Annotated in this window: 84 protein-coding genes; 35 read left to right on the top strand and 49 right to left on the bottom strand. The window is 53.3% G+C overall.

The window, feature by feature from the left end; all coding sequences use genetic code 11:
* Positions 1-62: 62 nt before the first annotated feature.
* Genes kdpA through V7Z75_RS10645 form a run of 6 tightly spaced genes read left to right on the top strand, consistent with a single transcriptional unit; the run spans position 63 to position 8507 of the window.
* Positions 63-1883: a potassium-transporting ATPase subunit KdpA gene (gene kdpA / locus V7Z75_RS10620; RefSeq protein ID WP_334108622.1), complete on the top strand. Its 1821-nt coding sequence runs from the start codon at positions 63-65 to the stop codon at positions 1881-1883.
* 25 nt (positions 1884-1908) lie between these two features.
* Positions 1909-3978, top strand: coding sequence for a potassium-transporting ATPase subunit KdpB (kdpB, locus tag V7Z75_RS10625; protein WP_334108623.1), 2070 nt, complete (start codon positions 1909-1911; stop codon positions 3976-3978).
* Between the two features lie 19 nt (positions 3979-3997).
* A complete protein-coding gene (kdpC, locus tag V7Z75_RS10630; protein WP_334108625.1) occupies positions 3998-4576 on the top strand; it encodes a potassium-transporting ATPase subunit KdpC in 579 nt (192 codons plus the stop codon).
* A 15-nt stretch (positions 4577-4591) separates the two neighbouring features.
* Complete coding sequence (locus V7Z75_RS10635; protein WP_334108626.1) at positions 4592-5062, top strand: hypothetical protein; 471 nt, start codon at positions 4592-4594, stop codon at positions 5060-5062.
* Positions 5063-5079: 17 nt separating this feature from the next.
* Positions 5080-7794 carry a sensor histidine kinase KdpD gene (locus V7Z75_RS10640; RefSeq protein ID WP_334108628.1) on the top strand — a complete coding sequence of 905 codons (2715 nt, stop codon included), beginning with the start codon at positions 5080-5082 and terminating at the stop codon, positions 7792-7794.
* Complete coding sequence (locus tag V7Z75_RS10645; RefSeq protein ID WP_334108629.1) at positions 7791-8507, top strand: response regulator; 717 nt, start codon at positions 7791-7793, stop codon at positions 8505-8507. The genes V7Z75_RS10640 and V7Z75_RS10645 overlap by 4 nt, the downstream gene beginning before the upstream one ends.
* 60 nt (positions 8508-8567) lie before the next feature.
* Here the strand turns inward: V7Z75_RS10645 and V7Z75_RS10650 are convergent, their stop codons facing one another.
* From V7Z75_RS10650 to V7Z75_RS10685, 8 genes are all read right to left on the bottom strand, one after another.
* Positions 8568-9659, bottom strand: coding sequence for a porin (locus V7Z75_RS10650; protein WP_334108631.1), 1092 nt, complete (start codon positions 9657-9659; stop codon positions 8568-8570).
* 593 nt (positions 9660-10252) lie between these two features.
* Positions 10253-11083 (bottom strand): hypothetical protein, encoded by an 831-nt coding sequence (locus V7Z75_RS10655; protein WP_334108633.1) that lies wholly within the window; start codon positions 11081-11083, stop codon positions 10253-10255.
* Positions 11064-12095, bottom strand: a complete 1032-nt coding sequence (locus V7Z75_RS10660) for a TniQ family protein (RefSeq protein ID WP_334108634.1) — start codon at positions 12093-12095, stop codon at positions 11064-11066. Before V7Z75_RS10660 ends, V7Z75_RS10655 begins: the two co-directional genes overlap by 20 nt.
* 2 nt (positions 12096-12097) lie before the next feature.
* Positions 12098-13111, bottom strand: coding sequence for a TniQ family protein (locus V7Z75_RS10665; protein WP_334108636.1), 1014 nt, complete (start codon positions 13109-13111; stop codon positions 12098-12100).
* Entirely contained in the window at positions 13108-14058 is a 951-nt protein-coding gene (locus V7Z75_RS10670) for a TniB family NTP-binding protein (RefSeq protein WP_334108638.1), read from the bottom strand. The genes V7Z75_RS10665 and V7Z75_RS10670 overlap by 4 nt, the downstream gene beginning before the upstream one ends.
* Positions 14058-16037, bottom strand: a complete 1980-nt coding sequence (locus tag V7Z75_RS10675; RefSeq protein WP_334108639.1) for a hypothetical protein — start codon at positions 16035-16037, stop codon at positions 14058-14060. Before V7Z75_RS10675 ends, V7Z75_RS10670 begins: the two co-directional genes overlap by 1 nt.
* The gene (locus V7Z75_RS10680) at positions 16037-16990 is read right to left on the bottom strand and encodes a TnsA endonuclease N-terminal domain-containing protein (protein WP_334108641.1); all 954 of its coding nucleotides are present in this window, start codon (positions 16988-16990) and stop codon (positions 16037-16039) included. The genes V7Z75_RS10675 and V7Z75_RS10680 overlap by 1 nt, the downstream gene beginning before the upstream one ends.
* Before the next feature lie 240 nt (positions 16991-17230).
* A complete protein-coding gene (locus tag V7Z75_RS10685; protein ID WP_334108643.1) occupies positions 17231-17656 on the bottom strand; it encodes a helix-turn-helix domain-containing protein in 426 nt (141 codons plus the stop codon).
* 388 nt (positions 17657-18044) lie between these two features.
* Between V7Z75_RS10685 and groES the strand changes: the two genes are divergently transcribed.
* The 3 genes from groES to uvrD all read left to right on the top strand — a co-directional run bounded on the left by groES (position 18045) and on the right by uvrD (position 22619).
* Positions 18045-18335 carry a co-chaperone GroES gene (groES, locus tag V7Z75_RS10690; protein ID WP_334108644.1) on the top strand — a complete coding sequence of 97 codons (291 nt, stop codon included), beginning with the start codon at positions 18045-18047 and terminating at the stop codon, positions 18333-18335.
* 47 nt (positions 18336-18382) lie between these two features.
* Positions 18383-20014, top strand: a complete 1632-nt coding sequence (gene groL / locus V7Z75_RS10695; protein ID WP_334108646.1) for a chaperonin GroEL — start codon at positions 18383-18385, stop codon at positions 20012-20014.
* Positions 20015-20429: 415 nt separating this feature from the next.
* The gene (uvrD, locus tag V7Z75_RS10700; RefSeq protein WP_334108648.1) at positions 20430-22619 is read left to right on the top strand and encodes a DNA helicase II; all 2190 of its coding nucleotides are present in this window, start codon (positions 20430-20432) and stop codon (positions 22617-22619) included.
* Here the strand turns inward: uvrD and V7Z75_RS10705 are convergent.
* The 4 genes from V7Z75_RS10705 to V7Z75_RS10720 form a co-directional block, all read right to left on the bottom strand.
* Positions 22614-23399, bottom strand: coding sequence for a BPSS1780 family membrane protein (locus V7Z75_RS10705; protein ID WP_334108649.1), 786 nt, complete (start codon positions 23397-23399; stop codon positions 22614-22616). The two genes, uvrD and V7Z75_RS10705, sit on opposite strands and share 6 nt — an antisense overlap.
* A gap of 82 nt (positions 23400-23481) precedes the next feature.
* Positions 23482-24435, bottom strand: a complete 954-nt coding sequence (gene thrB / locus V7Z75_RS10710) for a homoserine kinase (RefSeq protein WP_334108651.1) — start codon at positions 24433-24435, stop codon at positions 23482-23484.
* A gap of 74 nt (positions 24436-24509) precedes the next feature.
* Complete coding sequence (locus V7Z75_RS10715; RefSeq protein ID WP_334108653.1) at positions 24510-24848, bottom strand: DUF2782 domain-containing protein; 339 nt, start codon at positions 24846-24848, stop codon at positions 24510-24512.
* 119 nt (positions 24849-24967) lie between these two features.
* Positions 24968-25699 carry a TIGR00730 family Rossman fold protein gene (locus V7Z75_RS10720; RefSeq protein WP_334108655.1) on the bottom strand — a complete coding sequence of 244 codons (732 nt, stop codon included), beginning with the start codon at positions 25697-25699 and terminating at the stop codon, positions 24968-24970.
* A gap of 21 nt (positions 25700-25720) precedes the next feature.
* Here V7Z75_RS10720 and polA point away from each other — a divergent pair, with 21 nt between their 5' ends.
* Positions 25721-28441: a DNA polymerase I gene (polA, locus tag V7Z75_RS10725; protein ID WP_334108656.1), complete on the top strand. Its 2721-nt coding sequence runs from the start codon at positions 25721-25723 to the stop codon at positions 28439-28441.
* Between the two features lie 17 nt (positions 28442-28458).
* On the opposite strand, the gene V7Z75_RS10730 is transcribed toward polA, so the two are convergent.
* Positions 28459-28659: a (2Fe-2S)-binding protein gene (locus V7Z75_RS10730; protein ID WP_334108658.1), complete on the bottom strand. Its 201-nt coding sequence runs from the start codon at positions 28657-28659 to the stop codon at positions 28459-28461.
* 115 nt (positions 28660-28774) lie between these two features.
* Between V7Z75_RS10730 and V7Z75_RS10735 the strand changes: the two genes are divergently transcribed.
* From V7Z75_RS10735 to V7Z75_RS10780, 10 genes are all read left to right on the top strand, one after another.
* Positions 28775-29533, top strand: a complete 759-nt coding sequence (locus tag V7Z75_RS10735; protein WP_334108659.1) for a competence/damage-inducible protein A — start codon at positions 28775-28777, stop codon at positions 29531-29533.
* 2 nt (positions 29534-29535) lie between these two features.
* Entirely contained in the window at positions 29536-29790 is a 255-nt protein-coding gene (locus V7Z75_RS10740; RefSeq protein ID WP_334108741.1) for a YkgJ family cysteine cluster protein, read from the top strand.
* Between the two features lie 148 nt (positions 29791-29938).
* Positions 29939-31885 carry a methyl-accepting chemotaxis protein gene (locus V7Z75_RS10745; RefSeq protein WP_334108661.1) on the top strand — a complete coding sequence of 649 codons (1947 nt, stop codon included), beginning with the start codon at positions 29939-29941 and terminating at the stop codon, positions 31883-31885.
* 192 nt (positions 31886-32077) lie between these two features.
* Positions 32078-33109, top strand: coding sequence for a tRNA dihydrouridine synthase DusB (dusB, locus tag V7Z75_RS10750; protein WP_334108662.1), 1032 nt, complete (start codon positions 32078-32080; stop codon positions 33107-33109).
* The gene (locus V7Z75_RS10755; RefSeq protein ID WP_334108664.1) at positions 33109-33345 is read left to right on the top strand and encodes a Fis family transcriptional regulator; all 237 of its coding nucleotides are present in this window, start codon (positions 33109-33111) and stop codon (positions 33343-33345) included. The genes dusB and V7Z75_RS10755 overlap by 1 nt, the downstream gene beginning before the upstream one ends.
* A gap of 24 nt (positions 33346-33369) precedes the next feature.
* Positions 33370-34956 carry a bifunctional phosphoribosylaminoimidazolecarboxamide formyltransferase/IMP cyclohydrolase gene (gene purH / locus V7Z75_RS10760; RefSeq protein ID WP_334108666.1) on the top strand — a complete coding sequence of 529 codons (1587 nt, stop codon included), beginning with the start codon at positions 33370-33372 and terminating at the stop codon, positions 34954-34956.
* Between the two features lie 180 nt (positions 34957-35136).
* A complete protein-coding gene (purD, locus tag V7Z75_RS10765; RefSeq protein WP_334108668.1) occupies positions 35137-36405 on the top strand; it encodes a phosphoribosylamine--glycine ligase in 1269 nt (422 codons plus the stop codon).
* 21 nt (positions 36406-36426) lie between these two features.
* Positions 36427-36969 carry an L-threonylcarbamoyladenylate synthase gene (locus V7Z75_RS10770; protein ID WP_334108669.1) on the top strand — a complete coding sequence of 181 codons (543 nt, stop codon included), beginning with the start codon at positions 36427-36429 and terminating at the stop codon, positions 36967-36969.
* 63 nt (positions 36970-37032) lie between these two features.
* Complete coding sequence (hemF, locus tag V7Z75_RS10775; protein WP_334108671.1) at positions 37033-37935, top strand: oxygen-dependent coproporphyrinogen oxidase; 903 nt, start codon at positions 37033-37035, stop codon at positions 37933-37935.
* A 423-nt stretch (positions 37936-38358) separates the two neighbouring features.
* The gene (locus tag V7Z75_RS10780; RefSeq protein WP_334108673.1) at positions 38359-39759 is read left to right on the top strand and encodes an APC family permease; all 1401 of its coding nucleotides are present in this window, start codon (positions 38359-38361) and stop codon (positions 39757-39759) included.
* Positions 39760-39843: 84 nt separating this feature from the next.
* On the opposite strand, the gene V7Z75_RS10785 is transcribed toward V7Z75_RS10780, so the two are convergent.
* The 3 genes from V7Z75_RS10785 to ilvD all read right to left on the bottom strand — a co-directional run bounded on the left by V7Z75_RS10785 (position 39844) and on the right by ilvD (position 43083).
* On the bottom strand, positions 39844-40170 hold the full coding sequence (locus tag V7Z75_RS10785; protein WP_334108674.1) for a c-type cytochrome: 327 nt from the start codon (positions 40168-40170) through the stop codon (positions 39844-39846).
* A gap of 92 nt (positions 40171-40262) precedes the next feature.
* The gene (locus tag V7Z75_RS10790) at positions 40263-41174 is read right to left on the bottom strand and encodes a D-hexose-6-phosphate mutarotase (protein ID WP_334108676.1); all 912 of its coding nucleotides are present in this window, start codon (positions 41172-41174) and stop codon (positions 40263-40265) included.
* Positions 41175-41232: 58 nt separating this feature from the next.
* Entirely contained in the window at positions 41233-43083 is a 1851-nt protein-coding gene (gene ilvD / locus V7Z75_RS10795) for a dihydroxy-acid dehydratase (protein ID WP_334108677.1), read from the bottom strand.
* A 62-nt stretch (positions 43084-43145) separates the two neighbouring features.
* Between ilvD and lgt the strand changes: the two genes are divergently transcribed.
* From lgt to V7Z75_RS10815, 4 genes are all read left to right on the top strand, one after another.
* Complete coding sequence (lgt, locus tag V7Z75_RS10800) at positions 43146-43940, top strand: prolipoprotein diacylglyceryl transferase (protein ID WP_334108679.1); 795 nt, start codon at positions 43146-43148, stop codon at positions 43938-43940.
* Positions 43941-44187: 247 nt separating this feature from the next.
* Complete coding sequence (locus tag V7Z75_RS10805) at positions 44188-46512, top strand: FdhF/YdeP family oxidoreductase (RefSeq protein WP_334108681.1); 2325 nt, start codon at positions 44188-44190, stop codon at positions 46510-46512.
* Positions 46502-46813 (top strand): helix-turn-helix domain-containing protein, encoded by a 312-nt coding sequence (locus V7Z75_RS10810; protein ID WP_334108682.1) that lies wholly within the window; start codon positions 46502-46504, stop codon positions 46811-46813. Before V7Z75_RS10805 ends, V7Z75_RS10810 begins: the two co-directional genes overlap by 11 nt.
* 174 nt (positions 46814-46987) lie before the next feature.
* A complete protein-coding gene (locus tag V7Z75_RS10815) occupies positions 46988-48421 on the top strand; it encodes an aminotransferase-like domain-containing protein (protein ID WP_442919911.1) in 1434 nt (477 codons plus the stop codon).
* 9 nt (positions 48422-48430) lie between these two features.
* On the opposite strand, the gene V7Z75_RS10820 is transcribed toward V7Z75_RS10815, so the two are convergent.
* Positions 48431-48652 carry a YbdD/YjiX family protein gene (locus tag V7Z75_RS10820; RefSeq protein ID WP_334108685.1) on the bottom strand — a complete coding sequence of 74 codons (222 nt, stop codon included), beginning with the start codon at positions 48650-48652 and terminating at the stop codon, positions 48431-48433.
* Positions 48649-50718, bottom strand: coding sequence for a carbon starvation CstA family protein (locus tag V7Z75_RS10825; protein WP_334108687.1), 2070 nt, complete (start codon positions 50716-50718; stop codon positions 48649-48651). Before V7Z75_RS10825 ends, V7Z75_RS10820 begins: the two co-directional genes overlap by 4 nt.
* Positions 50719-51036: 318 nt before the next feature.
* Between V7Z75_RS10825 and V7Z75_RS10830 the strand changes: the two genes are divergently transcribed.
* The 7 genes from V7Z75_RS10830 to V7Z75_RS10860 all read left to right on the top strand — a co-directional run bounded on the left by V7Z75_RS10830 (position 51037) and on the right by V7Z75_RS10860 (position 63527).
* Positions 51037-51612 carry an ANTAR domain-containing response regulator gene (locus tag V7Z75_RS10830; RefSeq protein WP_334108689.1) on the top strand — a complete coding sequence of 192 codons (576 nt, stop codon included), beginning with the start codon at positions 51037-51039 and terminating at the stop codon, positions 51610-51612.
* A gap of 130 nt (positions 51613-51742) precedes the next feature.
* A complete protein-coding gene (locus tag V7Z75_RS10835) occupies positions 51743-53113 on the top strand; it encodes an alginate export family protein (RefSeq protein ID WP_334108690.1) in 1371 nt (456 codons plus the stop codon).
* A gap of 18 nt (positions 53114-53131) precedes the next feature.
* On the top strand, positions 53132-54343 hold the full coding sequence (locus V7Z75_RS10840; protein WP_334108692.1) for a nitrate/nitrite transporter: 1212 nt from the start codon (positions 53132-53134) through the stop codon (positions 54341-54343).
* Positions 54344-54354: 11 nt separating this feature from the next.
* Complete coding sequence (locus V7Z75_RS10845) at positions 54355-56052, top strand: bifunctional protein-serine/threonine kinase/phosphatase (protein ID WP_334108694.1); 1698 nt, start codon at positions 54355-54357, stop codon at positions 56050-56052.
* A gap of 317 nt (positions 56053-56369) precedes the next feature.
* Positions 56370-58934: a nitrite reductase large subunit NirB gene (nirB, locus tag V7Z75_RS10850; protein ID WP_334108695.1), complete on the top strand. Its 2565-nt coding sequence runs from the start codon at positions 56370-56372 to the stop codon at positions 58932-58934.
* Between the two features lie 17 nt (positions 58935-58951).
* Positions 58952-59341, top strand: coding sequence for a nitrite reductase small subunit NirD (nirD, locus tag V7Z75_RS10855; protein WP_334108697.1), 390 nt, complete (start codon positions 58952-58954; stop codon positions 59339-59341).
* Positions 59342-59360: 19 nt separating this feature from the next.
* Positions 59361-63527: a sulfite reductase subunit alpha gene (locus V7Z75_RS10860; RefSeq protein WP_334108698.1), complete on the top strand. Its 4167-nt coding sequence runs from the start codon at positions 59361-59363 to the stop codon at positions 63525-63527.
* 53 nt (positions 63528-63580) lie between these two features.
* Here V7Z75_RS10860 and radC read toward each other — a convergent pair whose 3' ends face one another.
* On the bottom strand, positions 63581-64255 hold the full coding sequence (gene radC, locus V7Z75_RS10865) for a RadC family protein (RefSeq protein ID WP_334108700.1): 675 nt from the start codon (positions 64253-64255) through the stop codon (positions 63581-63583).
* Positions 64256-64323: 68 nt separating this feature from the next.
* Here radC and coaBC point away from each other — a divergent pair, with 68 nt between their 5' ends.
* The 4 genes from coaBC to rpmG all read left to right on the top strand — a co-directional run bounded on the left by coaBC (position 64324) and on the right by rpmG (position 66501).
* On the top strand, positions 64324-65550 hold the full coding sequence (gene coaBC, locus V7Z75_RS10870; RefSeq protein ID WP_334108702.1) for a bifunctional phosphopantothenoylcysteine decarboxylase/phosphopantothenate--cysteine ligase CoaBC: 1227 nt from the start codon (positions 64324-64326) through the stop codon (positions 65548-65550).
* A gap of 10 nt (positions 65551-65560) precedes the next feature.
* A complete protein-coding gene (gene dut / locus V7Z75_RS10875; RefSeq protein ID WP_334108703.1) occupies positions 65561-66013 on the top strand; it encodes a dUTP diphosphatase in 453 nt (150 codons plus the stop codon).
* An 85-nt stretch (positions 66014-66098) separates the two neighbouring features.
* Positions 66099-66335 (top strand): 50S ribosomal protein L28, encoded by a 237-nt coding sequence (gene rpmB, locus V7Z75_RS10880; RefSeq protein WP_011478680.1) that lies wholly within the window; start codon positions 66099-66101, stop codon positions 66333-66335.
* A 10-nt stretch (positions 66336-66345) separates the two neighbouring features.
* Positions 66346-66501: a 50S ribosomal protein L33 gene (gene rpmG / locus V7Z75_RS10885; RefSeq protein ID WP_067267382.1), complete on the top strand. Its 156-nt coding sequence runs from the start codon at positions 66346-66348 to the stop codon at positions 66499-66501.
* A gap of 109 nt (positions 66502-66610) precedes the next feature.
* Here the strand turns inward: rpmG and V7Z75_RS10890 are convergent, their stop codons facing one another.
* From V7Z75_RS10890 to rpsJ, 30 genes are all read right to left on the bottom strand, one after another.
* Positions 66611-67921: a mechanosensitive ion channel family protein gene (locus V7Z75_RS10890; protein ID WP_334108711.1), complete on the bottom strand. Its 1311-nt coding sequence runs from the start codon at positions 67919-67921 to the stop codon at positions 66611-66613.
* Positions 67918-69357 carry a magnesium transporter gene (gene mgtE, locus V7Z75_RS10895; protein WP_334108742.1) on the bottom strand — a complete coding sequence of 480 codons (1440 nt, stop codon included), beginning with the start codon at positions 69355-69357 and terminating at the stop codon, positions 67918-67920. The genes V7Z75_RS10890 and mgtE overlap by 4 nt, the downstream gene beginning before the upstream one ends.
* 319 nt (positions 69358-69676) lie before the next feature.
* Positions 69677-70072, bottom strand: a complete 396-nt coding sequence (gene rplQ / locus V7Z75_RS10900) for a 50S ribosomal protein L17 (RefSeq protein WP_334108713.1) — start codon at positions 70070-70072, stop codon at positions 69677-69679.
* A 10-nt stretch (positions 70073-70082) separates the two neighbouring features.
* On the bottom strand, positions 70083-71069 hold the full coding sequence (locus tag V7Z75_RS10905; RefSeq protein WP_334108714.1) for a DNA-directed RNA polymerase subunit alpha: 987 nt from the start codon (positions 71067-71069) through the stop codon (positions 70083-70085).
* An 80-nt stretch (positions 71070-71149) separates the two neighbouring features.
* On the bottom strand, positions 71150-71539 hold the full coding sequence (gene rpsK, locus V7Z75_RS10910) for a 30S ribosomal protein S11 (RefSeq protein ID WP_230346590.1): 390 nt from the start codon (positions 71537-71539) through the stop codon (positions 71150-71152).
* A gap of 13 nt (positions 71540-71552) precedes the next feature.
* A complete protein-coding gene (gene rpsM / locus V7Z75_RS10915; protein WP_334108717.1) occupies positions 71553-71915 on the bottom strand; it encodes a 30S ribosomal protein S13 in 363 nt (120 codons plus the stop codon).
* A gap of 123 nt (positions 71916-72038) precedes the next feature.
* Positions 72039-72152, bottom strand: coding sequence for a 50S ribosomal protein L36 (gene rpmJ / locus V7Z75_RS10920; RefSeq protein ID WP_013147060.1), 114 nt, complete (start codon positions 72150-72152; stop codon positions 72039-72041).
* 22 nt (positions 72153-72174) lie between these two features.
* Entirely contained in the window at positions 72175-72393 is a 219-nt protein-coding gene (gene infA, locus V7Z75_RS10925) for a translation initiation factor IF-1 (RefSeq protein ID WP_334108718.1), read from the bottom strand.
* 14 nt (positions 72394-72407) lie between these two features.
* Complete coding sequence (gene secY / locus V7Z75_RS10930; protein WP_442919912.1) at positions 72408-73694, bottom strand: preprotein translocase subunit SecY; 1287 nt, start codon at positions 73692-73694, stop codon at positions 72408-72410.
* Between the two features lie 43 nt (positions 73695-73737).
* On the bottom strand, positions 73738-74172 hold the full coding sequence (gene rplO, locus V7Z75_RS10935) for a 50S ribosomal protein L15 (protein ID WP_334108720.1): 435 nt from the start codon (positions 74170-74172) through the stop codon (positions 73738-73740).
* Positions 74172-74369 (bottom strand): 50S ribosomal protein L30, encoded by a 198-nt coding sequence (gene rpmD / locus V7Z75_RS10940; protein ID WP_334108721.1) that lies wholly within the window; start codon positions 74367-74369, stop codon positions 74172-74174. The genes rplO and rpmD overlap by 1 nt, the downstream gene beginning before the upstream one ends.
* A gap of 2 nt (positions 74370-74371) precedes the next feature.
* A complete protein-coding gene (gene rpsE, locus V7Z75_RS10945; RefSeq protein ID WP_334108743.1) occupies positions 74372-74881 on the bottom strand; it encodes a 30S ribosomal protein S5 in 510 nt (169 codons plus the stop codon).
* A gap of 15 nt (positions 74882-74896) precedes the next feature.
* The gene (gene rplR / locus V7Z75_RS10950) at positions 74897-75250 is read right to left on the bottom strand and encodes a 50S ribosomal protein L18 (protein ID WP_334108722.1); all 354 of its coding nucleotides are present in this window, start codon (positions 75248-75250) and stop codon (positions 74897-74899) included.
* 9 nt (positions 75251-75259) lie between these two features.
* Positions 75260-75793, bottom strand: coding sequence for a 50S ribosomal protein L6 (gene rplF, locus V7Z75_RS10955; RefSeq protein ID WP_334108723.1), 534 nt, complete (start codon positions 75791-75793; stop codon positions 75260-75262).
* Positions 75794-75803: 10 nt separating this feature from the next.
* Positions 75804-76199 carry a 30S ribosomal protein S8 gene (rpsH, locus tag V7Z75_RS10960; RefSeq protein ID WP_309564201.1) on the bottom strand — a complete coding sequence of 132 codons (396 nt, stop codon included), beginning with the start codon at positions 76197-76199 and terminating at the stop codon, positions 75804-75806.
* 14 nt (positions 76200-76213) lie between these two features.
* Positions 76214-76519, bottom strand: a complete 306-nt coding sequence (rpsN, locus tag V7Z75_RS10965) for a 30S ribosomal protein S14 (protein ID WP_334108724.1) — start codon at positions 76517-76519, stop codon at positions 76214-76216.
* A gap of 2 nt (positions 76520-76521) precedes the next feature.
* Positions 76522-77061 (bottom strand): 50S ribosomal protein L5, encoded by a 540-nt coding sequence (rplE, locus tag V7Z75_RS10970; RefSeq protein WP_334108725.1) that lies wholly within the window; start codon positions 77059-77061, stop codon positions 76522-76524.
* A 9-nt stretch (positions 77062-77070) separates the two neighbouring features.
* The gene (gene rplX, locus V7Z75_RS10975; RefSeq protein ID WP_334108726.1) at positions 77071-77388 is read right to left on the bottom strand and encodes a 50S ribosomal protein L24; all 318 of its coding nucleotides are present in this window, start codon (positions 77386-77388) and stop codon (positions 77071-77073) included.
* A gap of 11 nt (positions 77389-77399) precedes the next feature.
* Entirely contained in the window at positions 77400-77768 is a 369-nt protein-coding gene (gene rplN, locus V7Z75_RS10980; protein ID WP_011478657.1) for a 50S ribosomal protein L14, read from the bottom strand.
* A 166-nt stretch (positions 77769-77934) separates the two neighbouring features.
* Positions 77935-78207 (bottom strand): 30S ribosomal protein S17, encoded by a 273-nt coding sequence (rpsQ, locus tag V7Z75_RS10985; RefSeq protein ID WP_334108727.1) that lies wholly within the window; start codon positions 78205-78207, stop codon positions 77935-77937.
* Between the two features lie 11 nt (positions 78208-78218).
* Positions 78219-78428 (bottom strand): 50S ribosomal protein L29, encoded by a 210-nt coding sequence (gene rpmC / locus V7Z75_RS10990; RefSeq protein ID WP_334108728.1) that lies wholly within the window; start codon positions 78426-78428, stop codon positions 78219-78221.
* Between the two features lie 2 nt (positions 78429-78430).
* Positions 78431-78847, bottom strand: a complete 417-nt coding sequence (gene rplP, locus V7Z75_RS10995) for a 50S ribosomal protein L16 (RefSeq protein WP_334108729.1) — start codon at positions 78845-78847, stop codon at positions 78431-78433.
* Complete coding sequence (gene rpsC, locus V7Z75_RS11000; RefSeq protein ID WP_334108730.1) at positions 78831-79541, bottom strand: 30S ribosomal protein S3; 711 nt, start codon at positions 79539-79541, stop codon at positions 78831-78833. The genes rplP and rpsC overlap by 17 nt, the downstream gene beginning before the upstream one ends.
* A 10-nt stretch (positions 79542-79551) precedes the next feature.
* Positions 79552-79881, bottom strand: a complete 330-nt coding sequence (gene rplV, locus V7Z75_RS11005; protein ID WP_334108731.1) for a 50S ribosomal protein L22 — start codon at positions 79879-79881, stop codon at positions 79552-79554.
* Between the two features lie 10 nt (positions 79882-79891).
* Entirely contained in the window at positions 79892-80167 is a 276-nt protein-coding gene (gene rpsS, locus V7Z75_RS11010; RefSeq protein WP_334108732.1) for a 30S ribosomal protein S19, read from the bottom strand.
* A gap of 5 nt (positions 80168-80172) precedes the next feature.
* Complete coding sequence (gene rplB / locus V7Z75_RS11015; protein WP_334108733.1) at positions 80173-81006, bottom strand: 50S ribosomal protein L2; 834 nt, start codon at positions 81004-81006, stop codon at positions 80173-80175.
* Between the two features lie 8 nt (positions 81007-81014).
* Complete coding sequence (rplW, locus tag V7Z75_RS11020) at positions 81015-81323, bottom strand: 50S ribosomal protein L23 (protein WP_334108734.1); 309 nt, start codon at positions 81321-81323, stop codon at positions 81015-81017.
* Complete coding sequence (gene rplD, locus V7Z75_RS11025; protein ID WP_334108735.1) at positions 81320-81946, bottom strand: 50S ribosomal protein L4; 627 nt, start codon at positions 81944-81946, stop codon at positions 81320-81322. The genes rplW and rplD overlap by 4 nt, the downstream gene beginning before the upstream one ends.
* Positions 81946-82590: a 50S ribosomal protein L3 gene (gene rplC, locus V7Z75_RS11030; RefSeq protein ID WP_334108736.1), complete on the bottom strand. Its 645-nt coding sequence runs from the start codon at positions 82588-82590 to the stop codon at positions 81946-81948. The genes rplD and rplC overlap by 1 nt, the downstream gene beginning before the upstream one ends.
* Before the next feature lie 98 nt (positions 82591-82688).
* Positions 82689-82997, bottom strand: a complete 309-nt coding sequence (rpsJ, locus tag V7Z75_RS11035; RefSeq protein ID WP_011478646.1) for a 30S ribosomal protein S10 — start codon at positions 82995-82997, stop codon at positions 82689-82691.
* Positions 82998-83130: the final 133 nt, after the last annotated feature.

Raw genomic sequence — 83130 nt, forward strand, 5'->3', positions numbered from 1 at the left:
GTTGTCGTGCTTGGATTGTTTGCATATCTGGCATATGTGTTGTGCAAACCGGAGAGCTTCTGATGACTGCCAATGCCATTTTCCAGTTCGGACTTTTTAGCTTGGTTTTGCTTCTGCTGACCAAGCCTATTGGTATCCACATTCACAAGTCCATGACAGGCGAAGTTCCCTTACTGGGCAAAATTCTTGGTCCTATCGAAAAGCTCATCTACAAGCTTTCTGGCATTAACCCTCAAGAAGAGTCAGGGTGGAAAGCTTATGCGCTAGGCTTGCTGGCGTTCAATCTGCTCGGCGTACTGGTGGTGTTCTTTATCCAACAGTGGCAATTCCTGTTGCCTTTTAATCCACAGCAGTTCGCTGGCATCTCGATAGACTCATCCTTCAATACGGCCGTGAGCTTTGTAACCAATACCAATTGGCAAGGGTATGGTGGCGAGTCGACCATGAGTTATTTCACACAAATGCTCGCACTCACGGTACAGAACTTCCTGTCTGCCGCTACCGGGATTGCGGTGGTGATTGCGTTGATACGAGGTTTTGTCCGCCACTCAGCCCAGACCATAGGTAACTTCTGGGTGGATGTCACCCGTATCACGCTGTATATATTGCTGCCTTTGTCATTGATACTCGCCAGTTTGTTGATGAGCCAGGGGGTAATCCAGAATTTCAGTGCCTATCCATCGGCACAGACCTTGGAAACTACCACTTATCAACAGCCATTGCTTGATGATGAAGGCACACAGATCACGGATGACAGTGAGGATATTATGACCAATCCTGCTACGACCAACACCCAGCAAATCGCAATGGGCCCGGTCGCCTCGCAGGAAGCCATCAAGTTATTGGGTACCAACGGAGGGGGATTCTTCAATACCAACTCCTCACACCCGTTTGAGAACCCTACGCCATTCAGCAACTTCCTGGAAATGCTGGCGATTTTTCTGATCCCGGCGGCTCTGTGTTACACCTTCGGCATCATGGTGCGGGATAGAAGGCAAGGATGGACAATCTTTGCTGCCATGGGCGTTCTGTTCGTTGTGATGGCGAGCATCGCCATCGTTTCAGAGCAAGCCGGTACGGTTGCATTGGCAAATGCAGGAGTGGATCAATCCTATTCTGCTATCCAGCCTGGCGGCAACATGGAGGGCAAGGAGACACGCTTTGGCATCGTCAATTCAGCCCTGTTCGCTACGATTACTACGGCAGCCTCTTGTGGTGCGGTGAATGCCATGCATGACTCCCTGACGCCGATTGGCGGTTTGGTGCCCATGTGGTTAATGCAACTGGGTGAGGTGGTGTTCGGTGGCGTGGGTTCCGGACTTTACGGCATGTTGATCTACGCGATCATCGCGGTATTTGTCGCCGGTTTGATGATAGGTCGCACGCCTGAATACCTGGGCAAGAAAATCGAGATATTCGAAATGAAGATGTCGGCACTGATCATTCTGGTCACGCCTATCTTGGTGTTGCTCGGCACAGCCATAGCCGTATTGGTCAGTGTCGGCATAGCCGGTATCGCCAACCCAGGCGCCCATGGCTTCAGCGAAATCCTTTACGCCTTCTCCTCGGCCGCAAACAACAACGGCAGCGCTTTTGCCGGCTTGTCTGCCAATACACCCTTCTACAACATCATGCTGGCCATCGCCATGTGGTTTGGCCGCTTTGCCATCATTGTGCCGGTATTGGCGATTGCAGGCTCACTTGCTGCCAAGAAGCGTATTGAATCCCATGCTGGCACCTTGCCTACCTATGGCCCGCTATTTGTCATTTTATTGATCGGCGCAGTGATGCTTGTGGGTGCGCTCACCTTTGTTCCGGCATTGGCCTTGGGGCCGGTAGTCGAGCAGGTCACAGCCCTTCAATCAGTCAACCCTGGCCTCTGAGTCCCAACATTTCAGGAATACCGTCATGCAGAACCAACCAGCATCATCTTCCCTGGATACGCGGTTTATCTTGCGTGCCATCGTGGAATCCGTTTTAAAACTCTCTCCCAGAGTGCAATTACGTAACCCTGTGATGTTCGTAGTGTACATCGGCAGTATCTTGACTACCTTGCTGCTGCTGTTGCCGCATCAAGAGCTCCAAGTCTTGCCAGTAGGGTTTGGCATCGCAATTACATTGTGGCTATGGTTCACGCTGTTGTTTGCCAATTTTTCCGAGGCGTTGGCAGAGGGCAGGAGCAAAGCCCAGGCAGCCAGTCTGAGAAGCTCTAGAAAGAATGTAGCCGCCAAGAAGCTTGCATCCGCATCACGCAGCTCAGCATTGACCTTAGTTGATAGCCTCAGCCTCAAGAAAGGCGATATCGTTCTTGTAGAGGCCGGGGATACCATTCCATCCGATGGCGAGGTCATAGAAGGGATTGCCTCGGTGAATGAAGCCGCCATCACAGGCGAATCTGCTCCTGTTATCCGCGAGTCCGGGGGTGACTTCAGTGCTGTCACTGGCGGTACTCAAGTGTTATCAGACTGGATAGTGGTACGCGTCACTGCCAACTCGGGAGAAACCTTTCTTGATCGCATGATCTTGATGGTGGAAGGCGCCAAGCGCCAGAAAACCCCTAATGAAATCGCGTTGACCATACTTCTGGTCGCATTGACCCTGATCTTCCTGCTAGTAACCGCTACCTTGCTGCCTTTTTCCATCTTTAGTGTGGAGGCTGCTGGCACAGGCACGCCGGTGAGCATACTGGTATTGGTCGCTCTGCTGGTATGTCTCATCCCTACCACGATTGCTGGCTTGCTCTCAGCCATTGGCGTTGCGGGTATGAACCGCATGATGAAAGCCAATGTGGTTGCCACCTCGGGCCGTGCTGTCGAAGCGGCTGGTGACGTCGATGTGCTGTTGTTGGACAAAACCGGCACGATCACATTGGGTAATCGCCAGGCCTCTGCCTTTTTCGCTGCTGCCGGTGTCGATCAGGCTGTGTTAGCCGATGTAGCCCAACTCTCCTCATTGGCAGATGATACGCCCGAAGGACGTAGCATTGTCGTCTACGCCAAGAACGAATACGGCTTGCGCGAGCGCAGCATGAAGAAACTGGGTGCGGTATTTGTTCCGTTTACAGCCCAGACGCGCATGAGCGGAGTGGATATCGGCGAACGCAAGGTGCGCAAAGGCGCCGCTTCCGCGATCAAGCAGTGGGTAGAGTCTTTAGGGGGCACTTTTGCTGAAGACGTCACGGCCAAGATCGATGATATATCGAGGCGCGGCAGCACACCCCTGGTGGTAGCCGACAATGCCAAGGTCATGGGGGTCATCGAGCTTAAGGACATTGTGAAAGGAGGCATTAAGGAACGCTTTGCCTCGCTTCGAGAGATGGGCATCAAGACCATCATGATTACTGGCGACAACCGATTAACCGCAGCAGCGATTGCGGCAGAGGCCGGAGTGGATGACTATCTGGCTGAAGCCACTCCCGAAGCCAAGCTGGCCCTGATACGCGAGTACCAAGGACAAGGCAAGCTGGTCGCCATGACTGGCGATGGCACCAATGACGCTCCGGCGCTAGCGCAAGCCGATGTAGCCGTTGCCATGAACACCGGCACCCAGGCAGCCAAGGAAGCCAGCAATATGGTGGATCTGGACTCCAACCCGACCAAGCTCATCGAGATTGTTGAGATTGGCAAGCAGATGCTGATGACACGGGGATCATTGACTACCTTCAGTATCGCCAATGACATTGCCAAGTTTTTTGCCATCATTCCTGCAGCTTTCGTCACCACCTACCCGCAGTTGTCCGTGCTCAATATTATGCAGCTTGCCAGCCCTAACTCGGCGATCCTGTCTGCAGTGATATTTAACGCCCTGGTGATCGTGTTTCTGATTCCCTTGGCACTGGATGGCGTGACCTATAGACCGATGGGCGCGGCATCGTTGTTGCGCCGCAATCTCATGGTGTACGGGCTTGGCGGCATCGTCGCACCTTTTATCGGCATTAAGTTGATTGACATGTTCCTTGAGTTTACTGGCTTGGTTTAATGAATTACGGAGAGTGGAAATGAAAGCAATCGTTCGTCCAGCATTAGTGGTATTCGCGTTATTAACCTTGATCACGGGCACTGTTTACCCGGCAATCGTGTATGGCATAGGCAAGGCATTTTTCTCTGGCAAAGCGGAGGGATCTTTGATCGAATCCAACGATAAGATCGTGGGCTCCCGCTTGATCGGGCAAAATTTCACTAGCCCTGGCTACTTCTGGGGCAGGCCTTCTGCCACATCTCCTTATCCCTACAATGCGGCCGCATCTTCGGGCTCCAATCAGGGGCCGCTCAATCCAGACCTTGCCGAAGCGGTAGCCAACCGCAAGGCCGCATTGTTGGAGTTTGATCCGAATAATACGTTGCCTATCCCCGTAGACCTGGTGACGGCTTCCGGCAGCGGCCTGGATCCTGACATCAGCCCAGCCGCAGCCTATTATCAGGCTGCACGGGTTGCGCAAGCGAGGGGGCTGAAGGAGACCCAGATACTGGCACTGATCAAGGATCACACCCAGGCGCGTCAATTCGGCGTACTGGGAGAGCCGCGGGTCAATGTGCTTGAGATCAACATGGCCCTGGACCGGTTATCTGTGAAGTAAAGCTGGAGACAAGCAATGAACGCCCCTTTGTTGTGTCCGCGCGCCATGATGCAAAGCACTCCGGTATTGATGCAGATGGTCATCGGCCAGGAACATGTCAACCTGCTACGAAAGGTGATTGAGGAAATATCTAGATACCATTTTGATTTCCTGCGCATGGAGTCTTGCCAAGCAACCAATATGAAGGTGTGCTTTCTGGTCAGCAAACATCTGGTCGCCCCTTTGATGAGCAGCATTATGCAGAATCTGCCATCAGCACAATTTGGGCGATACCATGAGGTTCCTGAGCATTGGCCTCATGACAGGGATTTCCCAGCAAAAGATGCACAAATACAGCTTTACGAGCACACTTGCCCCATATGCCACCGGCAACATACAGTGAATGCCGCCATGCAATCAGTAGCCTATGGTCGTCAATATACATGCAGTCTGGCTTGTGAATTGAAGCGCAGAGAGCATTGGTGGCACTTCAAACCTCAAAAATAATCGCCCATAGGTGCTAAATGAATAGCCATCGTCCAGATCCTGATAAGTTGCTGGAGCAAATCCAAAGAGAGGAAAGTCACGGGAAGCTAAAATTATTTTTTGGCGCCTGTGCGGGTGTAGGCAAAACGTTTGCCATGCTCAGTGCGGCCCAGGCCCAGCAAAAGCAAGGGCGGCATGTTCTTATTGGTGTAGTGGAAACTCATGGCCGGGCTGAAACTTTGGCCCAGCTTGGCGATTTGCCTCAGCTCCCGCTCAAGGAAATCGAGTACAGAAATCGTAAAATACGTGAGTTTGATCTAGACGCTGCGCTTGCATTAAAGCCTGACCTTATTCTCATCGATGAGTTAGCACACTCCAATGTAGAAGGAGCCAGGCACCGAAAAAGATGGCAGGATGTACAAGAGTTGCTGCAGGCCGGCATTGATGTTTATTCGACAGTCAATGTCCAACACTTGGAAAGCCTCAATGATGTAGTAGGACAAATTACTGGCATCAGGGTGTCGGAAATGGTGCCGGACAAATTATTCGATGAAGCCGATGAAGTCATTCTGGTCGACTTGCCCCCTGAGGATTTGCTGCAGCGAATGAAAGAAGGCAAGGTCTACTTGGCGCCGCAGGCTGAAAAAGCAAAAGCAAACTTCTTTCGTAAGGGCAACCTGATTGCATTGCGAGAGCTTGCTTTACGGAGAACCGCCGATCGCGTCGATGAGCAAATGCGAGCCTATCGTTCCGGCAATGCCATACAGCAGATATGGCAAGCCAACGAAAGGATTTTGGTTGGCATCAATGCCCATGAGCGGAGTTCAACCCTCATTCATGCCGCTGCACGGTTTGCCAATGCCGTAAAAGCAGAATGGACAGCTGTATACGTTGAAACACCACGGCTGCAGAAGTTGGCAGCTGAGGAACGTGAAGTCATCACGCAGCAGTTCAATCTCGTGCAGTCGTTGGGTGGTAGCACTGTGACCCTGCATGGCCATGATGTCGGCGAAGTGCTGTTGGAATATGCGCAAAGCCGCAATATTTCACGTATTGTCGTAGGAAAACCCTCCCAATCCAGAATCATTCGTTTCTTCTGGCCCAGCGTATCTGAGCGACTGATTCAGAATGATGTCAATATTGATATTCATGTCATCCCCAGAGTTGCAAGCCCCAGCCCACGCCGACAGAAGGCATCCATTCGCATTGCCGGCGAACAACATTTTTCCAAGCTGAAACGCAAAGGCTACCTATGGGCGATTGTAGTTAGCGGCATCACTTCGCTGGCGGCAAGCGTAGTATTCAATTACTTCGAGCTTTCCAACATCATCATGCTGTACCTGTTAGGCGTCATGTTGATCGCCAACAAGTATGGACGAGGCCCTGGCATCGCGGCTTCCTTGCTCAGTGTGGTGTCCTTTGACTTTTTCTTCATCCAGCCCGAATGGTCATTCTCGGTTTCGGATACGCAATTCCTCTTCACCTTCGTCATCATGCTCTCCGTTGCGTTGGTAATCAGCAACCTGACCGCCAACCTCAAGCGCCAGGCAATCATTGCCAATCTTCGTGAAAGACGTAGCCAAGCCTTATATGAGATGGGCAAGGAACTGGCCTCGGCGATGACCATCACCCATATTGCCGAGGTCAGCATCCATCATTTGTCCGGGTTGTTTGGCGCCAAGATCGCCATCCTGGTAGCGGATTTGGATGACAAGTTGCATGGATCGGATGCCATAGAGTACCAAGTGCAAGGCAGGCAAATGGATGGGCAGCTCAAGCATGTGGATGTTGCCATTGCCCAATGGACTTATGACCATCAGGAGCAGGCAGGCTTAGGCACCCAGACTTTGCCTTCCAGCAAGGTGCTTTATGTACCACTCAAGGCACCGATGCGAACCCGCGGCGTCCTTGCGATTGCACCTACAACTCCTGAAGCCATGTTCGATACCGAGCAAAGACAGCTACTGGATACCTTTGCGGCACAGATTGGTTTGGCCCTGGAGCGCAAGCACTATGTGGAAGTAGCTAGGGATGCATTGATATCCATGGAATCTGAACGGCTACGCAATTCGCTATTGAGCGCAATCTCTCATGATCTGCGCACTCCTATCTCTGTACAGATCAGCATCATCGAGCGCCTGAAACAACAGGTTTTGGCCCCTGAGGCACATGTTCTGATTGACGATCTCTCCAGCCAGACTTTCCATATGAACCAATTAGTCATCAACCTGCTGGATATGGCCAGACTGCAGGCCGGTAATGTCACGTTAAACCGCCAATGGCAATTGCTGGAAGAAGTAGTGGGAAGTGCCTTGCGTGCGATGAAACCTGCTACCCAGAACCATCGTATTGTGACCCACATCCCGCATGAGCTACCCTTGATCCGCTATGATGCAGTATTGCTGGAGCGCGTGATTTGCAACTTGATCGACAATGCTATCAAGTACTCCCCCAAGGACACCATCATTGATATTTCTGCCGTCTTGCATGGCGAAGAAATCCAGGTATCGATTATCGATCAAGGCAAAGGGATACCTCAGGAGAAGCAGCATAGCCTGTTTGAAAAGTTCAACCGTGGAGATAAGGAGTCGGACAAGCCTGGAGTCGGCTTAGGGCTGTCCATCTGCAAAACGATTATCCAAGCACACCATGGCAAAATCTGGATAGCTCAACCTGAATCAGGTGCAGGTACCGTGGTCACATTTTCATTGCCCTTAGAAGTGCCGCCCTCCTTAAGAGAGATTGAAGCATGAGTAAACTGGAACCCGGCATCAACATCCTCGTGGTCGAGGATGAACCCCAAATCAGGAAATTCCTGCTCATGGCGATTCAAGCAGAACAATTTAACGCCTTTCCCGCAGAAACCGGTGAGCGTGGCTTGATTGAAGTGGGTACGAGAAAACCCGATATCGTCATCATGGATTTAGGCTTGCCAGACATGGACGGCGTCGAGGTCATTCGACAAATCCGCACTTGGAGCAATGTTCCCATCATTGTGCTTTCCGCACGTACACAGGAACACGAAAAAATAGAAGCGCTCGATGCCGGAGCCGATGACTTCCTGACCAAGCCCTTTGGTGCAGGCGAACTGCTTGCGCGTATCCGCGCCCAGTTGCGGCGTAGGGCGGTGAGTCCCGATAGCGTCAATAGTGTCGTCAGATTTGGCAACATCAAGATAGATCTTGCCAAACGGCAGATATACCGTGATGGCATTCAGGTACAGCTTACTCCTACAGAATATCGCTTATTGACTGTCCTGGTCAGGGAGGCCAACCGGGTGGTCTCCCAACGTCAGCTACTGAAAGAGGTATGGGGACCAAACGCGGTAGAAAGCAGTCATTACCTCAGAATCTACATGGGACATCTTCGCAATAAACTAGAGGATAACCCCACCCAGCCCCAGTACTTCATCACTGAATTGGGTGTGGGCTATCGCCTGCTGATTAACCCTGATGAGGTTCATTGAAATGCTGCTGATTATCCCAGGGCAGGATTGTTCAGCATCCCTTGAGGTTTAGTTCTCATCTTAGAAAGATAATGAAACAGAGGTAATTGCCATCAGATTGTTATCTGATACGCCATCCCGGTCTTTCTCGAATATCCTGTCCCGACTGTCCAGCTTCTTGAGCTCTGCCCGCCAGAGGATATTGGGGCTAAATCTATAGTCCAGATTTACCGAATAACCGCTTGTCCTGAACCCATGTGGAGTGTCTGTGCTGATGATTACTCCATCCTTGTCTTGATAATATTCCATTCGCGCAGCCAAGCTCAAGTGATCATTCCATCGATAGCGCACAATGAAATTAGGAGAAAACCATACGCTATATTGATCACTGCCTCTGAACTTCTGTTCGGCGCCTATATCTAGTGCCGCGATCAGACCCCAATGATCATCCAAAAGGAATTGCCCGTAAAGATTGTGAAAATAACGCATCTGCCTGTCTTGGTCAGATTTATCATTACCGATGAAGGAGCTGCTGTTAATAGTCACTCTCTCATTAGGTTTGTAAGTCAGCTGATGTCCGAAGGCAGGTGTGGTATTCCCCTCCGGCCGTTGTATGCGTTGCCAGCCATTAAGCAGTAAACCGCTCACCATCCACTTACCATCAGGTGTCGTATATGAAAGCTTTACGCCCGTCTCAAAATACGGAGAGTTATCAGCCATCATGCTGCGCGTTAACGTCCAGTTGTCTGCACCAATGGCACTTTCATGCCCGATGTGCGAGGGCATGACACCTGCGTCCAGCCAGACATCATGCTCGTCCGAGAGCCTGATACCCAGATTCGCCTCATAGAGATGCTGCAATGCGTTTGGCTCGGCCGCATAATTCGCTCTCATGTACGTACCTGAGGCCAGGGCCAGGTTAGCCCGAACTCTGTCATTCTTGAAACTAGCTTTAACCAAGGCCAGATTGATTTTTGGTTCTCCTGTCCGGTTGTGGCTGTATACAAAGCCCGGTCGCTTGTCGCTGCCTGGATTATTGAAGTCATGAGTATAGTAACTCTCTAGATAGCCATTGATGGCAAAGCTAGAGTAAGACTTGTCATCCGATCCATCAGCCAATGAAATTAAAGGGGTAGCAGCGAGGGTAAAAGTTAATAAGTATGAAATTTTCATGATATTCGCAATTTAGGTTGAAATTGAACTCCTGTTAAGCAAGATAGTGCTTTTAAACAGCAGAAAGCCTTATAGGAGTTGAGTTTCGATGATTGCTTAGTTCATATAAATTGGGTGTTTAAACACTTATAGAAGGTATAAAAATTTTGAAAAAAACTACTTACTGAGACTCATCAACATCATTAGGTCATCAAATGCAAACCCATCTGGTTTGATCAGATCACTGAATCGCCCCCACTTTCCTAGACGGCTCAAGAGCCTCAAACTATGGAGTTGAGGAGACATCATGAGCAAGCAACAACGTTACACCGAAGAATTCAAACAGGCAGAGGTCGCTGAGCGGTTGGGCATTTCAAGCCATAGCATTTATGCTTGAATCGGGGGAAAGGGAGACTTTTGACCTTTTACATCGGCCCACATATAGCAACTACCTCTCCCAGCGTTAGCTTGTACCAAAGCGTGTGGGGGCAATTAATACTCTTATACTGCCACTCTTAAGTTAACTAGAAAAGTGGAGGTAGTTTTAACTCATGGGCTATTTACTGACGAACTATAAAATGCTCAGAAATGTGTTTATGCTTTAGTTTCCAAAATTAACCTGTACATTGGAATGGCTTAGGTACTAGCTCACTAGAAGCTTGCATTTCAGCAACCACATCTTCTACGAGTTGGTGAATTCCGCATAGAGCAGATTTATGTGTTTTCGCCAGGAAACTCAGCGATGGAAACTCTGCACATAATCCAACATACTCTTTATCATCATCAAACCAGATTGCACTATAGGAATATCTTGATCGTATATCACCATCCTCGCTAATCCACTGCCTTCTGTCATAAACATACCGAGGAAACTCAGTATCCAATGTGATTTCCCGTTTGAGGAGGCGCCTGACTAGTTCAACTAGCTTTTTCAGGTCGGCGACATTCCTTACTTCTATGGGTGCCACAATGTCGACCATACGGCACCAGTTATATATACTCACTCGAAGAGAAGGATATATCGTAAAGTCCGCTTCTTGCCTTAGGCGTTCTTCTTCTTTGTCGAATGCTGCAGCCCATTGGGCATTTCCGCTCTCACCCGTCACGTACCATAAAACTTTTTTCCGACTTTTCCCTACTTTCTTATATTGCTTCTCGCTCTGCGTATTCAATGAACTGTGCTTTTCGGAGTATAAGTGCTCAACAGTAGCGTAGACAGCATCGTCTATTTTGTCGCGATACACTTGCCGAGGGTGTCTCCAGGTGACTGATATACGCCGACCTCCCAAGATAAACTCAACATCTGCCGAGCGAGTAAGAGCATCTGGCGCAATGTGATCGTATTGCTGGAAAAACAAGATACCATCACGAAACCGGCATCCTCGCTGATGCCTGTGATGCTGTTGTGCCTGGTAGAGCATGCGCTCAATCTGACGATTTTTCATTATCATGTTCCCGATTGGCATTTGATTTTCTTTGCTTGTGAAGCCACTTTTGGGCGTTTTTCAGCGCCTTGAAATCGTACGCGTTGTAAACCACACTTTCTGTAAACCAAAAGGTGTTCCTGAATAGCCTGTGCTTGGCAAAGAAGCTGCATATGCGCTCAGTATCCTGGGCAAATAGCTTGGGGCCGCAGATTCCTGCATAAACGGATTGCATATCCATTCCATTGTAGCTCCGGAAAATCATCAATATTCTGGAAAGCTCGGTGAGATTCTTTTCCCCTCCGTTTCCTTGCAGGCTTAGTGGTAGTTGCTCACATAAATTTAGTGCTTGGTTCTGCGTGAGATATTGACCAAGCATGTTCTGCACATTGAGCAATGGTTCGAGTAACTTTGCAACATCCTCCCGGATCGGGCAACGGCTTAAATCATGCCCACATGCCTGGCAGTTGCTGATAGACGCATTTGCTTTTACGATCGCTTGGTCTAGATCCATGTAGGTGTGGCAATGCGGGCACTTTTCCTCCATCAGGCGTTGATGCTTGGAACAAACATAGGTCCATGCCAGACGCCAGGTTTTGCGGATATGGGGTATTTCGTCTTCACGCAAGCAATCCGGGCAATAGCGATAGATAGGGCGTTGTCCAATGATGTCCGTGCTCAAGCAGAGGGCTTCTTCGTAAGCAAGATTCTTACTTTGGCTCCAAACACTAGCTTGCAAAACCTCGATGGAGACATCGTTAAGGGTATTTGCTATTTTCTGGAAATTCACCAGGCTGGGATCAATATCAACCCAACTAGCTGATTGTTTCAGCTTCCAGGTTTTGCGAAGCTGTTCTTTGGACAAGCGACCTGATGCGATACATCGCCATACCCAGGAGCTGAAGATTTCACCAGGAATGAGGTCAGGTAACCCAAGCAGTTTGTGTTGATCAATCTGCCACGCTTCTCCACGCTGGTTGAGTTCGGATTTCACTTGTTGTGATAAGGCAGTTACCTGCGCGCGGCTCACCATGATCAGAACTCCAATACCAGTTGCTGGCCAAGAGATGCGCAATGATGTGGTTTACCGGAGAAAAGCCATAGCTGCTGTACGTATTGCTCATAAGTATGTGATAGAAAGCTCAGCTCGGGCTGCATCATGCTGGAGCGGAAGTAGTGATCCAGTGGGGCAAATAGCTGGTGACACTCAATCGCGGTAAACCGGGATCCGAACTTGTAGTTCAGATGCTGTTGCAAGGTCTGGCCAAAGGCTTGAGGCCAGTCATGCAATATAGCGAAGGTTTTTTCCACCATGGTCTCAAGCACGACAGAATCGGGTTTCTTTCTGCCATGCCCAACACCATAGAGCCCGATGTTTTTCAGACAATGGCCAAGAAACCAGACTGTTTTGCATAGGCCATCCACACTCAAGCTTGCCAGCCTCTCCACAACGTGTCGGGATGCCAGCGCATTTACCAAATAGTGTGATTGCCCCTCGAGGCGATAGGCAATCAAGCTAGCTAATGATGAGGTATGGGAAACCTCTAAAGGAGCTTCAATATTTGCAAGGCTTTGCTTGCAACCGCAGTAGTCGGGGCGACGGCGATTCCATTTCAAGCGCTTCTGGCAGTTAGGGCATGTCTCAATGAGTCTGATCTGATGTTTGGCACAGACAGCGTAAAAGCTTAGGCTCCATGTACCGCGTAGGTAAGGTTGCTCAGCCAAACAGGCAGGACAGATTTTGGAGCGACGTGAAGTAACGAACATGGATTTGCTGATCCACTCTGAGCCGATCCACCACCGTGGCTCACCCTGCTGCCATTGCTCGATACCAGACAGCTTGCTCACCGCTTCTACTTCATTGAGGGTCATGTTGGCCAGCTTAGGAATATGAGCCATGAGCATATTGCGAGTGCCTCCAAGTAACTTGTACATAAGCTCATCTGGCCCCATTAAACGGTTCTTAAGGGACACACGCATAATGAAACCAATCAGCAACTCATCGTGATAGGGCGTCACCCGGTGTAGCAGTCTGTAGGTGGAGTTCATAAGAATGGATTCTCCACAGCGCAGAACCGGTTAAAAAATGCATTTGCAAGATGTCTGGTTGATATGGATAGGCTATTTGAATTGGCCGCCAGGAAGACCGCTTCAGCTAATAGATCCTTGAGTAACCGGAAATTACCCTTTGATGCTTGGTAGAGCTTGAATGCCGTGTTTTCGTCGGTAAGTTGGGATTGCCCTTCTAAAGGAATTGCCTCTTCAAGCGCCTTCAGCAACCCAATGAATCTGTTATCAAACACAAATTCTTGCAATTGCAGCAACCCGCTCCAGCGCGTTTTTGCCTGCGCATCGTCCTCGTACACTTTGATTAGGCCTGGAGTGCCGGTAAAAATGAAAGCTACCTGCAGATCGTCGTACAACCTTTTAATGGCATCCCCTAATGCACCCCCCATTCGATCCTGAACGCGCTTGGCTTTGGTGTTGAGCCAGAGGTGCTGTGCCTCGTCGAACATGATGGCCACTGTTCCGCATTCGGGTAAGGCATCTACCAAGTAGTCTCGCAGGTCATCGTTTTTGCGGTAGTGCAGAAGATCAGGATCCTGACCTAATTGCAAAATCAAGCTGAGCAATATGGTGGACCAGACAGGAGTACCCTCAAAGCTGAGGCTCAACACCGGGGTATGTCTGGTAGATTGCGTTTCCTTTGGTGGATATCGATGATAAATATCATCCAAAATAAAGCTCTTGCCAACACCGCCACTGCCCAATATCCAGAGACCGCCTGGTTTACGTGTATGTTTTGCACGGGCAAGCAGAGCATCTATGAATTTGCGAGCTTGATTGAACCCCTCCACATTGACCTTCACCTGACGAACAAAATCTGCCTTTTGAGCTGGCGTCCCATCCAATGCCTGAAGCCTGCTTAAAGACGCGGGAATAACTTGAACGGATGGCCGCAACTCTACGGCATCGAATAGGGTGGCATTTTGCATTAATCACCCCAGGTATAGCTTGGAACGCCAGTGAATGGACTTTCGTCAGATGTGGTAATAACAGTCTGAGCATTATGCGTATTCAAAAATGGTGTTTTTGCAGACCGTTTCTCACCCTCCAACACTGAGTTGGAGTTGATACCTGCTATGCGCGCGAATTGCTTTTTTGTAGAATTCTCTTTGGTAGCAATATCTTCTTGGATGCGCGCCTCAATCACTCTCCGTGCGGAAAATAACTGATCAATAGAATGTTGGCTTTTAGAATATTCACTGGCTTCGTGCCTGATATAGTTATGCTGGAATAATGTCAGCCCATGTGCATAGTCAGGACGTGTTACGTTGATCCGTATATATTCATGCGTCCCTGGATCCTTGACATGAATATGACCAAGATTATCTGGTGAAATAACAAAATCTACCTTGATCCCTTTACCAAAACGATTAGCCATTTCCTGTAACGTATCATCAGAGTAATGTAGCCCTAGGAATTGAATGCCTTCATTCCTGATCATCCCTTGTCGTCTATCACCAAGAATGATGTTCAATTTATCAACTGATGTCGGCATGGGTGGAGGAGCTATTCCAATGCCCTCGTGCCAAAGCTCCAGAGGTGTTGCCATTTTGCGAGAGTGCGTAGTGACATTGTGATAATCTACTGCCCATTTATGGATCAAGTAAATTAGTGTTGAGAATCTAATCACCGCATGCTTGGCTGGGTCATAGTCTTTGCGCTGAGCTAATGAACTAAATGTTTTCCCCGGCATGGTTTCAAAAAAGTTTTGTTCAAGGGTAAGGAAGAACCGTTCAATCGACCCTTTCAGCCAAGGTGTGCGTACTTCGCAGTATTCATAATTTGCCCCAAGATCGAAAATCATCGCGCGATAGCGCGGTGAAAAATAGTCCGCACCTCGATCAGAGCTATAGATTGACCCCAAACCATACGCAGGCCATTGATGCTCAAGATCGCCCCATAGATCAAAAGCAAGCCTATGTGCGGTCAATGAATGTTTAATAGCCCCTGAGATACTCGCCAATCCTCCCCCATGAAACGACATATACATGCCCAGCAGCACACCAGAGTAGCGATCTTTGATTGCTGTCATCGTCGGTCGTCCCAGGGGTAAAAATGACAGATCATCAATCACGAAGAGATTCATAGGCGTATGGTCAATCTCTACTACATCCAAGGGGTATTCCGATGGCAGTGGGCCTTTACTGATTTTTAATTGCCTCCTTGCATACTCACGCCCGTATCTTTCAACTAATACTTCATACCGAGGTAACGCCCTGATGCGGTTATGAAAGGTTTTGGCGGAAACAGACTGAAGCGGTGATTGACCATTGCTTATACGGAGAAGATTGGTTTCTAGAAAATCATGCCGGTATGCCTGATATGCAGTGTTAATGCTAGGTCGAGTATTCTTGAGATAGTGCAACCTCATCTGGTCTTGCAGAAAATACTCACTCTCGGTATCAAAGGATTTTCTGCGTCGCTTATACGCATTCTTGCTAATCAGTGATTCATTTCCGTTTAAGCTATTCTCATACAGACGCCACCAATGTTGCACTGTTGGTGCCTTCGGAAAAGAGTTATCTTTCAACTCCTTGGCAATGTCAGGCAAAGCGCTTGAAATCTTATCTCTTTGACCCCTTGTAATTCCCAACCTTTGCAAACTATGTATATAGCTGACTCTACGATCTAACTCTTCCATATATTTCACGTTAAGGTCTGCGATGAAGGGTGGCACTGATACATTCTCTTCGGGCTCGAGCAACAACATTTGTGGGGTGGAAATGGATGGCACTATCTCAATGATTCCCAGATTCAGATCAGTCCAGAAATCAATTTCTAATAAAATGAGTCTTTTACCCGTTTCTGGTTGCTGAAAATATAATTCTTCAATGCTCCGATCCGTAAACTCGAAGAGCTGCCCCGAATACTTGATGGTTAAGCCTTTGGCTATTTGGAATCGCTTCATTACGCCCCCTCTGACTTAGCATTAAGCGAAACTGCTCTACCCGGTGCGTAATTTCTTCGAAAGTGAGATCCTCGAAGAAAGCCGATTTTCTGGATATCACATAAAGGTTGCCCCGTAACACAGCCTCCGACCACTCCCCAAATCCCAGGCACATTGTCAATTTGTCGCCAAGTCTTTGCAGTTGCCACGACTGATTGATCTGTCGGCTCACGACCCATAGCCAGCTTTTCCAAAAGATCACAAAACCGGGTCGAATGCAGGATGTCATCAAGGCATAACCCTCTAAATGGTTGATTAGGGAGGCTGACAATGGTGTTTTGATTAAGGGGCTGAGCCCAGTCGAAACAAATGTGTCGTCTAGCAATCAAGGTATATATTTCCTGCAAACCTAGGTCGAGGCGACGCAGTAACTTATAAATATGGAGTGGTGCATCAATTAACTCCTGCTGCACCCTATTTATTGTGGCGTTATCAGGCTGGGAAGTAAGGTAGCGTTGCAACAATCCCACCGATTGGAATCGGGGTTTAACTTCCAACTGCACATTGGTGAGAAAACGAAAAGCTATGTGCTCGCGTTTGTAATGCAAGCCTAATTGACGGTACTTAGCACTATTGGCAGGCTCTAGTAGATTCTCGACAGCTTTTACTTCTATCAACAATCGTCCAGAGCCAGTCAGAACCTCAAAGTCTGGGATATGGTAACCAAACTTTCCTGACTCTTTTATATATGAGACTTTACAAGGCTGGCTTTTAATCTCCATGACGTCATGACACAACGCGAGCGTAATAAGAGTATGTTTTTCATTCTGAGACTCGTACTCAGCTGGGTAAGGGGTAATGCTAGGAAAAAACATTCCCCCGACCGTCCGGTGGGGTGTTGTATTTGTTAAACGCCGCACAGGCCCCATCTCAGCCTGCTGTTTACAACCCAAACTCTCGTGCAGTGATCTCATTTTCCCTCTCATTCGACTTGATCCCAGGCAATAGCAAGTCTGCCTTGACCAGAAATCAAGTTGAGTTATCCAGATTTTGGGCGTAACAAATACCACTAAGGGTTGTTAAACCCATAAATTTCTGGAGTAGTCTTGTTGGAGTAGCTTGACGCGAGTGCGCAGAATGAAGATACTGAGTTTTCGAGACGTGAGTATCTTCAATTACTCACTTGCGGGGCAAGCTGAAAGGTTTGTCCCGTTTTACATTGTGGCCTCCGTTTTTGAACGTCGTTTGATTTTTCTTGGTATTTCCTCTACCAGAGCTTCTGGCAGCTCTTCGGTAATCCTGGCTACATCCCGAATGATCCGCAGCTGATCGGGACGCATTCTTTCTAGATATTTTTTTAGCTCACTGAGGGTCTTATATACATCCTGATGTGCATCATGGCTGATAACAAGCTTCCGTTCAGAAGATGACACAGCCAAATACAGTTCTTCCTGCTCTTTGGCCGACAGTGCAAACACCCTAATAAGCTTCCCCACAAACTCAGAAGTGGGAGGCCCTTTCCTTCCTATCTCCAAAGCCGAGACATACGCTTGCTCATAACCAAGCATTTCCGCCAACTCTCCTTGGCGAACACCTCGATCCAGTCTTAGATTATATAAATAGTGTGCAAAAGGGCTCATGCTGCAAATAAATCATTTTGATTAAATTTTATTCTACATACTACTAAACAATTTTCAACATAAATATACACGTAACCATTTGATTTATATCAATTTGAAAGCATTTTGAAAGCAAAAAAAGTACTTATACTATTGATTATTAATTAATCAATAGCGTTTAGCGTGACAGCAAATTAAACAAATCTGGAGCTAAGTTGCCAAACTCTGGACTTAACTTGCAAAAATCTGGAGTTGAGTTACAAACGACAAAAAATTTTAAACCTCTCCCCTTGAAAAACGATCAAGCCGTCCCTATTATTAGCACTCGATAGGGTTGAGTGCTAAATCACCCTAGCAACAGAACTTGTTTCAAATCAATGTTCATTTTGAGATTTTAGGAGAGAAACTCATGGCAATCCGCCCATTGCAAGACCGCGTTATCGTGAAACGCCTGGAAGAAGAGCGCAAGACCGCATCCGGCATCGTGATCCCTGATTCTGCTGCTGAAAAGCCAGACCAGGGTGAAGTGATTGCTGTCGGCCCAGGCAAGAGGGATGACAACGGCAAGGCAATCGCCCTGGACGTCAAGGTTGGCGACCGCGTGCTGTTCGGCAAGTATGCAGGCCAAGCCGTCAAGGTAGACGGCGACGAAGTGCTGGTGCTGCGCGAAGACGACATCCTGGGCGTGGTAGAAGCCTAAGCGGCAACCCCTCGCGTCCAAACTAAGTTTCAATTAGGAGATATACAATGGCTGCAAAACAAGTGATTTTCGGCGATGAGGCACGTGCCAAGATCGTCAACGGCGTTAACGTGCTGGCTAACGCTGTCAAGGTAACCCTGGGCCCCAAGGGCCGCAACGTGGTGCTGGAGCGTTCCTTCGGCTCCCCGACCGTGACCAAGGACGGCGTTTCCGTTGCCAAGGAAATCGAGCTGAGCGACAAGCTGGAAAACATGGGCGCTCAACTGGTGAAGGAAGTCGCTTCCAAGACCAATGACAACGCCGGCGACGGCACCACCACCGCTACCGTGCTGGCACAAGCCATCGTGCGCGAAGGCTTCAAGTACGTAGCTGCCGGCTTCAACCCGACCGACCTCAAGCGCGGTATCGACAAGGCTGTTGCCGAGATCGTCAACGAGATCAAGGCAATCTCCAAGCCTACAACCACCAGCAAGGAAATCGCTCAGGTAGGTTCCATTTCCGCCAACTCCGACGCCGACATCGGCCAGATCATTGCTGACGCGATGGACAAGGTTGGCAAGGAAGGCGTAATCACCGTTGAAGACGGTTCCGGCCTGGAAAACGAGCTGGACGTGGTTGAAGGCATGCAATTCGACCGCGGCTACCTGTCCCCATATTTCATCAACAATCCAGAGCGCCAAATTGCCCTGCTGGAAAACCCATTCGTGCTGCTCTACGACAAGAAGATCAGCAACATCCGCGACCTGCTGCCAACCCTGGAGCAAGTGGCCAAGGCTGGCCGCCCTCTGCTGATCATTGCAGAAGATGTTGAAGGCGAAGCACTGGCAACCCTGGTAGTGAACAACATCCGCGGCATCCTGAAGACCGTGGCTGTGAAGGCCCCTGGCTTCGGCGACCGCCGCAAGGCCATGCTGGAAGATATCGCCATCCTGACCGGCGGCACCGTGATTGCCGAAGAAGTTGGCCTGAACCTGGAAAAGGTAACCCTGGAAAGCCTGGGCCAAGCCAAGCGCATCGAAGTAGGCAAGGAAAACACCACCATCATCGACGGCGCTGGTTCCGAGAACAACATCAAGGTACGTATCGACCAGATCAAGAAGCAAGTCGAGGAAGCCTCCAGCGACTACGACCGTGAAAAGCTGCAAGAGCGCGTGGCCAAGCTGGCTGGCGGCGTTGCCGTGATCAAGGTCGGTGCTGCGACCGAAACCGAAATGAAGGAAAAGAAGGCTCGCGTTGAAGATGCATTGCACGCTACCCGCGCCGCTGTTGAAGAAGGCATCGTGGCTGGCGGCGGTGTTGCATTGCTGCGCGCCCGCGCTTCCATCAAGGAACTGAAGGGCGACAACGCCGATCAGGACGCTGGTATCAAGATCGTGCTGCGCGCGATCGAAGAGCCTCTGCGCCAGATCGTGGCCAACGCTGGCGACGAGCCATCCGTTGTGGTTGCCAAGGTGCTGGAAGGCCAAGGCAACTTCGGTTACAACGCTGCCAACGGCACTTACGGCGACCTGGTGGAACTGGGTGTTCTGGATCCTGCCAAGGTGACCCGTTCCGCACTGCAAAACGCAGCTTCCGTGGCTTCCCTGATCCTGACTACCGATGCACTGGTAGCAGAACTGCCGAAGGAAGAAGCTGCTCCTGCAATGCCTGACGGCGGTATGGGCGGCATGGGCTTCTAAGCCAACGCTGCATCATCTGCTCCTCAGCCTAGCTGGGGCAGGTATCGCAAGAAACCCCTGCATTTGCAAAAATGCGGGGGTTTTGTTTTGCAGACTGCATGGATTTCTCACCAATTCGTTACTATGGCTTATGTGGCTATGCAACAGAAAAAAACAGGCTTACAAAAGCGACAGGCAAAAAAAACCCCGATTAAAGGGGAGTAAAATCGGGGCAAGCATTTAAGCCTCATTGGGATAAGGCTCCCCGCTCAGGGAGGAAAGCGGGAGACGAGTGCGTCGTCTGCAAAATATGACTAGGCGCGCCCCGGATAGTTCATCCCAAATATCTTTTTTACATCTGTTTACAATTTATCTATTAGTCATACATTGATTTGTCTCATCCCGGCGGTTCTCTTAGTCCTATGCACCTGCGATAATGCAGCTTATGATGAATTCCACCCCCACCTCGCTGCTTGACGGCCTCAACGACAAGCAGCTCGAAGCCGTTACCCTGCCCCATCAATCCGCACTGATCCTGGCTGGCGCAGGCAGCGGCAAAACCCGCGTCTTGACAACACGCATCGCCTGGTTGATCCAAACCCAGCAAGCGTCGCCGCACGGCATTCTTTCCGTCACCTTCACCAATAAGGCGGCCAAGGAAATGCTGACCCGGCTCAGTGCCATGTTGCCGATCAACGTCCGGGGCATGTGGGCGGGCACCTTCCACGGACTATGCAACCGCCTGCTGCGCGCCCACCATCGCGAAGTTGATCTGCCTGCCACGTTCCAGATCCTCGATACCGCGGACCAGTTGTCCGCGATCAAGCGCGTCATGAAAGTGATGAACGTGGACGACGAGAAATTCCCTCCGAAGCAGGTGATGGGTTACATCAACAGCTGCAAGGAGGAAGGGCTGCGCGCCTATGCGGTGGAAGCCTACGACAGCCACGCGCAGCGCATGCGCGAGATTTTTGAGGAATACGACAAGCAATGCCAGCGCGAGGGTGTGGTCGATTTTGCCGAACTGCTGCTGCGCTGTTATGAGTTGCTGAGCCACAATGCCAACATCCGTGAGCATTACCAGCACCGCTTCAAGTACATCCTGGTAGATGAGTTCCAGGATACCAACCGCCTGCAATATTTGTGGCTGAAACTACTAGCCGGGTCGGACAACTGCATCTTCGCCGTGGGCGATGACGACCAGTCCATCTATGCGTTCCGCGGCGCGCGCGTGGGAAATATGCGCGACTTCGAGCATGATTTCAATGTCGAGAACATCGTCAAGCTGGAGCAGAACTACCGCTCGCACAGCAACATCCTTGATGCCGCCAACGCCATCATCACGCACAACCGCAACCGTCTGGGCAAGAACCTCTGGACCTCTGCAGGCAAGGGCGAGCCCATCCGCGTGTATGAAGGCTACAACGACAAGGACGAGGCGGCTTTCATCGTCGATGAAATCAAGGCCTTGCACAAGGAAGGCACCGAGCTCAGCAACATCGCCCTGCTCTACCGCTCCAACGCCCAGTCGCGCATTCTGGAGCACGAGCTGTTCTCCGCCGGACTGCCTTACCGCGTCTACGGCGGCTTGCGCTTCTTCGAGCGAGCCGAGGTCAAACATGCGCTGGCCTACTTACGCCTGATCGCCAGCGGCGACGACGATACCGCCTTGCTACGCGTCATCAACTTTCCCACGCGCGGCATAGGCGCGCGCAGCCTGGAGCAGTTGCAGGAGCTGGCGCGGCAGCAGGATTGCAGCCTGTGGCAGGCCGCCTGCAACAAGGTGGGCGCAGGCAAGCCGGGACGCGGCCTGGATGGTTTTGTCGCGCTGATCAAGCAGATGCAGGAAGAATCCATCGGCCTGACCCTGCCGGAGCAGGTCGAGCTGGCCACCCGCCTTTCCGGTTTGCGCGACCACTATGTCATGGACAAGGAGGGCGAGGACCGCATCGCCAACCTGGATGAGCTGGTCAACGCAGCAATCGCCTTCAATAATCAGGAAATCGGCATGCAGGTCGATGAGAATGGCGAAGTCGCCATGTCGATACTGGCACAGTTCCTCGCGCATGCTAGCCTGGAGTCCGGCGAGCATCAGGCCGATGCAGGGCGCGAGGCCTTGCAGCTCATGACCGTGCATGCCTCCAAGGGGCTGGAATTCAATACCGTCTTCATCAGCGGATTAGAGGAAGGCTTGTTCCCGCATGACCAGAGCAGCTTCGAGGCCAACGGGCTGGAAGAAGAGCGCCGCTTGATGTATGTCGCCGTGACGCGCGCCCGGCAGCGGCTCTATCTCAGCTTCGCGCAGAGCCGCATGCTGCACGGCCAGCTGCGCTACGGCATTCCGTCGCGCTTTCTCGATGAAATTCCGGAAGAGCTCATCAAGCGCCTCAACAGCGTTTCCAACAAGCCGCAAAGCTACCAGCAACCCGCCGCAGCACCTGCCGTGCCCAAACCGCAGGCCAACCTGCCCTGGAAAATCGGCCAGGCAGTGGCCCACAGCAAGTTCGGCCAGGGCGTGGTGGTAAATTATGAAGGCAATGCCAACGACCTGCGGGTGCAGGTCAATTTCGGCAAGGAAGGCTTGAAGTGGCTGGCGCTGGAATACGCCAAGCTGGAGACCTTATAGCAGCTCGACCTTGTCCGGTCGCGGCATCTTGAAGATATCGCGGTTGCTGACATACTGGAATGCCAGCATGAGCGCGCTGGCGAACAGCATGCAGGCGAACACCAGCACCAGGGTGATCAACCCGCCTGCCGCTTTCGATGCCGCCGAAAGCACGCCCACCAGCACGCCTGCCAATACCATGCTCAGCATGATGAGCATGGTCACGGCAAACCAGGTTAGCAGCAATGGCAGTAGATATTGGATGAAGGCCGCCAGACTGGACTTGATGGCATGCACGACAGTGTAGTGCTGGAACGCCACTAACGCAGGCGCGAACCAGATCACCAGCACCAACGGCGTCAGCAATACCATAAGCTTGGCCAGGATGGGCATGGATTGCTCCAATACCTGCTCCGGGTTCTGTTCATTGCCGCGGGCCAGTTGATCCAGCTTCATGACATCGTCCGCCGTCAGCAGATTGATCAACAGCACATACACGATGCACACAGCCCCGAGCGCCAGCAACTTTCTGAAACTGGGCTTGATTTCATTGAGCAGGTCGCCCAGGTCGCTATCGCGGCCAATATCCGCATCGCGGTAAAAACCAACCGCCAATGCCAGAAAAGCAGGCAGCAGGAGAAAAGAGAAAAACTGCACACCAAGCAGCCCCGGCAGCATGGCGAAGAAAAAGACATGCGCCAGGCCCAGCAGCATCCACTTGCCAGGTTTTTGGCGGAACAGGGCGAGTATGTCGCGCACCCAGGCATTTACCTGTCCGAAAATAGTTGGTTTGGCTTGCATGTTATTCCTTAGCATCGCTGGCTATTATCCTTACCAGCACCTTGATATTTGATTTGGTGATCGTACCGTATACCGTACCGGCTTAATTGACCCAGTTCGCCAGTATTTGCTCGCGCGCTGCAATCCCTTGGCGCAGGATGCGCTCGAAATAGACAGGATCCTTGGCATGGGTCAGCTCCCCTTCCTGCGGAAAATGCAGGTCGTTGAGGCGCGACAGCCAGAAGCGCATGGCGGCGACGCGCAGCATGCCTAGCCAGGCATGCTGCTCTTCCTCTGTCAACGGGCGCACTGCATGGTAAGCATTGAGCAGGGACTGCACACGCTCAGCATCGAGGCTGCCATCCGCATTGACGCACCAGTCGTTGACCGTAATGGCGATGTCATACAGCAACACATCATGACAGGCATAGTAGAAATCGATCAGACCGCCCACCTTGTCGCCGTCCATGAGCACATTGTCGCGGAACAGGTCGGCGTGGATGATGCCTTGCGGCAATGCGCTGGTATCGAATGTCCGCTCGAACGCCAGTTGCGCATCCAGCATCTGGCGGTTTTCATCATCCAGCAAGGGCGATACTTTGGCAGCCGTGGCAATGCGCCAATTCCGGCAGCGCAAATTGCTCATCCTGCCCTGAAACGATGCACCAGCCACATGCATGCGTGCCAGCACATTGCCGATCTCGGCGCAATGCTGCGGCAAAGGATGCTCCAGCGATTTTCCCGCCAGGCAGCTCACCAGCGCCGCCGGCTTGCCATTGAGCTCGCCCAGCGAATGACCGTTATTGTTCCTGACCGGATGCGGGCAAGGAATGCCCCGCTCGGCCAGATGCGTCATGAGATCGAGAAAGTTCGGTAGCTCTTCGGCGCTATGCTCTTCAAACAGGGTCAGCACATAACGGCCAGTGGTGGTGGTGACAAAATAATTGGTATTGGTAATGCCTGACGCAATCCCCTGCAAGTCCAGTAGCTCACCAAGAGGATAGCTCTTGAGCCATTGCTGCATCTGCTCTGTGGAAACGGTGGTGAATACGGACATAAGAGAACTTTTGGAAAGGCAGAATGGGAAATGGGGAGAATGCAGGCATCTCCCCAAGTATCAAAATCAGAAAACTAGAAGCGGAACAACACCCACTTTGGAATGCTGATCGGCTGGGCAACCCCGTCGTTACGCGACCATCCGGCATTCTCATCATCCTTGACCAGGTAATAAGGCACGCCCGTCTTTGGGGTGACCTTCATCATGTAAAGCTCGCCATTGATACGGTATTCCTCCACCGTTTCCTCGCCTTTCTTGACGATAGTCACCTCAGGCTCCAACTCATCCCCTTCCATACCCGCAGGCGGCGGAGGCGGCTCGGGCAGCGGTTCCAGGTTTTCGGGAATTTCCGCAGCAGAGGCCATCAGCGGTAGCAACAGCGCCAATACCAGCAACATTCTTTCAATACGCATGACAACCCCAGTCCAGATGAATTGCTTGATTCTACCAAATCGCCTGATTGCCCAAAAGAGCACTGTTGTTTATTCACAACAGGTCAGCGCCTGAAAAACAGCGCTCTTCGGCAACCGTTTTACAGATAGAACTGCATGATCTGCTGTTCTGCGGCAGATGGCTCGAAACCACGGGTTTCATAATGACGGAAAATGGCTTCAACAATCTCGTGCGGCCTATCGATCACCTGCAGCAAATCCATATCCTCCGGCGAGATCATGCCCTCGCCCACCAAGGTCTCTCGTATCCAGCTCAGCATGCCACGCCAGAAAGGCTCGTGCACCAATATAATGGGAATCCGGCGCGTCTTGGCGGTCTGGATGAGCGTAAGCGCTTCCATCAGCTCATCCAGCGTTCCGAAACCACCCGGCATGACCACATAGGCCGAAGCGTATTTGACGAACATCACCTTGCGCATGAAGAAATGCTGGAAGTTCTGGCTGATGTCCTGGTAGGGATTGCCTTTCTGCTCATGCGGTAATTCGATATTGAGGCCGATACTGGGCGATTTTCCCTTATATGCGCCTTTATTCGCCGCTTCCATGATACCGGGGCCGCCACCGGAAATGACACTGAAGCCAGCGTCGGACAATAACCGCGCAATTTCTTCCGTCAGTTTGTAATAGTGATGGTCGGGCGGAGTGCGCGCACTGCCGAAGATGGATACCGCGGGCGTGATTTCCTTCATGCGCTCGGTCGCTTCGACGAATTCTGCCATAATCTCGAAAGCACGCCACGATTCACGCGCCGAGTACTTCTTGTTGGGGAGTTCTGGGTCCAGTATCTTGGGAAGTTTTTTCGCAGCTGACATAAAGTTCACACTCAATTCAAGATGAAAACATTGTTATTAGTAGACGGCTCGTCCTACCTCTATCGCGCCTTTCATGCCCTGCCCGACCTGCGCAACAAGGCGAGCGAGCCCACGGGCGCGATGTATGGCGTGCTGAATATGCTGCGCCGCCTGCATAAGGATTACCCGGCTGATTATAGCGCTTGCATCTTCGATGCAAAGGGGAAAACCTTCCGCGACGATATTTATCCCGAATACAAAGCCAACCGCCCATCCATGCCGGATGACCTTTCCCGGCAAATTGAGCCCCTGCATGAGGCAATCAAGGCCATGGGCTGGCCCCTGCTGATGGTGGATGGCGTAGAAGCCGATGATGTGATCGGCTGCCTGGCAAGACAAGCTGAATCCGAAGGGATGCAGGTCGTGATCTCGACTGGCGACAAGGACATGGCCCAGCTCGTCACGCCGCATATCAAGCTGGTCAACACCATGACCAACGAAGTGCTGGATGAAGCAGGCGTGGAAGCCAAGTTCGGCATTCCGCCCAACCGGATCATCGACTACCTCACCCTGATCGGCGACAGTGTGGACAATGTACCGGGCGTGGAGAAGGTCGGGCCGAAAACTGCCGTGAAATGGCTGACTCAGCATGGCTCGCTGGATAATATCATCCACCATGCCGACCAGATCACCGGCGTGGTCGGCGACAACCTGCGCAAGGCGCTGGACTGGCTGCCCAGGGCACGCGAACTGATCACCATCCGCTGCAATCTCGATTTGCCCCAGGCCGTGACCGAGCTGGTCAGCCAACCTGCCGACAATGCCAAACTGGCCGAACTTTATGAGCGCTTCGAATTCAAGACCTGGCGACGCGAACTGGATGCCGGCGGAACCCCCCCCACCAGACCTGCCTCGCCGCCTGCAACGGCTGACATGTTCGGCGTTGCCCAGAACGCTGGCCGCAATTACGAGACTATCCTCGATCAGGCCAGCCTGGACAAATGGCTGCTGCTGCTCAAGTCAGCGCCTTTAATCACTTTCGACACCGAAACCACCAGCCTGGATGCCATGCAAGCCAAACTGGTCGGCATGTCGTTCTCTATTACGCCGGGCAAGGCGGCCTACATTCCGCTGGCACATAATTACGCCGGCGCTCCCCAACAACTGGATTTTGCAAACGTCCTGCAGCAGATCAAGCCTATCCTGGAAGACGCTTCCACCTCCAAACTAGGCCAGAACCTCAAGTATGACAAACATGTGCTCGCCAACCACAGCATCGTGCTGAACGGCATCGCTCACGATACGCTGCTGCAGTCCTATGTGCTGGAAAGCCACCGCACACATGGCATGGACGACCTCGCCATGCGTCATCTCGGCATCAAGACCGTGACCTATGAGGAAATCGCCGGCAAAGGCGCCAAGCAGGTGCCGTTCAGCCAGGTCAATATCGAAACTGCGTCTGATTATGCCGCCGAGGACGCGGACATCACCCTGCAACTGCACCAGGCGCTTTATCCACAAATCGAAGCAGACGACAAGCTGGAGTTTATTTATCGCAATATTGAAATGCCCTTGCTCGACATCCTCTACACCATAGAACGCAATGGCGTGCTGATCGACCAGACCATGTTGCAGGCACAAAGCAATGAGCTGGGACAAAAGCTGCTGGGACTGGAACAACAGGCTTACGACATCGCAGGCCAGCCTTTCAACCTCGGCTCGCCCAAACAATTGCAGGAAATCCTATTCGGCAAACTCGGTATCAAGCCATTGAAGAAAACCCCGAGCGGCGCGCCTTCCACCGATGAAGACGTGCTGCAGGAGCTGGCGCTGGATTACCCGCTGCCAAAAGTACTGCTGGAATACCGCGGCCTCGCCAAGCTGAAATCCACCTACACCGACAAGCTGCCGCGCATGATCAACCCAATCACAGGCCGCGTGCACACCAGCTACAGCCAGGCCGTGGCGATCACAGGGCGCCTGGCCAGCTCCGACCCCAATTTGCAGAACATCCCTGTGCGCACCGCGGAAGGCCGCCGCATCCGCGAAGCATTTATCGCGCCGAAAGGGTCGCAGATCATTTCCGCCGATTACTCGCAGATCGAACTGCGCATTATGGCGCATCTGTCACAGGATGAAGGCTTGCTTTCCGCATTCGCCCGCGGAGAGGACATCCACCGCGCCACCGCTGCCGAGATTTTTGGCGTGCAACGCGACGAAGTCAGCAGCGAACAGCGCCGCTACGCCAAGGTAATCAACTTCGGCCTGATCTACGGCATGAGCGCCTTCGGCCTCGCGCAGAATCTGAATATCGAGCGCAGCGCGGCGCAGAACTATATAGACCGCTATTTCACACGCTATCCCGGCGTGCGCGAATATATGCAGAACACGCGCATGGTGGCAAAAGAGCAAGGCTACGTCGAAACCTTCTTTGGCCGCAGGTTGTGGGTACCAGAGATCAACAGCCCCAACGGCATGCGCCGCGCGGGCGCGGAGCGCGCGGCTATCAATGCTCCCATGCAGGGCACGGCTGCCGACCTGATCAAGCTCGCCATGATTGCCGTAGATCGTTGGTTAAACGAACAGCAGCTCCACAGCAAGATCATCATGCAAGTGCATGATGAACTGGTACTGGAGGTACCGGATATGGAACTGGAAATGGTCAAGCAAACCCTGCCACAGCTCATGCAAGGGGTTACCAAACTGGATGTGCCATTACTGGCAGAGGTAGGTGTGGGCGCGAACTGGGAAGCGGCTCACTAAATTATGATGAAAGCAAGCTACTTTCCTTGCTGTTCCAGCTCTTTGAGAAAATACTCAATTTCCCACTCGCAGCCGCCGCAGCCAGTCATTGCTCCAGTCATATCGGCAATGCCCTGAAGGTCGAAACCCTGCCGGTACAGTTCGCGAATCTTGCCGCGCTTGACGCCGCTGCAAAAGCATAGGATTTCGTCATCCGGGTTGTTTTTGGAGTTGCTCATGGTGAAGGTCTATTGATAATACTCAGGGCTATTTTAGCCTTTTCATCGACACTACCCTGCAAAACATGAGTTATTTGCTGCAAAATACCTGCCAGCCTCTATCACCATACCACCCATGACCAACAATACACTGCCACGTTTCGGCGCCATCATCATTGGCGATGAGATTCTCTCCGGCAAGCGCCAGGACGCGCATCTAAACAAAATCATCTCTCTACTGACCACACGTGGCCTGAGTCTGTCATGGGCGGAATACCTCGGTGACGACCGTACCCAGATTGCCGCCACCCTACGCCGCACCATGACCAGCCAGGATATCGTCTTCAGCTTCGGCGGTATCGGTGCCACGCCAGACGACCAGACACGACAGGCTGCCGCGGAAGCGGCTGGCTTGCCCATCGCCCGCCATGCAGGCGCAGTGACGGAAATTGAAGAACGTTTCGGCGAGGCCGCTTATCCCAAGCGCGTCCTCATGGCCGATTTCCCCCAGGGAGCCGCACTGATTCCCAACCCGGTGAACCGCGTGCCAGGATTTTCGCTCGGTCATCATTACTTCATGCCCGGTTTCCCGGAAATGTCCTGGCCAATGACGGAATGGATACTGGATACCCATTACTCCCACCTGTTCCACCAGCACACCACTTCTGAGTCATCCATCCTGGTATTCGATACTGGGGAAAGCCAGTTGCTGGACTTGATGGAGGAAATCACGCGGCAATTCCCCACTCTCAAGCTGTTCAGCCTGCCGCGTCTGGATACCCGCCGTACCATAGAGCTCGGTGTCAAAGGCCAGGCTATGGATGTGCAGGCGGCCATGCAGCATATCTGTTCTGCACTGGACAGAGCAGGCCATCCATGGCAAGCACTCGCATAATCATGGAATGCCGCCCAGGTTGTGGCGCATGCTGTATCGCGCCTTCCATCTCCACCGCCATTCCCGGCATGCCCAATGGCAAAAAAGCAGGCGAGCGCTGCGTTCAGCTTGATCAACAAAACCGCTGCATGATCTTCGGCCATCCGGCACGGCCCGCCGTCTGCGCCTCGCTGCAACCCAATATTGAAATGTGCGGCGCCAGCGATGCGCATGCCTTTGCCTGGTTAACCCGGCTGGAAGCCGAAACCGCCCCTTGATACGCCAGGCCCAGCGCGAGGATTTCAAGTATTGCCAGTTATTGCTATTCAGCAAGCAAATTATTGCCGTTCTCTTGCATAGCCATCCCTGGCATACTGCCTCGGAAGTTTTTCTCTTCAACAATAACTATTAGCCGAACTGGATACCATGACCGCGTTTCATTCCCTCAAGTTAAGAACCCAGGTACTCCTGGTCGTCACAGCAATGATTGTTGGCGGCTTCGGCCTTACCATTTCCATCCTCTCCTACAAGGCCGCCAGCCTGCAAAAAGAATCCGCGCTGCAATACTCCGACACACTCTCCATGCAATACGCCGGGGCAGTCAAGGCAGAGTTTGAAGTCGCTTTCGACACTGCGCGCACGCTGGCGCACTCTCTGGAGGGCTTGCACAATGCAGGGCTTGCCAACCGCAAGCTGGGCGACAGCATGTTGAAACGGGTGCTGGAAGGCAATCCGTCGTTCATCGCGGTATGGACCATCTGGGAACCCAACGCCTTCGATGGTCGCGACAATGTATTCGTGAACCAGCCCGGTACCGATGCGACCGGGCGCTATGTGCCCTATTGGCACCGCAGCAGCGGGACAGCCGAGGTTACGGCACTAACCGACTACGACAAGCCGGGCGCGGGCGACTACTACCAGTTGGCGCATAAAAGCGGCCAAGAAACCTTACTCGAACCTTATCCCTATGATGTCGGCAACCGGCAAGAACTGATCACCAGCATGGTGGTGCCCGTCTTTCACCAAGGCAAGGTCGTGGGCGCCGTCGGCATCGACATATTGCTGTCGGAATTCCAGCAGAAAGTCAGCCAGATCAAGCCTTATGGCAACGGATTCGCCAGCCTACTCTCCAACCAGGCCACTTACGTGGGCGACCGTGATGCGGCCAATATTGGAAAACCAGTTCCCAAGGATACCGTATGGAATAACATCAGGAAATCCATCACTGACGGACAAAGCCTGAACGATACGGTATACGACCACGCGCTGGATACCGTCCTTATGCGCATATTCCAGCCTATTCATATCGCCTATAGCAAGACGCCCTGGTCCTTTGCGATTTCCGTGCCTGAAAGCGAGGTATTGAAAGGAGTGCGCAGCCTGCGCAACACTGCCATTGTCATCGGCCTGGTGAGTGTACTCATCGTCTCCCTGGCCTTGGCCTATCTGCTGGATCGCCTGGTCATCCGTCCCATCGGCGGTGAACCAGCAGCCGCCTCAGACCTGGCCCGCCAAATTGCGGACGGCAACCTGAATACTACCGTCCAGCTTTCGCCGGGCGACAATTTCAGCATGCTTCATGCCATGAAAACCATGCAGGAAAAATTACGCAACCTTGTCGGCGACATTCGCACCGGCAGCGAGAATGTCTCCAGCGCAGCTTCCGAGATTGCTCTCGGCAACAGCGATTTGTCCAGCCGGACGGAAAACCAGGCGGCCTCGCTGGAAGAAACCGCTGCCAGCGTGGAAGAACTTACCTCCACTGTGGGCCAAAACACGGACAACGTCCGTTCGGCCAACCAGCTTGCCATTTCAGCCTCCAGCACCGCAGGGCGCGCAAGCGGCAAGGTGAGTGATGCTGTAGGCACCATGCAGCAGATCAGCGAGGAATCCCGCAAGATGTCGGAGATTACCACTGTGATCGAAGGTATTGCCTTCCAGACCAACATCCTGGCCCTGAATGCCGCAGTGGAGGCCGCGCGCGCTGGCGAACAAGGCCGTGGTTTTGCCGTCGTTGCCCAGGAAGTCCGCACTCTGGCGCAACGCAGCGCCAATGCCGCCAAGGAAATCAAGCAATTGATCGACGGCTCAGTGAGCATGATCGGTAAGGGCTCCACTCAAGTCACCGACGCAGGAAAGGCCATGCAGGAAGTGGTCGACACTGTGCAACAGGTTTCCGACATCATGACAGAGATTGCCCATGCTTCCGAGGAACAGAGCAGCGGCATCCAACAGATCAATCTGGCCATCACCTCCATGGATGAAACCACCCAGCAAAATGCCGCGCTGGTGGAAGAAGCCATGGCGGCGGCACATGCACTGGAAGAACAGGCGCAAAGATTGCTCAAGACGGTATCTGTTTTCAAGTTGTAAACCTCTCTCGTAACATCGTCATCCCTAAGCCATGCTACCCAGCCCAAAGGCCGGGTAGCCAAGGCAAAATCAAGCTATCTGCCGCCCCTCCCAGTCCCTGTCCGGCACGGGCCATCAATATCTACTTTGTTCTCTCTCCATTTGCATATAAAATAGGCAGCTTTCCCATGTCATTGATACGGTTATAGTCAGGTGCAGATCGGTCCTTACAAGCTGAAGAACAATCTGGTAGTCGCCCCGATGGCGGGCGTAACCGACCGTCCTTTCCGTGTACTGTGCAAGCGTATGGGCGCGGGCCTTGCAGTGAGCGAAATGGTGACGTCCAACTCCCTGCTCTATGGCAGCGCCAAGACCTTGCGCCGCGCCAACCATGAAGGCGAGGTCGACCCGATCTCGGTACAGATCGCAGGCGCCGACCCCAAGATGATGGCGGAAGCCGCCAAGCACAACGTAGACAATGGCGCCCAGATCATCGATATCAACATGGGGTGCCCCGCGAAGAAAATCTGCAATGTCATGGCTGGTTCCGCGCTACTCAAGGACGAACCTCTGGTATCGCAAATCCTCAAGGCCGTGGTCAATGCCGTGGATGTGCCGGTCACCCTGAAAATCCGCACCGGATGGGACAAGAACAACCGCAATGCTGTCGCTGTCGCCAGAATGGCGGAAGATATTGGCGTGCAGGCGTTGGCCATGCATGGCCGCACCCGGGCCTGCCTGTATATGGGCGATGCAGAATATGACACGATTGCCGCTGTCAAACAGGCGATCAACATTCCATTAATTGCCAATGGCGACATTACCACGCCGGAAAAAGCCAGGTTCGTGCTTGATTACACCAAGGCCGATGCCGTGATGATCGGCCGCGCCGCCCAAGGCCGCCCTTGGATATTCCGTGAGACCGAGCATTTCCTGCAAACTGGCGAGCACCTGCCTGCGCCTGCCGTGGAGGAAATTCACCAGGTCATGCTGGAGCATATCCACGACCTATACAATTTCTACGGCGAACTCACCGGCATGCGCGTCGCGCGCAAACACATTTCCTGGTACACCAAGGGGCTGGTTGGTTCCGCCAACTTCCGCCACCACATGAACCAGCTGCAGACCGTGGAAGAGCAACTGCAATCCATCAACGATTTCTTCGGCGAGCTCAAGCAGCGTAACGAACGCCTGCAATACGAACCAGACACCGCCGAAAGTAACAACGAGGTCCTGGCTGCATAATGAGTAGCCAACAGGATCTCACCAGCTGCGTGCGCGCGGCCTTGGACGAATATTTCAAGGATCTCGACGGACAGCCACCCCATGCCGTGTACGACATGGTGCTGCAATGTGTGGAAAAACCCTTGCTTGAATATGTACTGAACCGTGCTGGCGGCAACCAGAGCAAAGCTGCTGAAATTCTCGGTCTCAACCGCAACACCCTGCGCAAGAAACTGCAGCAGCACAACCTCCAATAACCCCTTCTCTTCAGAGTTTTCATTATGGCTGTGATCAAACGAGCGCTTATCAGTGTTTCCGATAAAACCGGTATTCTTGAATTTGCCCAGGCACTGGCTGGTTTCGGTGTAGAAATTCTTTCCACCGGCGGCACGGCCAAGCTGTTCCGCGACAACGGCATTGCCGTGATTGAAGTCAGCGACTACACCGGATTCCCGGAAATGCTGGATGGCCGGGTCAAGACCCTGCATCCCAAGGTGCATGGTGGTCTGCTGGGCCGTCGCGACCTGTCCGAGCATGTGGCTGCGATGCAAACTGCGGGCATTCCGAATATCGACATGATCGTAGTCAATCTCTATCCCTTCGAGGCGACTGTGGCACGTCCTGACGCCACGCTGGAAGACGCCATTGAGAACATCGACATCGGCGGCCCGGCCATGGTGCGCTCCGCCGCCAAGAACTGGCAGGACGTCGCTGTGCTCACCGATGCTTCGCAATATGAAGAAGTCCTGGCCGAAATGCGCAGCACCAACGGCGCCACCAGCAGAGCGACTCGTTTCGCCCTGTCCGTGGCAGCATTCAATCGCGTCAGCAACTATGACGGCGCAATCAGCGATTACCTGTCTTCCTTCAATGCCGATGGCACCCGCAACGAATTTCCAGGTCAGCTCAATGGTCGCCTGGTCAAGGTGCAAGATCTGCGCTATGGCGAAAACCCGCACCAGACCGCTGCATTCTACCGTGACCTCTATCCTGCGCCAGGCTCGCTGGTAACTGCCCAACAATTACAAGGCAAGGAGCTGTCGTACAACAACATCGCCGATGCCGACGCAGCATGGGAATGTGTCAAGAGTTTTGACGGCACTGCCTGCGTTATCGTCAAGCATGCCAATCCTTGCGGCGTGGCCACAGGAGAAAACCCGCTGGAAGCCTACCAAAAAGCCTTTCAGACTGACCCAACCTCTGCATTCGGCGGCATTATCGCTTTCAATCAAACCCTGGATGGCACCGCTGCCGAAGCCGTTTCCAAACAGTTTGTCGAAGTCCTGATTGCCCCTGGCTACACCGACGAAGCCCTGGAAATTTTCAAGGCCAAGACCAATGTGCGCATGCTCAAGATCGCCCTGCCTGCTGGTGGCGACAGCGCCTGGAGCCATGGTCGCAACTCGCACGACACCAAACGGGTAAGTTCCGGCGTGCTGATCCAGACCGCGGATAACCATGAAATCAATGTTGCCGACATCAAGGTCGTCACCAAGAAGCAGCCAACGCCCGAACAACTGGAAGACCTGTTGTTCGCTTGGCGCGTGGCCAAATACGTCAAATCCAATGCCATCGTCTTCTGCGGCAACGGCATGACCCTGGGCGTGGGCGCAGGCCAAATGAGTCGAGTGGACAGCACCAAAATTGCTGCAATCAAGGCACAGAGTGCCGGGTTGCCCCTGCAAGGCTCTGCCGTCGCCTCCGATGCTTTCTTCCCGTTCCGCGATGGCGTGGATGTGCTGGCAGCAGCTGGCGCCAGCTGCGTGATCCAGCCGGGTGGCAGTATTCGCGATGATGAGGTGATTGCGGCGGCGGATGAGCACGGATTAGTGATGGTATTCACCAACATCCGCCACTTCCGCCATTGAAAAATAGAACAGCCCCTTGCTAGCGGCGTTGCGGCTCCTTGCCGTACGCATATGTACTGTCTGCGTCGCCGCGTCTTGCTATCAAGGACCTGTTCTATTTTTAACCCGCAGCGTGAATAAAAAATTTACCTCCGGTATAAAATACGGGCTTCTCTGCCCAGTTGTATTTAAAGGATAACGATGAAAATTTTGGTAATCGGCGGCGGCGGACGTGAGCACGCACTGGCATGGAAGCTTGCGCAGAGCGAGCGGATCAGCCGCGTATTTGTGGCGCCAGGCAATGCAGGCACCGCGCTTGACCCCGATATGGTCAACGTGCCCATCACCAAGGTCTCCGAACTGGTCGAGTTTGCGCAGCAAGAGCAGATCGGCCTCACCGTCGTCGGTCCCGAAGCGCCACTGTCGCAAGGCGTGGTCGATGCGTTCCGCGCCGCGGGCCTGAAGATTTTCGGCCCTACCCAGGCTGCCGCGCAACTGGAAAGCTCCAAGGACTTCGCCAAAGCGTTCATGATACGCCACAATATCCCGACCGCAGCTTACGCCACCTTCACCGACGCCGATGCCGCGCATGACTATATAAAGCAGCAAGGTGCGCCCATTGTAATCAAGGCCGATGGCCTGGCTGCTGGCAAGGGCGTTGTTGTCGCCATGAACGAAGACGAAGCGCATGCGGCGATTGACGCCATGCTTGCCGACAACAAACTGGGTGCTGCTGGCGCGCGCGTGGTGATCGAGGAATTCCTCACCGGCGAGGAAGCCAGCTTCATTGTCATGGTCGATGGCAAGCATGTCCTGCCGCTTGCCACCAGCCAGGACCACAAGCGTCTGCTGGATGGAGACCAAGGCCCGAACACCGGCGGCATGGGCGCATACTCCCCCGCTCCCGTCGTCACGCCGGACATCCACGCCAAGGTCATGCGCGAAATTATCGACCCTACCGTGGCAGGCATGGCAAAAGACGGTATCCCCTATACCGGCTTTCTCTATGCTGGCCTTATGATCGGCGAGGATGGCAGCGTCAAGACGCTGGAATTCAATTGCCGCATGGGCGACCCGGAAACACAGCCCATCATGCTGCGCCTCAAGAGCGACCTGGTTGGTCTGGTAGAGCATGCTATCAACGGCTCACTGAATGAAGCCCAGGCTGACTGGGACCGCCGTAGCGCGCTGGGCGTGGTGCTGGCATCCGCCAACTACCCCGACACTCCACGTCTCGGCGATGAAATCACCGGCCTGCCCAAGGAACTGGAAGATGCGCATGTATTCCATGCCGGCACCACCATGAAAGATGGCAAGGTCGTCACCAGTGGCGGCCGCGTATTATGTGTGGCGGCGCTGGGCGAAACGGTCAAGTATGCACAGTCGCAAGCATACCGGATCGCCGAAGGTATCCATTTCGACGGTATGCAGTTCCGTACCGACATCGGCTACCGCGCCGTCAAATCCTGACAAGAAACATTTACGATTACTATGCAAGACCGCGCACTACAGGCTTTTTTGCGTAGCGGCGGTGTCATTGCCTATCCAACCGAGTCCTGCTTCGGGCTCGGTTGCGACCCGACCAATCCCCATGCATTGAAACGATTATTGCGTATCAAAGGCCGCCCGCAGCGCAAAGGGCTGATCGTGATCGCCCATCGTTTTGCGCAATTAACAAAACTCATCGCACCGGTCACGCCAGAGCAGAAACAACGCATGTTCACCCGCTGGCCCGGCCCCCATACTTGGCTGGTGCCTGCCTCGACACGCGCTCCTGCCTTGCTCAGAGGTAAGCATACCTCGCTGGCTGTCCGGGTGACAGCCAATCCATTTGCATCCAGGCTATGCCGCAATGCGGGCATGGCGCTGGTTTCCACCAGCGCCAACCACAATGGACGGGTACCCGCTAAAACCACGCGCGAATGCTATCGCCTGTTCGGCTCTCGTGTCCGGGTGCTACCCGGTAGAACCGGCGGCGCGAGCAAACCTTCTACCATACAGGATTTGCGTACCGGTAAAATCCTGCGCCCTTAACCCAGACCATCCATTTTAAGATCATCTGTTCATCATATATTTGTCTTACTCCTGGAGAGCTTCATGAACCCAAATGCAATCTTCGATTATCTTCAAGGCCTGCAAACCCGCATTGTGGAAGCCGTTGAGCTGGTAGATGGCAAGCGTTTCCTGCACGATAGCTGGCAGCGAGCGGAAGGCGGCGGCGGTACTTCCTGCATGCTGGAGGAAGGGAATGTATTTGAACGCGCAGGGATAGGCTTCTCACACGTCAAAGGCACCAAGCTGCCGCCCTCTGCCAGCGTCGCCCACCCGGAAGCCGCAGGCCGCAGTTGGCAGGCCATGGGCGTCTCGCTGGTATTCCACCCGCGCAATCCCTATGTCCCCACTGTGCATATGAACGTGCGCTTCTTTGTCGCGGAAAAAAGCGGCGAGGAGCCAATCTGGTGGTTTGGCGGCGGCATGGACCTCACGCCTTATTATGGCTTCGAGGATGATGCCATACATTTTCATCGCACCTGCCGCGAGGCTGTGCAACCATTTGGCGAGCAGTATTACCCGCAGTTCAAAAAAGAGTGCGACGAATATTTCTATCTCAAGCACCGTCAGGAAGCACGCGGCGTCGGTGGCATTTTCTTTGACGACTTCAGCGAGCTGGGTTTCGAGCAAAGCTTTGCCTTCCAGCGCAGCGTGGGGGATGCCTTCATCAACGCCTACCTGCCGATCGTGCAGCGGCGCAAGGATACGCCATACGGCGAACGCGAGCGTGATTTCCAGGCCTACCGCCGCGGACGCTATGTCGAGTTCAACCTGATCTACGACCGCGGCACCATTTTTGGGCTGCAATCCAACGGACGTACCGAATCCATCCTGTTGTCCATGCCGCCCATCGTCAAATGGCGCTACGACTGGAAGCCAGAAACAGGTTCGCCGGAAGCCAGGCTATACAGCGACTTCATTACCGGGCGTGATTGGCTAGGAAAATAACCACAAGATCAAGAACAAGTGCAGTGATACCAAGTATGGGTTTGACGCTGGTTTCCCCGCCTAGCTGCGCCGGTAGCGCAAATCTGGCTGGATTAAGCGCTTGCGTTTGTTTGAGCGCAGCGAGTTCAGCAAGCGCCCAGACAGATTGAGCAACGCAGGGTACCGGGAGCTCAGCTCCCGGCGTAGACTCCGGGGTTGCCTTTGCTTTGGTTACTTTTATTTGGCGAAGCAAATGAAAGTGACTCGCTGGCAAGCGAAAAGCACTCTCCCTCCAGCGTCAACAAGAATGATTTACCCCAATCACCTCCATACGCTGGTTTTTAATCTCCCCTACTATTGCAATAAAACTGAAACCTGCTAAAACCTCCTTCTTTCATGCATACTGGCAAACCAACAAGAGAAAACTAAACACAAGGGAATCCCATGCTTGCCCAGCTCTTCCGCACCAAGCCCATTGAGAAACACGGACAGTGTGGCCTGAAGAAGTGCTTATCTGCTTTTGATCTCGCTCTGCTTGGCATAGGCTGCGCCATCGGCACGGGAATTTTCGTGCTCACGGGCATTGCCGCTGCAGTATATTCGGGTCCAGCCGTGGTGATTTCCTTCATCATCGCCGGTCTGGCTGCTGCATTCGCCGGCTTTGCCTATGCCGAACTGGCTTCCTCCATTGGCGGCTCCGGCAGCGCCTATGGCTATAGTTACGTTGCATTCGGTGAATTCATTGCCTGGGTGATCGCATGGATATTGCTGCTGGAATATGGCGTGGGCGCCGCAGCAGTCGCCAACGGCTGGTCGGGTTATTTCATCAATACCCTGGCCAATTTTGGCATCACCATCCCCGATATCTGGACCAAGGCGCCCAGCCAGGGTGGCCTCATCAACCTGCCTGCCTTCGGCATTATCTGGCTACTGGTTTTTGTGCTGATCAGCGGCGTCAAGCAAAGCTCTACCGTCAACAACATTATCGTGGCGATCAAGCTCAGTACCATCGTTATTTTCCTTGCCATCGCTATCGGCCACATCAACACCAATAACTGGCACCCCTTCATACCGTTCGGCTGGTTCTCAAGCCAAGCGGACGGCAACAATATCGGCATACTGGCTGGCGCTTCCCTGGTATTTTTTGCCTATTTCGGTTTTGATGCTGTCTCCACTGCTGCCGATGAAGCACGCAATCCCCAGCGCGACCTGCCGATCGGCCTGATTGCTTCCGTCACCTTCTGCACTATTATCTACATCCTGGTTTCCGGCGTGCTGACCGGTGTGTTGCACTATAGTGATCTCAATGTCTCTTCCCCGGTCGCCTATGCCTTGAGCCAACTGGGTTATGCATGGTCATCCACATTGGTGGCGACTGGCGTATTGGCAGGGTTGATTACAGTATTGCTGGTATTGCTCTACGGCCTCACCCGCATCCTCTATGCCATGAGCCGTGATGGCCTCATCCCCGTGGCATTCTCCAAGGTCAATCCTGAACGGCAATCGCCTACCACAGTCATCCTGTTCTGCGGCAGCATCATTTCCATCGTCGCAGGCTTCTTTCCGCTCGGCACCTTGGCAGAAACCGTCAATATCGGCACCCTCGCCAGTTTCGTCATGGTCTGCGTCGGCGTCATCGTCCTGCGCGTGCGGCAACCTGACCTGCCGCGCCCGTTCAAAAATCCAGGCGGCCCGGTGATCCCGTTGCTGGGCATTGTGTCATGCAGCGCGCTGATGGCCTTCCTGCCTGCAGAAACCTGGCACCGCTTCCTGGTCTGGGTCAGTATCGGCATTGCGGTATATTTCGTGTATTCCATGCATCACAGCAAACTCAAACACCCATAACACCAATACATTCCAGAAAAGAAAAAACCAGCCGGATTGCGGCTGGTTTTCCAAAATACGCCGGATGGCAATTTCAAATATGCTTTACAGCGTCAATATCCACTGCACAATCACCTTGATATCTTCATCCTTGACCTGAGGACTGTTCGGCCCCATGGGTACCGGCCCCCAAACGCCGCTGGTACCATTCTTTACCCGGCCTACCAGCTTGGCTTCAGCACCTGCCTCACCACGGTATTTGGCGGCAATATCACGCAACGCCGGGCCAATCACTTTCTCCTTGATGGTATGACATGCCAGGCAACCGTTCTTCTGCGCCAGCGATTCTGCTGCCTTGGCATCCACCGCAGCCGCCTGCCCAGCCATCAGCAGGCAACCGACTGCTGCCAATGTGCTTATGATTGTTTTCATTTCCCCTCCTTGGGAGCTTTGCTACTCCCCCAATAAGTGCCACTACAATCTTGCTTCATGCCGGCCTGTCCATCAGGCCGTCCTGAGATACGCTATAAACCTTCCGTGCTGTATTGCACATGCAAAGTATGCGAAGTACCAGGTGCGACTGTTACCACATTTTCCCTGACATTCGAGCTTTCGACACAGACCATGTGCCGCCAGCCGTAATGACTGCCCAGATCGCCGATTTCAGCAGCCTTGCGTTCCCAAGGGTTCCATATCACGGTGGAATGGCTACCGGATTTCTCGATCACAATCCGACGGCGCAGGCCCGGATCTTCCAGCACACAGGTCGCCGTCGTGTTGAGATAAACACGGTCCACCTCGTCATTGAACGTGACTTCACCGGATTGCCGCTTGAGCGCATAATCCTCGACCTTGTCTTCATATTCCGTCTGATCCAGACCCAGAATCTTGACCACTTCGATATCGCTGACATTGAAGTAGGTATGCAAGGCTTCGCCGATGGTAAAGGGCTTGTCGCCATGATTGGCAGTAGTAAGCGACATTTTGAGCACAGGCCCGATATTGACCGTCAACGTCAGGTCGCACTCATAAGGCCACTGGCTTTTTACCTGGCTGTTGCCTACCAGCCTCAGGACAAGGCTGGTCGTATTGTCCGGCTCGGGCTTGGCATCCACAATCTCCCACTGCACCACGCGCGCAAAACCGTGCGGACACAAGGTTTCATCCGTGGGGTGAGGGCCAAACCACGGCCAGCAGACAGGCACGCCACCGCGAATGGAACGGCCTGCAACGAAACGCGCCTGGTCGGAGAGCCACAACACGGGGGCCTCCGCATGGCGAGGCTGCCATTGCATGACATGCCCGCCCTGCAAAGCCACCTTGGCAGTGGCATGGGGATTTTCCACCTCCAGTGTCACTAGGCCATTCAGGTCTGCGGAAAAATGGATTTTATGCCCTACCCCGTATTGGGCATTCAACTCATGTAATGATTGCATACGCTTTATTCAATCTAACTTATCGATTCTTTTTATAGTGTGTGATTGCGCAGCCAGTTTATTTCTCAATCTGGCTCACATCGCGCACTGCCCCTCTGGCAGCAGAGGTACTCATGGCAGCATACGCTCGTAATGCAACGGATACATGACGCTCACGGTTGACCGGCTTCCACGCATCTTTGCCACGTGCTTCCATGGCAGCACGGCGATGGGCCAGCACTTCATCCTTGACCGCCAGGTGGATGGTGCGGTTGGGGATGTCGATCTCGATAGTGTCATTTTCTTCAACCAGGCCGATGGCACCGCCTTCGGCAGCTTCTGGAGAAGCATGGCCGATGCTCAAGCCGGACGTGCCTCCGGAGAAACGGCCATCAGTCAGCAGCGCACAATCCTTGCCCAAGCCTTTGGATTTCAGATAACTGGTCGGATAGAGCATTTCCTGCATGCCAGGGCCGCCGCGCGGACCTTCATAGCGGATGATGACGATATCACCTGCCTCGATCTTGTCGGCCAGAATGCCGGCTACTGCATCGTCCTGACTTTCAAAGATACGCGCGCGGCCTGTGAATTTGAGAATGCTGTCGTCCACACCAGCCGTCTTCACGATGCAGCCGTCCAGCGCGATATTGCCGTACAGCACGGCCAAGCCGCCATCCTGCGAATAGGCATGTTCCTTGTCGCGGATGCAGCCTTCCTTGCGGTCGGTATCCAGCTCCGGCCAGAGCATGGACTGGCTGAACGCGATAGTGGTCGGGATGCCGCCAGGCGCGGCGCGATAGAATTTCTTCACGTCCTCGTCGGTGGTAGTCATGATGTCCCACTTGTCCAGCGCATCCCCCAAGGTGGGACTATGTACCGTGGGCGTATTACGGTGGATCAGTCCGGCGCGGCTCAGTTCGGCGAGAATGCCCATCACGCCGCCTGCGCGGTGCACATCTTCCATGTGATATTTGGCCGTGGCAGGCGCGACCTTGCTCACGCAAGGCACGCCGCGCGAGATGCGGTCGATGTCCGCCATGGTGAAATCCACCTTGGCTTCATGCGCCGCTGCCAAGAGGTGCAGCACGGTGTTGGTCGAACCGCCCATCGCTACATCCAGGCTCATGGCGTTCTCGAAGGCATGCAGGTTGGCGATGCTGCGCGGCAGCACGCTTTCGTCATCCTGCTCGTAATAGCGCTTGGTGATTTCCACGATCAGGCGGCCCGCCTTGAGGAACAGCTCCTTGCGTGCCGCATGGGTGGCCAAGGTGGATCCATTGCCAGGCAGGCTCAAGCCCAACGCCTCGGTCAGGCAGTTCATGGAGTTGGCTGTAAACATGCCGGAACAGGAGCCGCAGGTCGGGCAGGCGGAACGCTCGATCGCATCGGACTCTTCATCGGAGACATTGCTGTCCGCCGCGGCCACCATCGCATCGACGAGGTCCAGCTTGTGCATATGCCCTTGCCAGTTGACCTTGCCGGCTTCCATTGGTCCACCTGAAACGAACACCACCGGAATATTCAGGCGCAAGGCCGCCATCAGCATGCCAGGAGTGATCTTGTCGCAATTGGAAATGCACACCAGCGCATCCGCGCAGTGAGCATTCACCATATACTCCACGGCATCTGCAATCAGGTCACGACTGGGCAGGCTGTACAGCATGCCGCTGTGGCCCATAGCGATGCCATCGTCCACGGCAATCGTATTGAATTCCTTGGCTACACCGCCTGCACGCTCAATCTCACGCGCGACAAGCTGCCCCATATCCTTCAGATGCACGTGTCCCGGCACAAATTGAGTAAAAGAGTTGGCAACAGCGATAATTGGCTTCTGAAAATCTTCCTCCTTCATCCCGGTGGCACGCCAGAGCGCACGCGCGCCTGCCATATTGCGGCCATGGGTGGAGGTCTTGGAGCGATATTGCGGCATAATATCCCTAAACTAAACGTATATAATTGACCGATTTTACTCCAATCCCAGGTGCAATCCCAATGCTTGTTCACCCACAATTCGATCCTGTCGCCATCCACCTCGGCTCATTTGGCATTCACTGGTACGGCCTGATGTACCTGATCGGATTCATGGCATTCCTGCTGCTGGGCCGCTGGCGCATTGCCAACCAGCCCTGGCAAGGCTGGTCGCCAAAAATGCTGGACGACGCCCTGTTCTATGGCGCGCTCGGTGTCATCCTCGGCGGCAGATTGGGTTATGCATTGTTCTACCAGCATGAGTATTACCTGGCCCATCCCCACGAAATACTCTATCTCTGGCAAGGCGGCATGTCCTTCCATGGCGGTTTCATCGGCGTCATGGTCGCCATGTGGCTATTCGCTCGCAGTCGCGGTCTCACCTTCCTCGGCATCATGGATTTCGTTGCCCCATTGGTGCCTATTGGCCTCGGTGCCGGACGCATGGGCAACTTCATCAATGGCGAGCTCTGGGGCCGCGCCAGCGATATGCCATGGGCCATGGTGTTCCCGCAGGTGGACGACATTGCGCGCCATCCTTCGCAGCTTTACGAATTCCTGCTCGAAGGCGTTGTCCTCTTCATTCTATTGTGGTGGTACTCCAGCAAACCACGCGCAAGGGGCACGGTGTCAGCCCTGTTCCTGATCGGCTACGGCAGTTTCCGCTTCCTGGTGGAATTCACGCGAGAGCCGGACAGCTTCCTTGGCCTACTATCGCTGGGATTAAGCATGGGGCAATGGCTGAGCTTGCCTATGGTGATTGCGGGAGTGTGGCTGATGGTGACAAGCCTGCGCCGCACAGCACACTCCAGTCATTAAAAGCGATCAACACAGATTACCGGAGTTAAAAGCTCCGGAATACTGACAATCTGCTATTGATAATTTCAACTCAATCACCATATTTCCTACAGCAAGCCCCATACAACTGTACCCCAAAAATTTCCCCGGTTCTGTATCTGGTTTCCTTCTGTTCGTTTCCTTACGATTGCTGTAATCGTCATTGTGTATTCACAGCGCTGGTTTGCCTTCGCGGCAACCAGCCTGTTTTTGAACAATCAAGGAATATATGTCGCAACCCAAAGCCGCTATCAAGCCTTACCACCACCCTGCCGCTGGCTGGGGTGCATTGAAGCAAGTTGCCGCGCAGCTCGCGCTGCAGAAGATCCCCGTGAAGGGCGTCATGACCTTGCTTTCGCAGAACCAGCCTGACGGCTTCGACTGCCCGGGTTGTGCCTGGCCGGACAAGGAGCACACTTCCACCTTCGAATTCTGCGAGAACGGCGTCAAGGCCGTGGCGGCTGAAGCAACCGCCAAGCGGGTGCCGCCGGAGTTCTTCGCCAAGCACACAGTTACCGAGCTGATGGAGTGGAGCGATTTCGACTTGGAAAACGAGGGCCGCCTCACCCACCCGATGCGCTACAACCCCACGACTGACAAGTACGAGGAAATTTCCTGGGACGGCGCTTTCGAGCTGATGGCCCAGCACCTGAATGCGCTGGACGACCCCAATGAGGCGATTTTCTATACTTCCGGCCGTGCCAGCAACGAGGCTGCATTCCTCTATCAGTTATTCGTGCGCGAATTCGGCACCAACAACTTCCCTGACTGCTCCAACCTGTGCCACGAATCCACCAGCATGGCGCTGCCGCCTACCGTGGGTATCGGCAAGGGCTCAGTGACATTGCATGATTTCGAGCATGCCGATACCTTCCTGATTTTCGGCCAGAACCCTGCCACCAACCACCCGCGCATGCTGGGCGAGTTGCGCGAAGCGGCTAAGCGCGGCGCACGCATCGTGGCGATCAACCCTTTGAAGGAACGCGGCCTGGAGCGCTTTGCCGACCCACAAAGCCCGTTCGACATGCTGTCGTTCAAAGGCAGCAAGATCAGCGACCTGTTCATCCAGCCCAAGCTAGGGGGCGACCTGGCGTTGCTCAAAGGCATGATCAAGTTCGTCATCCAGTGGGACGACGAGGCGATCAAAAATGGCAGCGAGCGTGTGGTGGATGTGGAATTCATTGAGCAGCACACCAACGGCTTCGAGAAAATTGCCGATGATGCGCGGCGTGAAAGCTGGGACGTGATCCTGGAAGAATCCGGCGTACCATTGGAGCAGATCGAGGAAATCGCCCGCATCTACGCCACTGGCGACCGCGTGATCTCCACCTGGGGCATGGGCCTCACCCAGCACAAGCATTCCGTGCAAACCATCCAGATGCTGGTCAACCTGATGCTGTTGCGCGGCAATATCGGCAAGGAAGGCGCAGGCCTCTGTCCCGTGCGCGGCCACAGCAACGTGCAGGGTAACCGCACGGTGGGCATCTACGAAAAAATGCCGGTGGAGTTCCTTGAAAGCCTGGAAAGGGTCTTTGACATCAAAGTGCCAAGGGAAGAGGGTTATGATGCCGTCGCCGCGATTCAGGCGATGATAGACGGCAAGGCCAAGTTCTTCTTTGCGCTTGGGGGAAACTTCTCCATCGCCACTCCCGATACCGACCGTACCTGGGAAGGTTTGCGCAATTGCGACCTGACCGCCCACGTCACCACCAAGCTCAACCGCAGCCACCTGGTTCACGGCAAGGAAGCCTTGATATTGCCATGCCTGGGCCGCACCGAGATCGACACCCAGGAAACCGGCCCCCAAGGCGTGACGGTGGAAGATTCCATGAGCATGGTGCACATCTCCTACGGCATGAACAAACCAGCCTCGCCGCACCTGTTGTCCGAGCCCGCCATTGTGGCGCGCATGGCGCATGCAGCGCTCAAGGGCAGCAAGACACCATGGCTGGAATACATCAAGGATTACAGCAAGATCCGCGATGTCATCGAGCAGACCATGCCGCACCTGTTCGAGAACTACAACGAACGCATCAAGCATCCAGGCGGCTTCCGCCTGCCGGTACCCTCCACTGACCGTGTCTGGAAGACCGCTTCCGGCAAGGCGGAATTCAGCCTGCTGGCAATCCCGCGCAACTCGCCTATCCATCAGGCACGCGAACAATATGGCGATCAGTTGTTTGTATTGATGACCACCCGTTCGCACGACCAATACAACACCACCATCTACGGCATGGATGACCGTTACCGCGGCGTGTTCGGCCAGCGCCGCGTGGTGTTCATGAACCCGGCAGATATATCCCGCATGGGACTCAAGGCCGGAGATTGGGTCAATCTGGTCAGCGTCTGGCAGGATGGCATCACCCGTCGCGCCGACAATTTCCTGGTCGTGTCCTATGACATCCCGGCAGGTTGCCTTGGTGGCTATTACCCGGAAACCAATAATCTGGTACCGCTGGAAAGTGTTGCCGACATGTCTCACACACCGACCTCCAAATCCATCCCGGTATTGATCGAGAAAGTCAGCGCCGCTAAGGTATCCCATGCTGCATGAACATGAAATGCCTGAGCAGGCAACCAGCGACTTTGCCTCTGATCATGCTCAGCTTGATCAGAGTGCTGTTTTGATGATGGGCATCCTGGAGTTGCTGCACGCCGAACAGGAGGCAGGCCGCGCGCGCATGCCGCTGGCAGCTATCTGCAAACGGCTGGGAATACGCATGAGCACGTTGCAACGTCTCATGACAGCCTTGAGCGAGCAGGAACTGGTTGAGGTTTCCACTGAAAAGGAACGCTTGCTCGCCGCCTTGACCCCAAATGGCGAGGAAATCTCCCGGGCATTGCAGGCCGCCTAGCACGCATCAGCCAGATTTTTAGAACTCACTACAAAATGCCGGATGTAATCTGGCATTTTTTTACCTTTACTCTTGTAAATGCTGGCGCGACTATCGTTATATTCAGTCTCAGCCCCAGCTGCCGACTGGTGGAGTACAATGGCAGGCCATCAAGAACTCACTTCCTGCTTGCCCATGAAGCTTTATGTCTCGTTTGCTGCGCGCATTCGCGCGATGATTGATGAAGGCGTATTGCGACCCGGTGACAAAATCTTTTCAGTACGGCAAGCCAGCCAGAAATACAGTCTCAGCATCAGCACCGTGTTGCGTGCCTACTTACTATTAGAGCAGGAAGGCATCATCAGCAGCCATCCCCAATCTGGATACTATGTCACGCAGCGCAAGCGCCTGAAACAACGTGGCTCGCCACTAGCAAAAGACATCAACCTTGCCGAGGTAGATGCCAGTAAGTTGGTGCTCACAACGCTGAAATCCATTCGTGAATTCGGCACCGTGCCGCTAGGTTCGCCGTTTCCCGACCCACAGCTCTTCCCGCTCAAGAAAATCCACCAGTATGAAAAAGCCCTGACTGATGACGAGGGAGAATGGGGCATCCTCAGCGATCTGCCACCCGGCAACGAAATGCTGCGCCAGCAGATTGCGCGTCGCTATCTCTTTCATGGCATGGATATTTCACCCGACGATATCGTCATTACCCACGGCGCCACGGAAGCCATTACGCTCTGCCTGCAGGCCGTCGCCAAACCCGGCGCTACCATTGTGCTGGAATCACCCGGCTACTATGCTCTGGCCCATACGGTGGAGCGACTGGGCATGCAGGTACTGGAACTGCACACCGACCCCGAATCCGGCTTGGATCTGGATGCGTTGCGCGCCACCATCAGCGCCATCAATATAGCCGCCGTGGTACTAACCGCCAACTTCCAGAACCCGTTGGGCTTCGTCATGCCAGACACAAAAAAGCAGGCGTTGGTAGCATTGTTGGCGGAACAGCAGATTCCACTGATCGAAGATGACGTCTACAGCGAACTGTATTTCAGCGACGAGCCGCCCAAACCTACCAAGGCGTTCGACCACGAAGGACTGGTGCTGCACTGCTCATCTTTCTCGAAATGCCTGACGCCAGGCTATCGCGTAGGCTGGACCGTAGCCGGACGTTATCGGCAGGAAGTAGAAAGACTAATGTTCCTCAGCAGCCTTTCCCTGCCCTCCGCGCCGCAGATTGCCATTGCCAAGTTCATGCAGCGCGACAGTTTTGAGCAGCACCTCAAACAATTACGCCATACGCTGCGATCGCAGTACATACTGATGCGCAACGTGATCGAGGAAAGCTTTCCCGCAGGCACTGAGCTTTCCGTACCCAAGGGCGGCTATGTCATCTGGGTCAGGCTACCGCCGCAACTGGATGCGCTGGACCTGTATCGCGCCGCGATTGATAACGGCATCACGGTCGCGCCAGGCAGCATTTTCTCGCGCCAGAAACAGCTAACCCATTATATCCGGCTGAATTTCAGCCACTTATGGAGCCTGGCCATTGAGCAAGCAGTGCGGCAACTGGGCAAGCTGGCATGCAAACTACTGGACGAATCGCAGCAAAACCCAAGCTGACCAATCCTCTCAACAGCAGCGCTTGATACCATCCCATTTCTGCTGCTGCCAGGTTTTGAAGAACTCCTCCCGCGACATGGGCAGTTCGACATGCTGGTGTCGTTCCTGATTGGCGGCATACAGCTTGAGATAACGCTCGTAAGCATCATCTCCTGACACCTCTCGCAGGAAATACCAGAATCGCCGCAGAAGCTGGATCAAGGAGCCCATCGCCAACGAATATCCGCTCAATCCCGTATCCAGGCAGTATCCAGCCTGGTAGCCACATACGGCGTTTCCACCGAAGGCCGCACCGGCTTTCCGCTCAGGCTGCGGTAGCTCACGCGCAGCATATCCAGGATCACGATCCACAGTACTGCGACGAAGAACAAGGTCAGCACCGCATCGAGCTGCTGGTTGAAGATCAATTGCGGAGCTACCGCCGCCTTTTCCGGCGGTAATATTCCAGCGGCCAGCTTGGCCGACATATCGTTGGCTGCGGCGAGGAAGCCGACGCGCACGTCGGCGCTGGTGATCTTTTCCCAAGCAGCCGTTGTGGTGACGATCACCAGCCAGCTCAACGGCAAGCCCGTGACCCAGGCATATCTAAGCCTGCCGGATTTGATGAAGATGCCGGTGCCCACCGACAAGGCGATCGCAGCCAGCATCTGGTTGGAAATGCCGAACAGCGGCCAGAGAATGTTGACGCCGCCATTCGGGTCGATCACGCCGATATAGAGGAAATAGCCCCAGCCCGCCACGACAATGGCGCTGGTAAGCAAGACCGAGGGATACCACGACGTTTGCCCCAACTTGGGCCAGAGATTGCCCAGCATGTCCTGCAGCATGAAGCGGCCGACGCGGGTACCCGCATCCAGCGTGGTCAGTATGAAGATCGCTTCGAACATGATGGCGAAGTGGTACCAGAGCGCCAGCAGGTGCTGCCCGAAAGCGCTGCCAAATATGCTGGCCATGCCCACTGCCAGTGACGGCGCGCCGCCAGTACGCGCAAACAAGGTGGATTCTCCCATCTCGCGCGCCAGGGTTTCCATCTGCTCCACAGTGACCGGGAAACCCCAGGCGCTAATGGTCGCTACCGCATCTGCAGCCTCCTTGCCGACAATGCCAGCCGGGCTGTTGATGGCGAAAAATATGCCCGGATCCAAGACGGTGGCGGCAACCATCGCCATGATGGCGACGAACGATTCCAGCAGCATGGCGCCATAGGCGATCATGCGGATATCCGACTCGTTGGCCAGCAGCTTGGGTGTGGTTCCCGACGCAATCAGCGCATGAAAACCAGAGACCGCGCCGCAGGCAATAGTGATGAAAACGAATGGGAACAGGCTACCGCCAAAAATCGGGCCGGTACCGTCAATAAACTGGGTCAAGGCCGGCATCTTGACTTCAGGTTGCAGCAGGATGATCGCCACAGCCAACAAGAAAATCGTGCCCAGCTTCATGAAGGTAGATAGATAATCCCGTGGCGCCAGCAGCAACCACACCGGCAGGATGGCAGCGGCAAAACCATAAGCAATCACCCACCAAGCCAAGGTCAAGCCGTCGTGGTCAAACAAGACACGTAACCAGGGATGATGATCAATATAGCCGCCGCCCACCACGGACAACAACAACAATACGACACCCAATACCGAAGCCTCCAGCACCCGCCCAGGCCGAAAGTGGCGCATGTAAATGCCCACTATCATGGCAATCGGTATAGTGGCAGCTACCGTGGATGTCGCCCATGGGCTGTGTTTCATGGCGTTAACCACCACCAGCCCCAACACCGCAATCAGGATCACCATGATGGTGAAAGTGCCGATCAGCGCTGCAAAACCGCCTATTGGCCCCAACTCTTCCCGCGCCATCTGTCCCAGGCTGCGGCCGTTGCGCCGGGTAGAGAGGAACAAGGTCACCATGTCCTGTACCGCGCCGCCCAAGACTGCACCGATCAATATCCACAAGGTGCCAGGCAGATAGCCGAACTGCGCCGCCAGCGTCGGCCCGACCAGTGGGCCCGGCCCTGCAATCGCCGCGAAGTGGTGGCCAAACACCACCCATTTGTTGGTCGGCACATAATCACGGCCGTTATCCAGCCGTTCCGCAGGCGTAGCGCGGCTGGCATCAACCATCAGTACCCGCGCCGCAATCCAGGCCGCATAAAAACGATAGGCTATCGCAAACACACAAACAGCAGCGGCAATAAACCACAAGGCATTGATGCTTTCGCCGCGATGCAGCGCAATGCCGCCCACCGCAGACGCGCCAATAATAGCAACCAGTATCCAGACTAGGTATTGCAGGGTTTTATTCATAATTGGTGATGTTTTTGAGGATGTTGATGTCACGCAGATAATGTCCGGCAGTATAAAACCAAAGCCCCCGCTCGGTAAGCAGAAGGTCGTGCCTGCTATGTAATCCAATGCAAAAGAACAGCCCGGACCTTTGTTCGGTCAAGGCACGTGTTTCTGATGCAAATGCACTTGCATTGGGCATTCGCGCCTTTCCGACCCTACCCTAGACTGCAACAATCTAGACGCAAGTCTCTATTTATTATGTGATTCCATCACTTTTCTACCATTGGCATGGTGATTGCTTATATCCAGGCGAGTTAAAAATGTTCAAGGTTTATTATGCTCCGGGTCGTGCTTATTGATAATCACTTGGGGCGTACAGCTCCCCTTAGCCAGTATCTGGCGGATGCGGGCTACGAGGTTGTTTCCCAACTTGCGGATATTGCTTGCCTTGATGAGGCTGTCAGATGCTTACAGCCAGATTTTGTGATCATTGATATCGTTTCACCAAGCAAAAATATGCTGGAACATCTGTTTTTGATGAACCGCAATATGCCGCAACCCATCGTGATGTTCACGTATGACGGTGATACCGAGAAAATCTGGGAAGCTACCCGTGCTGGCGTCAGCGCTTACGTGGTAGGAGAAATCAGCCATGACCGATTGAAATCGGTTGTGGATGCAGCAATTGCCCGGTTTGAAGAATTCAAGACATTGCGCAAGGCACTGGAAAGTGCCAATAACAGACTCAGCGAACGTAAGGTGATAGAAAAAGCCAAGGGTATTCTCATGCAGCAGCGGAATCTATGTGAGGACGAGGCTTATAAACTACTGCGCACCCTGGCCATGCAACAGAAAACCCGCTTGGCTGTATTAGCCAGGCAAATAGTCAAGGCAGCAGAGCTGTTGCTCTAACTTTCCGGCTTACTCCAATGACGGGGTAATCGATGCAGGATTAAAGGCCAAAGCTGGCCAATCGGACAAAGGCGTCCTTGCTTCAGGATCTATCTTCTGAGGCAGGACGCTTTTTTTATGGGAAGCATTGATGAGCGACAAAACCATCAGAAACGAGACAAGCAGTATCGGGATAAACAAAGCAAAGCACAACTTCCTGCGTGTCAGTAGAAAAAGGGCTGAAAGATGCGCCTTGGGCATGCTGCTGTCTGCCGGACTGATAAGCGCACAGGCAGCAGAGAGTGATCAATACAGCTTGCTTGAATCCATCAAGACCGGTAAGAGCATGAGCAGCCTACGACTGCGTTATGAGCATGCGGAGCAGGATAATCGCAGTAAAAATGCCGATGCATTCACACTGCGTACTTTGGTCGGTTGGCAGACAGCAGACTTCCATCATGTCAGCCTAGGTATACAGTTGATCAATGTCGCCAAGCTAACCGATAACTTCAACGATATGGACAAAGGCGAGCCACAACCCGGCATGGTCAATTACCCGGCCATCGTTGATCCTGGCTCCACCGGCGTCAATCAACTCTATCTTGACTGGAACGGCAGCAAGGACACTAGCATCCGCCTGGGAAGACAGTCAGTAAAACTAGATAACGTACGCTTTATCGGCAATATCGAGTTTCGCCAAGTCATGCAGGTGTTCGATGGCATCGCCATTGAAAACAAGAGCCTGCCCGATACCAGCCTCTATTTCGCTCATTTCGAGCGGGTCAAGCAAATCAATAATCGCAAGCGCAGCGGCAACCTGGATATTGTCCATGCTACTTATTCGATTTCGCCTGGTGAAACCTTGACTGCCTACGGTTATTTCAACAATTTCAACGACCTGGGATTCAATGCATCAAACGGATTAGGCGCAGATGCAGATGCCTCCAACAAGACGCTGGGGCTACGCCTGGATGGCATACGCACACTGAACGATACCTGGAAATTCCTCTATACCGCTGAATACGCCAAGCAGACAGACTATTCCAGCGGCGACTCTCGCATTGATGCTCATTATCTCCGGTTAGGTGTCGGCGCCATGATCAAGGGTTGGTATCTGCGCATTGATCAAGAGCAGCTATCAAGCAATCACGGCCGATACGCCTTCCAGAGCCCGTTTGGCACCAATCATTTGTTCCAGGGGTGGAATGATCATTTCCTGGTGACACCTGTCTGGGGCATCAAGGACAGTTTTCTCAGCTTTGGTGGCAAACCTTTACCTCAACTCAGCCTGCTAGGCGAGTTCCATCTGTTCCGCGCCGAGGAGAGTTTTTCCCAATTCAATGGCGGAGCCGGGAATCGCTACGGCAACGAAATCGATCTTGCCGCCAGCTGGAGCTGCAGCAAGCAGCTCTCATTGAAAGTGGAATACGCCCATTTCCGCGAGGGTGATCGCATTGCAGTGACGAGCTCCCGCAAACCTGACCTTGAACGTATCTGGTTCACCGCCCTGTATACCTTTTAATCCGCAAAGGACCATATCATGAAACAAACCTTCTGGCAGGCGGGACACAAACCCACGCTATTTTCCGCATTCCTTTACTTTGACTTGAGCTTCATGGTCTGGGTATTGCTCGGGCCGCTAGCAGTACAAATTGCCGGGGATCTTGCATTGACCCCGGCGCAGAAAGGTATGATGGTCGCTACTCCAGTCTTAACCGGCGCCCTATTGCGCATGATCATGGGCATATTGGTCGACCAGATACAACCCAAGAAGGCTGGTATCATTGGCCAGCTCATCGTCATTGCCGCCCTGGCAACTGCCTGGCTCAATGGAATCCATAGTTATCAGCAGGCGCTGATTCTCGGGGTATTTTTAGGTGTCGCTGGCGCATCATTCGCCGTTGCCCTGCCGCTCGCCTCACGCTGGTATCCTCCCGAGCATCAAGGCACCGCGCTGGGCATCGCTGGCGCAGGCAATTCAGGCACTGCACTGGCTGCATTGTTCGCCCCCGGGCTCGCACTGGCATTCGGTTGGAGCAATGTCTTTGGCCTGGCCCTGATTCCACTCATCATTACCCTAGTGCTCTACAGCCTGCTGGCAAAGGACGCTCCCAACCCACCAGCGTCCAAATCCGTGAGTGAATACCTTCATGTACTGAAAGATAAAGACGCATGGTGGTTCATGTTCTTCTATAGTGTCACGTTTGGCGGTTTTGTTGGCATGGCTTCCTCGCTCACTATCTATTTCAATGACCAGTACGGGCTGGATGCCGTACACGCCGGCTACTTCACTGCTGCGTGCGTATTCGCCGGTTCGCTGGTCCGTCCGATTGGTGGCAACCTGGCTGACCGTCTCGGCGGCATCCGCACCTTGAGCGTCATGTACGTTATTGCCGCCTGTTTCCTGTTTATTCTCAGCGTGGGCCTTAAAACACAGTTGAGCGGCTTGCTGGTGGTCATTTGCGCCATGATGGCCTTGGGCATGGGCAATGGTGCAGTGTTCCAGCTCGTGCCACAGCGCTTCCGCAAGGAAATTGGCGTGATGACCGGCCTGATTGGCATGGCAGGCGGTATCGGTGGTTTCTACCTGGCCTCTAGCCTTGGCTACTCCAAGCAGCTCACCGGCAGCTATCAGATTGGTCTCACCCTGTTTGCTTGCCTGGCTATCATCGCCCTGATCGGCCTTACCTTCGTCAAACAACGCTGGCGCACCACCTGGGGATCGGCTGCGGTGACGAGCGCCAAGGTTTAAGGTCAACAGGAATGACATCATTGACATTCCATACCGGCTTGAGCTCAGCCACCGGGCAGCGCGAACGCAATGAGGACTTCGCCAGCATGGTCACGCCAGAGAATATTACGCTGAAGCTCAAGGGTGCCATCTTTGCTGTGGCCGATGGCGTCAGCGGCAATGCCGGAGGACGCGAGGCTGCAGAAATGACCGTGCGCAGCCTGTTAACGGACTACTACGCCACTCCGGATACCTGGGAGGTTCCAACTGCCCTGGAGAAGGTGCTCAATGCCGCCAATCGCTGGGTGCTAGCACAAGCCATGCAGCATCGGGAAATGGCCGGCATGGCCACCACCGTAACATTACTGGTGCTACGAGGGCAGCGCTATTACTCGGCGCATGTTGGCGACAGCAGGCTATACCGCCTGCGCGGCGGCAATCTGGAGCGCCTCACTGCCGACCATGTCTGGGATCGGCCCGATATGCGCCATGTATTGAAACGCGCTATCGGGCTCGACCAGCAACTTAGCGTGGATTATGCCGAAGGCCAACTGCATGTAGGCGACCGTTATGTATTGATGACCGATGGCGTCTGGGCTGCCTTGCCAGACACCAGGCTGCAACGCTTGATACAGCAATATGCGCCACCGCAGGCATTAGCGGATGTTCTCATCAGGGAAGCCTTGCAAGCTGGTAGCAGTGACAATGCCACCGCCATCGTCATTGATGTGGAATCGGTTAGCGAGGATACGCTGACCGATTTTCTCGCCGAGAGTCGTCAGCTCAAACCACCTGCAAAACTCAAGGTTGGGGAAAGGTTAGACCAGTTTGAAATCATCGCAATACTTCATCAATCCCGTGCCAGTCTGGTGTATAAAGTCCGCCATGCGCAAAGTGGCCAGCTCTGGGTATTGAAAACCCTGCAACCAATACTGGCCAATGACCCGCAAAGCTGCATAGCTTTACTCAACGAGGAATGGCTGGCCAAACGTATTAGCTCGCAGTACCTGCCCCAGGTCTTGCCGCTGGATGCGGACACGCGCAGCCATCTCTATTACGTCATGAGCTGGCACGAAGGCGCAACACTGCAGCAACGCCTGCAACACGGACACCACTTCACCACGGCAGGCATCACTCGCATCGGCCAGGAAATGCTGCGCGGAATCGGGGCGCTGCATCGCATGCCTGTGCTGCACCGTGACATCAAGCCTGCCAACCTGCATATGGGTAAGGATGGGCGACTGCGTATTCTTGACCTTGGCGTCGCATCTGGCGGGCATCTTTCCACTCAGGAAACCATGCCGAATCCAGGAACACCAAGTTTCATGGCGCCAGAATTGTTTGATCACGCCGAATCCAGCGTACAAAGCGATATCTATGCAGCTGGTGTCACGCTCTACCACCTGCTGACGCGCAAATATCCTTACGGTGAAATCGAACCATTCCAGCATCCACGCTTTGGCGACCCGGTACCTCCAACCCGCTATCGCCCCGATATTCCGGGATGGCTGGAAAATATCATTCTCAAAGCTGTCACGCGCCAGCCCGCGTCCCGATTTGAAACAGCGGAGGAAATGCTGCTGGCGCTGGAAGTCGGGGAAACACGCCCGATCCTGCCAATGCGGCGCACGCCATTGATTTCTCGCGCCGGATTGCAGCAGTGGCAGTGGCTGGCGGTAGGCTCCCTATTCGTCAATATCCTGCTGGTGTATCTATTGCTTGTTGCCTGACTTTGATATGCACCAGTTCCATGCCGAGGTACATTTTTAGTGCAAGAAAGCAATACGCCTCTGCTCAAAGAAAACAAAAATCCAACATTTCCCGTTTAATATCAACCATCTAAAAATAATCCCACCATGGCATATCTGTTGCTTATATCAGAACAAAAGCTCATCACTGATGGATGAGTATTGATACAGAGGAATTACTCCTATCGGTAATCCTTTGATGGACAACGGCGTCCATTGCTTGTTTAGCACTGCCCATGGCAATTGCTGCACAGGTAATGGATGCCGTTTTGTTTTTGTGAGCCACAGGAAACACGACAATGAACGCAAACACCCACATCGTAGTAATAGGCAACGGTATGGTGGGCCATTACTTTGTGCAGGAGTTAGTCAAGCGCCAGCCTGATCTGGCGGCAGCCAATCTGCAAATCACAGTATTGGGAGAAGAACCGCGCCCAGCCTATGACCGTGTGCATCTTTCAAGCTTTTTCTCTGGCAGCACAGCTGATGACTTGTCATTGGTAGAGCAAGGATTTTATGAACGCCCTGGCTTGGAACTGCGGCTGAACGCACGGGCATCCACTATAGATCGCAGGCAACGAATCGTCATGCTAGCGGATGGCAGTATGCTGCATTATGACAAACTGGTGCTAGCCACTGGCTCTGCTCCCTTCGTACCGCCCGTGCCAGGCCGCGACCGCGAGAATTGCTTCGTCTACCGCACCATCGAAGACCTGGAGGCCATGACTGTGGCAGGCGCGACAGCCAAGAGCGGCGTCGTGGTCGGCGGCGGCCTGCTGGGCCTGGAGTGCGCCAAGGCCCTGCGCGACATGCGCCTGGACACCCATGTGGTGGAATTCGCCCCGCGCCTGATGGCGGTGCAAGTGGACGAAAGCGGCGGCCGCGTACTGCGCACCAAGATCGAGGAACTGGGCGTGCACGTGCACACCAGCCGCAATACCGTCAATATTACCGACGGTGCCACCGCCCGCCACCGTATGGTCTTCTTCGACGAAACCTGGCTCGAGACCGACATGATCGTGTTCTCCGCCGGCATCCGTCCGCGCGACGAGCTGGCGCGCGAATCCGGCCTGGCGATCGGCGCGCGCGGCGGCATCGCGATCGACGAGTTCTGCCGCTCCAGCGACCACGATATCTACGCAATTGGCGAGTGCGCCAACTGGAACGGTCAGATGTACGGTCTGGTTGCCCCTGGCTACGACATGGCGCGCATCGCCTGCGCCCATCTTTCCGGCGATTTCGCCGCGACTTTCCAGGGTGCCGACATGAGCACCAAGCTCAAGCTCATGGGCGTGGATGTCGCCAGCGTCGGCGACGCTCATGGTGAAACCCACGGCGCACGCAGCTACCAATACCTGGACGAAGTGCGCAAGATCTACAAGAAGATCGTCGTCAGCGAGGATGGCAAGAAGCTGCTCGGCGCGGTGCTGATCGGCAATGCCGATGAGTACGGCACCCTGCAGCAAATGACGGTCAATGCAATGCCCTTGCCGGAAAATCCCGAGTTCCTCATTCTGCCCGCCAGCGACGGCAAGGAAAAACCCGGCCTGGGCGTGGATGCCTTGCCTGACCATGCCGTCATGTGCTCGTGCAACAACGTTACCAAGGGCCAGATCGGCGATGCGGTCGCCAACGGGGCCTGCTCCATCGGCGAGATCAAAGCTTGCACCAAGGCCGGCACCGCCTGCGGCGGCTGTGTGCCGTTGGTCACCCAGGTGATGAAGGCGCAGATGGTCAAGCTGGGCATGACAGTGAACAACCACTTATGCGAACACTTCCCCTATTCGCGCCAGGAGCTTTACCACCTGGTGCGCGTGGGCCATATCAGGACTTTCGACGAACTGCTGGAGAAACACGGCAAGGGCCTGGGCTGCGACATCTGCAAGCCCACCGCCGCCAGCATTCTCGCTTCCTGCTGGAACGACTTTATTCTCAAGAAGGACCTGGCATCGCTGCAGGACTCCAACGACTATTTCCTCGGCAATATCCAGAAGGACGGCAGCTATTCGGTGGTGCCGCGCATGCCCGGCGGCGAGGTCACACCCGACGGCCTGATCGCGATCGGCCAGGTTGCCAAGAAATACGGCCTCTACACCAAGGTCACCGGCGGCGCGCGCGTGGACATGTTCGGCGCGCGCGTCGAGCAATTGCCGCATATCTGGGAAGAGTTGATCGCCGCCGGCTTCGAGTCCGGCCATGCCTACGGCAAGTCGCTGCGCACCGTCAAAAGCTGCGTCGGTTCGACCTGGTGCCGCTACGGCGTGGACGACAGCGTGGGCCTCGCCGTGCAGTTGGAGAACCGCTACAAGGGCCTGCGCGCGCCACACAAGATCAAGTTCGGCGTCTCGGGCTGCACGCGCGAATGCGCCGAGGCGCAAGGCAAGGACGTGGGCGTGATTGCCACCGAGAACGGCTGGAACCTCTACGTCTGCGGCAACGGCGGCATGAAGCCGCGCCATGCCGAGCTACTCGCAAGCGACCTGAGCAAGGTAGAACTGATCCGCATGATAGACCGCTTCCTAATGTTCTACATTCGCACCGCCGACCGCCTGCAACGCACCAGCACCTGGCGCGACAACCTCGAAGGCGGGCTGGACTACCTCAAGGACGTGGTCATCAACGACTCGCTGGGCCTGGGAGCGGAACTGGAAGCGCAGATGCAGCACGTGGTGGACAACTACCAGGACGAATGGAAGACCGCCGTCACCGATCCCGTAGTCCGTCAACGCTTCCGCAGTTTCATCAACAGCGCAGCCAGTGACGAAAACATCGTGTTCGTGAAAGAACGCGAGCAGATACGCCCTGCTACATCAGAGGAAAAACAGAAATCAAAAATCATCCCGATCCTGGCACTGGTCGATTAACCCGATGGAGTAACAGCATGAGTCAATTACAACAAACCGCAACCATTCCAGCAGCAGATGAGCAACTTGCGTCTCTGGCAGACTCTTGGCAGGCAATCTGCAAGCTCGAGGAAATCTGGCCCAATACCGGCGTCTGCGCCCTCACGCATGGTCGGCAAATTGCGATTTTCCGCATGAAGAGTGATGTGCTGTACGCGATCGATAACCATGACCCGCACAGCGGGGCGAATGTACTGTCACGTGGCATCATCGGCGACCTGAGAGGCGAGCCAGTGGTAGCTTCTCCCATCTACAAACATCACTACCAGCTGCGCACGGGCACATGTGTAGAAGATGTGGACACACAGTTGAATACCTATCCGGTACAGCTTCGGGATGGCGTAGTCTGGGTGCAAACCACCAGATAGCCAGCCACTAGCGATCATCATGACAACAGTGAAATCAGTCTGTCCTTACTGCGGTGTCGGCTGCGGCATTGTCATGGAAGTGCAGAACAACCGTGTGATCAAAGTGACAGGTGACAAGGAACACCCTACCAACTTTGGCCGTCTGTGCACCAAGGGCAATACCTGTGCCCAGGCGCTGTCAGATTCTGGCAGGCTGGAGCATGCTTATATGCGCCAGCAACGTTACGAAGAGCTATGTCGTACGACCCTTGATACCGCCATCAAGGAAGCTGCTCATCGACTGCGCGCTATTATCGACGAACATGGCCCTGATGCCGTGGCGCTGTATGTCTCGGGACAAATGTCAATCGAAGCCCAATATCTGGCCAACAAACTGATCAAGGGCTACATTGGCAGCAATAATATCGAGTCTAACTCCAGACTGTGCATGGCAAGTGCTGGAAGTGGGTACAAACTTTCACTGGGTGCCGATGGTCCGCCAGGCTCTTATCAGGATTTTGACCAGGCTGACCTGTTCTTCGTCATTGGCGCCAATATGGCTGACTGCCACCCCATTCTGTTCCTGCGCCTGATGGACAGGGTCAAGGCTGGCGCCAAGCTGATCGTAGTTGACCCACGCCGCAATACCACCGCCGACAAGGCTCACCTGTTTATGCAAATCAAGCCAGGCACCGATATGGCATTGCTCAATGGCCTGCTGCATTTGCTGCACAAGCATGGTCATACCAACCCTGAATTCATTGCCAGCTTCACCGAAGGCTGGGAAGTCATGCCGGAATTTCTGGAAGATTACACACCTGAAAAAGTGTCGGAGATCACTGGCATTGCAAAAGCTGATATCTGTCAGGCTGCTGAATGGATAGGCCAGGCAAAAAACTGGATGAGTTGCTGGACCATGGGCCTGAACCAGAGTACGCACGGCACTTGGCATACCAACGCGCTCTGCAACCTGCACCTAGCTACAGGTGCCATATGCCGCCCTGGTAGCGGGCCGTTCTCACTGACAGGCCAACCCAATGCCATGGGTGGTCGTGAGATGGGCTATATGGGTCCTGGGTTACCCGGCCAGCGCTCTGTACTGGTCGAACAGGATCGGAAGTTTATTGAAGAACTCTGGGGCGTGCCAGCAGGTACCTTGCATACCCGTTCGGCAGGTGGCACTGTTGCCATGTTCGAACAAATGGCTGCCGGCAAGATCAAGGCATGCTGGATTATCTGCACCAACCCCGTCGCCAGTGTTGCCAACCGTCAGAATGTGATCTCAGCGCTGCAACAGGCTGAATTGGTCATCACCCAGGATGCCTTTCTCGATACCGAGACCAACCGCTACGCCGACATTCTATTGCCCGGTGCCTTATGGGCAGAAGCCGAAGGAGTCATGATCAACTCCGAACGCAACATGACACTGATGCAGCAAGCAGTACATCCTCCGGGAGACACCATGGCAGACTGGCAAATCATCGCCCGGGTTGCCTGTGAAATGGGGTATGCGGATGGCTTCAGTTATGCCTCGGCAGATGAAGTGTTCAATGAAATCCGCCGCACCTCGAACCACAAGACTGGCTACGATATCCGCGGTGCGAGTCACGACCGCCTGCGCGAGACCCCGCTACAATGGCCTTGCCCGCCCGACAGTGCCGAGAATCGTCACCCTATCCGCTATATCAATGATGGCATCAGCCAGAAGCACAAAATCAATGAAGATGGCAGCAGTCCATTGATTGCCTTCGCCACGGAAAGCGGCAAGGGAATATTTTTTGCCCGCCCCTATCTACCTCCTGCAGAAATGCCTGACCAGGATTTTCCTATCGTGCTCAACACCGGGCGCCTGCAACATCAATGGCACACGATGACCAAAACCGGCAAGATCCCGACCCTGAACAAGCTGAATCCCGGCCCATTTATTGAAATCAACCCTGAGGATGCCGCTGTATTGGAAATTCAGGATAAACACCCTGTGGAAGTCCGCTCCCGACGTGGTCGTGCCATCCTGCCTGCCATCGTGACTGGGCGCGTATTGCCGGGCAACTGTTTTGCCCCTTTCCATTGGAACGATGTTTTTGGCGACGACCTGGCGATCAATGCCGTCACCAGCGATGCCATCGATCCATTATCACAACAGCCTGAGTTCAAATTCAGTGCGGTTGCCCTGAGCAAGGTAACAGAAACGCCAACTGCCACCTCACCCAGCATTCATGACCAGCAAATTCACCATGAGGCAGAAGCCGATACAAGCAATACGAAGGAAATTGCAATGCAAGATATTGATGCCTTGACCCAATTACTCGGTCTGGACACTTCCCCAGCCATTCAACTTGAACCGGAAGAACAGCTCTATCTACAAGGCTATGTCACAGGTCTGCGTAGCGATGCTTCCCGCAAGGCTGGCGGCATTCCGACCATTCCAGTCACCGCACCACTGCATCCGGAACGGCGGACACTGGTGGACGGCATACTGGCTGGCCTGTTTGCCAGAACCTGGATTGCGCCATCCGAAAAACCCGTTCAGCAATCAGCAGACAACGGCAGTGCGCCCAGTCCAAGCATCCATATTCTTTGGACATCACAAACTGGCAATGCAGAAACCTTCGCAGGAGAATGCGTGGATCATTTGCAGGCAGCAGGCTGGCAAACCACGCTCAGCAGCATGAATGATGTAAATCCAGCCGATCTGCTCAAGACATCCCATGTGCTGTTACTGGCCAGTACCTTCGGTGATGGCGACCCGCCCGATAATGGCAGCCAATTCTGGTCTGCATTGCAGGCTGAAGATGTGCCTGCATTACCAGCATTGCATTATGCAGTGCTGGCCTTTGGTGATTCCAACTATGATCAGTTCTGCGGTTTCGGTCGTAACCTTGATATGCGCCTGGCCACACTTGGAGCAAGCCGAATCATTGAGCGCGCAGACTGTGAGCCAGAATATACTGATACTGCCCGCCTCTGGCTGCGCAAGGTAGTAACAGCCCTTAGCAATCAGCAGGTTACAGTCAGGCAGACAGAGTTGGTATCGGCTGATGGCGATGCCATTGAAGGCCTGGCAGCCAGCATAACGTTACCTGTCGGCTATACACGCCAGCGTCCACTGCAAGCGAGGCTTGTTGTGAATCAACGTCTGAATGCCGAGAATTCGGCAAAAGAAGTTAGACAACTTGCATTCGATATCAGCCACAGTCATTTCGACTATGAGGCAGGCGATGCACTCGGTGTCTGGCCCACCAACAGTCCTGAACTTGTTGGAGAGTTACTGACTGCATTGAATCTATCCCCATCCACCAAAGTCCATGTTAAAGACCATGGAGAGGCCACAATGGTGGAAGCCTTGTCGCATCATTACGAAATCGCCCGCATCACACCAGAATTACTGCAGTTCATCAGCACACGCTCAGGGAGTCAGGAACTGGCCACCTTGCTTGATGAAAAACATAAAGCCGACCTCAAGCAATGGCTCTGGGGCAAACAGATTGTGGATCTATTGCACGCTTATCCGATCAAACAAGTAGAGGCCAATACGTGGCTATCGGTGTTGAAACGCCTGCAGCCACGCCTTTATTCCATCTCCTCCAGCCCTAGGCAGTTTCCTGATCAAGTCCACTTGACAGTGTCGACGGTACGCTATAACAGCGAATATGCACTTCGCGGCGGAGTATGCTCCACCTTTCTCGCAGATCGTGCCATTAACGGCGATGTGCCAATTTTCCTGCAGAAATCCGCACACTTCCGTCCGCCCAAGCAACCAGAAACTCCCTTAATCATGGTCGGCCCAGGCACAGGCATCGCGCCATTTCGTGCGTTCCTGCAGGAACGCCAAGCGCTGGGAGCAACCGGCAAGAACTGGCTGTTCTTTGGCGAACAACACGAAGAAACGGATTTCTACTACCGCGAAGAACTAGCTGCTATGCAACAGGCTGGTTATCTGCATAAACTGGATACCGCTTTCTCCCGAGATCAGACAGAAAAGATCTATGTGCAACATCGCATGCTGGAAAACGGCGCCGAACTATGGCAATGGTTGGAGCAAGGCGCGCATTTCTGCGTATGCGGTGACGCCAGCAGGATGGCGAAGGACGTGGATACGGCGCTCAAGCAGATTGTCCAAACCCATGGCAATCTAAGCCAAGAAGCTGCCGTGCAATATGTGACCAGAATGTCACAAGACAAGCGCTATGTGCGGGATGTGTACTGATTCAGGCACATGAAACTAGCTGGGTTAGAAACTAGAAATAAACCCGCCAGCATTTACAGCAGTCCACGTTCAGAAAATGAAACTACCTGATTACCCGCCACAACGAAGTGATCCAGCACGCGGATATCGATCAGTGTGAGGGCAGCTTTCAGGGAGTCTGTCAGCATCCGGTCTGCCTGGCTAGGCTCAGGCACACCCGATGGATGGTTATGGGCAAAAATCACGGCAGCGGCGTTATGGTGCAGGCTGCGCTTGACGACCTCGCGTGGATAAACCGATGTTTGCGTCAATGTGCCGCTGAACATTTCCTCAACTGCCAATACCCTGTGCTGCGCATCGAGAAAAATGATCATGAACACCTCGCGCGGCAAGGCCCCGATTTTCAGGCTCAAATATTGCCGCACCGCCTGCGGCGAGGTCAGCACGTCACGCTCCTGCATTTCCTCCAGCAAGGCGCGGCGGCTCATCTCGAAAATCGCCTGCAGCTGCACAAACTTGCTGACGCCCATGCCATGCACCTGTTCGATCTCCGGCAAGGTTGCAGCAAATATGCCGTTCAGGCTGGAAAATCGCGTGAGGAGGTCGCGCGCCAGGTCAACCGCGCTTTTGCCCGTCACGCCTATGCGCAGGAAAATAGCCAGCAGCTCAGCATCAGAAAGCGCCATCGCCCCGTTTGCCAACAGCTTCTCGCGGGGCCGCTCACCTTCTGGCCAATCAGTAATCGCCACAGTTCAGCCTTTCATATAGAATCAAGCAAGTCCATAGCGCAGTTTCACTGCATCTGCACACCATTCCGATGAGCCATTATTCCATAAAAAAACTTCTGCTCGGCATCACTGGCGGCATTGCCGCCTACAAATCCGCAGAGCTGGTCAGGTTGCTGACCAAACAAGGAATTGATGTCCACGTGGCTATGACCCAGGCCGCCACGCAGTTTGTCACACCGATGACCTTCCAGGCATTGTCAGGCAATCCTGTGCATACCGATTTGTGGCAGCCTGAATCTGGCAACGGCATGGCGCATATCGACCTTTCGCGTCAAGTAGATGCCATCCTGGTTGCGCCCGCCAGCGCGGATTTTGTCGCAAAATTGGTGCACGGCATCGCCGACGACCTGCTCTCGACCTTATGCCTGGCGCGGGATTGCAAACTGTTCGTGGCGCCTGCCATGAACCAGCAGATGTGGAAAAACCCGGCGACCCAGCGCAATATCCGCCAGTTGCAGCATGACGGCGTCACCGTATTCGGCCCGGCCAGCGGCGCGCAAGCCTGTGGCGAAACCGGCCCAGGCCGCATGCTGGAGCCGGAAGAGCTGCTTGAGTTGCTGCTGGCTCGCATCCAGCCTCAGCTCTTTACCGGCAAACGCATCCTTATCACCGCGGGACCCACCCATGAGGCAATCGACCCGGTGCGCGCCATCACCAATCATAGTTCGGGAAAAATGGGCTACAGCATCGCCCGCGCCGCCATTGAGATGGGCGCGGAGGTCACGCTGGTGAGCGGGCCGGTAGCGTTGCCGCCTCCCTCTCAGGCACGCACGATTCCTGTCACCAGCGCGCTAGACATGCTAGCCGCTGTGGAAGCCAACCTGCAGGGTCAGGATATCTTTATCTCGGTCGCTGCCGTCGCGGACTACCGGCCAGCCCAACTCAGCGAACACAAACTGAAGAAAAGCGCGGCGGTGCTCACCCTCGTGCTGGAGCCCAACCCGGATATCCTCGCCACCGTCGCTGGCCGCACCGATGCGCCATTCTGCGTCGGCTTTGCCGCGGAAAGCGAGAACCTGCTGCAATACGCCGAAGAAAAACGCCTTAAAAAATGCTTACCCCTGATTGCCGCCAACCTCGCCAGCGAAGCGTTGGGGAAAGACGACAGTCAGCTGGTGCTGCTCGATGACCAAGGCACCCATCCCCTGCCTCCGGCACCCAAAATCACCTTGGCACGTGGCTTGCTGCAACATATCGCCACCATGCTGGATAGCTGCGCCACCCGAACCGCATCAAGAAAAGAACAATCAAGCTAGAAAGTTATTCATGAGCCTCAAGATAGACGTCAAAATTCTGGACCCTCGCCTGCAATCCTCTTTGCCCGACTATGCCACCCCCGGCTCTGCTGGCCTGGATCTGCGAGCCTGTATTGAACAACCCCAGACACTCGTCCCCGGTGAAACTACTCTGATCCCGACCGGCATGGCGATTCATCTTGCTGATCCGCACTATGCCGCTCTGATCTTGCCGCGTTCGGGATTGGGTCACAAACACGGCATCGTGCTCGGCAATCTGGTGGGGCTGATCGATTCCGACTACCAGGGGCAACTCATGGTGTCATGCTGGAACCGCGGCACGGAAAGTTTCACCCTCAACCCCATGGAGCGCATCGCCCAGATGGTCATCGTACCCGTAGTGCAGGCCAGCTTCAATATCGTGGACGATTTCGTCAGCAGTGAACGGGGCGAAGGCGGTTTCGGCAGTACCGGAAAACATTGACGCCAGAATAAAATCTTTGAATTCTCTTGAAAGGGTTCGCGTTTTCATGGTATAAATGCGGTCTTTTCGAATTTCGGAGTTCGCCATGGCACGCGTATGTCAGGTAACCGGCAAAAAGCCGATGGTTGGGAATAATGTTTCCCACGCAAACAACAAGACCAAGCGTCGTTTCCTTCCCAACCTGCAAAATCGCAAGTTCTGGGTTGAAAGCGAAAACCGCTGGGTTAGCCTACGTATTACCAATGCTGCTCTGCGCACTATTGACAAGAATGGTATCGATGCTGTTCTGGCTGATCTGCGTGCCAGCGGTGAAAAGATTTAAGGACTAGATCATGCGTGAAAAAATCAAACTGGAATCCAGCGCAGGTACAGGTCACTTCTATACCACGACCAAGAACAAGCGCACCATGCCTGAGAAGATGGAGATCAAGAAGTTTGATCCTGTCGTCCGCAAGCATGTCCTGTATAAGGAAACCAAGCTGAAATAATAATCTCAGCTCAATAAAAAAGAAAAAAGCCCGCATTTGCGGGCTTTTTTATTGCTTGCATCCTTTAAAAACTCACCCGCAAAAACCAGCTTGGCGCAGCACTTTTCTATTATTTACTGCTCGCAACGTCTGCGGAGGCCATTGATACTGGCTCCATACTCATTCCTGAGTCCAGGATACGGATTTCACGTTGCGGGTAAGGGATGGATATGCCTCGCGCCTTGAACTCGTCCCAGAGGTCGAGATACACCGTTGATGGAATATTGCCCGCACCATTTTCCGGGTCGGCCACCCACACGCTCAAACCAAGATCAATCCCACTCTCGCCGAAGCCGACCAGTTTGGCATCCGGTTCCGGATCCTGCATGACACGCGGATGGCGTTTTGCCACCTCAACCATCAATGCCAGTGTGGAACGCAGGTCAGTATCATAACCCACCTGTATCGGCAAGCTCAGCTTGACCCTGCGCCGGGTGGCAGTATGGTTCACCACCGCGCTGGTAATCAGAGTCTCATTCGGGATGATCACATCCGTTCCATCCAGTTGCCGCAACACCATATAGCGCGAGCGCAATTCCTGCACGCTGCCGTAATACGAGCCGATGGTAACAAAATCTCCCAGGCTCATGGACTCATCCAGCAGAATGATGAAACCGCTGACATAATTGCTGGCGATTTTCTGTAAACCAAAACCCAAACCCACGCCCAATGCACCACCAAATACAGACAACAAGGTGATATCCAGCCCCACTGCCGACAAGGCAATCAGCACTGCTACAAACACAAAGGCAATGCGGATCACCTTGTTGATCACCACCCGCATATTGAGATTGATATGGGTAGCCTGCATCAGTTTGTTTTCGATCAGGCGACTCAACCACAAGGCAATGAATACCGTCACCAATACCGTCAGCAACCCCTGGATTACCAGCAGCAGACTGACTGGGCTCTTGCCGATGTTGAAGCGTACGCTGTCCAGCGCGTCCAGAATATCTGGCAGCACGCCTGTGACATGCAGTACCAAAATCAGCCAGACCGTGGTGGAAAATATATTTTCTGTCGTCCTGAGCCAGCCACTGGGTGAGAACACATAGCGCAGCACGTAAACAGCCAGACGTATCACCGCCATAGCAATCAGCAATCGGGAAGCTAACTCCAGCAGACTGGCGCTGTACCAGTGGCTAATGGCCAGCTGGCCGATAGATACCATCACCAGGGAAGAAATGGGGAACAGAATGCGCGTCAAGCCTTCCACAGCTGCCCGGTGCACGTTACTGCGATTCAAGCGTCCACGCTGGAAACTATTAATAGACCAGGCAATCGCCAGGCTGATAAGCAAGATGCCAACCTGCCACAGAACTGTTGCAGTTGAGAAATCATGCGCCAGCTCTTGCCAGGCGTTATATAAGGGATTGTTCATAACAGGAAAATCGTCGCAAGTCCGAGGAAAATGAAGAAACCTCCACTATCTGTCACCGCCGTGATCAGGACGCTGGAACCCACCGCCGGGTCGCGGTTGAATTTGGTCGACATCACCAGTGGAATCATCACCCCCATGATCGCAGCCAATAACAGGTTCAGCGTCATCGCAGCAGCCATCACCACGCCAAGTGCGGCATTGTCGTATAACCAATAGGCGATCACCCCGAGTACGCTGCCCCAGATCAAGCCATTGATCAGGCCCACGCCAGTTTCCTTGATCAACATGGATTTTGTGTTATATCCCGACACTTGCCCCAAAGCCAGGCCGCGCACGATCATGGTAGTGGTCTGGTTACCAGAATTGCCGCCCATGCCTGCTACAATCGGCATCAAGGCTGCCAACGCCACAATCTTCTCGATCGAGCCTTCAAACAGGCCAATCACCCGGGAAGCAAGAAATGCCGTCACCAGGTTAATCGCCAGCCAAGTCCAGCGGTTTTGCACTGATTTCCAGACCGAGGAGAAAATGTCTTCCTCTTCGCGCAGACCAGCCATGGAGAGCATGTCGCTTTCCGCTTCTTCACGGATATAGTCCATTACCGTATCCACCGTAAGACGCCCGATCAGGCGATTACTTGCATCCACCACTGGCGCCGTCACCAGGTCATACCGCTCGAAGGCCTTGGCAGCCTCGTCCGCCTTGTCTTCGGGATGAAACATCACGGCATCGTCCGCCATGATCTCGGCGACGCTGGCATCCGGATCATTCACCACCAGTCGCTTCAGCGGCAGAACACCGCGCAATACATCATCACGGTCAACGACAAACAATTTATCGGTATGGTCAGGCAGGCTGCCAATCCGGCGCAGATAACGCAGCGCCACCTCCAGGGTGATATCCTCACGGATCGTGACAATATCAAAGTCCATCAGCGCGCCCACTGCATCTTCGGAATAACCCAGCGCGGACTGCAGGCGTTCACGGTTGCGGCTATCCAGGCTATCAAGCAGATCTTGCAACACATCCCGTGGCAAGTCAGGCGCCAGGTCCGCCAGCTCATCGGTATCAAGCTGTTCAGCAGCGGCTAGCAACTCGTCGCTGTCCATGTCCGCGATTAGTGTCTGGCGAACGGCATCCGATACTTCAAGCAGAATTTCCCCATCCCGCTCTGCTTTCACCATATCCCAGACATCGAGACGCTGCTCTAGCGGCAACGCCTCCAGAATATAGGCCACATCAGCTGGATGCAGGGCATCCAGCTTCTTCTGCAACTCAACCAGGTTCTGCTTATGCACCAGTGTCTGCACCAGCTCCTGCTTGGGCATATCTTGCTTGTGTACCAGCTCCTCAACCAGACGGTGCTTGTTCAGCAGAGTAATCACCTGCTGCAAACTTTCCTGCAAGCTTTCTTTTGATTCCTGAATATCCGTCATGTCCTCGAAACCCGTACTCATCATTAAGTCAATGCCGCGCAAGCATTGGACGCAGTAAGAAATTTAAATTCAGCACGGACACACGCCCATCAAGCTGAATCTGTTTCTTTCAATTTTTTCTTGCAGTACTACTCGTTATCAACAAATCTTCCGCAATAATCCAGCCATTGTCCTTTATACACGCAAATAATGAATCAGCTTTGACAATCAACCCTACAAATTCATGCACCGTAATATTCGCAAACAATCATGCCATGTAACAACAATAAAAAAGCCGGTTCTTGACCGGCTTTTTTAACTCGATGATTGATGGCTGATATTATTCAGCTGCTACAACTTCACCATCTGTAGCCAGTTCTGGACGATCCACCAGTTCAACCAACGCCATAGGCGCATTGTCACCTACACGGAAACCACACTTCAGGATGCGCAGGTAGCCTCCATTACGTGTCTGATAACGAGGACCCAACTCATTAAAGAGCTTGCCAACGATATCACGATCACGCAGACGGCTGAATGCCAGGCGACGGTTAGCCAATGTGGATTCCTTGCCCAGGGTAATCAAAGGTTCAGCCACACGGCGCAATTCCTTGGCCTTGGGCAAAGTGGTCTTGATTACTTCATGACGAAGCAAGGAGTTTGCCATGTTACGCAGCATAGCCTGACGATGGCTGCTGGTGCGGTTTAATTTACGATTGCTGTTGCGATGACGCATAGTGATTCCCTCACACCTTTTCCAGGCCCGCAGGTGGCCAGTTTTCTAGTTTCATGCCCAATGTCAGGCCCTTGGAGGCCAGTACATCCTTAATCTCATTCAAAGATTTACGGCCTAGATTTGGTGCTTTCAACAGCTCGTTTTCAGTACGCTGAATCAGATCACCAATGTAATAAATATTTTCAGCCTTCAGGCAGTTGGCAGAACGTACCGTCAGTTCCAGGTCATCGACCGGACGCAACAGGATAGGATCCACTTGTGGCGCCTGCTTGACTTCAATCTCAGAAGGAGCACCTTCAAGATCAGCAAATACAGAAAGCTGCCCCATCAGGATGCGCGCTGCATCGCGAATCGCCTGTTCAGGCTCAACCACGCCGTTGGTCTCGACATCCATGATCAGCTTGTCCAGGTCAGTACGTTGCTCAACGCGAGCGCTTTCCACTTGGTAGCTTACCTTGCTGATCGGGCTAAAAGAAGCATCCACCTGGATAAAGCCCAATACACGGTCTTCATCCTCACTCTTCTGGCGTTGCGGCACCGGCTGATAGCCACGGCCCATTTCCACCTTGACCTCAAGATCTAGCTTGCCACCCTTGGTCAGATGTGCGATGACATGTTCCGGATTGGCAATTTCTGCATCATGTCCAGTATCAAAATCACCCGCAGTCACTACGCCTTCAACACTCTTCTTCAGCGTCAAGGTGGTTTCACTCTTGCTATTCAGCTTGAGTGCCACACCCTTGAGATTCAGCAGGATATCAACGACATCTTCCTGCACTCCATCCAGTGTTGAGTACTCATGCACCACGCCATCAATCTTGACTTCAGTAATGGCAAAGCCAGGAATAGAAGACAGTAATACTCGACGCAGGGCATTACCCAGCGTGTAACCAAAACCACGCTCCATCGGTTCCAGTGTCACCCGTGCACGCACAGGGGAGATCACCTCAACGTCAACGACGCGCGGCTTCAAATATTCAGTCGGACTGTTTTGCATAGCTATCCTTACGGTCCTTAGATTTCTTCAAATAAATAACCACGACAAATACATTATCGTGGTTGAAACCCTGTATCAACTTAGATACGGCGCTTTTTAGGTGGACGGCAACCGTTGTGTGGTACAGGTGTTACATCAGAAATGCTGGTAATCTTGAAACCTACAGCATTCAATGCACGCACTGCAGATTCACGGCCTGGGCCTGGACCCTTGATGCGCACTTCAAGATTCTTCACACCACACTCCTGCGCAGCCTTACCAGCAGCTTCAGCAGCCACCTGAGCAGCAAAAGGTGTACTCTTGCGGGAGCCCTTAAAACCTTGACCACCGGAAGTCGCCCAGGACAACGCATTGCCCTGACGATCAGTGATAGTGATGATAGTGTTGTTGAAAGAAGCATGCACGTGGGCAATACCCTCGGCAATATTCTTTTTGACTTTCTTGCGTACGCGTACGTTAGCTTTAGCCATTGTTTGCTATTCCTTACTTGGATGCCTTGATAGGCTTGATTGGTCCCTTGCGGGTGCGCGCATTGGTCTTGGTACGTTGACCACGCACTGGCAAACCGCGGCGATGACGGATGCCACGGTAGCAACCCAGGTCCATCAAACGCTTGATGTTCATTGTGATTTCGCGGCGCAGGTCACCTTCCACCTGCAACTTGGCGACTTCATCACGCAGCTTCTCGACTTCAGCGTCATTCAGATCCTTGATCTTCGCTGTCGCAGATACGCCTGCAGCCAAACAAATTTGTTTTGCCGTAGTACGGCCCACACCGTAAATCGAAGTCAATGCGATTTCAGTATGTTTATGATTTGGGATATTCACCCCTGCTATACGAGCCATGTAGCTACTCCAAAATAATGGCGCATCGTTTAATCAAGTCGCCAAAAAAGCCCAAAATTTTAACAGCTTGACTGATTTTTAACAAATATTAAAAACCAGCACACTCAAAACCACGTTACCGAATTAACCCTGGCGTTGTTTGTGGCGTGGGTCAGTGCAAATAATACGCACAACGCCACGACGACGAACCACCTTGCAATTACGGCACAATGCCTTCACTGATGCACGAACTCTCATCTTTCACCTCTTTGCAAAAATCTTATTTGGCGCGGAATATAATCCGCGCACGCGACAAATCATAAGGAGTCATTTCCACAGTGACCTTGTCACCGGGCAGGATACGAATATAGTGCATACGCATCTTGCCGGAAATATAGCCTAATACGATATGACCATTTTCCAGTTTGACTCTAAACGTTGCATTCGGCAGGTTCTCGACAACCTCGCCCTGCATTTCAATGCGATCTTCTTTTGCCATGCTGCTGCTACCAATTAACGCGGGAGACCCGCACCACCCTTAAAGTTAGCTTTTTTCAGCAGGCCTTCATACTGTTGCGACATCAGATGGGATTGCACCTGAGCCATAAAATCCATGGTTACAACCACGATAATCAACAACGAAGTACCACCAAAATAGAACGGCACATTGAATTTCAGAATCAGGAACTCAGGAAGCAAACATACTGCTGTGATATACAAGGCACCAGCCAGGGTCAGACGACCCATAATACGGTCAATATATCGCGCAGTTTGCTCTCCAGGCCTGATACCTGGAACAAATGCACCACTCTTCTTCAAGTTATCTGCCGTTTCTTTTGGGTTGAATACCAAAGCCGTATAAAAGAAACAGAAGAATATGATCGCAGTAGCAAAGAAAATAATGTACAGCGGTTGACCTGGAGACAAGGTAGAGCCAATATCCTTCAGCCAAGACATACTTTCGTGACTACCAAACCAGCCAGCCATGGTTGCTGGAAACAAAATGATACTGGAGGCAAAAATTGGTGGAATTACACCGGCCATGTTCAGCTTCAAAGGCAAATGGCTGGTCTGACCACCAAATACCTTACGGCCCACCTGACGCTTTGCATAGTTCACAGTAATCTTGCGCTGACCACGTTCAACAAACACCACGAACGCAGTCACCAGCACAGCAGCAACAAACAGGAATAGCACTAGCGGAATTGAGAATGCTCCTGTACGCGCCAACTCCAGCGTGCCACCAATCGCATGCGGCAGACCCGCAACGATACCAGCAAAAATAATGATGGAAATACCATTACCAATACCGCGCTCAGTAATCTGCTCGCCCAGCCACATCAGGAACATGGTGCCGCCAACCAAGGTAATCACCGTGGTAAAGCGAAACATGAGCCCAGGATCCAATACCAAGCCAGCCTGGCCTTCCAGTGCAATCGCAATTCCCAGCGCCTGAAAAGTTGCCAGAAATACTGTGCCGTAACGCGTATATTTGGTAATGGTGCGGCGACCGCTTTCGCCTTCCTTCTTCAGCTGCTCCATACGTGGGGACACCACGGTCAGGAGCTGCATGATGATGGAAGCCGAGATATACGGCATGATACCCAGGGCAAAAATGGTAAACCGTTCCAAGGCACCGCCCGAGAACATGTTGAACATGCCCAAGATACCGCCGCTCTGAGATTCAAACAGTCTTGCAAGCACATCCGGATCAATACCAGGGACCGGAATATGCGCGCCAAGGCGGAAAACAATCAGAGCACCCAATACGAAAAACAAGCGGTTTTTCAACTCGCTCATTTTTCCCACCGCACCAAAAATACTATCGTTAGCCACGAATCAATTACTCTACGATTTTTCCACCAGCTGCTTCAACCGCAGCACGCGCACCCTTGCTCAGAGTCAAGCCTTGTACGGTCACGGCGCGAGTAACTTCGCCAGACAGATAGACCTTAACTGCACGGATACTGCCGGAAACCAAATTGGCTTGCTTCAGGGCCAGAATATCAATCACGTCAGCTTCAACACGAACGAGATCAGCAGTACGCACATTGGCAGTATCAGCCTTGGTCAGGGAGTTGAAGCCACGCTTAGGTAAACGACGTTGCAAAGGCATTTGACCGCCTTCGAAACCCACCTTGTGGAAACCGCCAGCACGGGACTTTTGACCCTTGTGGCCACGACCACCAGTCTTGCCCAAGCCGGAACCAATGCCACGACCAACACGACGCTTGGCGTGTTTAGCGCCTTCTGCAGGCTTGATAGTGTTCAGTTTCATTACGCTTCCACCTTTAACAGATAGCTCACCGCATTGATCATGCCGCGATTGGCAGGAGTATCCTGCACCTCAACGGTTTGATTCAGACGACGCAGACCCAAGCCAGCGACACATGCACGATGAGACTGGATTCTACCGATAGTGCTCTTAACCAAGGTCACCTTGATCGAATCAGTTGCTTTCTTTGTCTTAGCCATGATTAACCTCTGATTTCTTCAACGCTCTTGCCACGCTTTGCGGCAATCTCTGCAGGAGTATTCATGGAGTTCAAGCCATTCAGTGTGGCACGAACGACGTTGTATGGATTGGTGGAACCAATACATTTCGCCAATACGTTGGTCACGCCCATCACTTCGAAGATCGCGCGCATTGCGCCGCCAGCAATAATGCCGGTACCTTCGGAAGCAGGCTGGATGAATACCTTGGCAGCACCGTGAACACCGGTGACAGCGTGATACAGGGTGCCATTGTTCAGGCTTACCTTGATCATGCTGCGACGAGCTTCGTCCATTGCTTTTTGTACAGCAACAGGAACTTCACGTGCCTTGCCCTTGCCCATACCTACACCACCGTCACCGTCACCTACTACGGACAGTGCGGCAAAACTCATGATACGACCACCCTTCACCACCTTGGTGACGCGATTGACGCCGATCATCTTCTCGCGCAAACCGTCGGTCTGCTGCTGTTCAATTTCAACTTTTGCCATCATCAACCTCAGTCTTTAGAAGGACAGACCGTTTTCACGCGCGGCATCAGCCAGCGCCTTGATACGACCATGGTATTTGTAGCCAGAACGGTCAAATGCAACAGTAGTAACACCTGCAGCCTTGGCCTTTTCTGCAATACGCTTACCGATTACTGCAGCAGCGGTAAGATTACCGCCATTTTTCAGCTCTTTGCGCACTTCCGCCTCAAGGGTAGAAGCACTGGCAAGAACCTTATCTCCAGTTTCGGCAATAATCTGAGCATAGATGTGGCTATTGCTACGATGCACACTCAGGCGGATAGCTTTCAACTCGGCGATCTTGGCACGGGTTTTACGTGCACGACGCAGACGTGAATCAACATTATTCATAGCTACACCTTACTTCTTCTTGGTTTCTTTGATAATCACCACTTCATCAGCATAACGTACACCCTTGCCCTTATAAGGCTCTGGAGCACGATACGCACGAATCTGTGCGGCGACCTGACCAACCACCTGCTTATCAGCGCCTGTCAACACGATCTCGGTCGGAGTTGGTGTTTGCACGGTAACGCCTTCAGGCATCTTATGATCCACAGGATGGGAAAAACCCAAATCCAGATTCAGGTTGGCACCTTGCGCCTGAGCCTTATAACCCACACCGATCAGCGTAAGCTTGCGGGTAAAGCCCTGGGAAACACCTGTCACCATATTGGATACTAGCGCACGCACCGTACCAGACATTGCGCGCGCATGCTGCGTATCACGGCTGACAGCAAATGTCAGATTGTCGCCATCCTTCTCAATGGCAACATCACCGCTCAAAGGCAGCGACAGCTTGCCCAGCGGACCACTGACAGCAATATTGCTGGCGCTCAGCACGACTTCAACCTTGGCAGGAATAGCGACTGGATTCTTAGCTACACGAGACATTGCTTTCTCCTTAAGCCACTACGCACAGCACTTCGCCACCGATACCGGCGTCACGTGCTTTACGATCAGTCATTACACCCTTGGATGTGGAAACAATCGTCACACCCAACCCATTCATTACCACTGGAATCTCTTGATTGCCGCGATAGATGCGCAGGCCTGGACGGCTTACGCGCTCAATCTTCTCAATCACTGGACGGCCAGCATAGTACTTCAAGCTGATGTTCAGCTGCGGCTTGCCATCGGCATCCTGCACAGCGAAATCATCAATGTAACCTTCATCCTTCAGCACGGCTGCAATAGCACGCTTGAGCTTGGATGACGGCATGGAAACAGAGACCTTGTTAGTGCTTTGCGCATTACGGATACGCGTCAGCATATCGGCAATCGGATCACTCATACTCATACTAAATCCCTCCGTTACCAGCTAGCCTTGGTGACACCTGGCACTTCGCCACGCATCATCAATTCGCGCAGCTTACCGCGCGCAATGCCGAATTTACTGAATACACCACGTGGACGGCCAGTCAACGCGCAACGGTTACGCTGGCGGACAGGGCTGGAATTACGTGGCAGGCTTTGCAGCTTGTTACGCGCAGCGCGACGGTCTTCGGCAGATGCATTTACATCATTGATAACCGTGAACAACTCAGCACGCTTGGCTGCATATTTCTTCACTGTGTCGCGACGCTTTTGCTCGCGCTCGATCATGCAGGTTTTTGCCATGATTAGTTCCTAAATGGGAAGCTGAATGCGGAGAGGAGCGCACGCGCCTCATCATCAGTCTTTGCTGTTGTAGTGATCGTGATATTCAAACCACGCAAAGCATCAATCTTGTCGTATTCAATTTCCGGGAAAATAATCTGCTCACGCACACCCAGATTGTAGTTGCCACGACCGTCGAACGACTTAGCAGAAATACCACGGAAGTCACGAATGCGAGGAATAGCGACTGTAATCAGGCGATCCAGGAACTCATACATCTGTTCGCGACGCAAAGTCACCTTGCAGCCCACCGGATAACCATCACGGATCTTAAAGCCCGCGATAGACTTCTTAGCCTTGGTCACAACCACCTTCTGACCGGCAATCTTTTCCAGGTCAGCCACGGCATTTTCCATGACCTTCTTATCAGCCACAGCCTCGCCCACACCCATGTTCAGGGTGATTTTTTCAATGCGAGGCACTTCCATCACAGACTTGTAGCCAAACTGCTCAACCAGCTGTTTAACCACGGTGTCCTTATAAAAATCTTTTAAACGAGCCATGATCTACCCTTATGCGTCCACAACTTCGCCATTGGACTTGAATACACGCACCTTGCGGCCATCATCCAATGTCTTGAAGCCAACGCGATCACCCTTTTGGGTGGCACGGTTGAATAAAGCAACATTAGAAATATCGACTGGCATTTCCTTGCTAATAATGCCGCCAGCCACACCACGCATGGGGTTGGGCTTGGCATGCTTCTTCACAATATTGATGCCTTCGACCAGAACCTGGCCAGTCGCCAGCACCTGCAATACAGTGCCACGCTTACCCTTGTCCTTACCTGTATTTAGGATGACTTCATCACCCTTGCGAATCCTACTCATCCAGCAACTCCTTACAGAACTTCGGGTGCCAGAGAAACGATCTTCATGAAACGCTCGCCACGCAGCTCACGTGTCACCGGCCCGAAAATACGGGTACCAATCGGTTCCAGCTTATTGTTCAACAATACTGCAGCATTGCTGTCGAACTTGACCAAGGAACCGTCTGGACGACGAACACCCTTGGCAGTACGCACAACAACCGCGCTATAAACCTCGCCTTTTTTGACGCGGCCACGTGGAGCGGCATCCTTGACACTAACCTTGATGATGTCACCAATGCCAGCGTAACGACGCTTAGAACCACCCAACACCTTGATGCACATTACGGAACGCGCACCGGTGTTATCGGCAACATCCAGCCGAGACTGCATTTGAATCATGAGAATAATCTCCAACTTAATCCGTTAAACCAACACCAGCCGCTTGTCAAAAACGGCTGACAGCACTACGGTCAGTATTGGGGCGCCAGCTTGTCTGGGCGCCAAAAGGTCTTACATTATATAATGTCCTTTCACTCATTTGCAAGTGAAAGGACATTAAATTTGATTACACGATACGTGCTTTTTCTACAATCTTGCTTACACGCCAGGTCTTGGTCTTGGAAAGCGGACGGCTTTCTTCAATAACAACCAAGTCTCCTTCTTTGCACTCGTTGCTCTCGTCGTGAGCATGGAACTTCTTGGAACGACGGACAACCTTGCCGATCAAGGGATGCTTCACCTTGCGCTCAACGAGGACGGTCACAGTCTTATCCATTTTGTCGCTTACGACACGACCACTAAGAGTGCGAACCAGTTTTTCAGTTTGATTTTCGCTCATAATAACTCCGCTTAAGCTTTGCTCGCGTTGGCCAATTTGGCTTTCTCAGCAAGCACAGAACGAACGCGAGCGATATCACGGCGTACTTTACCTACCTGATCAACCTTGTTCAGTTGTTGAGTTGCAAGTTGCATGCGCAAGGAGAATTGCGCACGGCGCAATTCGATCAGCTCATTGTTCAACTCTTCAACAGTCTTGTTTCTCAATTCGGACGCTTTCATGACTAGCTCCCAATATGACGAGTTATGAAGGTAGTCTCGACCGGCAGCTTGGCAGCAGCCAGACGGAAAGCTTCACGTGCCAGCTCTTCACTGACACCGTCCATTTCATACAACATCTTGCCAGGCTGGATCTGGGCAATGTAGTACTCGGTACTACCCTTACCGTTACCCATACGCACTTCAGCAGGCTTCTTGGAAATCGGCTGATCTGGGAAGACGCGGATCCATACACGACCACCACGCTTGATATGGCGGGTCATCACACGACGCGCCGCTTCAATCTGGCGTGCGGTCAGTCGACCACGACCAATTGCCTTCAGACCGAACTCGCCAAAGCTTACCTTGTTACCAGTAGTTGCGATGCCCTTGTTGCGGCCCTTCTGCATCTTACGGAATTTCTGTCTAGCTGGTTGCAGCATTTTTTGCCCCCGACTTTCTTACTTTCTTTTCTGGCTCAGCAGGCGCAGCTACTTGTTCAGCCTTGTTGCCGAACACTTCGCCCTTGAACACCCACACCTTGATGCCAATAATACCGTAGGTAGTCTTGGCTTCAGCCACACCATAATCGATATCAGCACGCAGGGTATGCAAAGGCACGCGGCCTTCGCGGTACCACTCGGTACGCGCAATTTCGATACCATTCAAGCGACCGGAACTCATGATCTTGATACCTTGTGCACCCAAGCGCATTGCATTCTGCATCGCACGCTTCATTGCGCGACGGAACATCACGCGCTTTTCAAGCTGCTGCGCAATGCTTTCAGCAATCAACGTCGCATCAATTTCAGGCTTGCGAACTTCTTCGATGTTCAAGTGAACAGGAACACCCATCAAGCCTTGCAGACCGGAACGCAAGGATTCAATGTCCTCGCCCTTCTTGCCGATCACGATGCCAGGACGCGCGCTGTAGATGGTGATCTTGGCGTTCTTGGCAGGACGCTCGATCACGATCTTGCTGACAGCTGCATGAGCAAGCTTCTTCTTCAGGAAGTCGCGCACCTTGATGTCGCTGTTCAGCATCGCAGGGAAATTATTACTATTGGAATACCAACGAGAAGACCAGTTTTTCTGGACGCTCAGACGGAAACCAAACGGATGAATTTTCTGACCCATAACGATTCCTTTAGTTACCAACAGTCACAGTGATGTGACAAGTTGGCTTGATAATCCGTCCGGCGCGACCCTTGGCGCGAGCGCGAATACGCTTCAACACCAAGCCCTTGTCGACATAAATCGAAGTTACCTTCAATTCGTCGATATCGGCGCCTTCATTGTGCTCGGCATTGGCAATAGCAGACTCAACTACTTTCTTGATCACTTCAGCACCCTTTTTCGGAGTGAATGCCAAGATATTAAGTGCATGATCCACCTTCTTGCCGCGAATCAGGTCAGCCACCAAGCGAGCCTTCTGTGGGGACAGATGAACACCTCTTAATACTGCAGATACTTCCATCGTCATTCTCCTACCTCTTGGCCTTCTTGTCGGCTGCGTGACCCTTGAACGTACGGGTCAGCGCAAATTCGCCGAGCTTGTGACCTACCATGTTTTCTGTAACCAGCACCGGCACATGTTGTCTGCCGTTGTGGACCGCAATGGTCAAACCAATGAAATCAGGCAGGATGGTAGAGCGACGAGACCAAGTCTTGATTGGCTTTCTGTCACGACCAGCAACAGCCGTTTCCACCTTCTTTGCCAGATGGCCATCCACGAATGGCCCTTTTTTAATTGAACGTGCCATATTGATTACCTCTTATTCGCAGGACGGCGGCTAACGCGCATGTTGTCAGTACGCTTGTTGCTACGCGTACGATAACCCTTGGTTGGCAGACCCCATGGGCTGACAGGGTTCATACCAGCAGCAGTTTTACCTTCACCACCACCGTGCGGGTGATCGACAGGGTTCATGACCACACCGCGGACAGTAGGACGAACACCGCGCCAACGCACAGCACCAGCCTTACCGATGGAGCGCAGGGAGTGTTCTTCATTACCTACTTCGCCGATCGTTGCCTTGCAGTCAACGTGAACACGGCGAACTTCGCCGGAACGCAAACGCAATTGAGCGTAGCTGCCTTCACGCGCCAGCAACTGCACGGAGGTTCCAGCAGAACGCGCAACTTGCGCACCCTTGCCAGGCTGCAATTCGATGCAATGGATCGTGCTACCGACAGGAATGTTGCGTAAAGGCAATGCATTACCTGCGCGGATAGGCGCATCAGAACCGCTCACCAATTGCGTGCCAGCGGAAACACCGCGAGGAGCAATAATGTAACGACGCTCGCCGTCTGCATACACCAGCAATGCCAAGTGCGCGCTGCGGTTTGGATCATACTCCAGACGCTCGACCTTGGCCGGGATGCCATCCTTGTTACGACGGAAATCAACAATACGGTAATGCTGCTTGTGACCGCCACCTTGGTGACGTGTCGTAATATGGCCGTTATTGTTACGGCCAGCTTTTTTGCTTTGCTTCTCCAACAGCGGCGCATAGGGCTTGCCCTTGTGCAGTTCAGGTGTCACCACCTTGACTACGGCGCGCCGGCCTGGGGAAGTAGGCTTGACTTTAATCAGTGCCATGATTTCTCCTATTCGCCCGCTGCGAAGTTAATTTCTTGACCTGGCTTCAGGCTCACATAAGCCTTCTTCCAATCCTTGCGGCGGCCGAATGTACGACCAGCACGCTTTACCTTGCCGCCCACATTGACCACAGTGACAGCATCAACTTCCACCTTGAACACCAATTCAACCGCAGCCTTGATTTCGGGCTTGGTCGCATCTGTGCGCACACGGAAGGCAATTTGCTGATGCTTATCGGCAACACGGGTAGCTTTTTCTGTAATTTGCGGTGCAAGAATGACTTGCAGCAAACGTTCCTGAATACTCAATGCGCTCATGCCAGGATCTCCTCAAGCTTCTTAACAGCACCTGTAGTAGCCAAGACTTGCGGGAAGCGAACCAAGCTCACAGGATCAACATATTGCGCCTCGAGCACCAGAACGTGCGGCAGGTTGCGAGCAGACAGATACAGATTTTCATCGAACTGATCTACCAACACCAACACACCTTCGTTGTAACCAAGATTCTTGATTTTCTCAACCAATTGCTTAGTTTTTGGTGTATCAACTGCAAATTCTTCAACTGCAACCAAACGTTCCTGACGCACCAGCTCGGACAAGATGGAACGCACACCGGCACGATAAGCCTTGCGATTGATCTTGTGGCTGAAGTTTTCATCAGGAGTGTTAGGAAATGCACGACCACCCCCACGCCAGATAGTGCTGGAGCTCATACCAGCACGAGCACGACCTGTACCCTTCTGGTTCCATGGCTTCTTGGTAGTATGCGTAACTTCTGCACGAGTCAGCTGAGCACGGGTAGCAGTACGGGCGTTCGCCTGATAAGCGACCACCACCTGATGAACCAGCGCCTCGTTGAATTCACGACCAAAAGTCGTTTCAGAAACAGCCAAACCAGCCTTTGCCGGCTTGCCATTCTTATCGATTAACTTGATTTCCATTATGCCTTCACCTTCACACTAGGGCGCACGACAACATCGCCGCCTTTAGAGCCAGGAACCGCACCTTTGATCAACAACAGGTTGCGTTCAGCATCTATGCGCACAATCTCAAGATTCTGCACAGTAGTCTTCACAGCCCCCAGGTGACCAGGCATACGCTTGCCAGGGAAAACACGACCCGGATCTTGCGCCATACCAATGGAACCAGGCACATTATGGGATCTGGAGTTACCATGGGTTGCACGACCGGAACCAAAGTTGTGACGCTTGATTCCACCAGCAAAACCCTTACCGATGGATGTGCCTGTCACATCAACCAACTGCCCAGCCTGGAACAGTTCAACCGTGACTTGCCCACCTACTGCATAGCTGGCCAATACTTCGCCAGAAACGGGGAATTCCTTGATACCAACGCCGGCAGAAACACCAGCTTTGGCATAATGACCGGTCAATGCCTTGCCAATACGGCTGGCACGACGCTCGCCATAAGCGACTTGAAGGCCTGTATAGCCATCGCTTGCAGCTGTCTTGATCTGTGTCACACGGTTAGGCACGACCTCAAGCACCGTTACTGGAATGCTTTCGCCTTCATCAGTAAAGATGCGGGTCATGCCCACCTTGCGACCAATAAGCCCTAAGCTCATGATCGATTCCTTATAATAATTAAAAAGGCCGATTGCAATTGACCGACCCGGTTACGCGAAAGGGTCGGATTATATCCGACCCACTGCAAAAACACAAGTTACAGCTTGATCTCTACATCAACACCGGCTGGAAGATCCAACTTCATCAATGCATCGACTGTCTTGTCGGTTGGATCAACAATATCCATCAGACGCTGATGAGTACGAATTTCGAACTGATCACGGGATGTCTTGTTGACGTGTGGAGAACGCAGAATATCAAAGCGCTCAATACGAGTTGGCAAAGGCACTGGACCCTTTACCACTGCGCCAGTACGCTTGGCCGTTTCAACGATCTCAAGCGCGGATTGATCGATCAAACGGTAATCAAATGCCTTGAGGCGGATACGGATTTTTTGAGCTGCCATGTTATTTCCTTAAAGAGCGATTTCAAAGAGCAAAAAGCCGCAAACATTAAATGTTTGCGGCTCACTTTAGAGTATTTTCTTACTCAATAATTTTAGCCACGACGCCAGCACCGACGGTACGGCCGCCTTCACG

The sequence above is a fragment of the Methylobacillus sp. genome, from assembly GCF_036844465.1.
Lineage (GTDB): Bacteria > Pseudomonadota > Gammaproteobacteria > Burkholderiales > Methylophilaceae > Methylobacillus.

Excerpts from the sequence above, each read along its gene's own strand:
- kdpA (WP_334108622.1), top strand. The coding sequence starts at position 63 with ATGACTGCCAATGCCATTTTCCAGTTCGGACTTTTTAGCTTGGTTTTG.
- kdpB (WP_334108623.1), top strand. The coding sequence starts at position 1,909 with ATGCAGAACCAACCAGCATCATCTTCCCTGGATACGCGGTTTATCTTG.
- kdpC (WP_334108625.1), top strand. The coding sequence starts at position 3,998 with ATGAAAGCAATCGTTCGTCCAGCATTAGTGGTATTCGCGTTATTAACC.
- V7Z75_RS10635 (WP_334108626.1), top strand. The coding sequence starts at position 4,592 with ATGAACGCCCCTTTGTTGTGTCCGCGCGCCATGATGCAAAGCACTCCG.
- V7Z75_RS10640 (WP_334108628.1), top strand. The coding sequence starts at position 5,080 with ATGAATAGCCATCGTCCAGATCCTGATAAGTTGCTGGAGCAAATCCAA.
- V7Z75_RS10645 (WP_334108629.1), top strand. The coding sequence starts at position 7,791 with ATGAGTAAACTGGAACCCGGCATCAACATCCTCGTGGTCGAGGATGAA.
- V7Z75_RS10650 (WP_334108631.1), bottom strand. The coding sequence starts at position 9,659 with ATGAAAATTTCATACTTATTAACTTTTACCCTCGCTGCTACCCCTTTA.
- V7Z75_RS10655 (WP_334108633.1), bottom strand. The coding sequence starts at position 11,083 with ATGAAAAATCGTCAGATTGAGCGCATGCTCTACCAGGCACAACAGCAT.
- V7Z75_RS10660 (WP_334108634.1), bottom strand. The coding sequence starts at position 12,095 with ATGGTGAGCCGCGCGCAGGTAACTGCCTTATCACAACAAGTGAAATCC.
- V7Z75_RS10665 (WP_334108636.1), bottom strand. The coding sequence starts at position 13,111 with ATGAACTCCACCTACAGACTGCTACACCGGGTGACGCCCTATCACGAT.
- V7Z75_RS10670 (WP_334108638.1), bottom strand. The coding sequence starts at position 14,058 with ATGCAAAATGCCACCCTATTCGATGCCGTAGAGTTGCGGCCATCCGTT.
- V7Z75_RS10675 (WP_334108639.1), bottom strand. The coding sequence starts at position 16,037 with ATGAAGCGATTCCAAATAGCCAAAGGCTTAACCATCAAGTATTCGGGG.
- V7Z75_RS10680 (WP_334108641.1), bottom strand. The coding sequence starts at position 16,990 with ATGAGATCACTGCACGAGAGTTTGGGTTGTAAACAGCAGGCTGAGATG.
- V7Z75_RS10685 (WP_334108643.1), bottom strand. The coding sequence starts at position 17,656 with ATGAGCCCTTTTGCACACTATTTATATAATCTAAGACTGGATCGAGGT.
- groES (WP_334108644.1), top strand. The coding sequence starts at position 18,045 with ATGGCAATCCGCCCATTGCAAGACCGCGTTATCGTGAAACGCCTGGAA.
- groL (WP_334108646.1), top strand. The coding sequence starts at position 18,383 with ATGGCTGCAAAACAAGTGATTTTCGGCGATGAGGCACGTGCCAAGATC.
- uvrD (WP_334108648.1), top strand. The coding sequence starts at position 20,430 with ATGCAGCTTATGATGAATTCCACCCCCACCTCGCTGCTTGACGGCCTC.
- V7Z75_RS10705 (WP_334108649.1), bottom strand. The coding sequence starts at position 23,399 with ATGCAAGCCAAACCAACTATTTTCGGACAGGTAAATGCCTGGGTGCGC.
- thrB (WP_334108651.1), bottom strand. The coding sequence starts at position 24,435 with ATGTCCGTATTCACCACCGTTTCCACAGAGCAGATGCAGCAATGGCTC.
- V7Z75_RS10715 (WP_334108653.1), bottom strand. The coding sequence starts at position 24,848 with ATGCGTATTGAAAGAATGTTGCTGGTATTGGCGCTGTTGCTACCGCTG.
- V7Z75_RS10720 (WP_334108655.1), bottom strand. The coding sequence starts at position 25,699 with ATGTCAGCTGCGAAAAAACTTCCCAAGATACTGGACCCAGAACTCCCC.
- polA (WP_334108656.1), top strand. The coding sequence starts at position 25,721 with ATGAAAACATTGTTATTAGTAGACGGCTCGTCCTACCTCTATCGCGCC.
- V7Z75_RS10730 (WP_334108658.1), bottom strand. The coding sequence starts at position 28,659 with ATGAGCAACTCCAAAAACAACCCGGATGACGAAATCCTATGCTTTTGC.
- V7Z75_RS10735 (WP_334108659.1), top strand. The coding sequence starts at position 28,775 with ATGACCAACAATACACTGCCACGTTTCGGCGCCATCATCATTGGCGAT.
- V7Z75_RS10740 (WP_334108741.1), top strand. The coding sequence starts at position 29,536 with ATGGAATGCCGCCCAGGTTGTGGCGCATGCTGTATCGCGCCTTCCATC.
- V7Z75_RS10745 (WP_334108661.1), top strand. The coding sequence starts at position 29,939 with ATGACCGCGTTTCATTCCCTCAAGTTAAGAACCCAGGTACTCCTGGTC.
- V7Z75_RS10755 (WP_334108664.1), top strand. The coding sequence starts at position 33,109 with ATGAGTAGCCAACAGGATCTCACCAGCTGCGTGCGCGCGGCCTTGGAC.
- purH (WP_334108666.1), top strand. The coding sequence starts at position 33,370 with ATGGCTGTGATCAAACGAGCGCTTATCAGTGTTTCCGATAAAACCGGT.
- purD (WP_334108668.1), top strand. The coding sequence starts at position 35,137 with ATGAAAATTTTGGTAATCGGCGGCGGCGGACGTGAGCACGCACTGGCA.
- V7Z75_RS10770 (WP_334108669.1), top strand. The coding sequence starts at position 36,427 with ATGCAAGACCGCGCACTACAGGCTTTTTTGCGTAGCGGCGGTGTCATT.
- hemF (WP_334108671.1), top strand. The coding sequence starts at position 37,033 with ATGAACCCAAATGCAATCTTCGATTATCTTCAAGGCCTGCAAACCCGC.
- V7Z75_RS10780 (WP_334108673.1), top strand. The coding sequence starts at position 38,359 with ATGCTTGCCCAGCTCTTCCGCACCAAGCCCATTGAGAAACACGGACAG.
- V7Z75_RS10785 (WP_334108674.1), bottom strand. The coding sequence starts at position 40,170 with ATGAAAACAATCATAAGCACATTGGCAGCAGTCGGTTGCCTGCTGATG.
- V7Z75_RS10790 (WP_334108676.1), bottom strand. The coding sequence starts at position 41,174 with ATGCAATCATTACATGAGTTGAATGCCCAATACGGGGTAGGGCATAAA.
- ilvD (WP_334108677.1), bottom strand. The coding sequence starts at position 43,083 with ATGCCGCAATATCGCTCCAAGACCTCCACCCATGGCCGCAATATGGCA.
- lgt (WP_334108679.1), top strand. The coding sequence starts at position 43,146 with ATGCTTGTTCACCCACAATTCGATCCTGTCGCCATCCACCTCGGCTCA.
- V7Z75_RS10805 (WP_334108681.1), top strand. The coding sequence starts at position 44,188 with ATGTCGCAACCCAAAGCCGCTATCAAGCCTTACCACCACCCTGCCGCT.
- V7Z75_RS10810 (WP_334108682.1), top strand. The coding sequence starts at position 46,502 with ATGCTGCATGAACATGAAATGCCTGAGCAGGCAACCAGCGACTTTGCC.
- V7Z75_RS10815 (WP_442919911.1), top strand. The coding sequence starts at position 46,988 with ATGAAGCTTTATGTCTCGTTTGCTGCGCGCATTCGCGCGATGATTGAT.
- V7Z75_RS10825 (WP_334108687.1), bottom strand. The coding sequence starts at position 50,718 with ATGAATAAAACCCTGCAATACCTAGTCTGGATACTGGTTGCTATTATT.
- V7Z75_RS10830 (WP_334108689.1), top strand. The coding sequence starts at position 51,037 with ATGCTCCGGGTCGTGCTTATTGATAATCACTTGGGGCGTACAGCTCCC.
- V7Z75_RS10835 (WP_334108690.1), top strand. The coding sequence starts at position 51,743 with ATGAGCGACAAAACCATCAGAAACGAGACAAGCAGTATCGGGATAAAC.
- V7Z75_RS10840 (WP_334108692.1), top strand. The coding sequence starts at position 53,132 with ATGAAACAAACCTTCTGGCAGGCGGGACACAAACCCACGCTATTTTCC.
- V7Z75_RS10845 (WP_334108694.1), top strand. The coding sequence starts at position 54,355 with ATGACATCATTGACATTCCATACCGGCTTGAGCTCAGCCACCGGGCAG.
- nirB (WP_334108695.1), top strand. The coding sequence starts at position 56,370 with ATGAACGCAAACACCCACATCGTAGTAATAGGCAACGGTATGGTGGGC.
- nirD (WP_334108697.1), top strand. The coding sequence starts at position 58,952 with ATGAGTCAATTACAACAAACCGCAACCATTCCAGCAGCAGATGAGCAA.
- V7Z75_RS10860 (WP_334108698.1), top strand. The coding sequence starts at position 59,361 with ATGACAACAGTGAAATCAGTCTGTCCTTACTGCGGTGTCGGCTGCGGC.
- coaBC (WP_334108702.1), top strand. The coding sequence starts at position 64,324 with ATGAGCCATTATTCCATAAAAAAACTTCTGCTCGGCATCACTGGCGGC.
- dut (WP_334108703.1), top strand. The coding sequence starts at position 65,561 with ATGAGCCTCAAGATAGACGTCAAAATTCTGGACCCTCGCCTGCAATCC.
- rpmB (WP_011478680.1), top strand. The coding sequence starts at position 66,099 with ATGGCACGCGTATGTCAGGTAACCGGCAAAAAGCCGATGGTTGGGAAT.
- rpmG (WP_067267382.1), top strand. The coding sequence starts at position 66,346 with ATGCGTGAAAAAATCAAACTGGAATCCAGCGCAGGTACAGGTCACTTC.
- V7Z75_RS10890 (WP_334108711.1), bottom strand. The coding sequence starts at position 67,921 with ATGAACAATCCCTTATATAACGCCTGGCAAGAGCTGGCGCATGATTTC.
- mgtE (WP_334108742.1), bottom strand. The coding sequence starts at position 69,357 with ATGACGGATATTCAGGAATCAAAAGAAAGCTTGCAGGAAAGTTTGCAG.
- rplQ (WP_334108713.1), bottom strand. The coding sequence starts at position 70,072 with ATGCGTCATCGCAACAGCAATCGTAAATTAAACCGCACCAGCAGCCAT.
- V7Z75_RS10905 (WP_334108714.1), bottom strand. The coding sequence starts at position 71,069 with ATGCAAAACAGTCCGACTGAATATTTGAAGCCGCGCGTCGTTGACGTT.
- rpsK (WP_230346590.1), bottom strand. The coding sequence starts at position 71,539 with ATGGCTAAAGCTAACGTACGCGTACGCAAGAAAGTCAAAAAGAATATT.
- rpsM (WP_334108717.1), bottom strand. The coding sequence starts at position 71,915 with ATGGCTCGTATAGCAGGGGTGAATATCCCAAATCATAAACATACTGAA.
- rpmJ (WP_013147060.1), bottom strand. The coding sequence starts at position 72,152 with ATGAGAGTTCGTGCATCAGTGAAGGCATTGTGCCGTAATTGCAAGGTG.
- infA (WP_334108718.1), bottom strand. The coding sequence starts at position 72,393 with ATGGCAAAAGAAGATCGCATTGAAATGCAGGGCGAGGTTGTCGAGAAC.
- secY (WP_442919912.1), bottom strand. The coding sequence starts at position 73,694 with ATGAGCGAGTTGAAAAACCGCTTGTTTTTCGTATTGGGTGCTCTGATT.
- rplO (WP_334108720.1), bottom strand. The coding sequence starts at position 74,172 with ATGAAACTGAACACTATCAAGCCTGCAGAAGGCGCTAAACACGCCAAG.
- rpmD (WP_334108721.1), bottom strand. The coding sequence starts at position 74,369 with ATGGCTAAGACAAAGAAAGCAACTGATTCGATCAAGGTGACCTTGGTT.
- rpsE (WP_334108743.1), bottom strand. The coding sequence starts at position 74,881 with ATGGCAAAAGTTGAAATTGAACAGCAGCAGACCGACGGTTTGCGCGAG.
- rplR (WP_334108722.1), bottom strand. The coding sequence starts at position 75,250 with ATGAATAATGTTGATTCACGTCTGCGTCGTGCACGTAAAACCCGTGCC.
- rplF (WP_334108723.1), bottom strand. The coding sequence starts at position 75,793 with ATGTCTCGTGTAGCTAAGAATCCAGTCGCTATTCCTGCCAAGGTTGAA.
- rpsH (WP_309564201.1), bottom strand. The coding sequence starts at position 76,199 with ATGAGTATGAGTGATCCGATTGCCGATATGCTGACGCGTATCCGTAAT.
- rpsN (WP_334108724.1), bottom strand. The coding sequence starts at position 76,519 with ATGGCAAAAACCTGCATGATCGAGCGCGAGCAAAAGCGTCGCGACACA.
- rplE (WP_334108725.1), bottom strand. The coding sequence starts at position 77,061 with ATGGCTCGTTTAAAAGATTTTTATAAGGACACCGTGGTTAAACAGCTG.
- rplX (WP_334108726.1), bottom strand. The coding sequence starts at position 77,388 with ATGAGTAGGATTCGCAAGGGTGATGAAGTCATCCTAAATACAGGTAAG.
- rplN (WP_011478657.1), bottom strand. The coding sequence starts at position 77,768 with ATGATTCAAATGCAGTCTCGGCTGGATGTTGCCGATAACACCGGTGCG.
- rpsQ (WP_334108727.1), bottom strand. The coding sequence starts at position 78,207 with ATGAGCGAAAATCAAACTGAAAAACTGGTTCGCACTCTTAGTGGTCGT.
- rpmC (WP_334108728.1), bottom strand. The coding sequence starts at position 78,428 with ATGAAAGCGTCCGAATTGAGAAACAAGACTGTTGAAGAGTTGAACAAT.
- rplP (WP_334108729.1), bottom strand. The coding sequence starts at position 78,847 with ATGCTGCAACCAGCTAGACAGAAATTCCGTAAGATGCAGAAGGGCCGC.
- rpsC (WP_334108730.1), bottom strand. The coding sequence starts at position 79,541 with ATGGGTCAGAAAATTCATCCGTTTGGTTTCCGTCTGAGCGTCCAGAAA.
- rplV (WP_334108731.1), bottom strand. The coding sequence starts at position 79,881 with ATGGAAGTATCTGCAGTATTAAGAGGTGTTCATCTGTCCCCACAGAAG.
- rpsS (WP_334108732.1), bottom strand. The coding sequence starts at position 80,167 with ATGGCACGTTCAATTAAAAAAGGGCCATTCGTGGATGGCCATCTGGCA.
- rplB (WP_334108733.1), bottom strand. The coding sequence starts at position 81,006 with ATGGCACTGATTAAAGTCAAGCCTACTTCCCCAGGCCGGCGCGCCGTA.
- rplW (WP_334108734.1), bottom strand. The coding sequence starts at position 81,323 with ATGAGCGCATTGAGTATTCAGGAACGTTTGCTGCAAGTCATTCTTGCA.
- rplD (WP_334108735.1), bottom strand. The coding sequence starts at position 81,946 with ATGGAAATCAAGTTAATCGATAAGAATGGCAAGCCGGCAAAGGCTGGT.
- rplC (WP_334108736.1), bottom strand. The coding sequence starts at position 82,590 with ATGAGCTTAGGGCTTATTGGTCGCAAGGTGGGCATGACCCGCATCTTT.
- rpsJ (WP_011478646.1), bottom strand. The coding sequence starts at position 82,997 with ATGGCAGCTCAAAAAATCCGTATCCGCCTCAAGGCATTTGATTACCGT.